This is a genomic window from Paenibacillus sp. FSL R5-0908 (assembly GCF_038006245.1).
Classification (GTDB): Bacteria; Bacillota; Bacilli; order Paenibacillales; family Paenibacillaceae; genus Paenibacillus_AQ; species Paenibacillus_AQ odorifer.
This window is the reverse complement of sequence record NZ_JBBOUV010000001.1, coordinates 1,844,981-1,960,323: the sequence shown is the minus strand read 5'-3', so window position 1 is coordinate 1,960,323 and position 115,343 is coordinate 1,844,981. Positions and strand designations below refer to the sequence as shown.

General features: G+C 44.5%; 106 protein-coding genes, 1 pseudogene and 1 riboswitch (2 of these 108 running past the window's edge). Of the genes and pseudogenes, 29 read left to right on the top strand and 78 right to left on the bottom strand.

The genetic code is table 11. The features are described 5' to 3' along the window. Both MKZ09_RS08670 and MKZ09_RS08665 read right to left on the bottom strand, forming a co-directional pair. On the bottom strand, positions 1-1,040 hold the 5' portion of the coding sequence (locus MKZ09_RS08670; RefSeq protein ID WP_076138305.1) for a rhamnulokinase. It extends 406 nt beyond the left edge of the window; 1,040 of the gene's 1,446 nt are visible here — the first part of the coding sequence; the start codon lies at positions 1,038-1,040; its stop codon lies beyond the left edge, outside the window. A 29-nt stretch (positions 1,041-1,069) separates the two neighbouring features. Continuing rightward, on the bottom strand, positions 1,070-2,836 hold the full coding sequence (locus MKZ09_RS08665) for an L-fucose isomerase (protein WP_076205386.1): 1,767 nt from the start codon (positions 2,834-2,836) through the stop codon (positions 1,070-1,072). 241 nt (positions 2,837-3,077) lie between these two features. On the opposite strand from MKZ09_RS08665, the gene MKZ09_RS08660 reads away from it, so the two are divergent. Next, positions 3,078-3,848, top strand: coding sequence for a DeoR/GlpR family DNA-binding transcription regulator (locus MKZ09_RS08660; RefSeq protein ID WP_076185292.1), 771 nt, complete (start codon positions 3,078-3,080; stop codon positions 3,846-3,848). A 41-nt stretch (positions 3,849-3,889) separates the two neighbouring features. Here MKZ09_RS08660 and MKZ09_RS08655 read toward each other — a convergent pair whose 3' ends face one another. Continuing rightward, the gene (locus MKZ09_RS08655) at positions 3,890-4,597 is read right to left on the bottom strand and encodes an SGNH/GDSL hydrolase family protein (RefSeq protein WP_076205389.1); all 708 of its coding nucleotides are present in this window, start codon (positions 4,595-4,597) and stop codon (positions 3,890-3,892) included. Positions 4,598-4,663: 66 nt separating this feature from the next. On the opposite strand from MKZ09_RS08655, the gene MKZ09_RS08650 reads away from it, so the two are divergent. Then, positions 4,664-5,638, top strand: coding sequence for an aldo/keto reductase family protein (locus MKZ09_RS08650; RefSeq protein ID WP_076205392.1), 975 nt, complete (start codon positions 4,664-4,666; stop codon positions 5,636-5,638). Between the two features lie 81 nt (positions 5,639-5,719). On the opposite strand, the gene MKZ09_RS08645 is transcribed toward MKZ09_RS08650, so the two are convergent. Continuing rightward, positions 5,720-8,395: a YhgE/Pip domain-containing protein gene (locus MKZ09_RS08645; RefSeq protein WP_076205396.1), complete on the bottom strand. Its 2,676-nt coding sequence runs from the start codon at positions 8,393-8,395 to the stop codon at positions 5,720-5,722. Positions 8,396-8,631: 236 nt separating this feature from the next. Here MKZ09_RS08645 and MKZ09_RS08640 point away from each other — a divergent pair, with 236 nt between their 5' ends. Beyond that, a complete protein-coding gene (locus tag MKZ09_RS08640; RefSeq protein WP_076138311.1) occupies positions 8,632-9,159 on the top strand; it encodes a hypothetical protein in 528 nt (175 codons plus the stop codon). A gap of 80 nt (positions 9,160-9,239) precedes the next feature. Here MKZ09_RS08640 and MKZ09_RS08635 read toward each other — a convergent pair whose 3' ends face one another. From MKZ09_RS08635 to MKZ09_RS08615, 5 genes are read right to left on the bottom strand one after another with little or no spacing between them, the layout of a single operon-like run. Further along, on the bottom strand, positions 9,240-10,205 hold the full coding sequence (locus tag MKZ09_RS08635; RefSeq protein ID WP_076205398.1) for a glycoside hydrolase family 43 protein: 966 nt from the start codon (positions 10,203-10,205) through the stop codon (positions 9,240-9,242). Between the two features lie 12 nt (positions 10,206-10,217). Then, the gene (locus MKZ09_RS08630) at positions 10,218-11,495 is read right to left on the bottom strand and encodes a glycoside hydrolase family 27 protein (protein ID WP_076205450.1); all 1,278 of its coding nucleotides are present in this window, start codon (positions 11,493-11,495) and stop codon (positions 10,218-10,220) included. A gap of 31 nt (positions 11,496-11,526) precedes the next feature. Then, on the bottom strand, positions 11,527-11,796 hold the full coding sequence (locus MKZ09_RS08625; protein ID WP_076205401.1) for a DUF6171 family protein: 270 nt from the start codon (positions 11,794-11,796) through the stop codon (positions 11,527-11,529). A gap of 4 nt (positions 11,797-11,800) precedes the next feature. Beyond that, positions 11,801-13,276 carry an alpha-N-arabinofuranosidase gene (locus tag MKZ09_RS08620; protein WP_076138314.1) on the bottom strand — a complete coding sequence of 492 codons (1,476 nt, stop codon included), beginning with the start codon at positions 13,274-13,276 and terminating at the stop codon, positions 11,801-11,803. After that, complete coding sequence (locus MKZ09_RS08615; protein WP_076205403.1) at positions 13,273-14,643, bottom strand: arabinan endo-1,5-alpha-L-arabinosidase; 1,371 nt, start codon at positions 14,641-14,643, stop codon at positions 13,273-13,275. Before MKZ09_RS08615 ends, MKZ09_RS08620 begins: the two co-directional genes overlap by 4 nt. Positions 14,644-15,018: 375 nt before the next feature. Here MKZ09_RS08615 and MKZ09_RS08610 point away from each other — a divergent pair, with 375 nt between their 5' ends. Next, positions 15,019-15,975, top strand: coding sequence for an ArsR/SmtB family transcription factor (locus MKZ09_RS08610; RefSeq protein WP_036675692.1), 957 nt, complete (start codon positions 15,019-15,021; stop codon positions 15,973-15,975). 133 nt (positions 15,976-16,108) lie between these two features. Next, positions 16,109-16,267 carry a hypothetical protein gene (locus tag MKZ09_RS08605; protein ID WP_036675694.1) on the top strand — a complete coding sequence of 53 codons (159 nt, stop codon included), beginning with the start codon at positions 16,109-16,111 and terminating at the stop codon, positions 16,265-16,267. A gap of 533 nt (positions 16,268-16,800) precedes the next feature. On the opposite strand, the gene MKZ09_RS08600 is transcribed toward MKZ09_RS08605, so the two are convergent. The 17 genes from MKZ09_RS08600 to MKZ09_RS08520 form a co-directional block, all read right to left on the bottom strand. Continuing rightward, the gene (locus tag MKZ09_RS08600; RefSeq protein WP_179089568.1) at positions 16,801-16,953 is read right to left on the bottom strand and encodes a hypothetical protein; all 153 of its coding nucleotides are present in this window, start codon (positions 16,951-16,953) and stop codon (positions 16,801-16,803) included. A 35-nt stretch (positions 16,954-16,988) separates the two neighbouring features. Continuing rightward, positions 16,989-17,759, bottom strand: a complete 771-nt coding sequence (locus tag MKZ09_RS08595; RefSeq protein WP_038569469.1) for a class I SAM-dependent DNA methyltransferase — start codon at positions 17,757-17,759, stop codon at positions 16,989-16,991. A 56-nt stretch (positions 17,760-17,815) separates the two neighbouring features. Next, positions 17,816-18,739 (bottom strand): CvfB family protein, encoded by a 924-nt coding sequence (locus MKZ09_RS08590; protein WP_076138318.1) that lies wholly within the window; start codon positions 18,737-18,739, stop codon positions 17,816-17,818. Continuing rightward, positions 18,736-19,083, bottom strand: coding sequence for a ribosome silencing factor (rsfS, locus tag MKZ09_RS08585; protein WP_036675699.1), 348 nt, complete (start codon positions 19,081-19,083; stop codon positions 18,736-18,738). Before rsfS ends, MKZ09_RS08590 begins: the two co-directional genes overlap by 4 nt. After that, complete coding sequence (gene yqeK, locus MKZ09_RS08580) at positions 19,080-19,658, bottom strand: bis(5'-nucleosyl)-tetraphosphatase (symmetrical) YqeK (protein WP_076125176.1); 579 nt, start codon at positions 19,656-19,658, stop codon at positions 19,080-19,082. Before yqeK ends, rsfS begins: the two co-directional genes overlap by 4 nt. Next, entirely contained in the window at positions 19,630-20,232 is a 603-nt protein-coding gene (locus tag MKZ09_RS08575) for a nicotinate-nucleotide adenylyltransferase (RefSeq protein ID WP_076138319.1), read from the bottom strand. Before MKZ09_RS08575 ends, yqeK begins: the two co-directional genes overlap by 29 nt. A gap of 36 nt (positions 20,233-20,268) precedes the next feature. Next, positions 20,269-20,562 (bottom strand): ribosome assembly RNA-binding protein YhbY, encoded by a 294-nt coding sequence (gene yhbY / locus MKZ09_RS08570; protein WP_036675703.1) that lies wholly within the window; start codon positions 20,560-20,562, stop codon positions 20,269-20,271. Positions 20,563-20,629: 67 nt separating this feature from the next. After that, a complete protein-coding gene (gene aroE / locus MKZ09_RS08565; RefSeq protein WP_076205406.1) occupies positions 20,630-21,502 on the bottom strand; it encodes a shikimate dehydrogenase in 873 nt (290 codons plus the stop codon). 17 nt (positions 21,503-21,519) lie between these two features. Beyond that, positions 21,520-22,647 carry a ribosome biogenesis GTPase YqeH gene (yqeH, locus tag MKZ09_RS08560; RefSeq protein WP_076125182.1) on the bottom strand — a complete coding sequence of 376 codons (1,128 nt, stop codon included), beginning with the start codon at positions 22,645-22,647 and terminating at the stop codon, positions 21,520-21,522. Between the two features lie 2 nt (positions 22,648-22,649). Further along, positions 22,650-23,171, bottom strand: coding sequence for a YqeG family HAD IIIA-type phosphatase (locus MKZ09_RS08555; protein WP_036675921.1), 522 nt, complete (start codon positions 23,169-23,171; stop codon positions 22,650-22,652). Positions 23,172-23,258: 87 nt separating this feature from the next. Further along, a complete protein-coding gene (locus MKZ09_RS08550; RefSeq protein ID WP_076205409.1) occupies positions 23,259-25,499 on the bottom strand; it encodes a transglutaminase domain-containing protein in 2,241 nt (746 codons plus the stop codon). A 1-nt stretch (position 25,500) separates the two neighbouring features. Further along, entirely contained in the window at positions 25,501-26,745 is a 1,245-nt protein-coding gene (locus tag MKZ09_RS08545; protein WP_076205411.1) for a DUF58 domain-containing protein, read from the bottom strand. 1 nt (position 26,746) lies between these two features. Continuing rightward, on the bottom strand, positions 26,747-27,703 hold the full coding sequence (locus MKZ09_RS08540) for an AAA family ATPase (RefSeq protein WP_038569465.1): 957 nt from the start codon (positions 27,701-27,703) through the stop codon (positions 26,747-26,749). A gap of 155 nt (positions 27,704-27,858) precedes the next feature. Continuing rightward, positions 27,859-28,209 (bottom strand): stage V sporulation protein AE, encoded by a 351-nt coding sequence (gene spoVAE / locus MKZ09_RS08535; protein WP_036675923.1) that lies wholly within the window; start codon positions 28,207-28,209, stop codon positions 27,859-27,861. Positions 28,210-28,211: 2 nt separating this feature from the next. Then, positions 28,212-29,243 carry a stage V sporulation protein AD gene (spoVAD, locus tag MKZ09_RS08530; RefSeq protein WP_076138324.1) on the bottom strand — a complete coding sequence of 344 codons (1,032 nt, stop codon included), beginning with the start codon at positions 29,241-29,243 and terminating at the stop codon, positions 28,212-28,214. Beyond that, positions 29,240-29,743 carry a stage V sporulation protein AC gene (spoVAC, locus tag MKZ09_RS08525; RefSeq protein ID WP_076125192.1) on the bottom strand — a complete coding sequence of 168 codons (504 nt, stop codon included), beginning with the start codon at positions 29,741-29,743 and terminating at the stop codon, positions 29,240-29,242. Before spoVAC ends, spoVAD begins: the two co-directional genes overlap by 4 nt. 139 nt (positions 29,744-29,882) lie before the next feature. Next, positions 29,883-30,059, bottom strand: a complete 177-nt coding sequence (locus MKZ09_RS08520) for a hypothetical protein (RefSeq protein WP_155288103.1) — start codon at positions 30,057-30,059, stop codon at positions 29,883-29,885. A gap of 247 nt (positions 30,060-30,306) precedes the next feature. On the opposite strand from MKZ09_RS08520, the gene MKZ09_RS08515 reads away from it, so the two are divergent. Further along, complete coding sequence (locus MKZ09_RS08515; RefSeq protein ID WP_076138325.1) at positions 30,307-31,380, top strand: M42 family metallopeptidase; 1,074 nt, start codon at positions 30,307-30,309, stop codon at positions 31,378-31,380. Between the two features lie 581 nt (positions 31,381-31,961). Here the strand turns inward: MKZ09_RS08515 and MKZ09_RS08510 are convergent. The 3 genes from MKZ09_RS08510 to MKZ09_RS08500 all read right to left on the bottom strand — a co-directional run bounded on the left by MKZ09_RS08510 (position 31,962) and on the right by MKZ09_RS08500 (position 33,674). Then, entirely contained in the window at positions 31,962-32,801 is an 840-nt protein-coding gene (locus MKZ09_RS08510; protein ID WP_197740363.1) for an aldo/keto reductase, read from the bottom strand. Between the two features lie 195 nt (positions 32,802-32,996). After that, entirely contained in the window at positions 32,997-33,311 is a 315-nt protein-coding gene (locus tag MKZ09_RS08505) for a DMT family transporter (protein ID WP_036675721.1), read from the bottom strand. Further along, positions 33,312-33,674: a DMT family transporter gene (locus tag MKZ09_RS08500; protein WP_076138328.1), complete on the bottom strand. Its 363-nt coding sequence runs from the start codon at positions 33,672-33,674 to the stop codon at positions 33,312-33,314. Between the two features lie 84 nt (positions 33,675-33,758). Beyond that, a riboswitch (guanidine-I (ykkC/yxkD leader) is annotated at positions 33,759-33,866 on the bottom strand. A 150-nt stretch (positions 33,867-34,016) separates the two neighbouring features. Between MKZ09_RS08500 and MKZ09_RS08495 the strand changes: the two genes are divergently transcribed. Together MKZ09_RS08495 and MKZ09_RS08490 are read left to right on the top strand one after the other, a co-directional pair. Continuing rightward, the gene (locus MKZ09_RS08495; protein ID WP_076205418.1) at positions 34,017-34,955 is read left to right on the top strand and encodes an MBL fold metallo-hydrolase; all 939 of its coding nucleotides are present in this window, start codon (positions 34,017-34,019) and stop codon (positions 34,953-34,955) included. A gap of 28 nt (positions 34,956-34,983) precedes the next feature. Beyond that, positions 34,984-35,322: a hypothetical protein gene (locus tag MKZ09_RS08490; protein WP_076205421.1), complete on the top strand. Its 339-nt coding sequence runs from the start codon at positions 34,984-34,986 to the stop codon at positions 35,320-35,322. Between the two features lie 51 nt (positions 35,323-35,373). Here MKZ09_RS08490 and MKZ09_RS08485 read toward each other — a convergent pair whose 3' ends face one another. The 5 genes from MKZ09_RS08485 to MKZ09_RS08465 form a co-directional block, all read right to left on the bottom strand. Beyond that, a complete protein-coding gene (locus MKZ09_RS08485) occupies positions 35,374-35,607 on the bottom strand; it encodes an HIT family protein (RefSeq protein WP_305953775.1) in 234 nt (77 codons plus the stop codon). Positions 35,608-35,638: 31 nt separating this feature from the next. Then, positions 35,639-35,791 carry an HIT family protein gene (locus MKZ09_RS08480; protein WP_305953776.1) on the bottom strand — a complete coding sequence of 51 codons (153 nt, stop codon included), beginning with the start codon at positions 35,789-35,791 and terminating at the stop codon, positions 35,639-35,641. A 49-nt stretch (positions 35,792-35,840) separates the two neighbouring features. Beyond that, entirely contained in the window at positions 35,841-38,672 is a 2,832-nt protein-coding gene (locus MKZ09_RS08475; RefSeq protein WP_076205423.1) for a glycoside hydrolase family 3 protein, read from the bottom strand. Between the two features lie 152 nt (positions 38,673-38,824). Beyond that, positions 38,825-39,112, bottom strand: coding sequence for a hypothetical protein (locus tag MKZ09_RS08470; RefSeq protein ID WP_341040789.1), 288 nt, complete (start codon positions 39,110-39,112; stop codon positions 38,825-38,827). A 51-nt stretch (positions 39,113-39,163) separates the two neighbouring features. Then, complete coding sequence (locus MKZ09_RS08465; RefSeq protein ID WP_179089570.1) at positions 39,164-39,316, bottom strand: hypothetical protein; 153 nt, start codon at positions 39,314-39,316, stop codon at positions 39,164-39,166. Here MKZ09_RS08465 and MKZ09_RS34395 point away from each other — a divergent pair. Both MKZ09_RS34395 and MKZ09_RS34390 read left to right on the top strand, forming a co-directional pair. Continuing rightward, complete coding sequence (locus MKZ09_RS34395; RefSeq protein WP_445323462.1) at positions 39,255-39,542, top strand: DUF1720 domain-containing protein; 288 nt, start codon at positions 39,255-39,257, stop codon at positions 39,540-39,542. The genes MKZ09_RS08465 and MKZ09_RS34395 overlap by 62 nt on opposite strands. 27 nt (positions 39,543-39,569) lie before the next feature. Next, a complete protein-coding gene (locus MKZ09_RS34390; protein WP_111506138.1) occupies positions 39,570-39,788 on the top strand; it encodes a DUF1720 domain-containing protein in 219 nt (72 codons plus the stop codon). Here MKZ09_RS34390 and MKZ09_RS08455 read toward each other — a convergent pair. Further along, the gene (locus tag MKZ09_RS08455) at positions 39,776-40,453 is read right to left on the bottom strand and encodes a winged helix-turn-helix domain-containing protein (RefSeq protein ID WP_341040787.1); all 678 of its coding nucleotides are present in this window, start codon (positions 40,451-40,453) and stop codon (positions 39,776-39,778) included. The genes MKZ09_RS34390 and MKZ09_RS08455 overlap by 13 nt on opposite strands. A 793-nt stretch (positions 40,454-41,246) precedes the next feature. Between MKZ09_RS08455 and MKZ09_RS08450 the strand changes: the two genes are divergently transcribed. Continuing rightward, positions 41,247-42,365, top strand: coding sequence for an IS4 family transposase (locus MKZ09_RS08450; protein ID WP_076137728.1), 1,119 nt, complete (start codon positions 41,247-41,249; stop codon positions 42,363-42,365). 563 nt (positions 42,366-42,928) lie between these two features. On the opposite strand, the gene MKZ09_RS08445 is transcribed toward MKZ09_RS08450, so the two are convergent. Beyond that, positions 42,929-43,348, bottom strand: coding sequence for a rhodanese-like domain-containing protein (locus tag MKZ09_RS08445; protein WP_076138042.1), 420 nt, complete (start codon positions 43,346-43,348; stop codon positions 42,929-42,931). Between the two features lie 4 nt (positions 43,349-43,352). Next, positions 43,353-43,673, bottom strand: a complete 321-nt coding sequence (locus MKZ09_RS08440; protein WP_076138040.1) for a rhodanese-like domain-containing protein — start codon at positions 43,671-43,673, stop codon at positions 43,353-43,355. Between the two features lie 101 nt (positions 43,674-43,774). Here MKZ09_RS08440 and MKZ09_RS08435 point away from each other — a divergent pair, with 101 nt between their 5' ends. The 7 genes from MKZ09_RS08435 to MKZ09_RS08405 all read left to right on the top strand — a co-directional run bounded on the left by MKZ09_RS08435 (position 43,775) and on the right by MKZ09_RS08405 (position 50,756). After that, positions 43,775-44,059 carry an ArsR/SmtB family transcription factor gene (locus MKZ09_RS08435; RefSeq protein ID WP_036675735.1) on the top strand — a complete coding sequence of 95 codons (285 nt, stop codon included), beginning with the start codon at positions 43,775-43,777 and terminating at the stop codon, positions 44,057-44,059. 6 nt (positions 44,060-44,065) lie between these two features. Further along, the gene (locus tag MKZ09_RS08430) at positions 44,066-46,678 is read left to right on the top strand and encodes an FAD-dependent oxidoreductase (RefSeq protein ID WP_076206863.1); all 2,613 of its coding nucleotides are present in this window, start codon (positions 44,066-44,068) and stop codon (positions 46,676-46,678) included. 209 nt (positions 46,679-46,887) lie between these two features. Then, positions 46,888-47,580, top strand: a complete 693-nt coding sequence (locus MKZ09_RS08425) for a response regulator transcription factor (protein ID WP_076206860.1) — start codon at positions 46,888-46,890, stop codon at positions 47,578-47,580. Positions 47,581-47,662: 82 nt separating this feature from the next. Continuing rightward, positions 47,663-48,586, top strand: coding sequence for an ABC transporter ATP-binding protein (locus MKZ09_RS08420; RefSeq protein WP_076206857.1), 924 nt, complete (start codon positions 47,663-47,665; stop codon positions 48,584-48,586). Next, positions 48,579-49,340, top strand: a complete 762-nt coding sequence (locus MKZ09_RS08415) for an ABC transporter permease (protein ID WP_076206855.1) — start codon at positions 48,579-48,581, stop codon at positions 49,338-49,340. Before MKZ09_RS08420 ends, MKZ09_RS08415 begins: the two co-directional genes overlap by 8 nt. A gap of 20 nt (positions 49,341-49,360) precedes the next feature. Next, on the top strand, positions 49,361-50,287 hold the full coding sequence (locus tag MKZ09_RS08410) for a sensor histidine kinase (protein WP_076206853.1): 927 nt from the start codon (positions 49,361-49,363) through the stop codon (positions 50,285-50,287). After that, positions 50,262-50,756 (top strand): helix-turn-helix transcriptional regulator, encoded by a 495-nt coding sequence (locus MKZ09_RS08405; protein ID WP_076206851.1) that lies wholly within the window; start codon positions 50,262-50,264, stop codon positions 50,754-50,756. The genes MKZ09_RS08410 and MKZ09_RS08405 overlap by 26 nt, the downstream gene beginning before the upstream one ends. A gap of 121 nt (positions 50,757-50,877) precedes the next feature. On the opposite strand, the gene MKZ09_RS08400 is transcribed toward MKZ09_RS08405, so the two are convergent. After that, on the bottom strand, positions 50,878-51,336 hold the full coding sequence (locus MKZ09_RS08400) for an Lrp/AsnC family transcriptional regulator (RefSeq protein WP_036675753.1): 459 nt from the start codon (positions 51,334-51,336) through the stop codon (positions 50,878-50,880). A 178-nt stretch (positions 51,337-51,514) separates the two neighbouring features. Here MKZ09_RS08400 and MKZ09_RS08395 point away from each other — a divergent pair, with 178 nt between their 5' ends. Both MKZ09_RS08395 and MKZ09_RS08390 read left to right on the top strand, forming a co-directional pair. Further along, positions 51,515-52,684, top strand: coding sequence for a serine hydrolase domain-containing protein (locus MKZ09_RS08395; protein ID WP_111506134.1), 1,170 nt, complete (start codon positions 51,515-51,517; stop codon positions 52,682-52,684). Positions 52,685-52,804: 120 nt separating this feature from the next. Continuing rightward, positions 52,805-54,013: an MFS transporter gene (locus MKZ09_RS08390; protein WP_076206849.1), complete on the top strand. Its 1,209-nt coding sequence runs from the start codon at positions 52,805-52,807 to the stop codon at positions 54,011-54,013. 160 nt (positions 54,014-54,173) lie between these two features. Here MKZ09_RS08390 and MKZ09_RS08385 read toward each other — a convergent pair whose 3' ends face one another. Further along, complete coding sequence (locus MKZ09_RS08385; protein ID WP_076206847.1) at positions 54,174-55,241, bottom strand: serine hydrolase domain-containing protein; 1,068 nt, start codon at positions 55,239-55,241, stop codon at positions 54,174-54,176. Between the two features lie 179 nt (positions 55,242-55,420). Next, positions 55,421-56,254, bottom strand: a complete 834-nt coding sequence (locus tag MKZ09_RS08380) for a metallophosphoesterase family protein (protein ID WP_076138025.1) — start codon at positions 56,252-56,254, stop codon at positions 55,421-55,423. Between the two features lie 217 nt (positions 56,255-56,471). Between MKZ09_RS08380 and MKZ09_RS08375 the strand changes: the two are divergent. Continuing rightward, positions 56,472-56,660 (top strand): annotated as a pseudogene (locus MKZ09_RS08375) (iron chelate uptake ABC transporter family permease subunit); the annotation flags it as partial. Positions 56,661-56,744: 84 nt separating this feature from the next. Here the strand turns inward: MKZ09_RS08375 and MKZ09_RS08370 are convergent. The 3 genes from MKZ09_RS08370 to MKZ09_RS08360 form a co-directional block, all read right to left on the bottom strand. Further along, positions 56,745-57,443: an SDR family oxidoreductase gene (locus MKZ09_RS08370; RefSeq protein WP_076138024.1), complete on the bottom strand. Its 699-nt coding sequence runs from the start codon at positions 57,441-57,443 to the stop codon at positions 56,745-56,747. After that, positions 57,443-57,913: a VOC family protein gene (locus MKZ09_RS08365; RefSeq protein ID WP_076138022.1), complete on the bottom strand. Its 471-nt coding sequence runs from the start codon at positions 57,911-57,913 to the stop codon at positions 57,443-57,445. Before MKZ09_RS08365 ends, MKZ09_RS08370 begins: the two co-directional genes overlap by 1 nt. A 109-nt stretch (positions 57,914-58,022) precedes the next feature. Next, positions 58,023-58,301, bottom strand: a complete 279-nt coding sequence (locus MKZ09_RS08360) for a hypothetical protein (RefSeq protein WP_076206844.1) — start codon at positions 58,299-58,301, stop codon at positions 58,023-58,025. Between the two features lie 131 nt (positions 58,302-58,432). Here MKZ09_RS08360 and MKZ09_RS08355 point away from each other — a divergent pair, with 131 nt between their 5' ends. The 3 genes from MKZ09_RS08355 to MKZ09_RS08345 are packed head-to-tail and all read left to right on the top strand — an operon-like array spanning position 58,433 to position 61,457. Next, complete coding sequence (locus MKZ09_RS08355; RefSeq protein WP_076125253.1) at positions 58,433-59,314, top strand: carbohydrate ABC transporter permease; 882 nt, start codon at positions 58,433-58,435, stop codon at positions 59,312-59,314. Continuing rightward, on the top strand, positions 59,314-60,153 hold the full coding sequence (locus MKZ09_RS08350; RefSeq protein WP_036675762.1) for a carbohydrate ABC transporter permease: 840 nt from the start codon (positions 59,314-59,316) through the stop codon (positions 60,151-60,153). The genes MKZ09_RS08355 and MKZ09_RS08350 overlap by 1 nt, the downstream gene beginning before the upstream one ends. Before the next feature lie 32 nt (positions 60,154-60,185). Beyond that, a complete protein-coding gene (locus MKZ09_RS08345; RefSeq protein WP_143767354.1) occupies positions 60,186-61,457 on the top strand; it encodes an ABC transporter substrate-binding protein in 1,272 nt (423 codons plus the stop codon). A gap of 97 nt (positions 61,458-61,554) precedes the next feature. Here the strand turns inward: MKZ09_RS08345 and MKZ09_RS08340 are convergent, their stop codons facing one another. Next, complete coding sequence (locus tag MKZ09_RS08340) at positions 61,555-62,136, bottom strand: TetR/AcrR family transcriptional regulator (RefSeq protein ID WP_076138019.1); 582 nt, start codon at positions 62,134-62,136, stop codon at positions 61,555-61,557. Positions 62,137-62,430: 294 nt separating this feature from the next. Here MKZ09_RS08340 and MKZ09_RS08335 point away from each other — a divergent pair, with 294 nt between their 5' ends. Next, positions 62,431-63,873 (top strand): DHA2 family efflux MFS transporter permease subunit, encoded by a 1,443-nt coding sequence (locus MKZ09_RS08335; protein ID WP_232061507.1) that lies wholly within the window; start codon positions 62,431-62,433, stop codon positions 63,871-63,873. A 130-nt stretch (positions 63,874-64,003) separates the two neighbouring features. Here the strand turns inward: MKZ09_RS08335 and MKZ09_RS08330 are convergent, their stop codons facing one another. The 3 genes from MKZ09_RS08330 to MKZ09_RS08320 all read right to left on the bottom strand — a co-directional run bounded on the left by MKZ09_RS08330 (position 64,004) and on the right by MKZ09_RS08320 (position 71,355). Then, a complete protein-coding gene (locus tag MKZ09_RS08330) occupies positions 64,004-65,017 on the bottom strand; it encodes a stalk domain-containing protein (RefSeq protein WP_076138015.1) in 1,014 nt (337 codons plus the stop codon). Positions 65,018-65,453: 436 nt separating this feature from the next. Continuing rightward, positions 65,454-70,061 (bottom strand): endo-1,4-beta-xylanase, encoded by a 4,608-nt coding sequence (locus MKZ09_RS08325; protein ID WP_081394338.1) that lies wholly within the window; start codon positions 70,059-70,061, stop codon positions 65,454-65,456. Between the two features lie 406 nt (positions 70,062-70,467). After that, positions 70,468-71,355, bottom strand: a complete 888-nt coding sequence (locus MKZ09_RS08320; RefSeq protein ID WP_076138013.1) for a LysR family transcriptional regulator — start codon at positions 71,353-71,355, stop codon at positions 70,468-70,470. Positions 71,356-71,466: 111 nt separating this feature from the next. Here MKZ09_RS08320 and MKZ09_RS08315 point away from each other — a divergent pair, with 111 nt between their 5' ends. Further along, positions 71,467-72,873: an MFS transporter gene (locus MKZ09_RS08315; RefSeq protein WP_076206839.1), complete on the top strand. Its 1,407-nt coding sequence runs from the start codon at positions 71,467-71,469 to the stop codon at positions 72,871-72,873. 60 nt (positions 72,874-72,933) lie between these two features. On the opposite strand, the gene MKZ09_RS08310 is transcribed toward MKZ09_RS08315, so the two are convergent. The 3 genes from MKZ09_RS08310 to MKZ09_RS08300 all read right to left on the bottom strand — a co-directional run bounded on the left by MKZ09_RS08310 (position 72,934) and on the right by MKZ09_RS08300 (position 75,537). After that, entirely contained in the window at positions 72,934-73,452 is a 519-nt protein-coding gene (locus MKZ09_RS08310) for a DUF6622 family protein (RefSeq protein WP_076138010.1), read from the bottom strand. A 229-nt stretch (positions 73,453-73,681) separates the two neighbouring features. Next, positions 73,682-74,350 carry a response regulator transcription factor gene (locus MKZ09_RS08305; RefSeq protein WP_076138008.1) on the bottom strand — a complete coding sequence of 223 codons (669 nt, stop codon included), beginning with the start codon at positions 74,348-74,350 and terminating at the stop codon, positions 73,682-73,684. A gap of 5 nt (positions 74,351-74,355) precedes the next feature. After that, a complete protein-coding gene (locus tag MKZ09_RS08300; protein WP_076206836.1) occupies positions 74,356-75,537 on the bottom strand; it encodes a sensor histidine kinase in 1,182 nt (393 codons plus the stop codon). A 223-nt stretch (positions 75,538-75,760) separates the two neighbouring features. Between MKZ09_RS08300 and MKZ09_RS08295 the strand changes: the two genes are divergently transcribed. Beyond that, on the top strand, positions 75,761-78,433 hold the full coding sequence (locus MKZ09_RS08295) for a cation-translocating P-type ATPase (RefSeq protein ID WP_076206833.1): 2,673 nt from the start codon (positions 75,761-75,763) through the stop codon (positions 78,431-78,433). Between the two features lie 103 nt (positions 78,434-78,536). Here MKZ09_RS08295 and MKZ09_RS08290 read toward each other — a convergent pair whose 3' ends face one another. From MKZ09_RS08290 to MKZ09_RS08255, 8 genes are all read right to left on the bottom strand, one after another. Further along, a complete protein-coding gene (locus tag MKZ09_RS08290; protein WP_036675786.1) occupies positions 78,537-78,746 on the bottom strand; it encodes a helix-turn-helix transcriptional regulator in 210 nt (69 codons plus the stop codon). 1 nt (position 78,747) lies between these two features. After that, entirely contained in the window at positions 78,748-79,074 is a 327-nt protein-coding gene (locus MKZ09_RS08285; protein WP_036675787.1) for a DUF6442 family protein, read from the bottom strand. Positions 79,075-79,203: 129 nt separating this feature from the next. Further along, positions 79,204-80,292, bottom strand: a complete 1,089-nt coding sequence (locus MKZ09_RS08280; protein WP_256719254.1) for a nucleotidyltransferase domain-containing protein — start codon at positions 80,290-80,292, stop codon at positions 79,204-79,206. Between the two features lie 167 nt (positions 80,293-80,459). After that, positions 80,460-81,332, bottom strand: a complete 873-nt coding sequence (locus MKZ09_RS08275; RefSeq protein WP_036675789.1) for a YitT family protein — start codon at positions 81,330-81,332, stop codon at positions 80,460-80,462. 28 nt (positions 81,333-81,360) lie between these two features. Beyond that, on the bottom strand, positions 81,361-82,665 hold the full coding sequence (locus tag MKZ09_RS08270) for an alkaline phosphatase family protein (protein WP_076206830.1): 1,305 nt from the start codon (positions 82,663-82,665) through the stop codon (positions 81,361-81,363). Then, positions 82,662-83,921: an MFS transporter gene (locus MKZ09_RS08265; RefSeq protein ID WP_076206828.1), complete on the bottom strand. Its 1,260-nt coding sequence runs from the start codon at positions 83,919-83,921 to the stop codon at positions 82,662-82,664. The genes MKZ09_RS08270 and MKZ09_RS08265 overlap by 4 nt, the downstream gene beginning before the upstream one ends. A gap of 148 nt (positions 83,922-84,069) precedes the next feature. Beyond that, positions 84,070-84,516, bottom strand: coding sequence for a V4R domain-containing protein (locus MKZ09_RS08260; RefSeq protein ID WP_076138000.1), 447 nt, complete (start codon positions 84,514-84,516; stop codon positions 84,070-84,072). Between the two features lie 182 nt (positions 84,517-84,698). Beyond that, entirely contained in the window at positions 84,699-85,880 is a 1,182-nt protein-coding gene (locus MKZ09_RS08255) for a sensor histidine kinase (RefSeq protein ID WP_076137998.1), read from the bottom strand. 283 nt (positions 85,881-86,163) lie between these two features. On the opposite strand from MKZ09_RS08255, the gene MKZ09_RS08250 reads away from it, so the two are divergent. Continuing rightward, on the top strand, positions 86,164-88,095 hold the full coding sequence (locus tag MKZ09_RS08250; protein ID WP_256719253.1) for an ATP-dependent DNA helicase: 1,932 nt from the start codon (positions 86,164-86,166) through the stop codon (positions 88,093-88,095). A 65-nt stretch (positions 88,096-88,160) separates the two neighbouring features. Here the strand turns inward: MKZ09_RS08250 and MKZ09_RS08245 are convergent, their stop codons facing one another. The 18 genes from MKZ09_RS08245 to MKZ09_RS08160 form a co-directional block, all read right to left on the bottom strand. Next, the gene (locus MKZ09_RS08245; protein ID WP_076137994.1) at positions 88,161-88,931 is read right to left on the bottom strand and encodes an ABC transporter permease; all 771 of its coding nucleotides are present in this window, start codon (positions 88,929-88,931) and stop codon (positions 88,161-88,163) included. Further along, positions 88,932-89,690 carry an ABC transporter ATP-binding protein gene (locus tag MKZ09_RS08240; protein WP_076206822.1) on the bottom strand — a complete coding sequence of 253 codons (759 nt, stop codon included), beginning with the start codon at positions 89,688-89,690 and terminating at the stop codon, positions 88,932-88,934. Between the two features lie 76 nt (positions 89,691-89,766). Further along, entirely contained in the window at positions 89,767-90,633 is an 867-nt protein-coding gene (locus MKZ09_RS08235; RefSeq protein WP_076206819.1) for a pentapeptide repeat-containing protein, read from the bottom strand. Positions 90,634-90,647: 14 nt separating this feature from the next. After that, a complete protein-coding gene (locus MKZ09_RS08230; protein WP_036675798.1) occupies positions 90,648-90,977 on the bottom strand; it encodes a PadR family transcriptional regulator in 330 nt (109 codons plus the stop codon). Between the two features lie 166 nt (positions 90,978-91,143). Continuing rightward, a complete protein-coding gene (locus MKZ09_RS08225) occupies positions 91,144-92,427 on the bottom strand; it encodes a hypothetical protein (RefSeq protein WP_076206816.1) in 1,284 nt (427 codons plus the stop codon). A gap of 265 nt (positions 92,428-92,692) precedes the next feature. Next, the gene (locus tag MKZ09_RS08220; protein WP_076206814.1) at positions 92,693-94,426 is read right to left on the bottom strand and encodes a family 10 glycosylhydrolase; all 1,734 of its coding nucleotides are present in this window, start codon (positions 94,424-94,426) and stop codon (positions 92,693-92,695) included. A 38-nt stretch (positions 94,427-94,464) separates the two neighbouring features. After that, positions 94,465-96,111 carry an extracellular solute-binding protein gene (locus MKZ09_RS08215; protein WP_076206812.1) on the bottom strand — a complete coding sequence of 549 codons (1,647 nt, stop codon included), beginning with the start codon at positions 96,109-96,111 and terminating at the stop codon, positions 94,465-94,467. A gap of 33 nt (positions 96,112-96,144) precedes the next feature. Then, positions 96,145-97,035 carry a carbohydrate ABC transporter permease gene (locus tag MKZ09_RS08210; RefSeq protein ID WP_076098900.1) on the bottom strand — a complete coding sequence of 297 codons (891 nt, stop codon included), beginning with the start codon at positions 97,033-97,035 and terminating at the stop codon, positions 96,145-96,147. 59 nt (positions 97,036-97,094) lie between these two features. After that, complete coding sequence (locus MKZ09_RS08205; RefSeq protein WP_076206809.1) at positions 97,095-98,021, bottom strand: ABC transporter permease; 927 nt, start codon at positions 98,019-98,021, stop codon at positions 97,095-97,097. Positions 98,022-98,045: 24 nt separating this feature from the next. Next, positions 98,046-99,344, bottom strand: a complete 1,299-nt coding sequence (locus MKZ09_RS08200; RefSeq protein ID WP_076206806.1) for a 6-phospho-beta-glucosidase — start codon at positions 99,342-99,344, stop codon at positions 98,046-98,048. A gap of 42 nt (positions 99,345-99,386) precedes the next feature. After that, complete coding sequence (locus MKZ09_RS08195; RefSeq protein ID WP_076206803.1) at positions 99,387-100,367, bottom strand: N-acetylglucosamine kinase; 981 nt, start codon at positions 100,365-100,367, stop codon at positions 99,387-99,389. A 21-nt stretch (positions 100,368-100,388) separates the two neighbouring features. Further along, complete coding sequence (locus MKZ09_RS08190) at positions 100,389-101,390, bottom strand: LacI family DNA-binding transcriptional regulator (protein WP_076137981.1); 1,002 nt, start codon at positions 101,388-101,390, stop codon at positions 100,389-100,391. A 298-nt stretch (positions 101,391-101,688) separates the two neighbouring features. Beyond that, complete coding sequence (locus MKZ09_RS08185) at positions 101,689-105,492, bottom strand: GH32 C-terminal domain-containing protein (RefSeq protein ID WP_076206801.1); 3,804 nt, start codon at positions 105,490-105,492, stop codon at positions 101,689-101,691. A gap of 94 nt (positions 105,493-105,586) precedes the next feature. Then, positions 105,587-106,480, bottom strand: coding sequence for an ROK family protein (locus MKZ09_RS08180; protein WP_076137977.1), 894 nt, complete (start codon positions 106,478-106,480; stop codon positions 105,587-105,589). Between the two features lie 21 nt (positions 106,481-106,501). Beyond that, a complete protein-coding gene (locus MKZ09_RS08175; protein ID WP_076206799.1) occupies positions 106,502-107,983 on the bottom strand; it encodes a glycoside hydrolase family 32 protein in 1,482 nt (493 codons plus the stop codon). 57 nt (positions 107,984-108,040) lie between these two features. After that, positions 108,041-109,654 (bottom strand): ABC transporter substrate-binding protein, encoded by a 1,614-nt coding sequence (locus MKZ09_RS08170; RefSeq protein WP_076206797.1) that lies wholly within the window; start codon positions 109,652-109,654, stop codon positions 108,041-108,043. A gap of 61 nt (positions 109,655-109,715) precedes the next feature. Then, positions 109,716-110,597, bottom strand: coding sequence for a carbohydrate ABC transporter permease (locus tag MKZ09_RS08165; protein WP_076137971.1), 882 nt, complete (start codon positions 110,595-110,597; stop codon positions 109,716-109,718). A gap of 17 nt (positions 110,598-110,614) precedes the next feature. Then, complete coding sequence (locus tag MKZ09_RS08160; protein WP_051490892.1) at positions 110,615-111,535, bottom strand: ABC transporter permease; 921 nt, start codon at positions 111,533-111,535, stop codon at positions 110,615-110,617. A gap of 465 nt (positions 111,536-112,000) precedes the next feature. Between MKZ09_RS08160 and MKZ09_RS08155 the strand changes: the two genes are divergently transcribed. Further along, on the top strand, positions 112,001-113,038 hold the full coding sequence (locus MKZ09_RS08155) for a LacI family DNA-binding transcriptional regulator (RefSeq protein WP_076206794.1): 1,038 nt from the start codon (positions 112,001-112,003) through the stop codon (positions 113,036-113,038). Between the two features lie 105 nt (positions 113,039-113,143). Here the strand turns inward: MKZ09_RS08155 and MKZ09_RS08150 are convergent, their stop codons facing one another. Together MKZ09_RS08150 and MKZ09_RS08145 are read right to left on the bottom strand one after the other, a co-directional pair. After that, on the bottom strand, positions 113,144-113,950 hold the full coding sequence (locus MKZ09_RS08150; protein ID WP_179089608.1) for an AAA family ATPase: 807 nt from the start codon (positions 113,948-113,950) through the stop codon (positions 113,144-113,146). 321 nt (positions 113,951-114,271) lie between these two features. After that, positions 114,272-115,343, bottom strand: partial view of an MATE family efflux transporter gene (locus MKZ09_RS08145; protein WP_076206788.1) — the 3' portion only. 326 nt of this gene lie beyond the right edge of the window; the window shows 1,072 of its 1,398 coding nt (coding positions 327-1,398); its start codon lies beyond the right edge, outside the window; the stop codon is at positions 114,272-114,274.

Sequence of the window (115,343 nt, the reverse complement as noted above, 5' to 3'; positions counted from 1 at the left end):
AGTTCATCATTCGGATCAATAATTGCTGGGGCATGATTTATAGTTTCGGCTAGCTCAACCATTTGGCCTTGGCTGACGTATTTTCCCGCTTCGGCCCAATTCCTTTGCAGCTCCTGCAAAATCCATAGTCCCGTTATATTTTTGAGCAAACGATTAGATTGGCCGTAACACTGCTCATTTGTGAATCCGTATTCATAGCTTTTCTCTGTAATGACAGCTTTAGGCGTCTCCATGCCCACTAACGACCATGTACCACAGCTAATAAATGCTGCATCATCCTTTAGAGAATAAGGAATAGACGCTACTGCTGAAGCCGTATCATGAGAAGCACCCGCAATTACCTCCATTGAACCTACGCTAAGCTCCTCTTGAATTACCGGAAGGATAGAACCAATAACCGTTCCCGCTTGAACCCGTTGTGGCACTAGACCAACCGGAATATTAAGCCTGCTGAATACTTCAGTGGAGACTTCACCAGATACAGCATCCATTAAGCCACTTGTACTCCAAATCGTGCTTTCTGCTGCCGCGATACCAGAGAATAAATAGTGGAACAGGTCTGGCATCATTAAAATAGTATCTGCGACCTCTAGCAGAGAATCATTATCCTGAAAATCAGCAAACAGCTGATAAACCGTATTAATCAAGCTCGGTTGAATACCTGTAATGCTAAATTGCTCCCTTGGTGGAAGCAGCGCCTCCAACCCTAGACGATGGCTTCCCATTCTCCTATCCCTATAATGATGGGAGGAATAGAGCAACATCCCTCTTTTATCAATAAAACCGTAATCGACTCCCCAAGTATCCACGCTTAGAGACCTCAATTTTCCATGCGCCCTATAAGCTCTCTGGATTCCTTTTTTCATTTCGTGGAAGAGCTTCAAAACATCCCAATACAAATGCCCGCCAACATACACCGGCGTATTAGCAAACCGATGAATTTCTTCCATGCGAAGGGTGTTACCGTCATACAATCCCAACATCACTCTTCCGGAACTGGCGCCAAGATCCATAGCCAGAAGCTTAATCGTATCACCCATTTCAAGCACACCTGCTCCACAAGAAGATTTTAATATAGCGGTCCGAGATTCTGACAGGCTCTGTAATCTGCTCCTTCCAGATTCTCCGTCCCAAATAACGACCACAACCGTGGCCTGAAAATACGTGATTCCTCAACGTTATGCATACTTACTGGAATACGCAAAATCGACGCCAGCGTAATCAGATCCGCCCCGATATGGCCATAACTGATCGCCCCATGATTGGCGCCCCAATTATTCATGACATCATATACCGATTGGAATGAACCACTGTTAGTTAGCTTAGGAGCGAACCAGGTCGTCGGCCATGTCGGATCTGTTCTCTGATCCAAAGTATGATGAACCTCTTCAGGCAGCTCTACGGTGTGACCTTCAACAAGCTGAAGAACAGGTCCAAGCCCCTTCACCAGGTTCAAACGAGCCATAGTAACCGGCATTCCGCCTTGGGTTAAATAATCGGTAGAGAAGCCGCCTCCCCGGAAATATTCTTGAGAAGCAGGCCGGAATTGTGTATTGCTTAGACAAGCCTTAGCCTCTTCGTCTGTAATCTCCCAAAAAGGTTTGATTGCAGGCTTACCCTCTATCCTTTGCTCACCTGTGCCATCAAGCGCAGCCGAACCAGAGTTGATCAGATGCAATATTCCATGAGCTGCTTCTCCCTCCAATTGATGCCCCGTCACTCGCTTCACAGCATCAGGACTCCAGAAGGTTCGGACATCAGCAAAGATTTGTGCTGTATTCGTAAGCAAATAATTGAACAGCATCGTTACCCCATTCAGGCTGTCATTCTCTGTCGCTACGAGATAAGGTGCACGTTTACCGTTCCAGTCAAAAGAGGAATTCAACATCGTCTCCATGAAATCGCCGTTAGGGAAATGGTCCGTCCATTGTCTCTGGCCTTGGAAACCGCCAACAATCGCATTGTGGCCGTTAGCTTCCTCCGCAAAACCAAGCTCAGCGAGAACCGGATTGCCGATCATCAGGTCGCGGGCGATCAATGTCATTTTCACACAGGTCTCCCACTGCTTCTCTTTCTCTTCTGCACTGATTTGCAGATGCTGCGGATTATTATCGGCGCCAACTTGGCAGTTTTCTTTAGTCCACGCAAGCGCCCGCTTAAATTCCTCTTTATCATAAATCTCTTCTTCAAAGCGCCGGACATATTCAGACATATCTATATATTCATTGCGCATGCCCAGATACTCTTGGAAAAATTGTTCATTCACAATGGAACCCGCAATCCCCATCGAAACAGAACCCATAGATAAATATGATTTTCCCTTCATTTGAGCAACTGCTAAGCCTGCTCTGGCAAACTGTAGCAATTTAGACTGCACATCCGCTGGAATCTCTTCACTGCTAGACTCTTGAACCTCTTCACCATAGATACCAAACGCAGGAATTCCCTTTTGAGCATACGCAGAGAGAACAGCAGCTAGATACACAGCACCCGGCCGTTCCGTTCCGTTAAATCCCCACACGGCATGCGGAATGGATGAATCCATATCCATTGTCTCTGAGCCATAACACCAGCAAGGCGTCACGGTGATCGACACCCCTACGTTAGCCCCGGAGAATTTCTGAGCCGCAGCAGCAGCTTCTTTAACACCACCGATCGTAGAATCGGCGATGATGCACTCTACAGGACTTCCATTCGGATACCTTAAATTCGCTTCAATAAACTTAGCCACCCGCTGAGCCATGCCCATCGTTTGCTCTTCCAGTGATTCACGAACGCCTCTTCTTCTGCCATCAATGGTTGGGCGGATACCAATTTTCGGATAGTTTTCTATCAATGCCGTTCCTCCTCAAGATCATCTTAGAGTCATCGTTAATAGATCCATTTCTCCTTCATCATAAAATCTGCAAGCGCTTTAGTCAACATAAAACAACATATTACCTAAACAAAAGTGTGGTTTTATGTGATATCATTATTATATATTGTGGTTTTATGTGAATATGTAATTATTTTTAGATTTAAACAACAATGTAGTACACTAGAAAGCAGACGATTTATATATAAAGGTGAGTGAACGAATGAAAGCATTTGAACGACGGGATCTAATTATTAAAGAGCTTTACAGACAGAAGAAGGTCCATGTCGCAGAGCTAGCGCAAAAATTCAACGTCTCGGAAGAGACCATTCGGCGGGATCTAGATAAACTGGACAAAGAAGGTCTTGCCAAAAAAAATTATGGTGGGGCCATTCTCAACGCCCATACCAATGAAGATCCTTCCTACATCAGCAGACATCAGGTCAATATTGAAGCGAAGCGAATCATAGCCGATAATGTACTGCAATTAATCAATGATGGAGACAGCTTGGTGACGGATACGAGCTCAACGGTGTTTGAAGCCTTGCGTAGAATTATTGAGGAGAAAAACAATCTGACAATTATTACGAACTCTCTGGTGGTATTATCCGAATTTCAACACTCCGGTCAAAAGCTAATTTCCACAGGTGGAATTTTAGGCCCCGAGACCAGCTCCTTTGTTGGAAATACTGCGTCACAGACGATTCGAAAATATAATGTGGATGTAGCCATATTCAGCTGTAAAGCATTGTCCATGACAGGCGGGCTAAGCGATTCAAATGAAGAAGAAAGTGAACTGAAGGTGCTTATGCAGCAGCAGGCAAATAAAGTGGTTCTGCTCGTAGATCACTCCAAATTTGACCGGACTGCGTTCATTAAGTTGTTCAGCTTTGATAGAGTGGATTATATCGTTACAGATCAGAAGCCTTCTGAGGAATGGATCGATTTCTTAAATAATTACCATGTATCTCTTATCTATGCGCCCGCTGAGTGATCAGTAGGTGCATAGATAAAGAGAGATAATGGCTTTATAACTTAGTTGTTTAAAAGACCACTTTCCAAGACGACCTTCAGCCATTCCCCAGCAATCAGATCATGCCCGGCAGTCGTCGGATGAACGCCATCCCACAGCCAGTAGGCTGCTTCTGCTCTCTCCGCAGCTGCATTGAAAGCATCCTGTAAAGGTACATAGACCGTATCAAATTGCTCAGACAGCTGCTTAACCACTCCCTGATAATGTCTAATCTTCGCTTCCCATTCTGCCCACTGTTCAGCTGGAGCTCCGGTATTTAAAATAAAAGGCTCACATAAAACCAGCTTCGTATGTGGCAGAACTTCACGTGTTTCTTCAAGTACGTGACGGTAAGCGCGTTCAAAACGGTCCGTAACTCCACTTGGTTCCCCTTTCATCATTCTCCAAATATCGTTAACCCCAATCAATATACTAATGATGTCAGGCTGCAAGCTAATTGCATCTTCATTCCAGCGTGCATATAAATCGGAGATTCGATCTCCACTCACTCCGCGGTTATAGAATACCAGATTCTCTTCTGCCCGCTCATTCCCTAGCTTGCCTCCGATCATATACGCATAGCTATGTCCAAGAATATGATTCGGGTCTTCATCACGACCTCGATTCCCATCCGTAATGGAGTCACCCTGAAATAAGATCACTTTTGATTTTTTAGTAGCTGGATTAGTCATTGAATCTTTCATCTCCTTGATTACTAGTATATTAATCATTCAACTTGAATGTCTCCTATAATACAAGTAAAGTTATCATATAGAATACAAGGAGGAAAGAGAAAAATGAAATATAGAAGACTAGGCAATTCAGGGCTCAAAATCAGCGAGATCGGACTAGGCAGTTGGCTTACATATGGAACAGCAGCAGAGCAAAAGGCAGCCGATGCTTGTATCAGCAAAGCTTTTGAATGCGGTATCAATTTCTTTGATACGGCTAATGCATATAACCGTGGTGAAGGCGAAAAAGCGATGGGGGCTGCTCTACGCTCCTATGAAAGATCATCTTATGTGCTAAGTACAAAAGTCTTTTTCCCCATGGGAGACGATGTTAATAACCGTGGTTTGTCCCGCAAGCATATTATGGAGCAATGTGAAGCCAGCCTCCGCCGCTTAGGCACCGATTATATTGATGTATATTTTTGTCATCGCTTTGATACAGAGACCCCTGTAGAGGAGACTCTACGCGCGCTGGATGATCTGACGGCTCAAGGTAAGATTCTCTACTCCGCTGTTAGCGAATGGAGCGCAGCCCAAATCTCCAATGCTGCTGGTATCAGCCGCAGACTGAATCTGCGTCCACTGATCTCGAATCAACCTATCTATAATATGTTCGAACGTTATATTGAAGACGAGGTCCTTGAAGTATCCCAGCGTGAGGGGCTGGGCCAAGTGGTCTTCTCTCCACTGGCGCAAGGAATTCTGACTGGCAAATATAAACCGGGACAACAACCTCCAGCAGGAACCCGTGCAGCGGATAATTCAGTTAATGGTGTAATCTCCAGCTACCTCCGTGATGATGTGTTGTCTGTGGTTGGACAGCTGGATGAACTCGCTCACAGTTTAGACCTGAAGCTTTCGCAATTGGCATTGGCATGGATTCTACGCCAGCCTGGTGTAAGTTCAGCATTAATTGGTGCCAGTAAGCCAGAACAAGTTGCAGAGAACGCCAAAGCTGTAGATGCAGTACTCTCCGCAGATACTTTACAGCACATCGAAGAGATTCTTAAGCCGGTAGCTGATTTTGCTCCTGCCAGATAACCTTTTGCACAATTCCATATAATACACAAAAGAGGTTGTGCCAAAAACCATCACCATGGCTTAGGTACATCCTCTTTTTCTTTAGGAAATCAATTTAGACTCTTCGGCTTGTTCAGATGCCTTATGGATAAACGGCTCCAGTGGTTTCTTGAGGAGTAATGCCAGCAAGAGTGCCAGCACACCGAAGATAATCAGATAAATTACATCACGAATCGCCACTTCCGGCAGAATTCCCCCAACCGCCTCCCGCATCAGACTAATTGCATAGGTAAACGGCATATACGGATTTAATATTTGAAAAAAACGCCCAGTCGTACTAATCGGAAATGTACCGCCGGAGCTAGAGAATTGAAGCACCATAAATACGATCGCTATCCCTTTTCCCAGGTTGCCAAATACAGCGACAAGGGTAAATACAATGGTTACGAACACGATGCTGATTAACACTCCAAAAAGTACAAACCACACCTTATTCACCACGTAACAGTGCAGAATAAAAATGTTGCCAAGGACAGCCACCAGTCCCTGAAGAATTCCCACCGTAAGGAAGGTCAGCAGGCGGCCAAAATACAATTGATATCTTTTGTACGTTAGGCCTCCCGTATCCACACCTGTGCGGAGAAGAGAGACAAGCAGTGTGCCTCCGACCCATAAGGAAAGTACAACATAAAAAGGAGTCATTGCTGAGCCGTAATTCGGAATGGGATATAACTTATTCTCTTTTAACACTACCGGATTGGCCAAAAAATCACTTTTGCTCTTAATATCTCCTCCGAGCAGTTGCGCAATTTCCCCCAGATCAATCTCCTCTTTAATTTGGCGGATCGTGGAGGCGGCTTTTCGAATCGAGTCTTCCAGTACTGGAAGATCATTTCTCACCAAATCTGCGGCAAGCGCCACTCCTTTATCCGCACGGGGGAGTCCTGTACGAATCAACTCCGAGACCTGATGAACCCGCTCTTCTACAGTAGGCAGATCCTGACGCACGAAATTCGCAGCTTGTTGTATCTTTTCCCCTGCAGTAGGTAAGCTGCTCTCCAATAGCGGAAGTGTATCTCGGATGAAAGCACCAAAGCCCTGGGTCTGATCGGCAACCCCACTGGCTGCTGTGTGGACCGCTTCGCGTATAGCTGGCAAATCCTGCTGCAGACCAGCTAAGCTTGTCTGCCCGAACTCAATCGCCGACATCGTCTCTTCCAGCAGGGTACCCAGCGCGGGTATACGATCTGGCACCTGCTGCAATGCGGTGGCTGTGACATCTGCCGCCGAAGTTATTTGCTCCAGTGTATTTTTTATGGCAGGGATAGTCGACGAATCATACCCTGAGATAAGCTTCGCAATTGCCAGCTTCCCAAGACCAGACTTTAGGAACAATGGGTTAATTGCACTGGAATCAGCGTTATCCTTATTCTGAAGGTCAGCCGTCATAGCATTTACCAAGGACTTCTGACTGTTCAAAACACTGTCTACACCTTTCAATGCTGCAAGATCAGCAATAGGCACTGTTTCAGGTGAAAATGTGTTCAATGCATTTAACATAGAAAGTGTGTGTTCAATCACGCTGCTTCCTGCAGCCAACTGTGCTGAGAGTAACTCCAACTGCTCACGTACAGCTTGCGGCTCGTTATCCTCTCCCTTTAACTGTTCAGCAAGCTTGACCACCGAGTTCTCCGTTTGCTGTAGGAAATTAAGATTCTGTTTGATAGCTGCTGGAACAGCTTCAAATGCAGCACTGCTCTTCTCCAAAAATTGTTGAAGCTCCAGAACAAAATCATTTCCGGCTGAAGCAATCTTTTCTCCCTCAGGTAGTGCTGTTAAGGCAGCATTAACGATTTTATGCGCTTCCGTAAGACCTTGCGAGGTCTGAGCCATGATCTGTTCAACTTCACCATAATGGTTATCAAGTTGAACGATTAGCTGTGCCGCTTCTTCAATCTTGGGCAGCTTGTCCTGTAGCCCCCCTAAATGATCTAAGGTACTCGCGATTTGCGGCCAATGCTCAGCAATTTTCTCTAAAGCCTCACCCGCTTTTTCCACCTCCGGCAGCTTATTCTCCAATGTGGAAATACGCTCTGCTGAGGCATGAATCTGCGGCCAATTTTCCTGGATTTTCAATACTCGTTTACCTGCGGTTTCAATTTCTGGCAGACTCGCCTCTAATTTAAACAATCCTTTTTCTACCTTGCGTATAATGGGCAATTCAGATTGAAATTCCTTATCGATTTGACTTAAAACAGTAAATACCGTCTCACTAATCGTTTCCGTGAAATTCTCACTGATCTGTGTGGTGATTGAAGTGGCGCCCTTATCCGTGATTTTAGGAGCAATCGCATTTATTTTCTCATTGACGGTATATTCGATCTCCGGCTTCACAATCGTTCCTTCAAGAATTCCAGTCATTCGTTTGGAGAAATTAGCAGGGATAACAATACTGGCATAGTAGTCTCCGCGTTTGACACCATTATGTGCAGTCTCTGCATCTACAAAGGTCCAGCCCAAGTTTTTATTACTCCGAAGACTTTCCATGACCTCATTGCCGATATTAAAATCCTTCTCCTGCACCTTAGTACCTTCATCTAAGCTGGTAACAGCAATTTTAATGCCAGAAGTATTGCTATAAGGATCCCATACTGACGCAACGTTCACCCAATCATACACGGAGGGCAATACCACCAAAGCGGCAACCAGCAATACGGCCACAGGAACTCTGAATAAGTTACGCCAATCGTTCCTATAAATCCGTAGTATTCCGCCCATTCGCTGCTCCCCCTAATCTGCATGTTTTGATATTTTAATATGCCCGAGGAGACAAGCTTTTACTATTCATTTTAGGGAACTCATGACTTCTCATTGCTTTTTAAAAAAACTTTTAAAAAAATGCAACAAAAACTGCTCTTCTCACGTAAAGAGTAATATAAAACCCGTTTAAGAAAAAACAGAGCGGGTAATAAGTTTTATACAACGTCTTACATATCTCAAGGGGGAGATTAATAATGTTTAAGAAAAAGTCAGCGTATGTGTTACCGGTTGTTGTTCTGTTGTTTCTTTCCCTCATTACTTCTGCAAGTACCGTTGGAACACGGGTAGATGCGCAAGATAGTGACAAGACCCAGCATCAAACAGTTTACTTTCATACTATTGAATCCGACCATGGCAAGCTCTCCGGTACGACCGATGAAATAAACTGGTATCAGGGTGCTGATGCCGATCGAATCTTTGCTGAAAGAGATCCAGAAGCTGCAGCAGAAATAGGCGGAGCTCCAGACAGTTATTATATTGTAAATGATGTTGATACTCTGACAACTTATCCGATTGCGGATAACGCCACAGTGACGATGCAAATTTTTGATCACAATGGCAATATGGATGACTTGGATATCAACTGGAATGAGTCCATCACCTTACAGCAATTTATGGATCAATTTAATAAAACGGATGTCATCGACTTGAGCCAGTTCCCGTATCACATCACCATTCAGGATGGCGTAATTACTTCTATCGTTCAACAATATATACCTTAAGGTGCAACATAAGAAAGAGAGTTACTCAGCAGCCATGTACATGGCTTATGAGTAACCCTCTTTTTTATATACTCAACGAATTATTGTTTAGCAGCATCCTTAACGGGAACCCCAAAATTCGGCGTACCATCTTCATTCCAATAGAAGACTTGAGCACGAGTATGACGGTTCGGATCGTACAGTGGATCGCCGGTAATTTCTTTATAATTGCGGCAGTGGTAGATGAGTACATCTTCCCCATTTTCATTTACAGTAAAGCTGTTATGACCCGGCCCATATTGTCCATTCTCTTCATTGGTCTGAAATACCGGTTCCGGCAGTTTCGTCCATGAAGTGGCATCCAGCAGGTCGCTGTCCTCATCTGCAACCAAAAGTCCCATGCAGTAATTGAAGTCCGTAGCGCTAGCCGAGAAGCTGATAAAGATACGGCCGTTACGTTTAAGCACTGCAGCTCCTTCGTTTACCTTGTATCCAATAATCTCCCAGTCATATTCAGGAGTAGCAATCATCGTCTGCCGACCGGTTAGCGTCCATGGATTACTCATTTCCGAAATATACAGATTAGAATTCCCCTCAATATTCAGATCCTTCTGTGCCCATACATAATACAATTTCCCTTTGTGTTGAAAGGTGGTTGCATCCAAAGCGAAGGATTCCCAAGCGGTTTTCACCTGGCCTTTTTCTACCCATGTTCCTTCTAAAGGATTAGCAGATTCATTCTCAAGAGCAAACATACGGTGATCGAATAATCCATCCTTAGTCTCCGTAGTACGCGCCGCTGCAAAGTAAATGTACCATTTCCCGTCAATATAATGGAGCTCTGGTGCCCAAATATTTGCACTGAGCGGACCCGTCTCATATTTACGCCAAGCTACAACCGGTTCTGCAGCAGCCAATCCCTCGATAGTTGATGCTCTCCGCACTTCGATCCGGTCGTATTCTGGGACAGAAGCAATGAAGTAGTAATAACCATCTGTATGTTTATATACCCATGGATCAGCACGTTGCTCCACCAATGGATTTTTATATTCTACACTCGTATTCATAATCTCTCTCCTCTATTTAAACTTTAACAATACAGAACCATGCTGTGGAAGAGTTTGAGAAATACCTTCGTTAACCACTTCCAAATCGCGGCTTTGCCATAGATCACGTATAGTACTAGGAATTGAAACCTTAAGCTGCTCGAACGACACCTGTAGCGTTAAGGCTTCATCGCTAAGATTAAACAAAGCTACATAATGGTTACCTTGTTCATCCTCAGATGTCCAGATCGCATGCTCCTCATTTAGCGCTACCTGTCTGCCGCCTTTACCATAACGATGCAGATGAAGCACTTCCTTATTGGTCAATAAAGATAATGTCCAATCATCATTGTCCCGAAGTTCTCCTCCAAACATTAACGGGGAGCGGAAAATACTCCAAAGTGTCATCATGGTGACCTGCTCGTCATGAGTAAACCGCGTGAACCGGTCTCCCCCGCCATCTACAGAACGAATGCCCAGATGACCTAACGGCAGCATGTCACAATCCGGCCAATGGCCCGGCTGCACATAAGGAGCCCATTTCTCACAGCGCTCAAACATCCCGCGCAGCAAATGCCAATGATCCCAGTAGTCATCGGTCATTCTCCAAAGGTTAGCGTGTCCGGTTAAGTGTTCAGCCTCTTCCACTGGAGCAGGTCCAGGCGAAAGACTGAGCACCATCTCGCGACCGCTGCGGTCAATAGCCTTACGGATCATAGCAACTTCTTCTTTGTGATATCCATAAATGCGAGAAGCGGCAATATCATCCACTTTCACATAATCCACACCCCAACTGGCATACAACTGGAACAGCGAGTCATAATACGCCTGACTGCCTTCTTTTGAAGCATCTACTCCATACATGTCTGTATTCCATGGACAAATAGAATTTGGGTGAGCCACATCGCGTGCGGTTTGCTCAGATCCTAGAATGGCACTGGCCGCATGAGCAGCCTGACGCGGGATTCCGCGCATAATGTGTATGCCGAATTTCAAACCCAATCCATGTACATATTCAGCGAGTGGCGCGAACCCTTTGCCTCCCGCTGCGGAAGGAAACCGGTTCTCAGCAGGTTGAAGTCTGGAGTACTCATCCATAACCAGCGGTACAAAGTTGCGATACTGCGAAGAATTCGCCCCAGGCTCATACCACTGAATATCCACAACTACATATTCCCAACCAAAGTCCTTCAAATGGGTAGCCATATATTCTGCGTTGCCTCTTACTTCTTCTTCATTTACACTGGCTCCGTAACAATCCCAACTATTCCAGCCCATCGGGGGCGTAGCAGCTAACAAATTTTGTTTGATGATTTTCACGTCCTTTTTAAAAACTTAGTAACTACCAGCGAGGTGCCGAGGGATAAGGGCAAGTAGAGTCCTGCAATCTTGTTCTTACCTCTACGAGACAGCCACAATAACGGCAAGTGCTACCAAATTGCAGACCAGAGCAATCTCGGCAATGTTCAATACGCTGCAAATATTGCCCCTCCGGCGCTAAAGGTCTTTCTTTAGTGGCTATTTCTATTAAACGCTCCAGTTTTTCTGGGCTTATTCTCATGTTCTCATCACAGCTTTTGCAGCGACGGTTTTTTTCTTGGTTCTCTGACATGATGTTATTCCAGAGTCAAGACTACCACGGAAGCAGGTGGAAGCTCGCAGCTTAGCTTTTCACCTAATAAAGACGCACCCTCAAAAGCTACAGGAGTAACTGTATCCGGTGCCGCAAACGTATTGTGCGCTCCCAGCACGGAATGCGTTAAAATCTGACCTGTCACTTTGCTAAAGGTAACCTCTTCAATACCAATACTTAGCAATGCGCTGTCATTATGGCTCAGGTTACAGAGTGAAACATAGACTTTTCCATTCGTATCACGAGATGCAGAAACGCTAATCTGTGGAATTGTAAGCTCCCCAAACGTATAATCAGGGCTCTCAATAGTAACTTCAAGCAGTTCATTATCCTGATGCTCTTTGTACATTTCAAATACATGATAGGTAGGCGTTAGAATCATCTTGTCCCCCTCCGTCAGGATAAGAGCCTGCAGTACATTGACCACTTGAGCCAAATTCGCCATTTGCACACGACTGCTATGCTTTTGGAAAATATTCAGCGTTACCCCTGCTACCAATGCATCTCTGAGTGTATTCTGCTGATACAGGAACCCTGGATTCGTACCAGGTTCATTTAAGAACCAGGTTCCCCACTCATCTATAATCATTCCAACCCGCTTATCCGGGTCATATTTATCCATAACCGCTGAATGTTTAGTAATCAATTCATCCATATGCAAGGTTTTTTGCATAGTCTCAAACCATTCGGCTTCGTCAAAACCTAAAGCGTAACGTTTCTCTTCCCAGCTTCCAGGAATCGTATACGAATGAAGACTGAGACCATCCATAAACCGTCCAGCTTCGCGCATTAACACTTCCGTCCAATTATAATCATCAACGTTGGCGCCACCAGCGATTCTATAGATCTGATTTTCACCATAATTGCGCACATATGTCTGGTAACGTCTGTACAAATCTGCATAATATTCTGGACGCATATTGCCACCGCAGCCCCAGTTCTCATTACCTACACCAAAATACTTCAATTTCCACGGCTCTTCACGCCCATTTTCACGACGCCAGTCCGCCATCGGTGATTCGCCTTCAAAGGTCATATATTCAACCCACTCCGACATCTCCTGAACAGTGCCACTGCCAACATTCCCGCAAATATACGGTTCACAATCCAGCAACTCACATAATTCAAAAAATTCATGCGTCCCAAAATGATTATTCTCGACAACACCGCCCCAGTGGGTATTCACCATCCGCTTACGGGTTTCTTTTGGACCGACGCCATCCTTCCAATGATACTCATCGGCAAAACAGCCCCCCGGCCAACGAAGGACAGGAATATTAACTTTTCTGAGTGCTGCTAGGATGTCATTGCGGAAGCCCTTGGTATTCGGAATCGGTGAATCTTCCCCCACATAGATCCCATCATAGATACATCTGCCCAAATGCTCAGCAAAATGACCATATAGATATTTGCTGATCTTATTAATTCCTTTACCTGCATGTAGCTTGATCGTAGTCATCTATTCTCTTCTCCATTCTTTTGCTTACCCCAGATGGAAATTCCGTTTTCATTTAATCCAGTAAATACAAGGGTCTGAGTTTCTTTCTCCCAATCCCATGACGGAAGCAATTGCACCTTCTCTATCCGGCCTCTACCCTCGACAACATCATTCCAGACCAAGGTCAGGACTCTGCATCCATCAAAAGACCAGCTTCCCTTTCCATTCGCACCTTCCAGCTTAAAGTCAGAGGATAGACTTATGACGGCAGACTGAATCTGGCCATCCGCTGAGGGGTCCATTACAATCCATTCCCACTGTCCTGCGATTAGCTGTTCTGGAATATCCTGTTCGACTTCACCCGCATACCGTTCTGGAGATACAACAGGCCAACCATCCTCTGTCCACAGAATTCGACGAACCTGTAAATAGGACCAATGTTTATCGATTTCACCACGTGCATGATGAACTATATAATAGCTCCCATCCTCATGAAGAACTGAGTTATGACCGGGAGCAATCCAACCTGGATCTTGTCCAAAGCGATAGCCACCCAGTATTTTATTGCCGACCTCATATCGGGGTTGATGCACACTATCAGTCATATCTCGTCCGTTATAATCCACATATGGGCCGGTAATAGTATCTGCACGAGCGACACGAACGTTATAATCCTCAAACAGGGAGTCATAGGAGACGAACAAATAGTATTTTTTGAATTGCTCGTTATACACTATGTACGGTCCTTCAACTGCTCCATCTTTAATGGTATTATCCCGTTTAGCGATCAGCGTACCAAAACCTTCTTGCTTCGGTTTGCCCGTTTCCGCATTCAGCTCAATGATATGAATTCCACCAAAAAAAGAACCATACACCATCCACATTCGTCCATCTGCATCGGTAAGCACATTGGCATCAATTGCATTCAGTGAATCTTCAGCACGCGTCTGAATCACTACACCTTCGTCGGTCCAAGGTCCCTCAATAGAAGATGAAGTTTGAAGTCCGATTAGCGATTGTCTACTTCCGAAAGAGGAGGCCGAGTAATACATTCGGTACTGATCACCATATTTCACCACATCGGGTGCCCATAAATTAGTAGCCCCTGCCCATTCCTTCGCAACTTGGGGAATTCCCGGCAGCGCATAATGAACCCATTCCCAATGGATAAGATCCTGTGATTTCCGAACCATTACGCCTGGACGTAATTCTCCTCCAACTCTTATGTCGGTAGAAAAAACATAGTAACCCTCATCTGTTTTAATAATGCCTGGATCATGTGTGTTGTGAATCGTCCATAAAGACTCGATATCAATCACTGATAAATCATACATTGGCATGTTCCCCGGGGAACTTGGAAAGACAAGATCTGTTGTTTTTTTTACCATTAGATTATCACCTCAGAAATAGCAACAGCTTGAGTAGCAATAAATATTAAATTTAAAATGAAAAATATGTATTCGCTTACAATATAAAATAACATATATAAAAAGCCTTGTAAATGTATTTCTATAAACCTTTTTATATTTATATGAAATTAAACTCGGAATAAATGAATTATGGCGAAATAACAGCCTTTTTCTTTAGATTAATTCTTCATTCATTTAAATTTTACTAAATCAAATAAAAATCACGCCAAAAACCCCTCTTATATTCGTACATTCTACAAAATAAGGAAGTATACTTTATTTATATGCCTTATTAGTTTATAATTTTATAAAATAGTATAATTTATGACGTAATCGGAAGAAGGTATTGATAAAATGATCTATATTAAAGATTTAATGAGTGGATTAGAAATTTTTAAGGCACTAAGCTCAGAAATTAGAATCCTCATTTTAGAGCTCCTGGCCACCAATCAAGCCTTGAACCTGAATGAAATTGCCAAGAAACTAAACCTCAGCAACGGCGCCATCACCATGCATATTAAAAAGTTAGAAGAAAGCGGTCTCATTGAGATAAACACGTCAGTGGGTAAACACGGTATTCAAAAGGTCTGCTACTTAAATAAAGACAAGCTTATTGTTGACCTTCGCAGCAAGGATGTTGATAATCTTTACGAAGTGGAAATTCAAGTAGGTCATTACAGTAACTATCAGGCTGTTCCAACTTGTGGACTGGCTACCAAAGACAGCATCATCGGGGATTTCGACGAGCCGCGTTATTTTGCAGATCCACAGCGAATTGAATCCGAAATTATTTGGATGGCTGAAGGGTTCCTCGAATATAGAATTCCGAACTACCTTAAAGCCAACCAAACGTTCCGCGAAATTCAGTTCTCGATGGAGATCGGCTCTGAAGCTCCTGGGTCTAACGATAACTATCCGTCCGACCTTTATTTCTATTTAAATGGAATTGAAATCGGATTCTGGACTAGCCCTGGCGATTTCGGAGATACCCGGGGAACATTTAACCCCGATTGGTGGCCTCCGCACCTAAACCAATACGGTATGCTGAAGCTGATCCGTATCAATAATGAAGGCAGCTTTATTGATGGCTGTCGGATTTCTGATGTGACCCTTGATGATATCCAATTGGATTACAAAAGTGAACTCACATTCCGTATCGCAGTAACCGACAAGCCTACAAACAAACGTGGACTCACGATTTACGGAAAACATTTCGGCAATTATAGCCAGGACCTACTGGCACGTGTGTTATATGATGTACATGAAGTTGGAGAGGGCCTTCCTCGTAACGCTGTTATAATAGCAGAGTAACCAACCCTGATTTAAATAAGAAGACCCTAGATTCAGTTAAGGCTGATCTAGGGTCTTTTTGTGCTTCGTATATTTTTTCGATATTGAACCATAATAACTTTGTCTCCCAAACCACCGAGAAGGAGTGTTTCGAATGCGTGAAGGTCTAATTCCTGCTGTTCTTGGAACCGTCGTAACCGCTTCTAGCGCCGCTTTTCTTGGAAGCAAGTATAAGATGGCAGCAACAGGCGTACTTGGATTTGGTCTGGCTCATGTCGTATTGGGTGCCATTGATCTGTTTGAGCATCGGTAAGGATTGGAAGATGCCGGGTGGTATGAACTGCCCGGTTGATTTTGTATTTCTTATGTTGGCGCAATTACAAGCTGCTCCAACGGATGACGTCATAAAAAAACAGCGCTTCTCCTGATATCGGAGAAGCGCTGTTTATGTTTGGAGCGCTGGCTGGTTGCTCCAACCTTGTCTCCATCATCTCACGTAGCTTACGTATCTCACGTATCTCACGTATCTCACGTATCTCACGTGGCTACGGACCCAGATGACGTTATTTGCATATTTTTAGCTCTTGGAGCATATTTTCGGACTCCAGTGACGCTATCCATTGGAAAATGACCAATATTGGACGTATTTCAAGCCAATAGCTGCAATGGAGTCCGATAGCACCCAAAATATTGGAAAGTGCTGCGTATAAGGTCAGCTGGGTCCGATAGCTACTACAAATGCGTATATCTGATGGTAGTTGTGCATGCATGTGTGTTGGGTAGTCAAAACCCACACGCTTCCGCAAAGGGTGATGCATGAGCATTCGAGAGCAGGAATCCACACACTCACGACAGCGGTGATGCATGAGCATTCGAGAGCGGGAACCTACTTGTTTCCAGCAGCGTCAACCAATGTGCTTCCAACAGCAGCATTCCACTCGCTTCCCCCATCAATAAGCTAAAGTCAAAAAAAGGGACTGTCCCAGCAGCTATTTTCATAGCTTATGGGACAGCCCCTCTTAGGATTTGAATAATTATTTTATAGCTACATAAAATAATCGTTCAGCATCATCTTCTGCCTCTACCCACTCGAAATCGGCGTAGATCTTCACATCACTAAACCCAGCCTTAAGCAGCTCTTCCTTCATCCAGTTAGGATCGTAGGCACGCTGAATATGGGTCTCTTCGAATCGGCGATAGCGATCGCTATGTCCGTCTTCACGTGCAAAAATGGACAAATGATGTTCAATTTCGCGGCGTGGAACATCCATCTCACAAGTCCAAATATAAGAAACAGATGGCTCGTCCAGAATAAAGGGCTGTTCTTCTTCATAACGAATTAGTGTGTTTGGATGATGCACATCGAACAGGAAGGTTCCGCCTTGCTTTAACCCTGCATAGGTACTGGCAAAAACAGCGCTGATGTCATCCTCTTCCAACACATAATTCAGACAATCACAAAAGGAAATTACAGAATCCACCAGCTCCGGAAGCTCCCATTCCTTCATGTTTTGCCTAATCCAACGAACACTGCCTTCGCGCAAAAAACGCCGTCCCTGGGGATGCTCCTCCATTTTGCGCTGTGCCACTGAGAGCATATCAGAAGATAAATCGATTCCGGTCATATGATATCCTGAACCCGCCAAAGGAATTGTAATACTTCCTGTTCCGCAGCCAAGCTCGGCTACAGTTAACGGTTTGCCGTATTTACTCCATGCGGCTTCAGCAAAGGATATCCAATCTGGATACGGCATATCTGCCATAAGCTCATCGTATACATAAGCAAATTTCCCATAGGAAGACACAATTACACCGCTTTCTATAACAACATTTTATAAATTCCGTCTATTGAATCGTGAACTTAATCCGTCGTTTCTTCTTGCACTTCGGTTGTTCCGTCTTCATTATCCTTAGCAACAAGATAAGTCCAATTCTCTTTTTGAGTAATATGGCCTTCCTTCATCAGCTTCCCAAGTGCACGCTTGAAGGCGGATTTGCTGATTCCGAATCGTTGTTTGATAATATCTGGCGGCGTAGCATCGGAATAAGGCATTGCTCCACCTGGACGAGCATTTAAGAACTCCAAAAGTGCGGCAGAATCTACATCCATCCCCACTTCTTTACGAAGACCCATAGAAAGGTTAACGCGTCCATCCTCACGGATATGAGAGACACGTGCTTCAAACTGCTCACCAAGACGCAGCAGACGGCTCCGCTCCGATGAATGGACCATACCGATAATTCCAAAGCCTAACACACCCGCATCCACAAGTACAAAAGTACCCATTTGCAGCGGCTTATACACTCGGGCTGTTACAGTCTGTCCCATCCAAGATTCAGGTGCAGGCAGAGCTAGAGGAGCAAGCTCCTGTTCTCCGGCCAGCTTAGCACGCAGACGCCCCTGTTTATCATGCTCCATGATCGCAAACACATAGTCCCCAACCTGCGGACGCAGCTCTGGAAGCTCTGGAAGCTCACGGATAGGCAGCAGCAGCTGACGTCCAAGACCCATTTCCAAAAAGCAGCCCAGACGCGGATGAATATCAGCCACTTCCAATAACGCCATCTCGCCCAGCGTAAGAAATGGTTTTTTCATAGTTGCCGCAAGACGGTCCTCGGTATCAAAGAAAATGAAAACTTCAACTTTATCGCCGGCTTTTACCTTCTCTGTCAGCTCCGTATAATGCAGCATAACATCTTGGTCTCCAGCATTCAGAAAAAATCCGTATGGGGAAACTTCCCGCTCTACATGAAGTGTAACCGTAGTTCCTGCAATCAGGCTCATACAGTCTCCACAACCTTGGCATCGGACCACAGACGCTCGATATTGTAATATTCACGCTCATCGCGGTGGAATATATGAACGATAACATCGCCAAGATCCATCAGCACCCAGCGTGCTGAATCCATGCCTTCAATCCCTTTGATCACTCCGCCTGCTTCATGAACCACTTTACGGACTTCGGTAGCGATCGCCTGTACCTGAATATCCGAGTTACCGTGACATACGATAAAGTAATCACTGATTGGTGAAACATTACGTAGATCTAGTGCCACGACGTTCATTGCTTTTTTATCTTCAACAGCCTTAAGGGCCAGTTCTAACAGCTTGCTTGGTTGTACACTCATATTTTATCCTCCAATATTCTAACTAAATCATTACGCGCCAGTACCGTTAAGGGGAAAATCACCCGGCGTTTCTCCAGTAACAAACTAATCGTAGAATCGAACCCAGCGACTAATCCTTCTTCCAAACTTACTTGTGCCTTCTCGCGTATTTTATCAACCCCGGGAAAATCACGCCCAGGCTCGATGTAGTCAGCTAGGCAGACGATCTTTTCAAGTAAACTCATGTCTTCACGGCCTGAGGTATGGAAACGAATCGCATTGATAATATCTGGATCCGTAATCCCATAGTCTTTCTCAGCTACAAAGGCGCCTACTTCCGAATGCCACATCTGCTTGTCATACACCAGAAGATCCAAATTTAATTGATTTTGTTCAATGATCTCCTTCATACGCTCAACTGGCCAATACTTGGCCACATCATGCAGAATTGCTGCTGTCTCTGCACGCTCAGGGTCAGCACCATATTGCTTCGCCAGTTGAATAGATGTCTCCATCACGCCGAGTGTATGCTTCCAGCGCTTATCAGGCATCTGTGCGGAGACCGCCTCAATCAGCGCTTCGCGGCTGTATGCCATACAATCCACTCCTTTGAACATAATCGAACACTGCCTCTGGAACCATATAACGAATAGATTTACCTGCTGCCGCCCGTTCTCTTAACATCGTTGACGAAATATCAACCAGTGGCATATCTGCAAGCAATACCTTCTTTGCTATAAAGTCTGGCAATGCATCCAGATCAAGAGGTGTTCCCGGGCGACCCACTCCAATAAATGTAAGCCGTTGCACCAGTTCTTCAATCTCGTTCCATTTCGGCAAATACTGGACCATATCCGCTCCAATGATGAAATAAAGATCGAAATGCGGATACTCCTCTTGCAGACGTCTTATGGTCTCATAGGTATAGGAGACGCCACCTCTGACAACTTCCCAATCTAATGTGCAAAAAGCTTCGTGATTCTTCACCGCTTCCTGCACCATGGCTAGTCGGTCTTCTCCAGATACACCCGCCTCATGTTTGTGAGGCGGAATATGTGAAGGCATAAACCATACCTCTTGCAGCCCATAAGTATCTCTTGCGGCTTCCGCTGCCATCATATGACCGATATGAAGAGGATCAAAGGTACCTCCCATAATTCCAACTTTCAAGAGGACGACCTCCTCGGTAAGGTATACTTACAGCTATTAACGCGGCAGCTCAATGGTTTTGTTATCACGTGATTCTTTGTACAGAACGACAGTCTTACCGATCACTTGCACAAGCTCAGAACCCGATTGTTCAGCCAGAGCAGCACCGATTTCCTTGGGATTCTCAATATTATTGCTCAGTATACTAATCTTCATAAGCTCGCGCTTCTCAATAGCTTCTTCAATATGGCGTACGAGGTGATCATTTACTCCACCTTTGCCCACTTGAAAAATAGGATCGAGATGGTGCGCCAATGAACGAAGATACCGTGTTTGTTTACCAGTTAACATAAATGAATAACTCCTTAATTAACATATATTATTACCTATTATTACCCTAACTTGATGAATCCATTTCTTACTCATTTCCACCCAAACAATCGAGAATGGTCTGCCGCATGATTTCCGTAGGTGCAGGCTGCCCTGTCCAATACTCCAGTGCATAAGCCCCCTGATAGACAAACATACCAAGGCCTCCATGAATCGTACAGCCCCGTTCGAGTCCTTCCAACAATAGCCGCGTACGCAGCGGATTATAAATCAGATCGCTTACGACCATTCCTTCACGAAGCAGTCCAGGATCTATCGGTGTCTCATCCATATGAGGATACATACCTACGGAGGTAGTATTGATCAGCACGTCTACACTACTTAGCATTTCTGCTACTTCGTTCATGCTAACCCCGATGACATTCCCTTTGCTCCGGCACTGTGTCGCCAAGTCCTCTGCCTTATCAACACTGCGATTAGCAATAATGATTGAAGAAGGCTTCTCCTGAAGTAGTGCGGCAACAATTCCTCTTGCTGCTCCACCGGCCCCGATAACCATAATCTTCACACCAGACAAATCAGAAATAGCTTCCGCTTTGAGTGAACGCACATAACCGATCCCATCCGTATTATATCCGGTGAGCACTCCGTTATCATTAACAATCGTATTGACTGCACCAACAGCTACTGCACTCTCGTCTAATACATCCAAATATTGCATCACCGCAACCTTATGCGGAATCGTCACATTCACACCACGGAAACCAAGCGTACGGATCGCTTGCACTGCATCGCCCAGCTTCTCCGGGCGGATGTGAAGCGGTACATAAGCACCCGGAATTTCCAGCGCTTGCAGCGCTGCTTCATGCATAATTGGAGATTTGGATTGTATAATAGGATCTCCCATTACACCGAGTAGAATATTACCGCTATTGTAGCCTTCGACTGCAGTTGTAGACAATAGATTATCCTCCCTCGTTAAATCATCGAAGGGCGGGTAAGCACCTTCACACCACGCGGAACGTGAATGGCCACTACTGCACCTTCAGTCCCATTAACCTTAATCCAGCCCAGACCCGAAATATACAGATCGGCTCTGCTGCCCCGGTTAATCCGGAACTCATGCCGCTGCCAAGGTGGCAGCTTGTCCATCCGGTCACTTCCCGGTGGAGACAGCATTTCACCGCGATGATCCTGATAGAGGGAATCTGCGCGTTCCAGCTTCGTGCGATGGATTTTTAAAGTACCACTAATAAAGCAAGTGAACGATTGATGCGGGCCTTGTACGAAATCAAAACGTCCCAGTCCACCGAAGAAAAGAGTCTGTCCTTCGTTCAACTGATAGACTGTTGGCTTCAAAGGATTGGCAGGCATAACTGCATCCAGATCCTGACGCTCAACTAATTCACTATAACGCCAAGGATACACAATCCCTGGAGTATCTATAATGTAGTGGCCGTCATCCAGTGGAATTTTGACCGTATCGAGTGTTGTGCCAGGATAACGTGAAGTCGTTAACTCCTGCTCTAAATCGCTATAGTCCGAAATCAGACGATTAATAAGCGTGGATTTGCCCACATTGGTAGCACCTACTACATATACGTCGCGTTGACCGCGCAACTCCGTTACGGCTTCCAGCAAACGGTCAAAACCTTGATTGCGTTTCGCACTGCAAAGTACGATTTCAGCCGTCCGCAAGCCTTCCTCTTTACAGCGCTGCTGCATCCAGTTACGCAACTTGTTCCAGTTTGTAACCTTCGGCAGCAAGTCACATTTATTCACTGCAAGAATAACAGGGTTATTGCCAACAAACCGCTGCAGGCCGGAAATCAGACTGCCTTCGAAATCGAAGATATCGACAATATGAATAACAAGCGCATTCTTCTCTCCTACTCCACTCAGCAGGCGAAGAAATTCATCCTGATTCACCGAAACAGATGAAGCCTCATTATAATTTTTAATCCGGAAACAGCGTTGGCAAATCACCGGGTCCCGTTCAAGTGCAACCTCCGGAAGGTATCCTGGTTGATCCTTATGCTCCGTCTGAAGCTTGATGCCGCAACCGCTGCACTTCTCAGGACGCTGTGTTTCGCTTTGTTCGTTCATTACTATTTATCCTCCTCGTGCCACAATCCTTTTTTGCGAAGCCGTGTCAGAGCAACCCGCTCTACCCGGCGATTAAACCTTGTGCCGAACCCCTCGTCCTTGACGGAGATTGGCAATACCAAAACAGTATACAGGCCAAGGCGATTGCCGCCGTATACATCAGTAAGCATTTGGTCTCCCACCACAATCGTTTGTTCAGGGGGCAGCTCCATCTGCTTCATCGCTTTGAGAAAAGGAGCATTACTCGGTTTACGAGCCTGGTGCACAAATTCAATATTAAGCGGTGTTGCAAAGCGGGACACCCGTTCCATGTTATTGTTAGATACGATGATGAGCTTAAAGCCCAGTTCCTTCACCTTTTCGAACCATAACAACAGCTCCGGAGTAGCCACAGGCGCTTTGGCACCGACCAGTGTGTTATCCAGATCCGTGATGATTCCGCGATATCCCTGTCTATACAGCTCGTCCAGAGCAATATCGAATACCGTATTCACCCGGAGTTTGGGAACTAACATTTCAAACAATACGTTCACCTCGATTTCATACAAAAAACTATAACATACTCCTTGCGCATCGCAAATAAATCTGTAGCTATACTTTCACGCAAAGTGTTATTTCTTGGATCTCATTTTTCTCCGCACCCACAAAGCTTCAGTATACACGCTCTGCCAGTCTTTGTCTTCAATAACCTCAGGGCTATATTTCGCCTTTTCGAACATTGTTAGTAGCGAGTGTAGATGATCAGCCACTGCCGGCCGTTCTCCACTCCAGCGATCTACGGCTTCACGTAAAGTTTCGTGTTCTTCTTTTAGCATTCCCTTGCGATGCAAATACCTTACCCAACGCTCAGTTTCCGCCACTACTTTCTGATCTGGCGTTAAAGGCCGGCCATTGCGCAGCTGCTGCATGAAGAAGCGAAGCTTAAAGCGTCTATGCCAAACTATAAAAATCGCCCAAGACAGCAACACCACTACAGCTGCCACAACAACCCATAGACCTACATGAAACCCTTGATCTTCTTGTGCATTATTCACAGGCGCTGGTGTAGGTTCTGCCTGCTCTTTTTGATCTTCTGGTTCGACTTCAGGAGTTTGCTCATTCTGAGTTAACAGCGGAATATTAAATCCCGGTGTAGCTTCAACTGGAATCCAACCATAATCACCAAAGTAAACCTCAGCCCAAGAGTGGGAATCCGCATTGGTAATTGTATAGTTATTATTCACTGTGCCGGATTGCTGTTGTGCCGGATTCATTGGGATTTCTGGCTGTTCCCCAGGTGCGTACCCCTTAACCCATCGTGCAGGGATGTTCAGAGAGCGCGCCATAGTAACCAGTGCCGTAGAATAATAATCACAGTAACCTTCCTTTAACTCAAACAAAAACCCTTCTACAAAATCGTTGCTTGTGACACGTGATATATCTGGATTATTGGTATATGGAAAGGTTTGTTGTAAGTATTGTTGCAAAAGCGCTGTTTTTTCATACGGCGTTTTTCCTTCAGCCGTGATTTCCTCAGCCAGCTCCCTGACTCTTTTAGGAAAATCGTTAGGCAGTTGAAGAAACATTTTCTCCAAATCGTTCCCTTTATATAGCTCCTCATACGTCTTTGCTGTCAATTCTTGAACAGGAATTACAGGAACCTCAGACGTCACCTCAAAAGTAGACGGGTAAGCGAGTTTCTTCCCATCCACATCCCAGATCAGCTCGCTGTCTCGGCTTCTCCAGGAGAGTCCATCTCCAGCTTTTTCCCCATTTAAAGAATCCACCGAAGAAACTGAATAAGTGCCAAATAGTACGGGAAATTCATTATTATTAAGCACGGTTACTGTTTGTTTCAGTGTTCGTGTATTTACTTTAGAACCCACACTGCTCTCTAAAGCTTCACCTACATCCACCGCTTCTAGAGGTCCCCGATTTAACCGATCTCTATCGACCCAACCTCTTCCGGAATATAATCTGCGTGTTTCTCCCCGCATATAAATACGCAAATCAGAAACCACTGTCATTACCGGTGTATAATCGAAGGTAAAGCCGCCACCTAGTTGATCATCATTCAGACTGTAGCCTGACGAAGTATTGTTAGTAGCGGAGACAGAACCCATCTCAGATTTCGTGGTCCCAACTGTGCCCTTCCCAGAAGACTTCCCAATCCCATTCCATTCTTGCCAAGCGGTATAAGGATCGGTCAGGGTAGGCCTTACCCCAGGCATATTCACTCCAATTAGGATGACCAAAGAGAAGACGATGGCAATATTAATGACTATTTTCGTGGGATATTTCAGCAGATGCACCCAACCACGCGGATAATGAAGCTGGAAGCTTCTCAGATGCTGGCTGACCAGCCAGCCCATCCCCGCAAATACCGTCCAGGCTACTTCCTGCCACAAAACAATAGATGTAAAGGAATCCAAGGCAGCCAAGGCCACTATGTTCATTCCTATAAACCATAAAATACGTCTTTTTGAGGATGCCCACCAAGACGACAACAGCAGCAGGGCCGAGGCTCCGAGAGCAAACCAGATATAGGGCACCATATGAACTGCAATATCCTGCAGTCTGTCCGGGAGGGTTGTTGCCCAAGGATCAGTAACGTATATACCATAATTGATAAGTATCCGATAAACGATATAAATAATAGCTGTCGCTTCAATAAAGAGCCTTATCTGAACCTTTACAGGAATTATGATTTCAATCACAGTGATCGTTATTAATGCAGCCCACACAACAGCAGTTGTCTGTCTTAACCAGATAGGCTCCGTATAAGAGACCCACTGGTGGGCTATAATCAAAAGCCACAATAGACCTAAAGAACGGTGCCAGGAGAATTTCATCTGATTCCACCAGTTTCTCATATCAGACTTCCCCTCCTAATACTATGGGAAGCTCTTGCAGTGAGCTAATGCTGTAGCCTGTAATCCCCCGTGATCTTAGAACGTCTGTCCAATCTGTGCTGCTATTCGTTTCTGATGAATTTCCTAAATGAATGTGCGACGGAGTCATCCCTCTGCTGTCAGCCCAACGTAGTGCATCCAGTACAGGCTGACCACGTTGAGGACTAATTAGTACGAAGTATGAGCCTTTAGGGAACATACGGTAACCTTTTTCCAAACGGGAAATGAGTGGACCGTGCCCTTCGGCGTTAAGATCGATCAAATATTGAATCATTTTCTGACGCTCGGCAGCACCTTCAACAGGTGCAAATACCTTCGTGGTCTTATCCAAACAGCAAAGACCGATCCCAATTCGCTCTCGAATGCCGAATCCAAGTAGTGAGGCTGCGACGGAGACTGCGAGTTCAAATTGATTCGAATTCATATAAGCAGAAGCAGAGCCGTCCAGAACTAGAATGGTTTTGGGAATCGACTCATGCTCGAACTCTTTGGACTTCCACGAGCCTGTCTTTGCCGTTGCATTCCAATGAATACGTGTTAAGCGGTCGCCATATACATAGTCGCGTACACCGTTAATTTGGGTAGTCTCACGACGGGATTGAACTACAGAGGTCTGTGGCCCAGAAAGACGGGATTTTCTTTCATATAACTGCCAACGCGGAACATAGATTGCACGAGGCAACACCTGAAACTGTCCTTCAGCCAGAAAAGTACCTTTATGCTCGACAAGTCCGAAAATATCTTGGCTGATGATATCCGTATCTGAAAATGTGTAAGTGCCCCGTTCCAGTACTGGTGTCTGAAACCGCAGTTCCCCAAGTCCTCTGAGGCTGGGAATCAGACTTTCTTCAAATACCCATGATTCGCCATTATGCCGTTTCAGAACTTCCCTAACAACTACATAAGGTAAAGGCAAAATCCCTGGGATTGTGACCTTCAGACCTACACGAAGATACCCACCGGCAGAGAGCAAATCTCCCTTATCCTGTTCGGCATAAAAACTGCGAACACCCTTAGCCCGCCGAACGCCTCCCAAACCTCCAGCAATCAGATATGCAATAAGTACAGAGACCATAATAAACAACATAAATGCAGTTTTACCGCCCTGAAATAGTACATATAAGAGCGTAATACTCCAAATTACAAGGATGCTGGCGAATTTAGTAGGCTGAATGCGAGCTGCCATCGTAGACAAATAACGTCTCATATTATTGCCTCATCGTAACAGGCACATGAATACTCTGCAGTAGCTTTTGAAGCAGTGAATCTACGCTAACATTATCTAGGCGCGACTCTGGACGCAGCAATATACGATGACCCAAGGCAAATGGAGTAAGCACCTTTACGTCATCTGGAAGCACATAATCTCTTCCCTGTAAGAAAGCATAGGCTTTACAAGCCAGCATAAACGATAACGAAGCCCGCGGACTTGCACCGAGCAATACAAGCGGATGCTCTCTTGTCTGGCGCACAATATCTAACAAGTAATTCAGTACAGGATCACTCATATAAATCTCACGAATCTCCTCCTGAATACTAGCGATCTGCTCCATACTAGTGACAGCCGTAAGCCTGTCCACTGGTTGACCTTCTTGATGGCTCAGCAATAGATTTTTTTCGGTTGCTGCATCAGGATAACCAAGACTAATTCTTAGCATAAACCGATCCAACTGAGCTTCCGGCAACGTGTAGGTTCCCTCAAAATCTATCGGATTCTGGGTGGCGCACAACATAAATGGATGCGGCAGCGGATAGGTCTCCCCATCTACGGTTACATTTCGTTCCTCCATCACTTCCAGAAGGGCGGATTGTGTCTTCGTCGTGGCTCGGTTAATTTCATCAGCCAGCAGGATATTCGTCATCACTGGACCTGGGCGGAAATGAAACATCTCATCTCTTGGATGATACACAGATACACCGGTAATATCACTCGGAAGAATATCCGGATTACATTGTATCCGGCGATACTCTCCGGACATTGATCTGGAAAGTGCGCGAATAAGCTGGGTCTTTCCTGTTCCCGGCACATCCTCGATCAAAACATGACCACCGGCAAGCAGCGCTGTTAGCAGCAATTGTATTTCAAATGATTTTCCAAGTATGCAGGATTCTAGATTATTACGGACAGCATTCATGATGTGCATTGATTCTTGACGAACGGGCATATATGATCCTCCTAGGTCAGAATAAGCAGTAATATTTATATTTTACATGATTAGGGGACCCAAAGTACATTGTTGAAGCTTACGAAGTGTAAACAAACCAAAAACCCGCAGGACACAATGTCCCGCAGGTTCTAATCTAAAGCACTATAATCCCATTATCCTTTAGGCCGAACAACCAATGCAGCCAGGAAAGAGAACACAATCGCTGACGAAATCCCTGCGCTTGTGATATCAAAAATCCCTGTAACTACACCGATCCAGCCATCCCGTTCCAGCTCTGTCAATGCCCCATGGACCAAAGAGTTACCGAAGCTTGTGATTGGAATGGTTGCGCCCGCACCCGCAAATTTCACAAGTGGATCGTAGATGCCAAAAGCATCAGCAATCGCTCCGGCTACAACTAATGTACTCATCGTATGTGCAGGTGTCAGCTTCAATACATCAAACATCAGCTGGCCTATAACGCAAATGGCTCCTCCGATCAGAAAAGCCCATAAGTAAATCATCATTAAACTACACCTCCACTTTCTATAGCAACAGCATGAGCCACACACGGAATGCTCTCTCCCTGCTGGTATGACAATGGGGATAGTAAGGCTCCAGTTGCCACAATCAGCACCCGTTTTAGTTCACCTTTTTTAATACGCTTGAGTATATGACCATAAGTCACTACCGCGGAACACCCGCAACCACTTCCTCCGGCGATCACATACTTCTGTTTCTCCAAATCGTAGATAAGCAAACCGCAATCATCAAAGGTTGTTTGCTCCATTGGGATCCCTTCTTTAGCTAATAAGGTTTTCGCAATGGGCAAGCCTACAGAGGCAAGATCACCTGTAACAATTAAGTCATAATGCCCGGGGGATAGTCCAGTATCCCGAAAATGCGCAGTGATCGTATCCGCCGCCGCCGGTGCCATAGCAGTTCCCATATTAAAAGGATCTGTCAAACCGAGATCCATTATTCGTCCAAGGGTAGCCGAGACCACTACCGGATTGTTGCCAGTTCCATCATTCTGACCTACTACAGCACAGCCCGAGCCTGTGACCGTATATTGCGCCGTTGGCGGCTTCTGTGAACCGTATTCGGTAGGATAACGAAATTGCTTTTCTACCGTACAGTTATGGCTGGATGTTCCCGCGAGCACGTATTTGCTGCCTCCGGAATCAACGATCATAGAGGCAATTGCAAGGCTCTCCATGGAAGTGGAGCAAGCACCAAAAACTCCAAGATAAGGCACACCTAATTTTCTTGCCGCGAAGGAGCTGCTGATAATCTGGTTCATCAAATCTCCGCCAACAAAAAACTCCAGCTTCTCCTTATCCAAATTTGCATTAATCAGTGCCAGTAGGGAGGCTTTTTCGAAAAGAGCCCGCTCAGCCTTTTCCCATGTTTTTTCACCCATTTCCAAGGAATCAAATATAAAATCAAAATCTGACGTTAATGGACCCTCTCCCTCTTCAGGACCCACTACAGCAGAAGAGCCTAAAATAACGGGACGGCTCGTGAACTCCCAAGTCTGACTGCCAAGCTGTTTCATGTATGTGCACCTCCGCCTACGCCTAAAAAGAGATAGACGATACCAATTATGAAAGCAGCGACGGCACCAAATACGATGACTGAACCCGCCAGCTTGAACATATTGCCGCCTACACCGAGCACAAGTCCTTCCGCACGATGTTCAAGAGCTGCTGAGCACATACTGTTCGCAAAACCAGTAACCGGAACCGCAGTTCCTGCACCGGCCCATTGAGCCAGTTTGTCATACACGCCAAAGCTGGTCAGGATTACAGAGAGTAGAATCATCGTCGCTACAGTTGGACTTGCGGCTTCTTTGGAGGTCATATCGAATATTGCCATATAAGCCTCCTGAATCCCTTGTCCAATTACACAGATTAGGCCGCCAGCAAGAAATGCTCGCACACAGTTTTTGAATACGGGCCTAGCGGGTACAAAGGGCTTGGACAATTTCTCGTAATCTTGCGGGGTCAGGGTATCAAGCTTCAGCTTGACACCCGATTTTTTCGTTTTCGCCGGCATTGAGGGCACCTCCTGAAAGTTAGGCGAAGGGGGCTGACAAGCATAATAGTAGTACTCACTTTGAGCCCCTCAAGTTGTTTCTTCGCTTAGAAGTTTTCCTTATTGTTTGCCATACCCCGCTTCGTTATGTCCCTCCAATTCAGGAAAAATACAGTAACACAACTATCAGCAGCAAGAACAGCACAAGAATAAGCACTGCTTCCTTTTCCAGAGAGTTGTGGCGCCAGTAACGTCTGCGCGCTCCGCTAACCTTTAGGTTTCTTTTGGAGTATCCTCCCTGCACCCTTCTTTTGGGTACACTACCTGCTACCCTCATTTCCTTCGCATCCTTTCTAAAGCTCCTGCCACCAGAGCCCCTATTGCATTGTATTCGCGGAGCGTTCACCGGGTGTTCATTTGTCTCTTTAGCATGGACAAGTGAGCTCACAATGTTCATACTAAGTGGCAGGAAGAAATAACGTTGTCGTCCATTTTGGATGGCAACCGTTTCTCGTAGAACTATAAGGATAATGTATAACGCAAGGCTTATACGTCCTTATATTTTAATAAAGGAGTGATTTCTAATGAATCAAGAAACATTGGATCTATTCAAAACACTTACCGAATTCCCGGCAGCCCCGGGCTTTGAGCGCGAACTCCGCGCTTACGTCAAGGATGCTATGGCACCTTATACCGAAGAGTTCGTGCAGGATCGTCTCGGAAGTTTGTTCGGCGTATTGCGCGGTGAGGAAAACGGGCCAAAAATTATGGTCGCTGGACATTTTGACGAAGTGGGCTTTATGGTCACCGGAATTACTAACACCGGGATGATTCGTTTTCAACCGCTAGGTGGCTGGCTCGCTTCTGCTGTTGCTTCTCAGCGTCTCCAAATCATTACAGCAAAAGGGACTTTGACCGGTGTTGTTGGCAGCACGCCTATCCACCTACTAAGCGCTGAAGAACGCGGCAAGACAGGCGAAATTAGCAAAATGTATATTGATATCGGTGCAGACAGCCGAGAAGAGGCAGAAAGCTTTGGCGTCAAACCAGGTCAACAAGTACTGCCGATCTGTCCGTTCACCCCGCTTGCTAACCCTAAAAAAATCATGGCTAAAGCGTGGGATAACCGTTACGGCGTAGGTCTCGCTATTGAATTGGTTAAATCATTACATGGTAAAAAGCTGCCTAATACTGTTTATGCTGGTGCTACCGTCCAAGAGGAAGTCGGACTTCGTGGAGCACGTACAGCCGCTAATCTTCTGTCCCCAGACATCTTCTTCGGCTTGGATGCGAGCGCTGCTGCCGATATGACCGGGGATAGCCAAGCCTTTGGCCATTTGGGTAAAGGCGCTCTCCTGCGCATTTATGATCCTACGATGGTTACCCATCGCGGCTTAATCGAATATGTACAAGACACAGCGGATACTCACAAGATCAAATACCAGTATTTTGTCTCCCAAGGTGGAACAGATGCAGGTCAGGTTCATGTAAGTGGAATCGGCGTTCCTTCCGCAGTCATCGGAATATGCTCCCGCTACATTCATACTGCTTCATCAGTTATTCATAGCGATGACTACGAAGCTGCTAAAGAGCTGTTAGTTAAACTGGTAGAAGGCCTCGACCGCACTACACTGCAAACAATTATTGAGAACAGCTAAGTTCTTATTTTTAAAAGAGCAGCAATCCTTTTTGAAAGGATTGCTGCTCTTTTTTGGCTCGGGGCTTACAGACCTGTGTCACTTGCGCCCCAGTGGTGTTTACAAACCCCGATATTACTTTTAAAAACCAATTGCGCTTATGCTTATGCACCCCATTACCCGCTGATCCCGCCATTGATACAACGACGGACCCATGATGCTTACGAACCCACGTTGTTTATTGCTTGCGCTCTCAAGTTGCTTGCTTACGGCGATACGTTGTTTATTATTTACGCTCTCAAGTTACTTGCTTACGGCGACACGTTGTTTATAATTTACGCTCTCAAGTTGCTTCCGGACCCAGATGACGCTATTTGCTAATTTAGAGCCTTTGGAGTAAAGTTCCGGACCCCAGTGACACTATTCCAGAGAAATGGCCTCATAATCGGTGTCATTCATGCTAATAGCGACTCTGGTGTCCGATATTCCTCCAAAAGTGGCATAATTCTGCGTTTAAGATCATCTGTGTCCTATAGAGACTCCCCTTATCTCTTTTCATATAAAAAAAGCCCGCCTCAACGGCGAGCTCTTTAACTGTTATATCAACTCATATCCAGCGGCACTTTCCACGAAGGTATCGGGAAAGCCTCATCCAGCTTCCATCTTTCTTCTTCACTCAGCGTAATTAAACCTGCAGCAGCATTCTCAATTACATGCTCACGTGAAGAAGCTTTCGGAATCGTAATGATCTCCTCCTCGCGAATCGTCCAAGCTAACATAATTTGTAGTGGGGTTGCGTTATGAACACGGGCAATTTCCTGAACTGCCTCACTCTCGATAACCCCTTTGCGGAGCGCGCCCGCTTGTGCAAGCGGAGAGTACGCCATTACGGGCATGCGGTGACTTTTCTGCCATGGCAGCAATTCAGCTTCAATGCCTCTCGACCCTAAATGATACAGCACCTGATTCATAGCACAGTGAGTTCCCCCAGCTATACTAAGCAGCTCTTTCATATCGTCAACATCAAGGTTCGATACACCCCATCTTGCTATTTTACCTTGAGAGACCAGTTTCTCCATGCCTTCCACAGTCACTTCAAGCGGAATATCTCCCCGCCAGTGCAGTAAATAGAGATCCAGATGATCCGTATTCAGTCGTTGCAAGCTTTCTTCACAGCTGCGAATAAGATTCTCGTTGCCTGCATTATGTGGGTATACTTTGGATACCAGAAAAACGTCATCCCGAATTCCTTTAATAGCGTCACCTACTAAAAGCTCTGAGTTTCCTTCCCCATACATCTCCGCCGTATCTATCAAATCCATGCCTAATTCCACGCCTAATCTAAGAGCAGCAATTTCTTCCTCTCTACGGGAAGCATCATCACCCATATTCCAAGTTCCCTGTCCTATTCTAGGCACAGAGGTACCGTCTGGAAGCAGCATGCGGTTAGCTCGGTTCACTTTCACAATTTCAGCCAAATGCTCGATTGAATCCTTAGTCATTGTAAAAATCTCCTTACCGATAAATTGTATACTTACTTTATACGACCTTTATGACCCTTTCGAAACATCTGAATCGTGTCTAATTTATAACTTATCTTTCCTTTAGGAGAGAAAAAGCAACAAATTGATTGCTAACTACGCTATCAACTTCAGCCCCACTGCGGCTCCCAGTATCATAAAAATACAGATAACCCGCCGCCAGTCTTTGGCCTCCCCATATAAAAGCATCCCCAAAATCGCTCCACCGGATGCACCGATCCCCGTCCATACCGCATAAGCTGTACCCATAGGCAAACTTTTCATTGCAAATGATAGAAAAAGAAAACTTCCTCCAAAACCAAGGAAGAGCAGCAAAAACGACTGCAGATTCCGGTGTTTATTCAACCTGTTGATCATAGCCACTCCGAACATTTCAAACAATCCAGCAACAACCAAAAATGCCCATGCCATTTAAGACTCCCCCTTTATTTCAGTTTCTTTGATATCTTTGGTTTCGTTAGTTACCATTTTCAGACCTATAACTCCTGCCAGCAAAATAACCACTAGTACCAGCTTCATTAGCTTGAAGGGTTCACCGAATAAAACCATGTCCGCAATGACTGTTCCTGCCGTCCCCAACCCAACAAATACAGAATATACGGTACCCACCGGTAATTTACTGCTTGCTGAAATAATGACATAGAAACTTATTATTATGGCTACAACTGTGATCAGCCACTCCCACACGCTTGAAGCATGCTTTAAACCAATGACCCACATGACTTCGAAAATCGCAGCGCCAACTACCTTCAGCCACTCTGAATTTCTTTTCATTTCAAGCCCTCCTTCAATTCACCCTATCTTATGATTGCCCACGGACAAACAAATAAGCCCGGAAGGTCATCGCCAAATGGCGATACCTCCCGGGCTTTTATCCCTCCGTGTAGACACAAACTTAATGTTCGTGCGTTTTCCCTCGGACCAGACCAGCTGTGCACTCGCTGCGGAACCCTAGAAAACAAATAAATGATTAAGTTACATCGTATGGTAGCAAATCGGGCGTATAAAAGCAACCTTTTTTCTATTTCAAGCGTAATTAAATCACAGTATAAAATTCCATAAAATTATAAAATAGATATAAATTTTATTCGATTATCTAGGAAAAGAGGTTAATTCATGTTCCTTTCCAGACATTTTAACTGCGTCCCTCTAGTGGAAGGCATTTATTGCCTTGAAGCGAAGGAGCAAGGCGGAGCCATGAGCAATGCCGGTTTGATAGATATGGGTGATTACACATTAATCTTTGATACATTCAACACTCCACAAGCTGGCAAAGATCTTAGGGATGCCGCTCTGTATTATTTTAATAAACCTATCAAATACATCGTCAACAGCCATTGGCATGGAGACCATGTTAGAGGGAACCAATTCTTCTCGGATGAAGTAATCATATCCTCCAGTAGGACTAGAGAGCTCATGATAAAAAATCAACCAGACTGGCTTGCCCGAATGAAGAAACTGCTTCCTAATCTTGAAGAAGATCTTACGAAGCTTAATACATCTCTCGAGCTCGAACTGAACGATTCCAAACAACGAGAGCTCCTTTCGCAAATAAGTTATTTAAAAGAAATCAAAGAGTCTATACTAACGCTTGAAGTAACGCTTCCCCAACTAACTTATGACCGCAAAATGACCATACATGGCTCGGCTAGATCCGTTGAGCTCTTATCGGTGGGTGCTGCCCATACGGAATGCGATTCTATTCTATTTTCTCCTTCCGATTCTTTAGCTTTTGTTGGAGATATTGTCGCTGTTGATAATCATCCATTATTAGTAGACGGTAATCCCTTATCCTGGTTGGAGGCACTTACTTATGTCGAGCGCTTAGATGTGAATATAATTGTTCCCGGTCACGGGCCCGTTACTCAAAAACATTATCTACAGCAAATAAAACGGTATATAAATGATATAATCCATATTAGCGAATCATTGATACACGAAGACATGAATGTGAATGTGAACCATATAGAAATTCCTGAGCCTTATCTGGGCTGGAATTATGGGAGTATTTTTTACAGAAATCTTGAGTTTTTGACGAAAGCAGCTTATAACTAATTTTTGGAGTTGAAGGGAGAGGTTCGTTATGGTTTTTGGGATACTATTTGTAGGTGTCGCTGTATTTATTATTATACAAGCCGTTATACGGAATGGCTCGAGCTCGAACAGAAGTACCTTTGATAGAAATAGGCAAAATGATGCCGCCAACATGTCTTTTATGGCTGCCAGTCATCCGGATCTGCTGGATCCAAACCACTCTAACCACTCTAATCATTCTAACCACCACCATAATCACCACGGAGATCACTCGCATCACCATTCTGGACCTGACAGCGGGGGGCATAGCTGGGGTGGAGACGGCGGACATAGTGGCGGTGGAGACGGCGGTGGGTTTGGAGATGCTGGCGGGGGCGGTTGTGATTAATTGAAAAGAAACGAAAAGGACATCCCTGATCCTTCAGGAATGCCCTTTTTTTTAATACTCATTTATGATACTGAGAATTTTAGCTTGAGTTTGGCTTAATAACTTTTCGGCACCGTGCGGATGGATTGGTTCGCTCCAAGCGAAGCCATCTCCTTCGTATCTAGGGATAAGATGCATATGATAGTGAGTCAGGTCGTTAAACTTCCCGCCATTTTGGCAAATGCTGATGCCAGCAGGTTCAAACAAAACCTTCAGGACAACTGATAGCTTCTTTGAAGCGTCCATAATCGCATACGATGTTTCTGAATCGATATCTTCAAGATCCCAATAATGCTTTTTTAGGGAGTATTAAGAGATGTCCTTCGTTAAATGGAGCAATGTCGAGCACACAAGTTACAAATTCATTCTCGTATACTACGTTTACGTTAGCCTCAATCCCGTTAGCGATTCGACATCCCAAACAATCCATACAGGCACCACCACTCCATCCGAAGAAATTAAGAGCGTTCTAGCTTATCTTATTGATTAAATTGTAAACGGCTAAGCAGTACCTCACCATTAAAAATGAGATAAACATCGGTAGTTTCAGATTCCACGGACACTTCACCAGTAAGTGTGTTCCACTGCTGCAACACGCCACCCGACGGTACAGTAACAGATCCAACCAGCTTTCCTGCTGGGCTGCCCGTTCTGATCTCAAGGGTGCCACCTTTTGCAGAGGATACCAACGCTTCAAAAGCACCTGCCCCTTGCTCGAACAATACATCTTTAAAAGCGATCCAAGCGCCATCTTTTACCGGATGTATGGAAGCACCGCCTGCTTTGCACTCGTCCAGATATACGTCTTCGTAGTCATCGTAATTCTCTGCTTTGGTATTGATATACAGATTACGTGATGGAATAACGTCCCCCTGGACCGATAGTTGAGCGGATAATTGGATGTCAGCAGATGAACGACCGATCAGAACCATGTACTCTCCATTTTCCACGCAATATTGCTCACGGGTAACATCCCAGAATGCCAGCTCGGCAACCGGCAACGTAAACTCTAGGGTTTGCGATTGACCTGCGGCTAGGTTTACTTTTTCAAAACCCTTCAACTGTTTAATCGGACGTTTGACCCGGGAATTCAGAGCTTGCACATATAGCTGCACCACTTCGTCCCCATCAACAACGCCTGTATTCTCTACTTGAACAGAAATTTTCAGCGTCTCATTCGCTTGCAGCTCCTTAGCGCTTAGGCTTAGGTTGCTGTAGGAAATTTGCGCATAACTTAAGCCGTGTCCAAACGCATACAGTGGCTCTCCGTCAAAGTACATATATGTTCTTTTGCCTTTGATAATATCATAATCCATCAGCTCAGGCAGCTGTTCTACAGAACGGAACCAAGTCATGTTCAGCTTGCCGGAAGGACTGTAATCGCCGAAAAGAACTTCTGCCACCGCATTGCCCAGCTCTTGTCCACTGTGGGAGGTGTACAATACAGCTGGAATGTTCTCGTCAATCCAAGTGGAAGTAATCGGGTAACTGCCGACAATGACCACTACCGTATTCGGGTTCGCTTCATAGACAGCCTTGACCAGTTGCTCTTGCTCCTCTGGAAGCACAATATCCGGTCTGTCGATTTCTTCTTTTCCGTTAAGGAGTGGATGGTTGCCCACAAAAACCACAGCGATTTCAGCAGCCTTGGCAGCTTCTACTGCAGCCTCTATACCGTTAGTTACGATGTTCTTTTTGAAAAGACGTGCTTGCGCATTGGCATCCTGATCTGCCACCTGCAGCGTTCCATCTTCCGGATTCACCGAGATCATTTTATCATTCCAGGTCCGCAAAGATACCGTATCTTCGCTCTCCGGAACGATGTTAATCGATTCTTTTACAAACCAGCCGTAAATTTCATCAGCAGATGCTGTGAGAGTCTCTGCTTCGCTTAAAGTTACATACTGACCGCGACTTGTCGACTTCAGAGTATTGCTAGTCCAGCCCCAGGCTGTATGTTGGAACAATTCTCCGTGCGCTGCTATGTCATGCTGTACAGCCAGTCTTCCGTCCTCCCCTGTGATTCCAATGGCTTGGCCGTTTGCAGCTGAAGTAAGAATGATCTGATCTGCGCCACTCTCAAAGGTAACGTGTTTACCAGGCAGCTTTTTGCTAACCCCCTGCAGCGGAGTCACTCCATAAGGTAATGTGCCAGAATACCAGTCTCTAAAAGCTTCATCACCAAGTGGACCAATAATCGCCAATTTGCTCAGACTGCCTTTGTTCAATGGCAATGTGCCTTGATCATTCTTCAACAATACTATCGATTGTTTCGCTGCTTCCAAGGAGAGCGCGGTATGTTTTTTGCTAAGTATAACGGAATCGTCGATCGCTGCGTATGGGTTCCCTTCAGCTGGATCGAACTCTCCCAGACGGAAACGAACTCTGAAAGTGTTGGCAAGCGCACGATCCAAATCTTCCTCTGCTAAGAGGCCTTGGTCCAGTGCTTCATGAAGAACCTTGATTGTTTCTGCGGTTTCTTCTGTTACGCTGTCAATTCCATTTTTGATAGACTCAGCCATCGATTGTGCAAAAGATTCATAATACTTGTGATCCTTCACGATCCCAAAAAGATCGCCGGCATCGCTTACGATAAAGCCATCCATTTCCCATTCGCCTTTGACCACATCCATTACTGCCGGATGAAGAATAACAGGCACGCCATTCACCGAGTTATAAGCGGTCATCATGGACTGTGCGCCACCCTCTTGAAAAGCAGGCTTAAACGCTTCCAGATAATACTCCCGCATATTTCTCGGATCGATGCTCGCGGAGCAGTTCCCGCGTTCAATCTCATTATTGTTGCCGAGGAAATGCTTCAGTGTTGCTACCGCTTTCAAATAGACGGGGTGATCACCTTGGATTCCCTGCACAAGAGAGGTGCTGAGGCGGCCGGTCAACTCTGGATCTTCACCGTAAGCTTCCTCGGTTCTTCCCCAACGCGGGTCACGTTCCATATCCACCGTTGGCGCCCATAATGTTAGACCGTTCACCGTTGGATTCTTTTTATAAAAGGCTCTAGCTTCATCTCCGATGGCCGAACCAATCTCCTTCAGCAGCTCTGGATTCCAAGTACAAGCCAGTCCGCTCGGCTGAGGAAAAGAAGTCGCTTTTCCAAGCCAAGAAATCCCGTGCGCCGCTTCCGTACCATGCTTGTAGGCCCCAACACCCAAACGCTCTATCGCAGCTTGATACTGAGGCATCAGGCTTACTTTTTCATCAAGTGTTAGTCTGGAGATCAGATCCTGCACTCGCTCATTTAAAGGTAAATCAATCTGTTGAAATGGATATTTAGCTATATCTGTTCCCATCAAAATCGCTCCTTCGTTTCTTGTTGATAGCGGTTTCATTCATTCTCAAGGACAATCTTCGAAAAAAACACCCATACGTCCTATCCATCTAATCATAGAAGATTCCCCTCCTCCGCAACACCTTAACAATCTAAATAGAAATCAGGTCATAATTAGAGATTTGGGGGGATGATGTGAGTACGTGGTTTGCTCGTTATTCGCTCCACGCCCCAATCTGCGGGATTTATACCGTACATTCGCCCACTTCTCGCTCCACGCCCGCAATCTACGGGATTTATACCGTTCATTCGCCCACTTCTCGCTCCACGCCCGCAATCTACGGGATTTATACCGTTCATTTGCCCACTTCTCGCTCCACGCCCCCAATCTGCGGGATTTATACCGCACACTTGCTCGATTCCCACTCCACGCCCACAATCTGCGGGATTTATACCGTTCATTTACTCGATTCCCACTGCACGCTCACAATCTGCGGGATTTATACCGCACATTTACTCGATTCCCGCTGCACGCTCACAATCTGCGGGATTTTTACCGCACACTTGCTCGATTCCCACTCCACGCCCCCAATCTACGGGATTTATACCGTTCATTTGCCCTATTCTCGCTCCACGCCCGCAATCTACGGGATTTATACCGTTCATTTGCCCACTTCCCACTCCACGCCCGCAATCTACGGGATTTTTACCGCACATTTGCCCACTTCACGCTCCACGCCCCCAATCTACGGGATTTATACCGTTCATTTGCTCATTTCCCGCTGCACGCCCACAATCTGCGGGATTTATACCGCACACTTGCTCGATTCCCACTCTACGCCCGCAATCTACGGGATTTATACCGTTCATTTGCCCACTTCTCGCTCTATAGCTACAATCTACGGGATTTTTACCGTTCATTCGCCCACTTCCCGCTGCACGCCCACAATCTGCGGGATTTATACCGCACACTTGCTCGATTCCCACTCTACGCCCGCAATCTACGGGATTTATACCGTTCATTTGCCCACTTCCCACTCCACGCCCCCAATCTGCGGGATTTATACCGCACATTTACTCGATTCCCACTCTACGCCCGCAATCTACGGGATTTATACCGTTTATTCACCACAGCTGAATATCGTTAAGTGAATGTACAAATTCATAGCGACAAACCCTCCCACTCATCTGGGAAACTATCGGCTTAAACTTACCTTTCTCACAAAGTGACCTCATGCATTTTCTAACTGTACGCAGATCAATGCCAAGCTCTCTCACCAAATCAACAGGCCGAATGTCCCCGCTCGAACGCACCGCAATTTGCAGAATATCACGCTCCAGTCGACTAAACGCCTCCTTCTCTACTGTCCTCAAAGCGAGGTACGGCATCAGTAATGATCTCAACAAAAAAATAGTATTTTCGGGATTCGCTTCCAGATCATCATATGTTATCGCCACTACCCGATAACCCGCAATTTGTAGATAAGTCTCTCGATTCAATTCCTGCCGATAACGCGTCCGATCTGTGTTTTGCACATGTGGGCCGTAGCCTTTTACCTCAAAAGCAAACTTAACCTGCCCAGGCTTCCACGCAAAATCAACAAAATAAGGCCATCCCCGCCAATCCAACACTTCATATTCAGGATGAAGATCATTAAAATGACCCATCATTGGCCACCAAACCTTCTCCGCAAACATTCGCTCACCATGCCCATGTCCCCGCTCCAATCTCCCCCGTCTTTCTCCCGTTCTTCGACTAATATGATCTTCCACCCACTTACGATGTTCTTCCGTAAACCCCATAACATTCCCCTCCTCCTTGGCATAAAAAAATCCCGCACCCAATTATGGATGCGGGACGTACTTCGTCCTATTAATCAAAAGTATAGTATTCGCCTTCTTATGCTGTCAATGACACTCTACATTCAACCTTAGCACTCGAGCTAAATATACGGTTCTATTAAAAAACTCAAATTGGTTAAAGTATCTTGCATAAAAATAAGTTCAGTTAGAGTTAGCTCATTAGAGTAAGCTCATTTTAGAGTCAGATCACTAAAGTTAGTTCAGCTAGAGTAGCTCACTACAGTAAGTTCAGTTAGAGTTAGCTCATTACAGTAAGTTCAGTTAGAGTTAGCTCATTACAGTAAGTTCATTTAGAGTCAGATCACTAAAGTTAGTCCATCTAGAGTTAGATCACTACAGCAAGTCCAGTTAGAGTCAGATCACTAAAGTTAGTCCAGCTAGAGTAGATCATTACAGTTCAATTAGAATTAGCTCAGCAAGAGCAATCTCGGTTAAGTAACATTTGAGTTAGACAACTAGATTTAGCTCAATATAGTAGGTTTTGCAAAGTAGGTTCAGTTAAAGTAATCTCAGTTTGACTAAGTTCCGCTAGAATAATATTATTCGTCCTACCTTTTTGAAATTGCCCAAAACCGTCTCCCATTCTCCACTATTCACTGGTTATCGACCTGTGATTTTTATATTTAATTGTATTTCATGTAGGCCTGTTGATTAACCAATAAAAGGTAGAAAAAAGGCCGCTCATTCGGTAAAGTGTTTGTACCCCTACAAACATCCGAAACGAGGCGACCTCATGAGAAAGTCTACTTCATTATCAAATATTCTGCAATTGGTGATTCCCGAGGAAAAGATACTCCATCTTCTTAAAGAGCTGAAGTATATTGATGTGGCAAGAAAGTTTACGGTATATGATTTGTTTCTATTTTTGGGCGAAGCTGCCTTCCAGCAGTGGGATGGATACCGGGACGGAGAACAGCGGATGGCCCTTTGTGGGCAACGTTCTGTAGATCATTCTACTCTCTCCAAAAAAGCCAAAGACGTTCCTTTTGAATTATTCAAGCGTTTGCTGGATCTCATGATTGGGTTGTGTAATCGAAAGACTCGGCGTGTACTTGGTATTCCAAAAGAGTTGCTGGTCGTTGATTCTACCACAATTACGGTAGGTTTGGGACGACTGCCTTGGGCTCCACACAAAGGTCAAAAAGCGGGTGTTAAGCTACACGTAGGGATCGTTGGAGACCACGGCGAATTGCACAGAGTCACCGAAACGACGGGATATGAACCTGATTTGAAGAGTTGCCCAGACTTATTGGACTGGAGATATATTTTGGTAGCAGACCGAGCGTATGGCAAGCATAAGGGATTTGACAACTATCAAGAGCAAGAAAATCGGCAATATTTTGTAATTCGCCTTCGTGACAATACGACCTTCCAGAATCCGATCCCAAGAGAACGAAAAAGCCCTTTTACGGGAACGATTGAACAGGATCTGACCTGCCAATTAGGTAAGACAAAGGCGCTCACTCAGAACAGGTTTCGGGTGGTGATCCTAAAAGATCCGAAAGACAATCCCGTCATTCTCGCTACAAATCTGCATTGGCATTCAGCCGAACGAATCGCAGATATCTACAAGAAACGGTGGCAGATTGAGGTCTTTTTTCGTTGGATCAAGCAACATCTCAACATTCCGAAATTATTTGGAACAACGCCAAATGCAGTGTATGGACAGTTGTACACGGCGTTACTCATTTATGTTTTGCTTAAATTCCTGTTTGAGCAAGGAAATACAGTTGTGCATGGAAGCGCTAAATTGACATTCGCCGACTTTGATCGGTTATTTACTTTACAAACTTTACCACCGGAGTGGAGGATTTATTTAGCTAATGCAGTGTTTTTTCCTGCCATAATTTAGCTAATCAACAGGCCTGTATTTCATGCAACTATTTAACCCTTATCCCCCTAAAAGTCCATTTAGTTGTACTTTCTACAACTAAAAAGGGAAACATTAGGTAGTTAAGCGTAAATGATCAAATTTAGATGTACAAAGTGCAGTTAACTGTTACTTTTGCTAAAACTACTGAAGTTTAACTGCACAAAATACAATTAAAACTGAGTTCGAGATGAGGCTGGCTGGATCGCGACTTAGTTACATTGACTTAGCGGCTTAGCTACAACATCGCGACTTAGTTACATTGACTTAGCGGCTTAGCTACAACATCGCGACTTAGTTATATTGACTTAGCGGCTTAGCTACAACATCGCGACTTAGTTATATTGACCTAGCCACCTAGCTACAACATCGCGACTTAGTTATATTGACTTAGCTGCTTAGCTACAACATTGCGACTTAGCTACATTGACCTAGCCACCTAGCTACAACATCGCGACTTAGCTACATTGACCGAGCCACCTAGCTACAACATCGCGGCTTAGCAACATTAATATATCGACGGGAAATCAATGACCCTAAATCCATTATCCTTCACAACAACCTTTCACAGGAATGTCGGAGAGCGTTCTTTTGTTCCCTAACAAATCACCGTTTACCGCATATAGCTTACGAAATCCCTGCTTATAAAGAATTCTCGCAGCTTTATTTCTTTTATAGTAGCTATCAGCAAGAATTAGAACCGAATCTTCCAGAGATAGACAGTGCTGCCAGACATAAGGTAACCGCCCCAGCGAAATATTTATCGAACCACGGATACTGTCCTTCTGGTAATCAACGGCATCCCTGACGTCGAGCATTTTCATATCCAGTGATTGATCCGCTAATTCACGAACCTCACGGACTTCTATATAAGTAAGTGAACGAACAGGCCAAGCGTAACGCAAAAACCTCACAATACTAAAGACTATTAAGATACTCAGTAGAATCCGTACCATCATGCTCATGCCATTACTCCCGTACCAAAAAATCATCCGTCCAAGCGCCTAATCCACCCGTCATGTTCACAACGTTATACCCCTTTTCACTCAGTAGCTCACAAGCCAGTCCACTACGGCCACCACTTAAGCACATCACAATTATCTCGCCATAAGAATCCAGTTCATCTGTGCGCATCAATAGCTGTCCAAGCGGAATATGTTTAGCACCCATTACATGTCCCTCCACCCATTCGGCTGGTTCGCGTATATCCAACATAGTAAGAGTCTCGCCATTCTTCAAGCGTTCCGCCACTTGCTGTGGGGTAATTTCCTTTGAAATTTTAAAAGACATTGAGCATCTCTCCTTCACCTTTATAAAAATAACTTGATTTTCATATCACTATATCATAATATTACGATATAAGGATATTGTAAAGCGAGGTGTTCGTTACCATGGACAAAAATTTTAAAGCTTATAACCAAACCGCCGAAACCTTAAAGGCTATAGCTCATCCCGTGCGCTTGTGCATCATTAAAGGACTTCTGGAAAAGGGCAGCTGCAACGTGAGCTTCATGCAGGACTGCCTCGATCTTCCACAATCTACGGTGTCCCAGCATTTACAGAAGCTTAGATCATTAGGCATCGTTGAAACCGAACGTAATGGGCTGGAGATTAACTATTCTGTTAAAGACGAAAAAATTAAACATCTGATTCAGTTATTTTTAGGGGAGGAATAAGTCATCATGAGTAAAAAAGTATTGATTGTTGGTGGAGTTGCAGGAGGCGCGTCAGCAGCCGCTCGACTTCGGAGATTAGATGAAGATGCCCATATTGTAATGTTTGAGCGTGATCCGTACATTTCTTTTGCCAATTGCGGACTTCCTTATTATATCGGTGGGTCCATTCAGGACCGCTCCAAGCTGCTGGTGCAGACGCCGGAGGCGATGCATAAACGTTTTAACATCGATGTTCGGATTCAAAGTGAAGTAGTGGCTATCGACCCTGTGAACAAAAAAGTGCGAGTAGAAAGTATAGAAAAAGGCTCCTATGAAGAGAGCTATGATGCGCTTATTTTATCGCCAGGTGCTAAACCGATTCGTCCGAATCTGCCCGGTATCGAGAGTTCCCAAATACACATGTTGCGTAACATTCCCGACACTGACAAAGTCAAAGCTAAAGTCGCTGCGGAAGGCACACGTTCGGCCGTGGTGATCGGTGGTGGATTTATCGGTGTGGAAATGGCTGAGAATCTTAGAGAAGCTGGTCTGGAAGTTTCCTTAATTGAAGCAGGACCACAAATATTAGCTCCATTCGATACTGAAATGTCTTCTATTTTGGCAAAAGAACTTGACGAGCATGGTGTTAATCTTATTTTTTCCGATATGGTCCAAGGGTTTGCTGAGGTGGGAGAACAAATACAGGTGCAATTAGCAAGTGGCACTGTACTGCAAAGTGATATGGTTCTGCTGGCTATCGGCGTTTCTCCGGATACCTCTTTTCTGAAGGACAGTGGCTTAGAATTCGGTCCCCGCGGCCATATTTTAGTCAATGAGCGGATGGAGACCAATCTGGATCAAGTGTACGCTGTAGGTGACGCGGTTGAGGTGGTTGATTTCGTAAACGGAACAAAAACCGCCATTCCACTAGCTGGCCCTGCCAATAAGCAAGGGCGGATTGCTGCGGACAACGTCAGTGGTCTCGGCACAACTTACAAAGGATCACAAGGGACTTCTATTATTAAGGTTTTTGGAGTCACAGGTGCTTCTACCGGAAATAACGAAAAAACACTACAACGTCTGGGTCTGCCGTATCACGTGATTTATATACATCCAAGCTCACACGCAACCTATTATCCGGGGGCAACTCCGATATCTATGAAGCTGATTTTTGATCCAAAAGGTACGGTGCTAGGAGCACAAGCTGTAGGTTACAGTGGTGTAGACAAACGTATCGACGATATCGCTACAGTTATTCGTTTTAGAGGTTCGGTCACTGATTTGACGGAGTTGGAGCTATCTTATGCCCCTCCTTATTCTTCCGCTAAAGATCCGGTGAACATGGCTGGCTTTGCCGCTGAAAATATTTTGCAAGGTTTGACTACGGTATTCGTCCCTAAGGATTTAGAGAGTCGTGACAAAAACAATACCATTTTAGTTGACGTACGTTCGGAAATTGAACATGCTAATGGTCATATTGAAGGGTCCATTAACATCCCTGTGGATGATCTGCGGGGTCGGCTAAGCGAGCTTGACTCTAGTAAAGAAATTTGGGTGTATTGCCAAGTTGGACTCAGAGGCTACACCTCTTCCCGGATTTTACAGCAAAAAGGTTATCGTGTGAAGAATCTGACCGGCGGTTATAAAACCTATCAGATGAGCCAATTTACGCCTAAAAAAAAAGATAACTTGACGCCAAACGTTGATACACCAGCAGCCCGTAAAGAAATCGCAGCAACGGGAGTAATGACGGATCCAGGGACTGGGACTGGGACTGGGACTGGGACTGGGACTGGGACTGGGACTGGAACTGCGACTGGCACTGGCACTGGAACTGGAACTGGAACTGGGACAGTTACACCCACTGTTAACGCTGCAGCTTTCACAGCATCTGATTCCGTGCTTGATGCCTGCGGACTGTGCTGCCCAGGACCGCTGATCCAAGTTAAAATGAGCATGGACCCGCTCTTGGACGGGCAAGTCCTGAAGGTCACTGCTTCCGATCCCGGATTTTATGAGGATATCAAGGCTTGGGCTCGTATGTCCAACAATACACTTTTGCAGCTCACAAAGCTGCCTACTGGCATGATCGAAGCTTATCTGCGCAAAGGAGTTATCGAGACTTCAGCATCAGCACCAACCGGAGCAGGCGCACAAGTAATTCAAACTAGCAACGCAAGCACAATGGTTGTTTTTAGCGGGGATTTGGATAAAGCGATCGCTTCCTTCATCATTGCCAACGGAGCAGCATCCAGCGGCAAAAAAGTCACAATGTTCTTTACCTTCTGGGGCCTCAATATTATCCGCAAGGATGAGAAGGTGCCTGTGAACAAAAACTTCATCGGTAAAATGTTTGGTGCCATGATGCCACGCGGCAGCCGGAAGCTGACGCTTTCAAATATGAACATGATGGGCATGGGCTCGAAGATGATCCGCTCTCTAATGAAGAGCAAAAATATCTCTTCCTTGGAGGAATTGATTCAGATGGCTATCGACCAAGGTGTGGAAATCGTCGCCTGCCAAATGTCCATGGATCTTATGGGCATCACTCGTGAAGAACTGATTGACGGTGTCGGAATCGGCGGCGTTGGTTATTACCTCGGCCAAGCCGATCAGTCGGGTCATAATCTATTTATCTAAATACCTTAACACCGCAAAGAGACTCCTCTATTAAAATAGAAGAGTCTCTTTCCTATATAAAAATAAACTCACGAGAACCGGTGACAAAGATTTGAAAAACCAAAATGCAGAAATTGGCTGGATCTGGATACAGAATCTAAAACCTGCTATCCTATTTAATAGGCATTCATCCGAACAACGACCTATTTTAGGTAAAAAAAGGAGATTAAATGAATAACCCGATACATATTCTTGTTGCTGAGGACGACAGCGACATCAACCGATTGCTGTGCAACATTATCAAGAAAGGCGGCTACATTCCCCAACCTGCTTACTCGGGAACGGAGGCACTTCTCTATCTGGAGCAACGCCAATGGAGCATGCTGCTACTGGATCTGATGCTGCCTGGCATGTCGGGTGAGGAACTACTTGAGAGGATTGCCGGGCGGGACGATATGTCGGTAATTATCATTTCTGCCAAGGGTGAGCCCCAGACCAAGGTGTCTGCTCTGCGGGCGGGGGCGGATGATTTCATTACGAAACCCTTCGACGTTGAGGAAGTCTCTGCAAGGATCGATTCTCATCTACGTTTGTATTCGCGGATTACGCAATCGGCTTTGCCTAACCTGCTCCAGCATCAGGGTCTTGTACTTCATCGAGATGCAATGTCGGTTACGGCAAATGGTGCGGAACTGACGCTCACAGCTCTAGAGTTTGAGATTCTCTCATTACTTTTGTCAGCCCCCAAAAAGGTGTTTACGAAAGCGAATTTGTATGAAAGAGTCTGGCACGAGCCATATTACGGGGACGACAATACAGTCAATGTCCATATGAGCAATTTGCGCAGCAAGCTAATCAAGGCCGCGCCAGGAAGCGAATTTATCGAGACGGTATGGGGTATAGGTTATCGGCTCAAGCCTTAAGACATTCTTAAGATTTGGCTTTAGCTCTTCTTATGTTTCCAATTCTATACTTGGTCTATCACGAAAAGGAGGCCAAGACGAGATGTACGAGTATGTATTAAAAACAAATCAGCTATCCAAAAAGTTCAAGGGCCATACAGCGCTGGACAAAGTCAATTTGTCAATCCGTAAAGGCTCTATTTATGGTTTTATTGGGCAAAACGGAGCCGGAAAATCAACATTAATCCGGATTGTGACCGGACTTGCTTTTCCGACTCAGGGGACAATCGAGCTGTTCGGAGCCAGTGAAGAGCAGGCCTTAATCCAGGCTCGTAAGCGAATCGGCTCGATTATCGAGAGCCCCGCTTTGTTCCCCCATATGACTGCGAGCGAAAATTTAGAAGCAAACCGGATTCTACGTGGTATTCCCGGCAAAGATTGTGTTCCTAGAATGCTAGAGCAAGTTGGACTGCAGGGCGCCGGCAAGAAGAAAGCCAAAAATTTTTCACTTGGAATGAAGCAGCGGTTAGGTCTTGCCATCGCCTTACTGGGAGATCCGGAATTTCTGATTCTGGACGAGCCGACCAATGGGTTGGATCCGATGGGTGTCGTCGAAATGCGCGAACTGCTCAAGCGACTAAACCGTGAGCTAGGCATTACGATAATGATCTCAAGTCATATTCTAAGTGAGCTGCATTTAATGGCAAGTCATTATGGCATTATTCATCGCGGTCAGTTGCTTGAACAACTCACTGCGGAGGAATTAAACGAGAAATGTCAGCAGTATTTATTTATCAAAGTGGATGATCCGGGCAAGGCAACAGCCGTCATTCAGAACGAGCTGGGTACGACCGATTTTGAAGTGATGCAGGATGGAACCATCAAGTTGTATAGCCGTATTGGGCAGCCAGGCAAAGTATCAACAGCGTTATTCAATGCCGGCCTCGAGATTGAGAAGTTTATGCCTATGGGTGAAGACTTGGAGAGTTATTTTACGAAGCGAATTGGAGGGAATCCAAATGTATAATCTGATCAGAGTGGAGTTTTTCAAGCTCCGAAAGAATAGATCATTTTGGACTTTTCTATTGGCACTTTCCGTCCTCTCGCTTGCGTACCCTTTGCTATATTATTTTGATCATCGCTCCAATGGGGAACCTCAGATCACCGGCGCTGAATTTCTGACTACCTTCATTTCAAGCAATGCCTACATTATTAAATTCGGCGTAGCCATTCTGGCTGGATTCTTTATCTCTAACGAATATTCCACAGGGGTCATGAAGACGATCGCATCTTCGGGCAACACCAGAGGCCGGCTGTTCGCAGCAAAACTAATCGTATTTGCAGTTGGAGCCATGGCGATTTCGCTCGTCTTTCCTATTCTCAGCACAGTGGAAGTCACGCTGCTTTCGGGCTTCGGTCATCTGCCGGAAGGAAGCACTACACTTTTCATACCACGAGCCCTCGGGCTAACGTTATTGTACACGGCTGGTTATGCAGCCATCGGGGCGCTGTTCACCGTAATCCTAACCGACAGCGGCAAAACTATCGGCTTCTCAATGATTTTCTTCCTTATGATCGATACGGTTTTGGCTAGTATAGGTTCGAAGATCTCTTTCTTTAGTAATTTGTACGATTATTCCATCTTCAAACGGGTGAGCGATATCGGTAAGCTCAGTATCGACAGCGGAGATTGGCCAGCGCTTTTACTTGTACCGTTGTTGACAATAGCCGTTTCCGGGGTACTCGGTATTCTCGTATTCCACCGAAAAGAAATCAAATAACAAATAGGAGGTGCAGGAGAGTGTTTCTTATTCTGACAATCATATTGTTTGCGGCAGGAGCTCTCCTGCTTTTCCGTTTGTTGATGCTAAGGCGAGAGCTAGGGCGGATAACAGGGCAATTGCATACCTACAATGAGCGAGCAACCGGTAAAAAAATTGATGTGGCTCTATTCGACCAGAAGCTTGAGGCGCTTGCGGGACAAATCAATCGTCAATCTGATTTAATCGTCGAAGCGGATGCCCAGCGAAAACGTGTCGAACAAGAATTCCGTCAGGCTGTTGCAAATATTTCACATGATATCCGTACACCCCTCACCTCCATCTTTGGTTATATTCAACTGTTGGAGGATGATTCTATTACCCCTGGTGAAAAGCTTGAATATGTTGCCATCGTTAAAAATCGGACGAAACGGCTGCAGGCGCTGCTGAATGATTTTTTTGAGCTTTCCTTGATCGAATCGCTAGATTATCCTCTACATTCCGAAAAGCTTGGGATGACGGCCCTACTCTCAGAAATTCTGGTCGGATTTTACGATTCCTTCAACGAACGCAATATTACACCGGATATACGGCTACCTGAGGAAAATGTATCCATATACGCAGATGAATCTGCTGTGCGGAGAGTTGTCGAGAATTTACTTGTCAATACGGTCAAACACGCGACCGGGTATGTGGAAATCCGTTTCGAACGACAGCAGGAAACAGCTGACTTAACGATAGTAAATGATGCGAAGGAACTAGCCGGAAGCGATGTTAACCTCTTATTTGACCGATTCTATACCGCAGACCGTACCCGATCTTCTCAAGCCTCCGGGCTGGGTCTCTCCATCGCCAAAAGTCTAATGAATAAAATGGGTGGCACGCTGACAGCCGAACTGGAGGGTGAGCAGCTGAGAATGACCTGCCGTTGGAAACTAGGTGATGCCGGCATTAGCTTGGCTACTTAATTCATTTTATAGTTGGTCTAGACTAACCATTGTTCTAAGCCGTTTATGGAAGGTAGCCCAACAAAACTTTATCGAGAAATTATTCAATAAAATGGTCTCTGAATTTACGAAGCAACCTCCCGGCTATGAATTCTATCTGAACAAAAAAATCTTTGAAATTGTTGACTATCTCAACCGTTATTACGACCAACATCATTCCATACGCGATATTGCCAACAGATTCTATATCAGTCCTTCCTACTTCTGCAAAACTTTTCGTGATAGTACAGGCTTCACCTTTACAGAATATTTGAATAATGTGCGGATAAAGGAAGCTCGTGCCTTGTTAATTAATACTGCCTTTAAAGTAGCCAAGATAGCTGAAAATGTTGGATTTGATAATATGACTCACTTTGGTCGGGTATTTAAGGAAATCACCGGGCTTTCTCCATTAAAATACCGCCGGACTTATAAGATAGAGAGTCCTTGATATCTACGCAATAGGAGCAGCTGCAATCATTTTTATTACAATATCTAAACCAAAAAGACTCCTCTATTTATATAGAAGAGTCTTTTTGCGTTGCGGCAGGCTAACGGATTATGTTTAAAATCTAACTCAGCAAGTTTAGGCTTGCTTCTTCAAGCGAGGGTATAAGAAATTTATGATCGATTGGCGATGACATCACGATTAGAATCGTGTAAGTTCCGTATTTGTCACATTGATTTCCGAACTCCTCGAGGGCTCGTGTAGAGTCGGTTACTACCTTCAATAAGTAGTTGTGTTCCCCGCTTATACGGTAACATTCGACGACATCAGGACTTGAGCGGCAGAAATCAAGGAATGCATTACAATCCCTAGAATGAAATAACATGTAGGCAGCAGCATGTTTCCCAATCTTTTCAGGAGAAATTATGGTGCGATATTCGCTGATGATGCCTTTTTCCTCCATACGCCTAACTCTCTCCGTAACCGCAGGTTGCGATAAGCCGACACATTTCCCCAGCTCTGTCATAGAAATTCTTGCTTGATTTTGAAGATGGAAAAGAATTTGCTTATCAACATGGTCCATCAAAATCGCCTCCTTTAAATTTAAGGTTTCCTATATTAACTAGCTTGTAATTAACCGTTATAAGGCTAATTTAACTTAGTTGCCTTATGTAATCAAGATAACTCGTTATATATAATAACCCTACAATAGTAAAGTGTTCTTGGCTTTAACTATTCCGAAGGGATGAAGACCGTTGAGTATATTGGTTTCAAACAAAATAAATACAGAATGTTTATCAGATCGCATCGATAGAGTAATCGATCGAACCCTCGCTGACAAGCGCTTGGTCGGTGCTGTCATTAAAGTGGCGATAGATGGGGAACTGGTTTATAGCCGCGCTGCCGGTTTTGCCGACCGCGAGATAGGCCGACTTATGCGAGAAGATGCCTTATTCCGGCTAGCTTCAGTTACTAAACCTATCGTTTCAACGGCAGCCCTAGTATTAGTTGCGCAAGGTCGCCTCCAACTGGACGACCGCGTTGATCGTTGGCTCCCAGAGTTTCGGCCGCGTTTGCAGAATGGTGAGTTCGCTTCCTTGACAATTCGTCATTTGATGACACACACCGCAGGCCTGTCTTACCGATTTTTCCAAGAAGAGAAGGGTTCCTATCTGTCAGCAGGGGTATCAGATGGTATGGATCAGTCCGGCATCACGTTGGAAGAGAACCTGCGTCGTCTCGCCTCTGTCCCCCTCCTTTATACGCCAGGTACCGAGTGGAAATATTCCATCGCGACAGATGTGCTAGGAGCAGTAATTGCAAAGGTCACAGAAACACCGCTCAATGAGGCTGTACATTCACTCGTGACCAAGCCGCTTGGCATGAACGACACGGGTTTTATTGCAGTTGACCGAGAACGGCTGGCCACTTCCTATGCCAATGATACTCCAGAGCCACGACCCTTACTTGATCCCGACAGTATTGCCTTTGTGGAGGGAACGGCCGGGTTCCTGCTTGCTCCTAGCCGAGCACTTGACACTACTGCCTATCCTTCTGGAGGAGCTGGCATGGTTGGCAGCGCCGGAGATTTTTTGCAACTGCTGGAAACATTACGTAAGGGCGGAGCGCCGCTGCTACCGGAGTCACTGGTTCACGATTTGACGACCAACCAGATCGGTGATCTGCCCATGGCCTTCTGGCCAGGACGAGGCTTTGGCCTAGGCATTACGGTACTAAAGGATCCTGTCGCCGCAGACACTCCGGAATCCCCGGGTAGTTGGCGCATGGGGGGTACTTATGGTCATTCGTGGTTCGTAGATCCCAAGCAACGCCTCAGTGTCGTCGCTTTCACTAATACTGCATTGGAAGGCATGTCGGGTCAGTTTACTATTGACCTTTGTGATGCCATTTATGATAGACGTAATAAATAGAGCAAAATTACACAAGGTTCCTGGGTCCGGAATGAACCGGCCTAGGCTCTCTGTCTAATAGACCTATTCGTCGTGTATATCATTGAGTTTGCTAAAATTATATAAGAGAGGGGCTTCTCTATGAGCCAAAACACATCTTCTGCCACACAAAGTGCCTCCAGTACTCCCTCTTCTGAACGTCTGCCATGGGCTGGATTACTCGCCTTAGCTATGACTGGGTTTATCTGTATTCTTACCGAAACGATTCCTGCAGGCTTGTTACTCCAAATAGGTGAGGGGCTTGGAGTCTCCGAGGCCCTTGCCGGTCAGCTTGTCTCTTTGTATGCTCTTGGTTCCCTGTTGGCCGCAATTCCCTTAACAACTGTGACGCGTGGATGGCGGCGGCGACCACTGCTACTAATGTGCATTCTTGGTTTTCTCATATTCAACACCGTCACCACTTTTTCTTCCAATTATATACTTACGCTGACAGCTCGGTTCTTCGCAGGCGTATCCGCTGGAGTCTTATGGGGGATGATAGCAGGTTACGCCCGGCGTATGGTGCCGGAGTCACTCAAGGGAAGAGCAATGGCGGTAGCGATGGTTGGCACACCTCTCGCTCTGGCACTCGGTGTCCCTGCTGGAACACTTCTTGGCACCCTTGTAGGCTGGCGCTCTATCTTCGGGATCATGTCGCTATTAGCTCTCATGCTGACCGCTTGGGTATTTTGGAAGCTACCAGACTATCCAGGAGAAGCCTCTGATAAGCGGCTCCCTCTCTACAAGGTTTTCGTTATTCCGGGGGTACGGCCGGTATTGTTTGTCGTTCTGGCATGGGTACTAGCACACAACATCTTGTACACCTACATTGCTCCCTATCTTAATCAGGCCGGTTTAACCCAGCGAGTTGATTTGGTACTGCTTATTTTTGGCATTACAGCGCTTGTTGGCATCTGGGTCATCGGTATTTTCATCGACCGCAAACTGCGTCCATTGGTTCTGATCAGCCTAGCTGCTTTTGCCTTGTCATCCATTGTACTAGGCATTAGTAGCAGCCAGCCCATAGTGATCTATTTAGTGGTTGGTGTATGGGGATTGACGTTCGGAGGAGCGGCTACTTTGCTCCAGACAGCCGTTGCCGAAACCGCTGGCGAAAGTGCAGATGTGGCCCAATCGATGTTGGTGACGGCATGGAACCTAGCTATTGGCGGTGGCGGAGTGATAGGCGGAATTCTTATTGAAACACTTGGTGTCCGCTCCTTCCCGTGGGTAATATTTATATTATTGATTCTTGCACTGCTAGTAGCGTGGCGCGCTAAAGATTACGGATTTCCTGCAAGGAAATGTTAAGGCGCACCTATCGAGTTTAAGGGTAACGGTATCCAAACAAGAAATTTACACAAATAAGGCCAGTGAGCATATTAGATAGGACTAATATGTGCCACTGGCTTACTTATATTAGTTTTTTATAAAATCAACTCTTAATAATTTTTTGCAGATCCTTGCCGAATTAAAGATCAGTGATTGCTGCAAGAACAGTATTGTTGAAGTAATCAACATACATATTTTTAAATGGCTTCTGGTGATCCAGCTCTACGGATAAATGAACCGTCACTGTCTGATAAATCGGATCCACGCAGAGGAAAGGACCTGCCGCCCCCCAGTGTGAATAGGCATCTGGAGAGAGCAGATCTCCGCCGTCACGCTTCGTGCCATTAATCGCCCATCCGTACCCCCAGTACGCTTCAGGGAAAACTTCGTCTCTATATTGTGAGGATACGCCCGGAATTTGATTGCGGGTCATTTCTTTTACTGTTACCGGACTAAGCAATCGTACTCCGTTATAAATTCCGCCGTTAAGGAACATCTGGCCAAAAACAGCCATATCCATAGCCGTTGAGTAAGCGCCTCCCCCCGCAGATACAGAATTCAAATTGTATTCGCTGTCTACCCATTCCGCGCATGCTGCCTCAGGGGCACGTCTAACTACTTTGTTCCGCACTTCCATTGGCACACGATAATATGTATTTTCCATTCCAAGCGGTTTAAAAATGCTTTCCTTTACGAATACATCATAAGCTTGTCCACTAACACGCCGTATAATTTCACCCAACAGCTCATAACCATATCCACAATAAGACATCACAGTACCTGGCTCGTGGCTAAGTGGTGCATCATAACCTCCATCAACCTCAATTCCAGAAGTATGTGTCAACAAATGATGTACGCATACCTTTGTTTTGTTCTCTCCTGTAAATTCGGGGATGTAATCAGAAACCGGCCTGTTTAGGCCCACTTTCCCTTGTTCCACTAACATCATAATAGCGGTTGCAGTAAATAGTTTTGTGATGGAACAGAGTGGAAATATAGCATCCACTGTTAAATCTGCTGCGTCTGCTTCAGGTCCGAATTTCCCATTCGCTTGATGGACCAGCAGCGTCCCCTTTCTTGCAGCAACAATAACTTGCGCAGGTGTGATATTGTCTTCAACCATTTGTGCGGCGGCTGTACGAATGCGCTCCACACCAAAAGCTGAGACACCCGCCTGTTCTAAAGAATTAAATACTAACCCTCTCATCGGTAGCCCTCCAATATGATTCATTTAATACATATATAAACTATTATACAAATATATTAAGTAATCCTGCTAGTTTACTATTATCCTGTGACTGAATTGTTGAGTTTCTATTAACTATTCGCTAAACAAAACTAAAGCTGACCCCGGTTTCTCCCGAAAATCAGCTTCAGCTTTGTTTACTAAGTTACCGCTACCTTAAAAGCATCCACATTAAATGTTGTCCCGTTGATGGATAATGTGGCATTGTAATAACCCCGATCACCATTTGTTTTGCATTTATATTCGCCTGAACACCCGCATACGAAAAATTTAGTTTTGTTGTAACCGGGATATATATTACTAAGCTTTCGGTAAAACAGATGTCCATGATGCGTAAAAATAGCTAGCACCTTATCTCTCACTTTTGTAGGAATGGATGAAAAAAACTTATTCGTCTCCGATGCGCTTAATACATGGGTTGGGTCCACCGTAATCCCACTTACTTTGAGGGGCCAATGAAAATCTATAATATAATAAAAACTATCATCTAAATTTCTCAACAAATTTATACTACCCGGAGTAAACCGTCCAAGCGCACAATTAAGCCATACATACTTGACCTTTCCCTGCGTACCCGGAAAATTCATTTGACCTTCAACAGCACCTAAATATTGTGTGAATAAGGACTGTGTGCTTGCCTCCCAATTTCCTATAGATGCTTTATATGGAATGCTCCCAAGCGTGCTTGTTACCGTATCCTTGAAGTCCTTGTAGTAAGCATTCGCATTATTTCCATGATTAGCTCCCGCTTGCGTATTATCTCCTCCAAAAATAACAAATCTCTTATTCCCGCTATTCACAGCTTTAGGCAAAAGATTTCTAAAAATGCTTGCGCTGTTTCCATACCCCACATGACTATCACCAATAACCGCAAAGTTAATGATTTGCGCTTTTGCTTTGAGAATTAAACTACGTTTAGGCTGCAGTCTGGAGGAAGGTCTTCTTTTCCTACTAGGTTTCACCTGTCTTTTCATCTTAGATTCACCTCTTTTAAAATGGATAAAGGATCATAGTAGTATTTATATTCGCTTGACCTTAGGGACTCTTGGACCAATGGATTCATCTAGGAGATTAGTTTCTCTTCTACTTTGTGGTCATTTATGCTGCTTGTCCCAAAGGGGAGATGTTATAATTAGTCCCATAGAAGTGAAGAATATAATACCATTCATAGAATTATAGGTAACGGAGGCTATGGAACCTCAAATCTGCAAGGCCCGCAATCAGATGTTTATTCCCGTCGCAGTATTGCTGGGTGGTTGGTTGCTTCTGATCGCGGACACCTTTGGCCGCAATCTCGTCTCCCCTGATGGCATCCCGGCTGGGATCATGGTAGCGTTGATCGGCGTACCTTATTTCGCTTATTTATTGATTAAGAAATAAATAAGCATATAGAAGATCAAAAAGAGGTAACTCAGAAGCCATGAATGGCTATTGAGTTACCTCTTTTAGTTAGAACACTCTTTATTAAATCTTCATATCCTTACCCGTATAGTCTACAAACATGAATTGACCTTCCGGTGTAGTCCGCTTCTCGATCAAGTCCATGATGCCCTCAGCACTTTGGGTCGGATTCGTTGGCGCCTCTGCCCCGCCCATATCCGTATGCATCCAGCCGGGATGTACGCCGAGTACTTGTACCCCGCGTTCTTTTAAATATACATGCAGCTGCTGTGAGAACATATTAAGTGCCGTTTTGGAGATGGAATAAGGATAGTCTCCCGCATAAGCATTAGTGATGCTGCCTGCTTCCGACGATATGTTGATAATTGAAAGCTCGGGTTCAGTGAGTAGCGGCAAGAAATGCTTAACCACTCGCATCGGTCCATAAAGATTAATATCCATCGTGGTAAGCATATCTTGGAGATCCAGCTCTTCAATCTGTGTGTCCCTTGCAGTCAGTACTGCCGCATTGTTGATAATGGCACCAAGCGTCCGGCCTTGTCCTTGCAGATTCGCAGCTAAAGCCGCGATTCCTTCTTCGTCCGTCACGTCCAGCTGGGCCACAGTCAGCTTCTCCCCATAGGTTGCAGCAAGCTGGGATAGTGCTGTTTGTTCCTGATCGGGACGGCGAACCCCGGCAATGACCCCATGCCCCCGCTTCAATGCCTCAGCCGCCAGCTCATAACCTAGTCCACGTCCGGCACCAGTAATTAGAATATTCACTATACAACCTCTCCTTTATCCTTATCGTTCTCCAGCAGCTCCACAATCACCTTTAACTCCTTGAACGTGTCCATATAAGCATAACGCCCACCGGTATACTCACCCTTTTGCTGGAGTGGGAACCCTTTGCCTTCGAGCAGCATAATCTTCTCCTTCATTCCTTCAACCACAAAAGCAATATGATGAGGTCCCTCACCATGCTCATTCAAATAATCACGCCACGTACTGGGCTGCTGATCTGGCTCAATCAGTTCAAGCTGCAAGGAGCCCATCTCAAAAAAAGCCAACTTAGCCCGCGCCACCGTCGCCTCGCCATTATACCGAGTCTGCGCCTTATCTTCTGTATCTGTAACGATAATTTGCGGCTTTTCCAGTCCAAAAAACTCCGCATAAGCCGTGCTTACCTTTTCAACATCATTCACCAAAATTCCAATCTGCGTAACAAAATGATTTCCCAGCCATCCTGACATGTACCCTACCTCCCATTTGTCTGACAAGTCCACCATACCGATTCTTTGAAAAGGCTGTCAAGCCTGAAAAGAAATCGCTCCGGGCCAGCGAAAATTATCCAGAGAAAGCTCAGCCGACTTTCGGCGCTATCAAAGGCTTTGTGACCTCTCTTTCCTCCAAATCGCACACTTTCGGCGCTATCAAAGGCATTTTTACCTCTCTTTTCTCCAAAACGCCCACTTTCGGCGCTATCAAAGGCATTTTTGCCTCTCTTTTCTCCAACTCACACACTTTCGGCGCTATGAAAGGCATTTTTGCCTCTCTTTTCTCCAACTCACACACTTTCGGCGCTATCAAAGGCATTTTTACCTCTCTTTTCTCCAACTCGCATACTTTCGGCGCTATCAAAGGCTTTGTGACCTCTCCCGATGCCGCAACTGGTTAAGAATACTTGGTGCGTTATATTACTTTTTGTTTCGGTTAATCACCAATTCGGTTATAGAATGAAAAGTTTAAATTAACAAAAGGGGTGAGGAACGATGGACCATAGAAAAAGATCACGCCTGATGCAGCAGTTTATTTTTGTCGGGCCAACTTCCTTGTTTTTCTTTATTATTGTGCTGATTCCTTTCTTTTTGGGACTCTATTATTCATTTACCAGCTGGAACGGAATCTCGCGGCATGTCGAGTGGACCGGACTACGGAACTATCTACATATTTTCACCAAGGACCCTTCCTTTCTTAATTCATTCTGGTTCACGGCGAAGTTCACTTTCTTCGGTCTAGTGCTGACCAATCTGCTTGGCTTCGCACTCGCTTATGTGCTGACGCGCAAACTGTTCACACGCAATGTCCTGAGAACGGTATTTTTTGTACCGCATGTGATTGGCGGACTTTTGCTCGGGTTTATTTGGCAGTTTATTTTTGTCAGAGGATTCTCCTCTATCGGGCAGGCCACCGGCTGGTCCTTCTTTAATCTTCCCTGGCTAGGCACCGGAGGGACAGCATTCTGGGCGATTGTTATCGTATTTGTCTGGCAAAATGCGGGATATCTGATGGTGATCTACATCTCTGCTATCAACAATGTTCCCCAAAGCCTAATTGAAGCGTCCAAAGTGGATGGAGCCGGACGTTTTCAGGCCTTGCGCCATGTCACTCTTCCACTGGTCATGCCCGCTGTAACTGTTTGTCTATTTCTATCTATCTCCTGGTCCTTTAAGCTGTTTGACCTCAACCTGTCGCTGACCAAGGGTGGACCCTTTAAAGCTACTGAATCTGTAGCCTTGAATATTTACAATGAAGCCTATACCATCAGCCGGTTCGGAATGGGCTCGGCTAAAGCGATGGTTTTCTTCGTCATCGTGGCCGTGATTTCCCTACTACAGGTAAGAGCAACCAAGAAAAGAGAGGTGGAGCTGTAATGGAGACTACCGCCAAGAAATTTAATGTCCCCCTGCTTCTCATCGAAGTGATTGTAATCCTGCTGGGGCTTCTATTTTTAGTGCCCTTTTACTTTTTGTTGGCTAATTCAGTGAAAAGCTATAGTGAAATACTTTCTGACTCTGCTGCGCTGCCTTCCGCACTCCAGTGGAGCAACTATGCGGAAGCTTGGAAAGCTACCAATTTCCCTCGCGCCTTCCTGAACTCTTTTATCATCACGGTGATTAGTAATATTCTGCTAGCGTTCCTCTGCTCTATGTGCGCTTACAAAATGGTCCGCAACAACAGCTTGTATAACCGTGTGCTTTATATTGCACTAGTAGCCGCCATGGTTATCCCATTTCAATCTATTATGATCCCGCTGGTGCAGGTCGTCAGCGGTTTGGGCGTCATGGATTCAACCGCCGGTTTGATTTTAGCCTATCTTGGGTTTGGCGCCCCAATGACTGTTTTTCTATTCCACGGCTTCGTCAAATCGGTACCTCTCGATATCGAGGAGGCCTCAAGAGTAGATGGCAGCAGTCCTTATGGTACCTTTTTCCGGATTGTACTTCCGCTTATGCAGCCGATTATCGTCACTGTCATCATACTGAATACCCTGTGGATCTGGAATGATTACTTGATGCCATCGCTAATTTTGCAGGATCCGGTGCTTCGCACCATTCCTATCGCCACTTATAGCTTTTTCGGACAATATACGAAGCAGTGGGATTTGGCGCTTCCAGGACTTGTACTAGGGATTACGCCGGTGGTCATCTTTTTCCTAGTGATGCAAAAATATATTATTGAAGGCATTGCCCAAGGCTCCGTGAAGGGCTAACGATACATGTTGCTTTCAGCCAGAGAGGATGAATGAATATGAGAACAAAACGTGGAATTCTCCTCGCATGCTCCCTGCTGCTGGCTGCCCTGACAGCCGGTTGCGGACGCAGCAGCGACAATGCAGATGGAGTCAAAACCGTACACATCTACCAGTTCAAGGTTGAAATATCTGAAGCGCTGGCTTCGCTCAAGACTGAATTCGAGAAAGAACATCCCAAGATTAAGCTTGAGGTACAAAGTGTGGGTGGCGGGACCGATTATGGCGCCTCGCTGCGTGCCAAATTCTCTTCCGGAGATGAACCGGATATCTTTACCATCGGCGGCAACAATGAACGTGATATGTGGCTGGAATATCTGGAGGATCTGAGCGGCGAAGCTTGGGCCAAGGATGTAAAGCCACTCGCAGCAGAACAAATGACTATAGATGGCAAGCTGTATGGGATGCCGATGAATCTGGAAGGATACGGCTTCATCTATAATAAGGATCTGTTTAAGAAAGCCGGAATCACCGAGAAGCCATTAACGCTAACCGCTCTACGTGAAGCCTCCGAGAAGTTAAAAGCGGCAGGCATCACACCTTTTGCGAATGGTTACCAAGAATGGTTCGTGCTTGGCAATCATAATGTAAACGTGCCTTTCGCCCAGCAGCCTGATCCAGAGGCATTCATCGCAGGACTTACAGACGGTTCCAAAACCTTCATCGGAGACCCTATTTTCTCCAAGTGGATCGATCTACTTGACCTTACTGTAGAGTACGGCAATAAGAACCCGCTTTCGACCGACTATAATACACAAGTCACTATGCTAGCGAGCGGCGAAGCGGCGATGATGCAGCAGGGTAACTGGACACAAGGACAGATCGACGGCATCGATCCCAATCTAAACCTGGGCATCCTGCCCATGCCCATTGACGACACTCCCGAAGATAACGACAAGCTTTATGTAGGTGTACCCAGCAATTGGGTTATCAATAAAAACTCTCCCGTTAAGAAGGAGGCCAAGGTCTTCCTGAATTGGCTCGTCACCTCCGAGACCGGGAAAAAATATATCACTAAAGAATTCCAATTCATCCCTGCGCTCGACAACATTAAGGGAACCGAAGAAGATCTTGGAACGCTAGGTGCTGAGGTACTGGCTTATACCGATAAAGATCAAGCGCTGACCTGGAACTGGACCCGCCTGCCGAACGGGATGCCACAGGAATTATCCAGCAGCATTCAAGGGTATCTCGGCGGCAAGCTGACCAAAGAAGGGATGTTGAAGGAATTCCAAATCAACTGGGATAATCTCAGTGTGCAGTGATTTACCTGCTCTAAATACGGACAAACAGCCGCGCAACGATGCGTGGCTGTTTGCGTGTTCATTTAATTCCTCTCCGTTCATTAGTCAGAACCCGTTGTTAGTTCGCACGCAGCATGCTAATTTGTCTGGCAAGATACACAGGCGTATAGGGCATGTCATCTCGGAGCCAAGAAATAACCGTGCCAATTAGAGCTGCTGAACCGTACCAAACGGCAATGTCCTTCTGTATCGGTACCTTTGAATGATCAACGGCCCCCTCCTTTTTCTCCTGGTGTGCAGAAATGATTTCCGCCATCAAATTAAACAGGCGATCTGTAAAAATCGGGCTTCGTTTCGATGTAAGTATGACTTTGTAGAATTTTGCATTTTCCGCAATATGCTTAAGCAGACTCTCTAATATTCTCAGATTCTCTTCATCAACCGATTCATCATGGTTGCTATCGTTGTTCACCACTTGTAGAATGTCCTCCACCATCTCATCCGCCATCTTTTCTAACATATCCGGGAGATCCCGATAATGCAGATAAAAAGTAACCCGATTGATTTTAGCCCGCTCTGCAATACGGTTTACTGATATTTTCTCAATATCCATTTCCTCAAGCAATTCAATCACAGCATCTCTAAGTAATTGACGTGTCCGAAGTACCCGGGGATCTGTACGTTGCGTTGTGTTATTCATGTTCTACACTCCAATCTTTTACTTTCATATTGTAAGCTACATATTTTAAATAATTGTTGTTTTTTTAAAACAAAAAACTACATTTTTACAACGAATGTAAACTACTTTACATTTTTTCGCAAATTGTTGCTTGATTACATGAAAATTTCATTTATAATCTAATTCATGCATTGTAAACTATACAACACACTGTAAATTTAGTCCATGATCGACGAGTTGAAAGGATGGAGTGGAGTGAGTACAAAGACAGAAGTAACAAGCAGTTCCGTGAAAAAGGGCCCCATCTTATTCATTATGATTTTGGGCGCCTTTCTTGCGACACTGAATCAAACGGTAATGAGCGTTGCCGTTCCGGAGTTAATGCATGATTTTAATATCTCAGCGGCTACAGCTCAGTGGCTGACAACGGGGTATATGCTGGTTAATGGTGTTCTAATTCCGATTACAGCTTATCTAATGCAACGGTTTACGACGCGGGAGCTTTTTCAAGCTTCTATGTTTATATTTTTGGCTGGAACGATCGTATCGGCCGTCGCGACAAACTTCCCTGTTCTGTTGACCGGGCGTATGATTCAGGCAGCTGGTGCTGGGATTATCATGCCACTGCTCACGAATGTCATCTTGACCCTGTTCCCTCCTGAAAAGAGAGGGGCTGCCATGGGGATGGTAGGGTTAGCCATTATTTTCGCACCTGCGATTGGACCTACTCTGGCTGGATATATTTTGGAACATTATTCTTGGGAGACTATGTTTTATGGCATGATTCCTTTGACCGTCATTGTAATCATATGCGGATTTATTTATTTAAAAAATGTATCGGAACGCATCTTTCCCAAGTTGGACATTGTTAGTGTAACTCTTTCTACGATCGGTTTTGGAACCTTGCTGTATGGCTTCAGCCGCGCTGCCAGTGCAGGCTGGTCGAGCGCAGAAGTGTTATTGTCTTTAGCAGCAGGTGTGCTTTCCCTTGGCTTATTTACTTGGAGACAGCTGGCTTCCCAAAATCCACTGCTTGATCTCCGGGCCTTTAAATACAATATGTTCTCCTTAACGACTGTCATCAGTATCGCAGTTACAATCGTGATGTATGCGGATATGATGCTGCTGCCTCTGTACCTGCAGAATGCCCGCGGTTTTACAGCGATGGAGTCCGGCTTGCTGCTGCTTCCCGGTGCACTCGTAATGGGATTGTTGATGCCGGTAACCGGCAAGCTGTTCGATCGGTTCGGGGCAAAATGGCTCGCTATCATCGGTCTACTGATTACAATTGCAACGACTCTAAGCTTTGTGAACTTAACCGACTCAACCAGCTACATGTATCTGGTATACATGTCAACAGGCCGCCGGATCGGGATGGCGTTGCTCCTCATGCCTATACAAACTCTGGGTCTAAATCAACTCCCCGCCAAGCTTAGTGCGCATGGTACAGCGATTTCGAATACCATTCGACAAGTAGCTGGCGCCGTTGGGACTTCCCTGCTCGTCACCGTAATGACGAGCCGTACTACAACGCATATGAAGGATATGCTGGCCTCTGGCAGTACACAGAACGGAACACAGGAACATATGATTATGGAAGCATCCATTCAAGGGATCAATGATTCCTATCTAGTGATTGTGGGAATTGGTATCCTCGGTCTGCTGCTATCTTTCTTTATTAAACGTGTTGGGCAAGCGCCTGACCCTGAGCAAGAACCCAAGGTGAAGCTCAAAAAAGTAATTGCCAAAGAAGCTTGATATATAGAAGTTATCAGCACTGTTTAAACCTCATAAAAAAGAGATCAACGATGAATAACATCGTTGATCTCTTTTTAGTTTGATCCTTACTACAACAGTTAGCGACCAAACCATCTGCTAACTTGCATAACTATTTCAATTTGAAATAGATGGACGTTTTGTCGGACTCAAGCTTACTATCGTTTCTACGAAGAACAAGGCTGTTCTCCTTGCCTTTGATAATTGGCAAAATAACTTTACCCGAAGCTTCAAAAGAACCCGGTTTACTTGGGGTGACTTCAGGAAAATCAGCCAACAGCTTTTCGATATTTTCTCCGAGAGATCCCTCAAAATAATCACTAGAGCCACCAATATAGTATTGTCCACTGGAAGTTTCTGCTCCCCAAATGCTAGGTGTAAAACTTGAAAGGAACTTCCACCCTTGGCCCTGACTACCTTTTACAAGACTGGCGTTCTTCACCTTAAGCGTTACATCAAGCAGGACATAATCTACAGCTACATCGGGATCAGTGACATGTTCTTCAAACCCAAGAGCTTTTAATTGTCCGAGAGTAGTCGACGTAACCTTATTGATAGTGAAAGTATATTGAGCAGATGTTGAATCGCCCTTAGGGCTATAATAGTTATCAAGGTCCGTATAAGTAAAAGAAGTACCCAACTTCACTGCATCTGCAAACGAAGCGCCGCTGTTACTGGAAGTTGTAGCGGAAGATGATGCAGCAGGCTTTGGTGTTGCCTGCGGAGTGGACTCGGTTGCAGGCGGAGTAGATACGGTTGCAGGCTTCGCAGTAGCTTGTGCAACAGTATTGTCCTTATCCGGGACAACGGATGTTGATGTACCGCCGTTCGCCGATGTGATCACAACAGCTTGACGACTATTGTCCCATTTCACAGTTGCTCCCAGTGCTTCAGATACAGCCTTGGCGGATACATAGCTATGGCCCTCATAGATAATTGGGTACATTGTTCCTTCACTACTCGACAGGTTCACTTTCTGATTATCCACTTCAATACTGATGGCCGCATTCTGATATGCAGAAATCTTCTTCAATGTCGTGTCTGCGTAAGCGACTGCACCCACAGCCAACAGCATTGAGCTAACTGTAATAATTGACATGACTTTCTTGCTTGTTACCTTTAGCATCTTACACTCTTCTTTCATGTTTATGTATATGAATCTCGAAAATTATATCACTTTATATCGAATTTTGTAAATATTGGTATGATAGGATATTCGTTCTTTATTTGTGAATACTTAAAAAAGACACATTTCCATTGCCCAACGCCACATTTCGTCTCAAAATGTCCGATGTTTTGGTAAGCCTTAATAAATATGACCTTGTTGCTAGAGTCTGATAATATCTGAAAAAAGGTAGACTTCTGTTTCGTGACATTTTTTTCCGTTTCAGTTTCAACTTAACGGAACATACACACAAAAAATCGCTGCTCATCTCCACAAGGAGGTGAGCAGCGATGCTTAAAACAGAAGAACGCAAGGGATGGTTGCACACGTATTTCCACTCTTCAGACTAAATATGGCCATGAGTCAATTCAGACTTTTTTCTCTGCTGCCGGGACTACTACTTCCAGATACGGTACAGAATGACTGCCGCTTCTGCACGGGTAAGCGTATCGTTCGGTGCAATTCTATGGCTCTTTCCGTTTACGACTCCGGATTTGATCAACAATGATGCACTGTCTTTTGCGTAGCTGGAAATGCTTGCTTCATCAAGATAAGCAGCAGCTACAACGCCGCTCGCCTTAACTTGCTTGCCGGCTGCCGCCAGTGCGCGTGCTGTCAGCACCATCATATCTTGTCTGGAGATATTGCTATTGGGTCTAAACGTATCATCTTTAAAACCTGTAGCAATTCCCAGTTCCTTCGCAATGACCAGTTCATCATAATAATAGTCCGTCTTTTGGACATCGTTGAACATTATTGCACTTTTGCCCGTTCCCTTCAGTTCAAGCGCTCTTACGAGGAGAGCAATGAAATCCGCTCGTTTGATTGAATCTGCAGGTGAAAAGCTGTCCGTTGACGTTCCTTTGATGATATCGCGAGCCGCCATAACGTCTATAGCTTGTTTGGCCCAAGTCAGATTCTGCAAATCTCCGAAGTCTTTCTTTACGAAGTTTACTGCATAAGTGCTGAAGTGGGTTGTTTGAAAGACAACCGTTTGGGTTGCAGCATCATATCGGCCGTTCGGAACCGGCAGTACGTTGCCTTTTCCATCGATGTACCAAACGACGATAAGCTCTGGATGGCTTAGCTCCTCCGCTGTCGGCACGTAAGGAATGGCTACCGTTACAGGTGCTTTAGGGTTATTCCAAGGAATAACTTTGTCACCTGCTACTACGCTTAGACCGATAATTGGACGGTTACCAATCATATCGCGGGTAGCAGCTTCCAAGCTGTCCGTGGTGACTTTACTTATTCGTATAGATACTTGCTCAGCATTGTCTGTTATGTTGGACAGCATATTGCTTGGAATTTGAATTGTGGCATTTTCCGTCTTAAGCCATAGTTCAAAGTTTTCTTTTCCCATTAGGTTTTGGGTCGGTAATTGTATATCATACCCTTTCGCGTCCGTTTGCTTTGGCACTTCAATGATAATTTGTTTTTTGCCGTTTGCTGCTACAGTAGCCTGTTCAAGCGCTTTTTTCATGTTGTCGCTGGAGATCGTACCTATAACCCGCCCGTTATCGGACTTTACCTCCAGTTTAATCGTAACAACACCATCTTTGTTTGTAATGGCTCCAGGCTGTGGAGTTGATACTACATTACCCGAGTTACTGCTACCCGTTGGTGCATTTGTTGGTGCTGGCGTCGCTGTTGGAACAGGTGTCGGGGTTGCCGATGGTTCCGTTGGTTTTGTTGGATCGGTTGGGTCAGTTGGGTCAGTTGGGTCTGTTGGACTCGATGGTGTCGGTGTCGGAGCTGTTGTCGGCGTTGGAGCTGTTGTCGGTGTTGGAGCTGTTGTCGGCGTTGGAGTTGGTTCCGGACCTGTAGATTTACCCTTTAGAGTAAGCACACCATAAACGGATGTGTCCATATATCCAGTTCCGCTCGTATCATTCCACGCCGCGACACTTTGACGTGAGCCCTCTTTAGCATCGTTGATCTGTATATCGAAACCAAGCTTTTTATCGTTGTCCGGTGTGATCCCTTGAAGTGGGATCTTCACTTCAACCGTATAGTTTGTTCCGGAAATCTGGGTTGCCGATTCAAAGCCGGCTGCGATACTTAAAGGATTAAATGAAGTCTCGTTGTCAAAATTAATTCTGTACTGGCCGTCATCATCTTGATAGAACGTCGTTTTCCCATTATTTTGATCCACGAAGATTTCGACCGAATCCTGTTCATGTGCATTCACGCTGCTCTTATCAAGCTGCGTATCGCTCACCTGGATCAGGACATACAAATTTTGATCATCCCAGAGTGCTTTGGCTACTCCACTCGCTCCTTGCCAAGCGGTTTGATACCGATTGACCGGAATCTCAGGGGTCTGGCTCCAGATTTCGTCAACTGTTCCGTCTATAACAGGTGCAGCGTATTTGGCAGTAGATTGATTGGCTTCTACTGATTCAGGCTCATGCTCTTCAATGAAGGTATCAGGATCGATAACGCCATAGTAAGCCGGCTTGGCTTGCAGATTTTTATCGAATAACAACGGATTGGATGAGGCTCTCCAGCTTGTGTTATCATCCATTCCCCAAAAGGTAACACGTTTGATAGAATCAGCGTGATCCCTGAAGATATTTAACAACTGCGCATACAGATAACCCTGCGCATTAGCAAGCTTTTCAGAGAGCTGATAGTTGGTTCCAGCCTGAATGTCCAGCTCAGTTATGCTTACTTCGACACCCAAGGAAATAAACTTTTCCAAGGAAAGCTTCACATTCGCTGGGTTCGTATTAATGCTGTAGTGCCCCTGCATGCCAACACCGTCGATAAGCAATTTGCCAGGGTGAGTCAGCGCGTACCTATCATTGATTTCTTTGACCATACTGTAGATGGCTTGCGCTTTATTCTGATTATCTTCGTTATAATCGTTGTAATAGAGCTTAATATCCCAATCTGGATGCACGTCCAGTACTTTTCTTGCCGCCAGGAAAGCTTGCTCTACGTAATCTGCTCCAATGGCACTTTTCCATGGGGCAGATCGCAGCGCTGTTTTCCAATCGGTTGGGTTGGATGGATTATCGCTCATCGCCTCGTTTACAACATCCCAGGAGATCACCTTGTCACCAAAATGCTCCATAACGGTTTGGATATGGGTCTGCAAATTCATAAGAGCTTCATCCCGTCCCAAGGGGATCGTGTTGTTATCTGCGTCTGTTGTTGTATTCAGCCATGCAGGCGATTGTTGATGCCATACCAACACATGTCCATGCATCTGCATGCCCTCCGCCAGTACTTTATCTACAATTGTATCTGCCGCGGTAAACGTGAAGTTGTTCTTCGTAGGCTGTAACGCATCCGGCTTCATGGCATTACCTGCCGTAGCGACATTGTGATGCATTTTCAAAAGCTCAAGTCTGACACCTTCCAGGTCCTCAGCGGTTATCGCATTTCCAATCAGAAAATCATTCTGATAAGCATCCTTAATCGGTATCAGATCTTTTTCAATATCGACCGGGCCAGAGCCTACCTTTTCAAAATTAATATCATCGATATAAAAAGAGGCCGTGCTGTTACTGGAGCTTTCCACATAAATGGTCAAATACTCACTGCTTACATTGTTATAACGGTAGGTTCCCTCGAACTGAATCCAGCCATCGCTTGCACTGATGGTTTTAGGAGCGAGCTGCACATAATTGGCACTGCTGCCATTGCCAACCTGCGTGGACAGCTGGAACTGCGAGCTTGCAGGCTGGATCAGCTTGATCCATAACGAAATTTTATATTCGTAGCCTTTGTCCACATACTTCTCCACACGTAATGTCGGCCCATGCCATGTACTGGTTCTGCCCTCAACCTTCAAAGCATATGAACCACCATCCGTATGATTCGCTTCATTAGTAACCGTAAGCGTTTCAGTACCTGCTCTGCCTTCAAAACCACCTGCCGTTTGATCCTCAAAAGTAACAGTGGTAAAAGGTAAAGCTGGGTCTCTAGGTGTTTCTGGTGTTGGAGTTGGCTCTACTGTAGCCACCTTTTCTGTGACCAGTACATCCCCAATGTAGAACGGAACCGTTTTCCCGTCATCATTGGATTGAACGCGCAGTGTCGTATCTTTGTCCGTATCCACGGTAAATTCTTTCGTCAATATGACCGCTTGGCCTGCTTCATAATTCGCATTTGCCAAAAGAGCGTAGCTGCCTATCGCTTGAAGATAAGCTTGGGCACCGCTAGGTACAATCACATCAGCGTCCACATATACGGATGTAGTTACCGTGTAGGTTTTGCCGTTCTCTAGGCCCATGTCGCTGAATTTAAAATCAGCCGCGTCCCAGTTATTCGCTCTGTTGCTTACATATAAAGCTGCCCCGTCAGCATTGCCCGCAAAAATTTTTCCGGTGACAGGGGTTAGGTTAGCGCTACCTGATTGTGAGGCTAAACCTTTGCCACTCGCAAAAGTTTCATGATAGATTTCTTTATCCGTTTCCGTCACTGTTTTTTTTGCTGTAATGAGGAGCTCTCCAATGTAGAACGGAACCGTTTTCCCGTCATCGTTGGATTGAACGCGCAGTGTCGTATCTTTGTACGTATCCACGGTAAATTCTTTCGTCAAGGTGACCGCTTGGCCTGCTTCATAATTCACATTTGCCAAAAGGGCGTAGCTGCCTATCGCTTGAAGATAAGCTTGGGCACCGCTAGGTATAGTCACATTAGCATCCACATAAACGATTGCAGTCACTGTGTAGGTTTTGCCGTTCTCTAGGCCCATATCGCTGAATTTAAAATCAGCCGCGTCCCAGTTATTCGCTCTGTTGCTTACATATAAAGCTGCGCCGTCAGTATTGCCGGTAAAAACTTTATCATTCACAGGTGTAAGGCTAGCACTGCCTGCTTGAGCTGCAATCCCCTTGCCACTCGCAAAGGTTTCATGATATACCGTTACCCTATCTGATGATACTGTCGTATCCTGCGCCGCAGCTTCAGTAACCGGAGCGATCCAGCTTGTAGGAATAAGCAAGGCAGCTGCGAGTAAGATCGAGATTACTTGTTTAAGCATTCTACTCATTTAATGCATTCCTCCTCTAGTGATTTTCATAAAAATCAGTTAATGACCTACCTTATTAGCACCAGCCCTATATTCCCACGCTAATTTCCTTACCTGCTAAATCCTCAATTTCAACAGTGGTACAATCATCCCGAAGAGCAGTAGAACATCATCACAAATGAGTCTATTTACTTACAGATCCCCTCCTCATATGTAAACGCTTTCATGTGTACTCACACTATTTTACAGCCTCGCTGCTACGCACTACTACGCTAATATTAAAGGTGTTACCCCCCATAATTATAGGAAAACCTATGTATGATTAAAGATTCTACGAATTTAACCCAAAAAGAAAACCCCACTTACGGACCGTTGAACGTAACGGAAGGTAACGGGGATTGGGTTTGTTATTTGTTCTGCCGCATAATTACAGGGTCTGTTTGGATAACGCTCCAAAATATTCTACAACTACCTCTCGAAATTCCAAAGCAGCCTGCGAAATATACCGGCTCCTGTGCCACAATAAAGCTATCTCCCTTTCCAATTCGTGATTCTCTACTTGGAGGTATGTGATATCTTCCCGTGAATTCCGTGCCGTGCTTGGTATGAAAGCTAAGCCAATTTCAGCTTCTACAAGAGTGCTAAGCCTTGCAGGTTCATCCCCCTCATACACATATTTAGGTACAAATCCAACTGATTTGCATACAGAGTCTATTAAATCGCGAGTACCATAGCCACTCTTTACACCAACAAACCATTCATCCCTTAGCTCTGTCAAAGATACACTGCTTCGATTGGCCAGCCTATGCCCCTTTGGAACGGCAACAAGGATTGGATCGATAAAGACGATTTGACATTCGATGTCATCCCCTTTTATTGGAGGTGAGGATAAGCAATAATCAACCTCTCCTCTATTAAGAAGTGTAACCATTTCCTGCGTGGTCAGCATTTGCACATGGTATTGAATATCAGGCCGCTTTTTCCGAAACTCTCGCAGGATATTGGGTAATGTGCTTGCGGTCGTCACCGCTAATTCGAGTGTGCCATGTTCAGGACTGGATAAATCGCTAAGCTCCTGTTTTCCCTGCTCCAATTCAAACAATGCCCTTTCAGCTCGGCGAAGGAACCGGCTTCCGGACTCATTCAGTCGCAGCTTTCTTCCTACACGATCGAATAAAGGTACCCCCAGATCCTCCTCCAAACGCTGAATCGTTTTGCTTAGTGATGATTGAGTAACGTGTAGATTTCGTGCAGCTTCAGTCATATGTTCCAACCGAGCTACCGCGAGAAAATATTGCAGTTGCAGAAGTTCCATTTCGCACCTCCGTTCATTCCCTCAAGTCAATGAGATCATAACATAAAATGCGTTGGAATGAATAATCGATTTCAAGTACGATGACATTAATAAGCTTTAGGGGGATTTAAAATGAGTGTTCGCAACAGGTGGTTAATGATTTCAGTAGGTCTGGGGATTTTATTGAACCCTTTAAATTCTTCGATGGTGTCTGTGGCTATTCCAAGGCTGCAAAATGTATTCCAGCTTGACTATACAGGTGTTTCCTGGATTATTTTTTCTTTTTACATTGCAAGCAGCATCGCTCAACCTGTCATGGGAAAGGCCAGCGATTTATTCGGCCGGAGGAAAATATTTCTTACCGGGCTTGTCATATCCTTCATTGCAGGTTTATTAGCTCCCCTCTCCCCAAACTTTGGTTGTCTCATCGTGTTCCGTATTGTGCAAGCCATTGGAACTAGCATGATGGTTGCCGTTGGAATGGCCATTGTGCGGATTCATATTACGGTGAAACAAGCGACCGCACTGTCTGTTTTATCCATCTTCCTATCCGGCGCGGCAGCAATAGGACCCTTTATTGGCGGGGTTATTATTCACTGGTGGGACTGGCCAGCTATCTTTTTCGTCAATATTCCATTCGTGGTCGCGAGCTTTCTATTATCTTGGAGGCATATCCCCAAAGACGAACCGTCAACAACCGTTACCCGGGGAATGTCCCTGCGCAAATGGTTTGATTTGATTGACGCGTCAGGAATCCTGCTCTTCACTGTGGGGCTGGTTGGCGTGCTCCTTGGATTGCTTTCAGCAAAATCATCCGGACATATCTCATTAATACATGTCATTACCTTGCTAACAGGACTCATTCTGCTGGGGGCATTCGTCCGGCATGAGCTAAAAGCGGCGTCACCCTTTATTCCTTTACGTACATTTGCCAAATATCCGGCAATGACTTGGGTTAATGTTGAATTCATGCTCGTTAATGTACTTTTTTACTCACTCTTTTTCGGGATTCCATCCTACTTGCAAATGGTACGTCATGTCAGTGAATTCCAAACTGGGATTCTCATGCTAACGCTGGGATTATGCTCGCTGGTTACTGCTCCAATAGCAGGACGATGGATCGATAGATCAGGACCCCGGCCAGCATTGCTGGTGTCCGGGGTCCTGATGACATTGGGATCAGTGTGGCTTGTGACCTTAAATCAGACTTCACCGGTGATCAGTGTATGTGTGGCTTTAGCTGCATTTGGTATTAGCAACGGATTGAACAATGTCGGCCTGCAAGCAGTCTTGTTCCAAAGTTCTCCAAAAGAAATCATCGGTGTAGCCTCCGGATTATTTAATACATCGAGATACCTGGGAACCATTCTCTCTTCATTGTTAATAGGTATCATAATGGGAGGTAAGTTTAGCTTCGAGGGATTTCAAGTCCTTGGGGTTATCCTCACGATAATTGCATTGTCTTTGGTATTCATGAGTCGGAAGCACCGTGAATCAGGGCAATTGCAGGAGTCGGCTAATTCGGGCGCTAGCAAATAGGAAAGGGCAGACAAATAAGACCTGTCATCAGACAGGTCTTGTTTTGTTCTTTTAACGAGATCAATTGATCCCCCTTCTGCCACTTATAGAGTTTTTAAGCTTACTTTGCATATAAAAGGTATATACGATACCTCCAAAAAACAATCCAACAGTTAGCCCATTTGCTGAAGAATAAATGATATGAAACACGCTGCTATGGTAAAAAATCAACATCACATTCAGAATATATTTAACAATAAAATTCAGTAGAACAATAAATAATGGAAGATAACTTTTCTTCTTGAATACTACTGATTCTATTCTAACAAAGGATTGGTACCTCTTATTTAAAAAATAGCCAATCAGGAAACCTGGAATGATAAAGATCATATAACTCGTCAACGTCAGACCTAATTGAGGAAAAGTAGTTGTTATTGTCCGTAATCCCCATGCCATAAAAATAAGCGGGGCAATAAACATCCGTGAAAAAACAACAGGCCGTTCCTGAGAATTTTTAATCCCCATTATGAACAAAAGAATGAATAATATCCACACCCATGATGGTGTGCTTGAAATTACTTGTGTGACTGTAATGTGCATTATATTTCCTCCTTGTATAGAGCGTTGCAGTTCCACTGTGTTGCCTTACTAATAATAAAAAATCATAGGGACTAACACATCTACACAGCGATTGATTTTTAAGCAACGATACCTCTATCTAGAGATATACAATGTTTGAGCAGAACCCATAAACAAAACAAAAAAGACCGGTTGTGGCCGGTCTTTCTAACTACATGGTTATTTTTTTATAGAACAACTTCTCCCTCTATTACTCTACCATCCCTGTCCGTATAGCCAACACAACAGCTTGTGTACGATCTTCGACCTCAAGCTTTTGGAGAATACGATGAATATGAGTCTTAACCGTGCCCTGTGAAATATTCAAAATTTCCGCAATTTCAGAGTTCCTGCGCCCGTATGCCATTTGTTGGAGTACATCAAGTTCACGTTCGGTCAGAGATTCAGAAAAATCATCTGATGCTTGCTCTGTTTTGTTTAGTTTAGCATCACTCGAAATGGCTGCTATAAGCGCCTTACTTGCAGTAGGTGTCCTGTAAATTGCATTACCTTGATTCGCCCAGCGTATTCCAGCAAGAACTTCTTGCATATCCGTATCCTTCAACAAGTACCCTACTGCGCCTGCACGTATCCCTTCAATAACATAGGCTTGAACATCAAAAGTGGTTAGAAGTACAATCTTAATTTCTGGATTTACACGGAGAACTTTGCGAGTTGCTTCAAGCCCCGAGGAATTAGGCATTTGAATATCCATTAACACAATATCGGGTTTAGTTTCAAGTGAAACAAGGTAAGCTTCCTCCCCATCACAGGCTTCTCCTACGCATTCCATATCAGGCTGTGAATCTATAATGTACCTTAATCCTTGCCGGACGAAAGGCTGATCGTCAGCAAGTACAATCCTAATTATTTTATCCAAGTGAACTACTCCTTCTCTTCCACAATAGGTCTACATGCAACGGGAACGACTGCCTGCAGGCGAAAGCCATGAGGTTCTATAGACGAAAAAACACAGTAGCCCCCCGATGCTTTACACCGCTTTGTTACGCCATTTAGACCATACCCTAAATTTAAAGGTTCTTCTTTAACAGTTATTCCATTGTCTGTGACCGTAAGGTAAATCGTATCGTTTACTTCTTCAATATCAATGCTGGCAATAGTCGCATTTGAATGACGAAGCACATTGGTTAATGACTCCTGCAGAACTCGATATAACACGATACTTGTTTCAATAGGCCACTCTGTGACTTCCGATTTTTGATTAAGTTTGAACTGTATAGAAGATCTGCTTTGAGTTTGGGATACGAGGCCTTTTAAAGCAACTAGCCCTAAACCCATTTCGTCATTTGACCATTCCTTTACCGCAACTCGAACTTCCGCCATAGCTTGACGAGCAATAGTAATTAACTGGCTGGTGGACTCAGCTGCTCTTTTAGGATCATTTACTTGCATAATCTGAAGGGCTTGCAATTGCACTATCAGTGAAGTCAATTGATGACCCAGTCCATCATGAATTTCGCTGGCAAGCCGGGTTCTTTCTTCTAAAGCTGCATAACGTACCGAATGAACCATAGCTTCTTGAAGTTCGTTATGCGTAGCCTCCAGCTCTTTATGAGTTTTATTTAACTCTTCAAGGTGGAGCGTTGTTAAGTGGTGAGCATCTCTTCTGATTTTTATACTTCGCGCTACGAGGATTACACAAAGCAGCCCTAAAAAACTGCTTAAGGACAATGAATAAATCAGAAAAACAGCAGTAAGTGTAGTGATTCCAACAATAAAAGAAACACGGGGATAAAATCGATTCATAAATAGGATAATAAAATAAAGCGGCCATAGTAAACTTGTATTCGGTGAGCCAAAAACATAATGAAGCATTAATATAATCAAAATCATTATAAAAGTAACAGCATAATATTTCACTTCAGTCCACCAAGCGTTTTTTGCCCAAATCAACACCAGATATAGCAACAACACGATCAGGCCACCTAGAAGGTTAATGAATCCTTGACCGCTATAATCTTTGTAATAGGAAATTGCTAAGAGCAATGACCCAACGAAACGAACCAGATTTACATATATTTTTTCTTCCTTGAATGTAAACTTCACGAGGTTCCTCCAAATTTCTATCTAGTTCAGAACTCAATTTATTACAAGGTTCGACAGTATTAATACTATACGTCAAGCTCAATGCTCAGTCCAATTTCAAGCTCAAAAGACACATTTATGATGTGAAAACAGTTTCGGCAGCTCGATATTTTGAAACTTGTCCCGGCTTGAACCGTAATTTTTAAGAACAACGACACAGCACAGCAGAGAGGAGCTATCCTTAGTGGAATATTACCGCAACAATGTATCCGACAGTTTACAGGATGTTCAGAGTTCAGCTAACGGGCTTACTTCGGCAGAAGTCGACAAACGTCTGAAAGATTATGGTTTTAACGAATTAAAAGGAAAGAAAAAAGATCCTGTTTGGAAGCTTTTTCTTGAAAACTTCAAAGACCCTATGGTAGTCGTACTGCTTATAGCGGCCATTGTCCAGATTGTTATGGGACAAGTTATGGAGTCGCTTATTATTTTCCTCGTCTTGATTCTCAATGCAGTTATAAGTGTCATCCAGACCCGTAAAGCGGAGAGTTCACTTGATGCCTTGCAGCAGATGTCAGCACCCGAGGCCAAAGTGCTGCGTGATGGAGCATTACAAACCGTCCCAGCAAGGGAACTTGTACGCGGTGATATCGTATGGCTGGAAGCCGGCGATTTTGTACCCGCCGATGGCCGGATTATAGAATCGGAAAGCTTAAAAATAAATGAGGGTATGCTAACCGGAGAATCCGAAGCTGTGGAAAAGCATACAAATATCATCGCGAAAGAATCTCCGCTTGGAGACCGGCGTAATATGGCGTTCAGCGGTTCACTAGTTGTATATGGCCGCGGAAGCCTAGTAGTAACGGGAACTGCACTCACTACCGAAATCGGAAAAATTGCTGAACTCATTGAAAGCGCCGAAGCTAAGCAAACGCCGCTGCAGCGAAAGCTCGAAACATTCAGCAAGCAGCTGGGGGTAGCAATTATTCTCCTGTCCATTGTTATCTTTGCCATCCAGGCCGGACGTGTTTGGTTGTCGAATGATACTGTGGATACAACAGAAGCTATCCTGAATGCATTAATGTTTGCAGTCGCTGTGGCGGTTGCTGCGATTCCCGAAGCTCTTTCCTCAATAGTAACTATTGTCCTATCCGTAGGTACTAACAAGATGGCTAAGCAACATGCGATTATTCGTAAGCTACCCGCTGTCGAAGCCCTTGGGTCAACCAGTGTTATCTGTACAGATAAAACCGGTACCCTCACCCAGAATAAAATGACTGTTGTAGATTACTTTCTACCAGAAGGGGAGCGTGATCAATTCAACCAAGTGCCTGAAGAATGGTCTGAAGAAGCCCGGCGGCTCCTGCATATTGCCGTGCTCTGTAACGACTCTAACATTAATGAGGATGGTAAAGAGCTGGGTGATCCTACAGAGGTAGCACTTATTGCCTTCAGTAACAGCAAGAATAAAGATTATAAGGAAATACGCGATAATTTCCCGCGCGAAGCCGAGCTACCTTTTGACTCGGATCGCAAGCTGATGACGACCTTGCATACTTTTAACGGACAAAAAGCAATAATTACTAAAGGTGGACCCGATGTGCTCTTTGGTCTATGCTCGCATGTACTGTTAAGTGGAAAAGAAGTGCCGATGACACCAGAAGTTCTTGAACGCTTCTTCGAAGCCAATGAGGAGTTCTCCAGCAGAGCACTCCGTGTACTTGCCTATGCCTACAAAACCGTACCAAATACGGTTACTGAAGTCGGATTGGAGGATGAACAACATCTGGTGCTCGTAGGTTTGACTGCTATGATTGATCCACCTCGGGAAGCTGTCTACGGCGCGATCGCAGAGTCTCAGAAGGCTGGAATCCGAACCATCATGATTACCGGTGATCATAAGACAACCGCACAAGCGATCGGCCGCGATATCGGCCTGATGACTGAGAATGAAATTGCCGTAACCGGCCAAGAACTCGATGCCATGTCTGATGAGGAACTTGATCAAAAACTTGAACAGATCGGTGTCTACGCCCGTGTCTCTCCGGAGAACAAGATCAGAATTGTCCGCGCGTGGCAGCGGAAAGGCAAAATAACAGCCATGACCGGTGATGGTGTAAATGACGCGCCTGCTTTGAAGCAAGCAGATATCGGAGTTGCCATGGGCAGTGGAACCGATGTTGCCAAAGATGCGGCTGCCATGATTTTGACCGATGATAATTTTGTATCTATTGTCAATGCTGTATCTGTGGGCAGAACGGTATTTGACAATATTAAAAAAGCGATCGCCTATTTGTTCTCTGGTAACCTGGGTGCAATTATCGCCATCCTCTTTGCCCTTATTTTCAACTGGATTAATCCTTTCACAGCGATTCAGCTTCTATTCATCAATCTGGCGAATGATTCTCTGCCCGCCATAGCTCTTGGGATGGAAAAACCTGAACCTAATGTGATGAACAGAAAACCAAGAGAGCTCAAAGAAGGAATATTCGCAGGAGGAATGATGCAGGCCATTGTCACCCGTGGTCTACTCATAGGTATAGCTGTTATCATATCCCTGTATATCGGACTTCAGGATTCGCCTGATATGGGCGTAGCTATGGCATTCACAACCCTGATCTTGTCTCGTACATTGCAGACCTTTGCCGCCCGTTCGAATAGTCAAACTGCTATTGAAGCTGGCCTTTTCAGCAACAAATACGTCATCGGAGCCGTTCTGGTCTGCTTTGCCTTTTACGGCATTGCTCTTCTGCCAGGGGTTAGAGAAATCTTCTCGATTCCGGCTTCCTTTGGAATGTCGGAGTGGCTGATTGCAGCAGGCTTAGCCCTCGGCTCCCTCATCCTAATGGAATTAACGAAGGTTGTTCGAAGAGCTTTTACACCCAAATCTGTTGAACAGAACCCTGTAAATTCCTGAGTAAGCTATAATCGACTGAAAAGACAAAACAGCGATCTCCAATGATGGAGTATCGCTGTTTTTCTGACATCTAGAGTTAAACCCAGAAAAGCTTCTTTTGATTTTAATCAAAATAAAATAATTCTTCGAATTTTTTATCCAACGCAATACATAAAATCAAAGCTAATTTTGCAGTAGGGTTAAACTGTCCGGTTTCAATCGAGCTTATAGTATTTCTTGAGACACCCACCATTTCTGCCAATTGTGCTTGCGATAATTTTTGTTCTGTTCTTGCTTCGCGCAGTTTATTTTTTAAAACCAAAGGTTCACTCATACTAATCACTCATCCCATAAAAGTAAATAAACAAAAACGAAACACTTATAATTAATCCTAAAATGAAATTGAGTAAATGCATCTTTTTCTTAGTTACAGAATACATCCCAAGACCTTCACAGCTCAAATATCCAAAAAACATGGCTATCAAGGCTTTTAATGCAAGATTTGTTTCCTGACTATGATTATATAAACTGAAGACACTTAGAATGCAAAATACAATCAACATTCCAATGAATCCGCTTTTTCTGCCTTTAGCAAATACAAATTCTTTTCCTTCGTCTCCTTTTTCATTTCTGCTTTTTTCTAATATTTCTTCCTTTTTCATAAAAATTTCTCCTTTCAAAGTGAAAAGATGGTGACAAGTTTTCTTGTCATCATTATTATAATACGCCAAGTTTTCTTGTCAAATATAAAAAAGCTCACTCCAATCCAAAGATTGGTAGTGGGCTATTTTCTATACCTTCATATATTGGTTATATAATTGCTCGAAAGTATTGTATCGTTCGACTTTCCTGCCTACCTTGTTGTATTCCTCCAGATATTCATCCATGACCTTCAGAAACTCATTTTTAAAGACTTGAAGATGGTCAGAATCAAAATACTGCATGATATCAAACTTTTTAGTTCCCTTCCATTCTGTCATTTCATCAAGAAAACCTTGTATGCCCATTCCTGCAAGATACGCATACGATCTATCACCCGATTCTACACTTGCTATAATCTTATTGCGGTAGTTGCACCATAATTCCTCATAAGTTCCGCCAAGATTATCATAGCTTGGGACAGGCTGTACTACAAAAGCCTTATACATTTTATTATATAAATCATTGATGTTTTTAAGTGCCTTATATGCTGCACTTCTGATTCCATCGATAGTCTTCGCCTCTATCACAGCCATATATGTCTTTTCAAAATCATCAGGAACATAACAGTACGTAGCTATTTCCTCTAAATATCTCTTAATTCCCCGTTTGAAATAAGTATTGTTCAAATGAGTTAGCGCATTTAACAAATTGTATAAAACTTCGCTTGAAGCATACCTTACTGCTCCTATATCTTCACAAAGTAATGTATTCGCATATTCCTGTTTTGCTATGTCTATACACTTTTTCGCTCTACTGATACATTCTCTCCCTATAGGCATTGCCAGAGCATCGAGTGCTCTCTGTTTATATAAATTTAGCTTTTCCAAATATTCGGGTTCTGCACAGTATAATACCTGTAAATCCACCAGACATGAAATCATTGGACTCTCAAGATTGGCTTGATCTTCTATCCTTGTTTCCCATGGCGTACAATATAGATCGTATCCAATATCATCCAAAATAAAACACGAAGATATCCCCCAGCCTTGCTCTGTGTTATTAATTATGATTAGATCAAGATCGCTTTTTTCATGAAAATCCCCAGTACTAAAAGAACCTGTAAGCCCTATAATTGCAATATCATCAGAAAAATCTCTCTTAGCCCGTTCAATGACCATGCTAATAAGCTTTTCATTTTTGATTAAAATCTTGTCTTTATGAACAGCATCCATATCCATGTCCCCTCTCCAACCTTATTAATTCTATTGTATAAGCATGTTGTTAAAGTAGGTATTCCGACTTTAATTATATTAAATCTATACCAAGCCTTTCCTCTCCTTCAAAGAAAACAAAAAACGCGCTGGCAAGAGCATAATTAGCTTCTCTCCAACGCGATTTATAGTCATTAGTGAATATTTTTCTTTTTGAAACTGCCGCCCTTAACTTCTGCAACATCGTAGACTACTACAAAGGCATTAGGGTCAATTTCACGAATAATATCTTTTATTTTACTTTCTTCCAGACGGTTAATGACACAAGTGATTTCTTTGAATTGTTCATTTGAGTAGCCGCCATAAGCATCTGTATAAGTTGCTCCACGACCCAATCGGTCACGAATAGTCTCGACCATGATTTCCGGTTGAATAGTGATGATTTTAAACGTTTTAGAGCCACTCAAACCTTCTTCAATAATATGAATGACCTTAGAAGCAATAAAATAAGCAAGCGCTGATAAAATAGCTCCTTGTAGGCCAAATACTGTTGAAACAACAATAAAGACAAACATGTTTAGAAATAAGATTAAATCACTGGTCCCAAAAGGTAATTTTCGTGAAAGTAAGACAGCTAACATATCTATCCCATCTAATGCTCCACCATTACGTAAGGCTAAACCCATACCAAAACCGATAATAATCCCGCCAACAACGGTAATTAATAAGGTATCACCTTCTATAATCGTCGGTACATGATGCATAAGACTAGTGCCAATAGCCAGTGAAGCAATACCGATAACGGAATAAAGAGCAAAGCTTTTACCAATTTGCTTATATCCTAGCCACACAAAAGGGATATTAATTATGCCAATTAGCAGCCCTAGCGGTAAGCCAAACAGTTCAGAGCCAACGATGCTTAGACCTGTGACACCTCCATCTGAGACATTGTTGGGTATCAATACAGATTCTAGACCATAGGCAGCTATTAGCGCCCCAATAATAATCATGAATACTTTTGAGAATATCTTGAGTTTATTTGATTTCTGTTTTCGCGTTTCAATCATTGAATTTCTCCGTTTCACATTGCTTAATTTAGTCCATAAAAATTTCCTCTAAAGGTCTTCCGTCACCTGGATTAAAATCAATCCCTAAAATCTTTGCCATCGTGGGGGCTATATCTACCATTTCGATGTCCCCTATAGGATGCCCATTTCTAATCTTTTCCCCGGAGACAACCAAGTTGCATCTATAGCCGTCTTTATCAGGAGAATAGCCATGCGTGGCAAATTTAACGCCTTGTTTGTCCAAATCAACAATCGTTGGTTCATCCATACTTTCGTCGAAACAATAACCTCTCTTAGCCTCAAGCATATACTTTGTGGTTTGGCCCACATGAAAATAATCCAGTTCATCTCTAGCATACAATTTCTCTATACCTGAAGATTCCTCTCTCATATTATCTCCAATAACAGCTAATGCTATTTGCTCAGCTTCTTCATCGCCCTGCCGGATATGCAAGTAGGCCGCTCCACCCCCACACTGAAAGTAAGCTCTCCACTTCATTTCGCCGTTCTCTTCATAGATCAGGCCCTTTTCCTGCAAAAGGATGTTCAAATGCACTCTGTACCTAACATTAAACTGGCCATGGTCCCCCAAAATTAAAAAAATCGTATCATCCTTCATCCCCGCTTCATCCACTGCCTGCATAATATCGCCTAACCTATTATCCATACGTGTGATTACCTGCTTCACTTCGTCACTGTCAGTTCCATAAGCATGTTTGGCATCATCCAGATCGATCAGATGCATCATTAGAAGATTAGGTTTTTTGCGCTTAATCGTGTCTATAGCACATTTGGTCGTGAAGTCATCCAGATAAGGCTGCTCAATCCCCTTGCGGATCCGGCCATATTTCAGCTCCATATCCACACAGTATAAGGGGCTTCCACTTTTTAATATCTTCAGTGCCTGATTTTCGTTTTTGATGGCTCTGATTTCAGGTATATTGTATTGGATGGAGGATTTACCCGATACTGGCCATAGGATTCCGGCTGTGCTCATCTTATGCTCGCGCGCAACATCGTAAATCGTTGGCACCTTGATCGCATTTCTAAACCAGAACCAATTTTGCTCCTCTTCCTTAATAAAGGGCTGAAACGGATTGTTGTGGTGGATGCCATGCTTATCCGGATATACACCGGTTGCTATGGTGGTGTGCACTACATATGTGAGTGTCGGATACACACTTTTCAATTTATGGCTATGAGCTCCGTTTTTAATTAATTTACTTAAGTTTGGAAGCCGGCTGGCCAATGCCCAGTGGTCTTCTGAAAAGGCATCGTAAGAGATGACGATTAAATGCTTGGCCATAGCCGTTTGTGCTTTAATTGACTTCATAGAATAAGCCCCTTAGGTTCGTCATGTTCAGGCTGCTCTTTAGGTAAAGTTATAAATACGAATAATCCAATAATAAAAAGTGGGATAATCGCTAAAATACTAAATTTAGCATTACCTGTTATTGTTGTTGTTAAAGACATTACAGCAGGACCAACAATGGCCGCGAACTTACCAAAAATATTGTAAAAACCAAAGAATTCATTGGAATTCTCCTTTGGAATGATCTTCGCATAATAAGACCTGCTGAGCGCCTGAATGCCTCCCTGAGCGGAACCAATTAGCGCACCTAAAATAAATATATGCCACACTGAAGTGATAAAAAAAGCCGCGATGCAGGAAATGATATATGTAACAATTCCCACGATTATCAAAGTCCTGGCGGAGTATTTTTTGGCGAGATTACCATACAGGATTGCACAAGGAAAAGCGATGATCTGGATAACTAATAATATCCCCAGTAGGGTAAAGGTGTCAAAAGCATCTGCACCCAGAACCGATGTGGCATAGGGCACCACCATTTTAATAATCGTATCTACCCCATCAATATAAAGAAAGTACGCAATTAAGAAAACAAATACAACTTTATGCTCTCTAACATTCCTAAAGGTGTCTCCCAGTCTTTTAAAACTGTTGATCACAGGTCTTGGTTCAGGCTCAATATAATATCTCTGCTTCACATCTCTGATCATGGGTATGGTCAACAGCCCCCACCAAAGGGCAGTAATGATAAACCCAATCTGATAACCGATCGACTTATCCATCCCCATAAACAGAATCAATAGTAGACTGATGCCAAATGGAATGACGCTGGCGATATATCCATAAGCAAAACCTTTTGTGGATACCTTATCCATCCTTTCTTCAGTGGTTATATCCACAAGAAAAGAGTCATAAAAAATATTGGCTCCTGCAAAACCTATGACAGACAGGATGTAAAACACAATCAATAACTGCCACTGCCCGCTCGCAGGTGCAACGAATGCCAACGAAGCCGTAGCCAGCACACCGATCAAAGAGAAAAATAAGAAAAAGCGCTTTTTCTTATCTTTGTAATCTGCGATCGTGCCTAAAATCGGACTAAGGATAGCCACAAGAATACTAGCAATGGAGTTAAAGTACCCTAAATCCATGCTGCTGTTAACATTTGAAAACATGCCAAATACAATAGGCAATAATGCAGTTGTAACCGCCATCGAATAGGCTGAATTCCCACAGTCATATAAAATCCATGATTTTTCCTCTTTGCTAAGCTTCATCTAACAGCCACCTTCTTATCTATTTGTAACTGTTATATCATTTCAGCATAAGAGGCATGTTAAATGAATGTTAATTCCATACCAATTTCTTCATAAAAAAACGACCTTTTAAAATCGAAAGGTCGCTTACTCGCTTTTATATATGAATTTAATATTTGATGATATATTCGCAATATTCATCCCCATTAACATTACATTTTATTTCCCGGACGGAAACCCGCTTTCCACGGATTTTAGTAAGTGCTCCTTCGATAATGGCCCCCTCCAGGTCACAAACCATTTTCCCTTCCATAATAGGTAACCCTTCGCAGAAACAATCGTGCACTGCAATTGTCATCCCCTTGTCATCTTCATGGGTTATTATAGGGATCCCTATCTTCAATTCTTCGAATAACTCGAATAGTTCATTAACCGAGGCAACACCAAATTCTTCCCCAATTTTTCTTCCTATAGTCAACGTTGTACCCTTACCATTCATGGGTAACGCTTGATATAAACCAATAAGTCTGATCGTTCTGAATAGCTCTAAAGGTACGACATTACCTAAATTTTTTCTCTTTATTTTTTTCATATCTGTAAAAGTAAATTGATCCATGCCAGTAGCCTCCAATTGCTTATGTAATTTATATTTCAAATTTAATTGATATATTGAGTATAAACGTATCCAATAATTGCTTTGTGATCTTACGCACATCCTAATTTTTTATAGAACTATAACAAAAAAAGCAACTTCCCAATTGGCAAGTCGCTCCTTCATTCCTTAGATGCAGCAGCATCTCAAATATGATAATCATAAACCCAAGGCAAAATAACCATCACGCTAGTTCCAACCTGAACCTCTGAATCTACCTTAATATGCCCCCCATACATTTCAATTAATTGTTTACAAATCGATAATCCAATCCCTGTCCCTTTTTGCTTGGTAGTAAAGAAAGGGTCAAATATCCGTTTTAATTTATCCTGTGGAATTCCTTCTCCATTGTCTTTAAAGAGTAGAATAATTTCGTTTGTCTCAGCAGCTGTGGTAACAGAAATATCTATTCTGCCTCTAAAAGCTGTGAAGGAATCGATACTATTTTTCAAAATATTAAGAATTACCTGCTCTAGCTGAGAGGCGCTTCCAAACGTTAGTACTTTTTCTAATGAGCACTCTACTGAAAGTATAATATCATCACTAAGTATGAGTTGATTCACAATGTTATTAACTCTATGTATAACCTCCATAACGTTAAATACTACGCCGTTATTTTTTGTACTGTCACCTTTTCGAGCCAGTATTAGAAAGTCCGTTACTAATCCATTCAGAGCATCAATCTCTTTGATAGTGATATCCAGATATGCACGCAATTCATCCGCTTTGATCTCCGGCTCATTTAGCCTGATATTTACAAGCTGAGCAAAACCTTTAATCGAAGCTAGCGGATTTCTTATTTCATGCGCCATTCCTGCTGCCATTTGTCCCATAACAGCAATTTTTTGTTCATGTAAATTGTCAATCTGTTGATTTTTATTAGACAAATAACCTTGTGCAAAGCCAGTAAAACGGGTCCAGTTACATTCCATTAAACGATTATAAAAAAACAATCGGATCGCGGAATCATCTACAAACTCTTCAATGATCTTAAACATAATATTCTGAGCGGTTAAATTCAAATCCTTGCTCATATCAAGTAAAATATCAAAATGATCACCGAATATTTCTGCAGTATAAACCCCTTGCTCAGCCCCCTCTTTTTCTAGCAGGTTTAGGTATTGATCGTAACCAAAAGAATCAAAAAACAAGGCTTCTACCATACTCATTAATATCGTACTGAATGATGAATCTAACAATTCCTTATGCGCCTCTACAAACCAGGAGAATTCGATGTTTTTCATAGTCATAGAATGATAATGCCTGTTTAAAATGATTGGAACTGCTAAGGTTAATGACGAACGCAATTCATTTTCTTTGTATGACATTTTCATCCTCCTTCTTTGTAGTTTGTATTCAAGATATGTGTATATTTTCCTGCTTCAAAAACACAGTAATTCACTTTGTTTTAATACTATATTATATTCTGACACTTGACTGTTAGAGTAGCATCGAAGATAATTACAACCTCACCAAAAAAACTATAATTAGGAAGATCATTGATTTTGAAAAGGGGCGGTCGTCATTAGCTGGTTAAGTGATCTCTATAAATTACAGAAGCAGGAGCTAAAGAAGGACATCGAGCCCTCTTTAGTCAATGCTATCTTTCGCATGTATGATAAATTTTTCAGGATTGGACTTAAAGAGCGGATCGGCCAGCAGGATATGTCTCTGGATATCGCTGATGCCTATATTAATGGCCATAACGCGATGATTGAAGCTGGAGTCGGCATCGGCAAGTCCTTTGCCTACCTCATTCCCAGCCTGCTTATTAACCAAATCTCAAGACAACCGGTTATTATTGCGACATCCTCCATACAACTTTCAGAACAAATACATAAAGATCTGAGATTCATCGGAAGTCGGCTCGGATTTACAAGGGTACGTTCGGTGGTTGGAAAAGGCATGGGGCAGTATGCTTGCCGGTATAGGGCAGCAGATCTGTTCCAAGCGGAGGATTCAAACACCCCTCTGTCTGCGCTTGCCCAGCAGATTGTGAATTATGAAATTGATGAGCGGGCAGATATTAAGGGCGGGGTTAGTGATGCAGTATGGTCTAACGTTTGTGTGAATGATTGCAAATTTGAACGTTGCCATTATAAAAGTACATGTACGTTTTATGAGATGAGAGCTAAAATTAATGCCAACGCGAGCGACATGGATTTTATTATCGTAAACCAGGACCTGCTCATCCGTGATTTAATCAAGAAAAAGGAAGGAACAAAGGGGTTAATCACCGAACGGCCGGCTCTGATCGTAATTGATGAAGCTCATAATCTGGAAGCAAAGGTTAGAGATGCAAGAACGGTCGAATTTACATACCGGGGAACCTGCCGTATTCTGGATGACGCCTTACAGATTCTCTTCAAGCAAACTGCCGATACGGAGCTTATGCCGCAATTTAAATTTATAAAAAGATGCGTTGGCCATATTTTTAAACAAGTAGAGGCAGACTTACTGCAAACAGCCAAGCAGGATAATGACCGTATAAAAATATCGCAGATCACAGGAATCCCCTTAAAACGAGCGGCACAGGTTTTAAAAGATTTTAATCTCAGCCTTTCCGTCTTAACTTCACGGCATGAGCGGGAGATTGACAATATTTTCGAAGCCATGAACGGACTTATCGACCTCTTTGATGTACTCGCCGGAGTAGAGGATAACTATCTGATCTGGGTAAGCAATACCCAGCGGGAGAGTACCCTTAGTATCTGCCCTAAAGGGATAAGCCAGTTTCTGAAATATACCTTATTTAACGGGAAAACCTCTGTTATTTTAACGTCAGCAACCATGTGTCAAAGCGGAGAAACGCTGGAGGAACAATACGCTTATCTCACCGAGTCCCTCGGTTACAGGGGAGATTATATGGAGCGCCAAGCTTCACCGTTTGATTATGACAACCACACCATGCTGTATATTGCCAAGGACATCCCCTACTATAACCATCAGCGGCGGGAAGATTATCTTGAAGCGGCATACAAGGAAATGATGAGGCTCTGTAATTTAACAGACGGGCGGACATTGGTTCTTTTTTCAGCTAAAGAGGATATGAAGTATATTCATAAGAAATTAAACTCTGAGAAGCTTGCATGGGCATTACATGTTCAAAGGGAAGGCTCGTCCCAGGACGGGGTGATCGCTGATTTTCGGGGCAGTAAAGGCGTTCTACTTAGCACCGGTGTATTCTGGGAAGGTGTGAATATCGAAGGTTCCGATTTGTCGCAGTTAATCATTTTCCGTCTGCCTTTCCCTGTTCCTGCCGATCCTGTCTATGAATATAAGACTTCGATGGCAAAGAATCCCTTGAAAGAGGTTTTTGTACCGGACATGCTGCTTCGGTTAAGACAAGGAACCGGGCGCCTGATCCGCAGTGAAACTGACCTTGGTGTACTCAGCATACTCGATTCCCGCCTGTCCATTGCCGCCAAAAAGGATTACCGGAATCAGGTACTGGAAGCCTTACCTTTTAAAAAAGTTACTGAGGATTTCAAGGTTCTGGAGAAGTTTGTGAAAGAAAAAGGGATACGGCTTAGTGATACGTAGAGAGATGAAAAAAAGCAACCCATCCGCAGACAAGTCGCTTCTAACCCTATAACGTTATCTGGAAATTAAACTACTTTATGTTTGTATACCCGCATCGCTAATAAATAAGCAACTACTAGAATGGCTATGCACCATATGATGGCTCCCCAAATATCATTGCCGACAGGCTGCCCCATCAGGAGGGAGCGAACCGCCTCTACTATAGATGTAACGGGCTGGTTTTCAGCAAAGGCGCGAACGACTGGCGGCATCGATTCGGTAGGCACAAAGGCCGAGCTGATGAAAGGAAGGAAAATAATCGGATAGGAAAAAGCAGTCGCGCCGTCCACCGATTTTGCGGATAGTCCAGCAATTGCTGCGACCCAAGTTAGAGCCAGCGTAAACAATATGAGGATGCCGGCAACCGCCAGCCATGAGAGCACTCCTGCCGATGAACGAAAACCCATAATCAATGCAACAAGAATGATGACGCTAACTGAAATCGCATTGGATATCAGGGAGGTCAGCACATGCCCCCACAGCATGGTAGAACGTGCAATCGGCATAGAATGGAATCTCTGAAAAATCCCTTTTTGCACATCGTTAAACAGGCGGTAAGCCGTATAAGTTACACCACTTGCAATAGCGATCAGTATGATCCCGGGCAATAAATAATTCACATAGTTATCCGTACCCGTCTGGATGGCGCCACCGAACACGTAAACAAACAACAGCATAAATGCAATTGGCATGATAGTTACCGTGATGATGGTATCCATACTGCGGAGAATATGGCGCATAGAACGTCCGAGCATTACACTCATGTCACTGAAAAAGTGCTTCTTAATCATTTCCATTTACTTTCCCTCCTTTTTGCCGATGATTGCGAGGAATATTTCCTCCAGCGTCGGCTGCTTTTCAATGTACTCAACTTTTGCGGGCGGGAAACGCTTTTTTAGTTCTTCGAGTGTACCGCTCGCAATGATTCTACCTTCATGTAGAATGGCGATTTGATCAGCAAGCTGCTCTGCTTCTTCCAAATACTGCGTCGTCAAAAAGACAGTCGTACCCCCATCGGCAAGCTCCTTAACCATCTTCCATACATCAATCCTTGCCTCAGGATCAAGTCCAGTGGTTGGTTCGTCGAGGAAAATAATCTGCGGTTGCCCAACAAGACTCATCGCGAGATCTAATCTCCGGCGCATCCCGCCTGAATAAGTGGATACCTTGCGATCCGCGGCATCGGTCAAAGTGAAGCGTTCCAGCAGATCGTCCGCAACTTGACGCGGATGCTTCTCATGGCGGAGCCTCGCAATCATGATCAGATTTTCCCGGCCGGTCAGAATCTCATCCACGGCGGCAAATTGACCCGTCAGGCTGATGGACTGGCGTACATAATCAGGCTTTGTGGCGACATCAAATCCGTTCACTGCAGCAGTCCCGCCATCTTGATTCAGCAAAGTGGTGAGGATTTTGACAATGGTGGTCTTGCCTGCACCATTGGAGCCCAGCAGAGCAAAAACGCTGCCCTGCTCCACTTCAAAATCCACCCCCTTTAAAACTTGAAGCTGTCTGTAGGACTTTTCTAACCCAACCACTTTAATGGACTTGTTCATTGCATTCCCTCCCCAAGGTTTTGTTAGCATATCTTCATGGAATTTTCCCCGCAAAACTCACTTCGGAAGCTCAGGCTTATAGGACTGTAACCTTTGTCAAATCAGCTTCCATGCCTTTGAGCGCAGCGAAGGTCAACTTATCCATCATTGCACCGTCAAAGTTGATCGTTTTAATTGCACGATAAAACTTCTTGGATAACGAAAACCCGGAGAGGAATGACACATTTTTTAACGTCGCACCTCTAAACGAAATATCGTTCAGCGCCGACTTTTCAAACTTGACCCCGATAAAGGTCTGGCCGTCAAAACATAATCCCCGCAGATCAGAGGTTTTAAATTCCACACCGTCAAAGATACAGTTCTCAAAGATTGTTTTCGTGAGATCAGTCGTACACAGCTTGACGTCGGTCAGTCTTGTATTGATAAATTTCGCCCCTGTAAGTCCTGATGAGCTAAAGTTGGTACGAACAAGAATAGATTTGTGAAAGCTCGCATTTGCCAGTTCAATGCCGGACAGATTGCAGTCGGTGAGATTAGCGCTGTCGAACTTGGCCTCGCCTACGTCACTGCCCGCGAAAGAACTGCCAGTCAAGTCAGCGCCTGTAAAATCCGAACCCCGCAACGCGCTCACTTTAAAATCCCCTTTATGGGCGGTAACGCCTGCAAAATCACTCTTCGATAAGTTGCTCGCCCTAAAGCTCGTCACCACCTGACGCTCAAGTGAACGGGAGAGATTGGCAACCTCCTGCACCGTCTGTTCAATGTCGCCGATGCTGTCTATCGTCATCTTAAACGCCGTTTCATCATCCTTGCCTTCAGCCTTGAGTTCACTGAACCGCTCCTGCAAATCGGAAAGAAGGTCACTCTTTAATTCAGCAACGCTTTTTATCCCGTCATAGGGTGCGAATACGCCATTTAAATACATGTTTAATTTCTCATTCATATTATCAAGTCTCCTTATAATAAGTTTTCAAGCACACGCTTTGCATACTCCCAATTAGTCTTGTTATTGGCGTAAACAGCTTTCCCCTTCTCGGTAATCCGAAAATACTTCCGTCGTCCCCCCTGAGACTCATCCCCCCAATACCATTCAATGTCACCGTCTGCCTCAAGCCGCCGGACGCTGGAGTACATCGTAGCTTCTTTTAATTCATACTCGCCTCCGGAACGCTCAGCAATCAATTTGACGATTTCATATCCATAACGATCGGCTTCGGACAAGAGCCGCAATACCATCGTATCGGTATGTCCTCGCAGCAGATCGGATGTGATTTTGTTCTCACTCATTTCATCACCTCATAATCGCATTGTACATCATACTACTGTGACAGTCAAGGTACTTTGATCATCATGTTTATACAAAATAAAAAAATGCCGTCCTTAGTTGTCTAAGGCAGCATTTTTCTATTTTAAGTCTGAAGTTCCAATCTACGCTAACCAGAAATAAGTTGATTTACGTCTGCTGGTAATTCACAGCTACCTGCAGGCAACCCTCACACAAAAATGCATAATAAATCCCCTCGCTGTCCTCGGCCTGTTCCATGTCCATTTGGGCAATAAACTTCATCGTCGTCGAACAGCAAGGGCACACAGGATATTCCGCATCCTGAATCCAAGCCGGATGTCCTCCAATCTGCGACGCAGGCGCCTCAAGCATCCAATATGAATTTTCATAGGTTCCCATCTGCCGTTCCGATAGCTGCATGGCATGCCATGCTATTTCTTCCCTGTCTTCATTTGCAGGCAAAAAATCAGGAACGGTATTATTTTCACTCCACGAATATTGGCCATCCAGCTCCGCTTTCATAAACACGGTGCCATAACAATTACAATGCATGCAAGCTGCAATCCTTAACCGCTGGCCGGAAAGCTTCATAAATTGAACCAGTGGATTCTGCAAATCGTAATCAAACAGCACTGTCAACTTACCGCCACACCAAGGGCAGGAATGCTCACCCTCCTGCAGCGCCACTACCGCCGTATAATCCCGATCCATCCCATTTTTTCCGTCCCTGTTTACTTCAAAATGATAACTCTCGGGGTAAAAAAGCAGCCTTTTCCCACCGTCGGGATCTAATTCCCATCCTGCTTCGTGAGCATAGGTTTCCGGAGCCACATTTAACTCCGATGTCCATCGAGGCGGATGCTGCCGCCATGTCTCGAACTGCCGAACAACCTCTTCATCGCCAATCCAGGCCATTGCAAGCAGCAAATGATTACGGTTTTCCGAGTCATGCTCTAACTGATGAATGATCTTATCACGGATCTCCTGACCCGCTTCTTTATAGAGAATACCGGGATAATACTTCCCTTTGTGAAAAAAAACCTCCAGCCCCCGTTCAATGCAAGCACTTGAAAAACATATAAGCGACAGTAAAATAGTCTCAGCCTGGTCAAAATCATCTTCTTCCATCAATTCAATGGCGTAGGATTCCAATCGCTCCCTTTCGCTTTCAGTCAGTTGACGATACAACTCCTGCGCGGTTTTGTGATAGGGGATTTCGTATTCAAGCGGGCTCCATCTCCGCGGTTTGTGCATGATTTTAAGAATTTCAACCGGATCATTCACACCTACGTACAAATCAATGTCTTTTCGATTTTGTTCAATATAAGCCTTTTGCTCCAGCGCAAGCTTCCTCTGATGACAGGGCATGCAGATTCCACCTGTCTTTAAAGCAGTTACAGGAAGTATGCTTCCCTTGCAGCCTGAGGTTTGGCAGGGTATACGCTCGCTCATCGGATCTCTCCTATTCTGTATAAGTTATTCTCAAAGACTATTATTAATAAGCTAAACTGCATTATAGAATTAGCTATATTATAGAATTAGCTGCATTAAATATACCACCGGATTTAGCAGCTTTAAATTCATTTCAGATTTCAATTGGATATATCCCCCACCATCACCTTATACCGAAATAAAAAAGGTTAACCAGATATTTCTGGTTAACCTGATAAACGAAAACTCCCCCGGATAAAGAAGAACCGGTACCCTTGTATTAAGCTTAATCCGTAATCTTCACATTTCCAAACACAGCCTTATTCCTCGAGTCATCCCCGGGATTGCTAAGTGCTATGCCAATATACACCTTGCGGTTCATCGGAATCTGAACAGTTCCGACCGTTTGCCAGTTATTCCCGTTACTCGAAATAGCCCCTTTGAAGGTATTTCCACTTCGGGTCAGCTTTAGCCATCTTGGAGCCGAGGCAGCCGCAGTCTGATCAACCATATTGCCGGCAGTCTCTGCACGATACTGGAAGGTTGCCCCATTTTCGGGGGTAAGCATCATATCTGCATGCTTCGAATTATGACCCAGCGACTCCCGAATCATAATGCCGGCCTTGGCCCAGCCGTCCAATCGGCTAGTGGACTGCACTTTAACAATAATCTCCGCATTGCCTCGCACGGATTGGTATATATAATTCAGTTGATCTCCATTTCCCCAAATATCCGTAGAGCTGCTGCTGAGTGTAAATTGCTTATTGGAAGAATTGTAGGTAACGTTCCCCGGCATGGAACCAATATTCCGTGCCTTCCATCCTGCTGGTAATTGAGCCGGATAGTCTTGTTCTACCGGAGGTGTCCAGCCTGGCGTAGGCCAGGTTTCACGTTCTTTGATATTGGCCAGCTCATCTTCTGGCCAGGCCCCGTAAGCAAAGAACGACAGACGCTTCACACCTGGATAATTCTCGCGGATTCCCTTGTAAATCTCCTGATATTGATCATCTGTCCAGTCATTATCCAGCGTCGCAACAATTTCCACGTCACTGTCGCTAATCCGGTCGCTCGTATCCTTCAGGATGCCGTAGGAAGTGCTGTATACCCAGTCACTGTTGAACTCCCAGTCATCAAAGTACGCCATTGGTGCAACAAAGTCGATATCATCCTTGAATTTCGCCACATTCTGCCCAACTTCAATGAATTCTGGCGGCAAAATATACACGCCGAGCTGCACATCCGGCTTCGAGGACTGGGTGATATCCTGACGAATATCGCCCACATACTGTCCGATTTGATCGGTCCTCCATTCATTCCACTGCTCACGCTGAGGCGAATCTGTCTCGAAGTCAATGCTGAGCGGTGAATACCCGAACTGCGCCTGATACTTCGCAACTGTATAATTACTGACGTCCATGTTGTAATTGTCGAAGCGGATCCAATCTAGCACAACGCCATCCACATCATAATTCTCAATCACTTCCTGAATGATGGAACGCTCATACTGCTGCACTTCATGGTGAATTGGATTGACGAAGTATTCGTTGCCGTTAGAACCTGTAAACGGAGTCTGAACCCCGTCAACCAGCGCCTGCATCTGCCATTCATCGTGCTCCAGGAAGGCCTGCTGATCATGGAACTGTGGAATCCAGGCATGAACCTTGATTCCTGCAGCATGGGCTGCGGTAATGACAGCCTGCAGGGCGTCGAAATTCTGGTAGCCTTGGGCAATTGGTGCGATATCACTCTGATAAAATACACTTCCAGACGGAACCTCATCATCTTCATCCTGCTTCACGTTCATGCTAATCACATCGACGCCATAGCTTGTAGACAGCGCGATGAAATTCTGGACATCCGTCATGTTCTTAAACTGGTTTACGGTCCGTACAATAACTTCCGTTTCGAAAGGGGGGTTACTCTCCTCCTCGGCCATAACAGGAACGGAACCACCGGCTATCGAAGAAACCAACACGATGCTTAACAGTGCTATAAACCTCGATCTCAACGCAAATGCCATAATCTCGCCTCCACTAGTATAAGATTTTATAAATAGTCTTATTTCGTCGCGTTGATTTTCTTAACATTTTCCTGCCATTTTTCGGTTCTGAATTCAAGCAGCTTAGCCAGCCCCGCTTTTTCGGTGTTCTTTTTAGCTGTCTCCAGCGCCGACAGCACCGCTTCATCCGACTTCGCCTGAACCATCTGGGCGTAAGCAAGGGTATAAATATCCCCGATATTCTGTGCGATGATGCCGATCTCCGTATCCGGAATCGGATCGGTATTTACAAACTCCGTGATATCCAACGCGGTTTTCCAGGTCACCGTGGACTGCGCCACGGTCTCCCAGGATTTCTGGTTCGCGGAAAGCAGCGCCTCGAGGCTCATTTTCGCCGTATCAATAAAGGTTGTATTTCCCGCCCAGTTAAAGTCCTCGAATTTCCGCATCGTTTCCGTGCGTTCGTTAGCAGCAGTCGTCTTGTATTTCTCGTTCGGGATTGGCGCTCCGTCCGCATCCTCTTCATCCCAGTACAAGCCTTTAGGACCGAAGAAAAGCACCTTCTGTCCCTCCGGACCCGTAATCCAGTCAAAATAAGCGAAGATGGCCTCTGGATCCTTGGCCTTTTTCGTAATGACATTAACGTTCCAACCCAGCGTCTCAAAGCCGCTTACAAACACTTGTGTTTTGTCTAGTCCGGCTTTATGAATCGGCCATATAATCTCATAACCGCTGTCCGGATTATTCGCTGTCAATGCCCGGTGTCCCTCGGCTCCATACGTAGTGATATTGGATTCGACCATGACTGCTACCCGGTTGGTATTGACCTTTTCTTTGACCGCATCCTGGGTTTGCTGCAGAGCATCCTGCGTAATCAGCCGTTCACGATACAGCTTATTAATATACAACACCATCTCCTCGTAAGCGGGATCGTCCAAGATAGATGACAGCTTGTCGCCATCCGGATATCCCATGAGTGAAATGAACTTACTAGTGGAGTTTTCCTTAAAACCACCATACATAATTTCCAGACCTGCCCCCTTCTCCCCAACCTCCAGAGGTACTACATCCGGATACTTTTCTTGCACCTTAAGCAAATATTGATACAGATCATCGAAGGTCTCCAGCGCAGGTCTGCCGAGTTCGTTATAAATATCTTTATTCACCATCCATCCGCCGTTGCCGAATTGCCCGGATGTATACCAGTTCGGAATTTGATAGATTTTCCCGTCTTCTGAACGGAGCAAATTCAGGGTGGATTCCTTCACATATTTCTTGAAGTTCGGATACTTCTCATAGTAATCATCCAGCGCAACGAGTTGTCCTGCCTGCACCAGCCGTTCCACTGAGGATCCCCGGTCAGTAAAAATGACATCCGGTAAATCACCGCCGACGATCATCGTGTTTAGCTTTTCTCCGGCCGCTCCTCCGGATTGTATGGGTTCAATAGTAACCTTACGGTTCTCCTGAATCCATTTTGTCGCCTCATTATCCCCCCATGGTGATGTCGTAAGCCAGTCATAGTTTCCATAGAAGCTGAAGGTGACGGGCTTGATCCCGCTGCCGTCATCTGTGGCGGCCTCAGTATTCAGATTTTTCTCGCTTGTGTTTGGTGAAGTGTTAGAATTTCCTCCTCCGCTACAAGCAGCGAGAAGAAGCACCAGCGAAGTCAGCAAAAGAGATACCCATTTCATACGATTGCGCATCTTTTCCCTTCTTTCTACATAATATGGTGACTGCTATTCTTTCATCGAACCGATCATTACGCCCTTAACAAAGTACTTTTGGAGAAAAGGATACGTCAGGATAATTGGAATGGTAGCGATCATCATCGTAGCCATAGTCAGTGACTTCGTAGTAATCGTCCGATTCCGGTTCATATGATCCAGCGCAATAGCATTCGATGAGCCAATTTGGGTCATGATGTTGGAGTTCATAATCTGGCGCAGCAGGGTCTGTATAGGAAGCAAGTGATCCTTTGTAATATAGATCGCTCCCGTAAACCAGTCATTCCAGTAACCTACTGCGGTGAATAAGGCAATCGTGGCCAGCACCGGGCCGGAGACGGGAATGACGATTCGGAAAAAAATGCCGTAGTTGCTGCTGCCGTCGATTTTGGCCGATTCCTCTAACCCCTCCGGCAGAGCGTGGAAGAAGGTGCGGATGACAATCATGTTCCAGACACTGATGATGCCGGGGATAATCAGCACCCAAAAGGTGTCCAGCATACCCAAAGAGCGAACTAGTAAATAACTAGGGATGAGCCCTCCACTGAAGAACATCGTAATCATGAAGAACACCATATATTGTTTTCGAAAAAGCAATGTCTTCTTGGACATTCCGTAGGCTAACAGTGCCGTGAAAAAGACAGACAATGCCGTGCCGCATAACGTTCTAAGAATGGTGATCAGAAAAGAATTCAGCAGGCGTTGATCCTGAAACACAATATAATAATTTTCCAGAGTAAAAGCTCTCGGTAACAAGGTTACACCACCGAGCGCCGTATCGCTCCCCAGATTAAAGGAAATGACCAACGCATTCCAAAACGGGTATAGCATGAGTAACGCCAGCAGTGTCAAAAGGATATAAATACTCCGCTGCATGATTTTGTCGCCTAGGCTTAGTCTCATTGTTCACCCCTCCTAAAAGGTTTATGGAGCATCGGAAGCATTCGCTATGAGTAGTAGTACTACCAGAGACTAACATCTGCCCGGCGAGCGATTTTGTTGGCCGTCACTAGCAGAATGACACTGATCACCGCCTTGAATAGCCCTACCGCTGTCGCATAAGAGAATCTGGCATTTAAAATCCCAACACGGTACACATAGGTGTCGATAACATCGGAGTAGGGTCGCAGAATTGGATTGGTTGCCAGCAGCAAAATGTCCTCGAAGCCCGCACTGAGCAGACTGCCGATGGCAAGAATCATAAAGATGATGATTATGGGGGTAATGCTGGGGAGTGTAATCAAGTGAATTTGCTTAAACCGGCTTGCTCCATCTATAGAAGCGGCCTCATATAGGGTTGGATCAATGCCTGCAATCGCGGCCAGGTAGACAATGCTCCCGAATCCGACCTCTTTCCATACATTTACGCTTACTAGAATCGACCAGAAGTATTTGGGTAACGCCAGGAAGTTAACTGGCTCCCCTACCAGATTGAATCGCTCCAGCACATAGTTCACCGTCCCGTTGTCAACGGATAACAGCGAAAATACAAAACCGGATACTATAACCCAGGACAGGAAATAAGGTAAATAGCTGACGGTCTGGATAATGCGTTTAAAGCCCATATTCCCGATTTCATTCAGCATCAGCGCAAGAAGAATCGGGGCAGGAAAAGAGATAATCAATTTAAGCAAGCTGATCAGAAGGGTATTTCGCATCACATTCCAGAACTCCGGCGCCTCGAAGAACATTCTGAAATGCATAAATCCAACCCAGGGGCTCTTCATAATGCCGCCAAAAATATCGTATTGCTGGAATGCCATAACAACGCCATACATCGGAATGTAGCTAAAAATGAATACAAAGATAATTCCCGGCCAAACCATGGACTGCAAATCCAATTGACTGATAAATTTCTTCCATCTACGCGGTTTCTCGGCCGTGTTCATCCGCTTTTCCTCCTCTGGACGATTCTAGTGAAACAACGGCAACAACGATTTGTTCTTCTCCAGCATTTCATCCAGCAGTTGTTCAGCTACGCTGACCGAAGGCACGAGCGGATGATGAACCATAGCCTGCAGGGCTATATCCCGGTCTCCGTGCACAGCCGCCTCGATGGTGAGGCTCTCGTATTGCTTGACCGCGGCCAGCAAGCCTTTTACGGACTGAGGAATTATGCGCAGCGGAATCGGCAGCGGGCCTTGCTTGGTTACCATACAGTTCACCTCAATGGAGGCATCGTCCGGCAAGAAATCAATCATTCCGTTATTTCTTACATTCAACGTCTGGATATCGCGGGAATCATTATAAATGGAGCGCATCAGCAGCACTGCCGCCTCCGAGTAGTAGGCTCCGCCGCGCTGTTCCAACTGCTTGGGCTTTTCCTTCAGCTCTACGTTCCGGTACAGTTCAAACAGCTCTTCCTCCACCTTCTTCACTACCTCAGCGCGCGATCCAGTCGTTGCTGCTGCTTCCTTCTGTTCCGCAAGCATCGCGTCCGTCATATAGTAATAGCTCAGGTAATAAGAGGGAATCGCTTTCAAAGCATTCAGAAACCGGTGGTCCCAGGAATCAAACGGCACATTGCTCGCCTTGTAACTCTGAGGGTAATCAATGAGCTCCTGCAGCTTGCTTTTACCGTCAATCACGATATCGGATACCCAGTGCAGATGGTTGATGCCGACAAACTCCGCGTAGATCTTCTCCATAGGAAGCCCGAAGAACTCGGAGAGCCACTTTTGAAAACCGATCGGCGAGTTGCACAGGCCTACGCTTTTTACCGATGAGTATTTGTGAACAGCTTCAGTCACCATACCGGCCGGATTCGTAAAATTCAGCAACCAGGCATCCGGAGCCAGCTCCTCCATGTCTTTGCAAATATCCAGAATGACCGGAATGGTCCGTAGGCCTTTCATCATCCCTCCGGGTCCTGTCGTCTCCTGGCCGATGACATTGTATTGAAGCGGAATTAATTCGTCCCATTTGCGCGCTTCCAGCATGCCTACCCGGATTTGCGTACATACAAAGTCCGCTCCGGCAATGGCCTCCCTGCGCTCAAGCGTCTGGACCACGGTAATCGGCAGTCCGGACTCAGCAATCATGCGTTTGCTCAGTTCTGCAATCGTATGCAGCTTCTCCCTTCCCTCCGCAATATCCACCAGCCATACTTCGTGGATGGGAAGCTCTTGGTGATGCAGGATGATGCCTTCAATAAGCTCAGGCGTATACGATGATCCCGCTCCGATGACAACCAGCTTCAATGTTTCCTCCATGATAGACCCTTCCTTCATCTTTTCATTTTGGTCTTATAAAAACTAGCCTATTGTGTTCGGTACTTTCCCCTGTGATAGATTATCTAGAACCTTCTGATCTACACGCATACCACTGCTTTCCATAGCCAGAACGACCGATCCTACAACCGGCTCCCGGGTCAAAATCCTTAAAGTGCCATTCGGAGCTGACAACTTCACTCTTCTCTCAATGGCCCGCCGGATGATGCCTGAGCGGTCTCCCTTTGTCAGCAGGCTGCCTGCAAGTACGATGTCGAAGAAGTCCTCCTCCATGCCCAATCGATGGATAGCCGATGCCGCGGCCAAACCCAGCTCATCCCCTTGCTTAACCAGCAGCTCGGTGGCAACCTGATCCCCTTCCTCTGCCGCTTGAAACAATAGTTCAGCAATATGGGGAGGCAGGTCTCTGAAATGATCCAGGTAATCCTCTCTTAATTCCGACACATTGGAATAGCCTAACAATTGCGTTAAACGTTCGGTTAGGACCGTCTCCTTCTCTCTACCCTCATCCGCCCGAAGGACGCTACGGAATACCTCAATACTTAAATCATAGCCACCGCCATAATCCCCGAACCGGTAGCCGAATCCACCACATTGGAATGTAGCACCCAACGGATTTTTGCCACTACAGTTCACGCCCGATCCGCAAATCAGCACGATCCCGTAGTTCTTCTCTGTACCTGACCGCAAGGCAATCCAGGTATCGCAGGAAATCTCAGTTTGGGGAAGATCAAAGCTGCTGATAATCGGTCGCAAAATCCGGAAATCAGCCTCTCTGTCCGCTCCCGCTAAGCCGAACCAGGAGTAATCCAGCTGATCCTTGGTCAGCCCTGACGCCATAATTGCTTCCGATATAGCCTGCTGTAAACTGTTCACCGCCTGCTCACGGTTTATTTGATGATTTCCGATCCCACCCTTGCCAACTCCGATGACCTTCCCTTGTTCATCTGCAATCATTGCGTGGGTTTTACTGCCTCCTGCATCAACTCCCAAAAAATACTTCACGGATGATTTCACTCCTAAAATTCAAGGTAATCTAACAGATGCGGTGGATTCACGAATGAGTAGCTGCGGAGCGAGCTTCGTTACAGCGGGCGGCATCACCTCCCCATTGATCATTTTTAGTAGTAAATCAACGCCTATATTGCCCATTTGTGCCTCAGGTTGTCTGACCGTCGTCAACCGCGGGTAAAATTCACCTACGAACTGCTGATCATCAAATCCAACAATTGAGATATCGTGGGGTACTCGAATTCCCTCTTCCCGGAGAGCCTGAACCATTCCAAGAGCAATAAAATCGTCCCCGGAAAAAAAAGCTGTCGGCAGCTTATCCTCGCGGATCCATCTCTTGGCCACCTCATAGCCGCCGCTTACTGTAAAACTGCAGTATTCCGTTCCGAATGGCGTTAACCCGGCATCCTCGAGCGCTTGGACATAACCGCGCTTACGCTCCGCTACACTTAGAAATACCGAAGGGCCGCCAATATAGGCAATTTGAGTGTGCCCAAGATCGATCAAGTGTTTTGTAGCCTCATACCCGCCTTGATAGTTATCGACCACGACGCTAGGCACATCCTCATGCTGAAACTGGTTATCCAGCAATACAAACGGAATATTTTTTCTTTTCAGTTCCTCTACATATGCCTTTTCTTCAAGTGGGGACAACAGGATAATTCCATCAACGCGATCCTTCTGAAACAGGAAATTATCGCCTTCATCCTCATTCTCGGCGATCGACAGAGCTAAAAAATACCCTTGCGACGCCAGCTTCCGGTTCACCACGCGAATAACCCGGTCATAGAAAGAGTCGTTAAAGTTGGTAATCGACATCCCGATGACTCCCGTTTTGCCCCTCACAAGACTCCGCGCTGCTGAATTGGGCTGATAATTCAATTCCTCCATAGCTTTCAGCACTTTCTGTCTATTAGCTTCCCGTACAGATGGTAAATTGTTAAGCACCCTGGATACGGTCACTACAGAGAGTCCCGACTTTTTGGCTACATCATGTATATTCATTTTAGTTTCCATACCTCCGTCACCCGAAAGTTTAAACGATTAAACTTTTTAGGTAAATAAAAAAACCTTACCTTTCGTGATATTTCTATGTTCTGATTGAAAATTGCACACTGAATGTCAGCTTTTCCTTTATCAAGAACACCAAAATTCTTTACAAAAGTTTTAAGGTTTTAACTAATTTACATTCTACTTACATTTCCAATATCCGTCAATACATAAAATACAGCCAAAACAAAAAGCAACTCATCCGCAGACAAGTTGCTTTTTAGACACGCTATTTAGCCCTTCCATTGCTTCTATCATCCTCAGGTTAATTGGTAATTACCCACTTTTGTCGAACAAGAGTAGGATCAAGCTCGCCTAGGGACAGTGTCGACCCATCCGCTGATACTTCGAGCGCTTTCTTATGATGAGCAGAAATAATACTTACGGTACCATCATCATTTTTGTGAAAAATCCAACGCTGATTGTTATATCCGAGATAAGGGTATAACTGAATTTTATTTTGCCCTGTGTCTAGATCAAGCGCCTGACCGGCTGTTGTACGAATAGAATAAGAACCTGCATCGTCCCCCGTCGGCACGAATACCCACTTCTGATCCGTAGAATCATTCGCATCCTTCAGTGTAACAGCTTCACCATTTGCAAGATTTGCTGTATAAAGGGATTTCTGTAGTTCTGCATTTACTAGACTGGAAGTGGTTAAATTGGCAGGTGCTGCTCCGCTCATGTTAACGTTTTGATATGAAACATTTCCGCCAAATACATGTAGTCCGAAGCGGCCTTCTGCAAATGTGCCGTCCTGCAAGTCGATCACTTTCTGCCCGTCTACATAAACTACGATATTCGGCCCCTTCGCTTCGATTTTCACTTTGTAGGTTTGACCCGGCTGAATGAACGTCGGAACTTTTGCTAGAATCTGACGCTCTTCAAAACGGCCGCCGATTTTATAAAACAGACGGATGGACTTCATATTCGGATCCAGATTTAAGTAGTATCCGCTGCGTCCATCTTCGCTGGCGCGGAACAACATAGAGCCTGCTCCCCCGAATTTCCCTAACATTATATCTGCTTCATAAGTAAAGTCTCCAGCCTGCTTCTCTGCGATATAATTCGCGTCACTGGGGTAATTTCCACGAATCCCATTTTCACCAATGACCCAGGAGGCTGCAGATAGATCTTTAGTCCACCCACTTAAATTCGTATGAAATTCACCCCCAGATACCTTAACTATTATGCTAGCTGATGTCTTCCCATTTGGAGTAGAAACGGTAATGATAGACTCGCCTTCTTTTTTAGCTACAAGGGTTGCCTGGGATTTATCCACCACGTTTAGTTCAACAACATCCTTGTTACTGGAATTCCATTTAAGCGGCTGTGCCCCATTACCTGTGCCATTCTCTACCATCGCCAAAAGTGTTTCGCTTTGCCCCTTGCTAAGTTCACGATCACTTGTATCCATCATTATCTTGGTAGCTGAGCCCGTCTCCTGATTCCATACAGAGCCTAACCGATTCATCTTCAGAGATACGACCTTTACGTTGCCTCCATTGGTGTAAAAGCTCAAAGCTCTGCTGGCTGGATCCGGGAAAATGACGTCAGAGAAAACAACTTTACCGTTGTTGCCAAAAACCTCAACAGAAGACTCATCTACAAGGATACGCAGCTTAACACGCTTATTCTCCGTTTGCATTGGCACTTCATGTCTTGTACTAAATAAACTCGAAAAATCCGTCAAACCAGATGCAGACCGATCCACGAAAATTTGACTCTCACCAGGTTTATATCCAACTACCGTTTTCTGACCTTCACCTACACGAACGTTAAAACCAAATTCACTAACCTGACTACCTGTTGGAATTTCTACTTCAGCTTCAATCTCGTATGCACCAGAGGTAACCCCTTTCAATAGATTCTGAGAAGAAGGACTCACCTCTTTGTTAACAGTAGAATACAGCTGACTACACAGTAATTGGAGCTCCTTGATTGGGCTTTGAGCCAGCTGAATCCCATCTTTAGTCGTCACTAATGAGACTTCTCTTGGGATTGACAGTACGCCTTTCCAATGGGTTGTTGGAAAAGCAAACGGATAGTCCCAGTTTGTCATCCACGCCATCATTACGCTGCGATGATCTGGCATGTTCGAAAAAGACATTGAAGCGTAGAATTCTTTTCCAAAATCTGTTCGCAAAACTTTCCCTGCCGGATTATCATTAACAAATTTACCTTCCGCTGTTAAATGACCCACAAAATATTCAGCATCTGATCCGCCTGTTTTTGAATTCGCTCCTGTACTAATCATCAGAACCCATTTTTTCTGTGATGTTCCGTCTACCGAAAGCTGAAGCAAATCCGGACATTCCCATACACCGCCGCGAACATATTCCCCGTATCCCCAGCTATCTGTTAGGGTCCAATCAAGTAGATTTGTTGAAGTAAAGAAACGAATATGATCTCCACCGGATACAACCATTACCCATCTGTTATTGTCGTTATCACGAATCACTTTCGGATCACGGAAATCCCAACCTCCGGGCTCCCCTCCATTATCGCCTGGATTTCCGATAACCATTGGACGCGTCTTGGAATATTCCCAAGTACGACCTTGGTCCTTGCTGTATGCAAGACCGATACGCTGATTCCCATTCGGGCCATCGGGATTATAGGAAGTGTAGTAGGCAATCAGCCCCTTGCCTCCTGAATCCCCGAATAAACCTGATGCATTCGTCACATCTGCCACAGCTGATCCAGACCAGACATGCCCATGATCATTCCACGGCAGCGCAATCGGAAGGCGCTTCCAGTTCAGCATATCTTTACTGACAGAATGTGCCCATGTGCCTCCATCCTGATGGAATAGATGATATTCTCCTTCGAAGTAGACAAGTCCGTTCGGATCACTGGCAGAACCACGAATTGGCGTATAGTGATACTGAGGACGATATTTTTCATTATAATAATTGCTGGCATCCGTCACATAGGTATCCTGGAAGTAAGCTGTTCCCTGTTTAACGACCATTCCTGCATATCCCTCGGTGTAGGTTTTATCTGTTAGATCGATTGCGGCCGGGGTGTATCCGTCTAGGAAGACCTGAATTCTGTTTCCCTTCGCCCTTATCTCCACATGATGATTTGCTCCGGCCTGACTTAGATAGGTATGCTGTGAACTTGCAATGGTTGTTCCGTTAGCTTTCGTCAGACTTACACGAACCTGGTTTCCTTCCTTTGTCAGGGCGGCTTCATATCCCTTTGTTCCATCCGCCGATGAACGAAAGGCGAGTGCTGCAACAGAATCAGGACGAAGAGATATATTTCCTTCATATACAAAATCAGCAGCTTGTCTATTATAAATTTGCTGTGAAATAATCTGGTTTACTGCCGTTCCTTTTTTGCCGCTGATATTAGGCTGCCATTGTCCTTGATTTGTAACCACAGCACCCAGATTTCCTTTCAGGTCGCTTACGATAATATTTTGGAACAAAACAGAACCATTCCATACATTGAGTCCCAGCTTACCAGTACGATACGCATGATCCTGAACCTCAATCACAGGTTTATATGCATTGTCCCAATATACTTTCAGTGATGAACCCTCTGCTTTCACCTTGAGATGATAGATCTCTCCTGCCTTAACAGTAACCTTCCGCTCCTCTTTTAATTTCCCTTCACCCTCACTTGCGTCTCGTAAGCGGATCATACCTGCATTCGGAACAATTTGGAGCATGTAGGAACCCCAGCCATCTTCATTAGAACGGAACAATAAGGTCGCGTCCGCTTGCATATCCTTGATCATGACATCAGCTTCATAGATAAAATCCTCTGACACCGTTTCGGAGATTGCCATTACATTTTCTTGTGGATCGGAAGTCAGTAACATCCCTTCAACCGTATCTGCCAACTTCCCTTTTCCTTTTATTTGCCAACCTGTCAAATTCGTATTGGTATTGGTTACGTTTTCAAAAATAGAAAGTCCCTCCTTAGCTCGTTTGCTTACCTCCTGTTCAGCGGGCGCAGCCCACCCAGTGCCGGAATTTGCTACATAAATGCCTGCTGAAGTCATAACAAGTCCTGTTGCCATAAGAAAGCATAAAAGTAATTTTCCCTTATTAACCATCTTCTTCACCCTCTTTTTCTATCATCAATCATTTCTTTTATTGTAAAATAAGAAGGAGGCCAATTCATTGCACTGACCTCCTCTCTATATTCTTTTACAATTGAACAGAACTCTGACTTTCCAGTGCCGTGAGTCCAAGAGCGAGAGCACCGCATAATCCCGCCTGTTGGCCTAGTCCTGGTGGAACGATATACTCATCTATGTGTTCCAAAATAGTACTAGAGCTGACATAACCGTTCAGGTTCTGAAGCACGGCCTGCCGAATAAGTGGAAACAATTGTGACTGCTGCATAACACCACCACCCAGAATGATTTTCTCAGGAGAGTTAAGCAGTATAGCACCGGTAATCGACTGCGCAATATAAAATGCTTCCATTTCCCATGCAAGGTGATCTTTAGGAAGTTCATGTCCCTTCTTCCCCCACCTTGCTTCAATAGCAGGACCTGCCGCCATCCCTTCTAGGCAGTCCCCATGATAAGGACATCCCCCTGGGAATTCATCTTCAGGATGGCGTCTTGTAAGAACATGACCCCCTTCAGGATGCACAAGACCATGAATAAGTTTGCCTTCTGAATACACTCCCACACCAACACCCGTGCCAACTGTATAGTACAAACAGCTGGATAACCCTTGGGCTGCGCCCCATTTGGCTTCACCAAATGCCGCTGCATTGACGTCCGTGTCCCAGCCAAAGGGAACCGAAAAGTTTCTTTTCATAGTGCCCAGCATATCGTAATTTCCCCAACCTGGTTTTGGTGTTGTTGTAACGTAACCATACGTTGGACTATCTGAGCGTATATCAATTGGACCAAACGATCCAATTCCGATAGCTTCTACTGGTTTGTCTTGAAAATATTGAATAACTTTGGGCAACGTCAACTCAGGATGTTCTGTCGGGAAACTGATCTGATCTTCAATGATCCCATTTTCATTCCCGATGCCACATATAAACTTTGTCCCGCCAGCTTCAATCGCTCCTATACGCATATACAAGACTCCTCTCGGTGACTAATTCTTGTCTTGCTCAGCAGAGAGAGTAAGCTCATAGATATCCAGGGAAATCAGCAAGTCATTCTCATTTTCTGCAAATACAGCAATACCTTTAGATTCTAGTCCAGGGAATATAAGATCCGTAATTACGGCCTGACCTCCATTACTAAACACCTCAACGGAAGAGCGATCCACATAAATACGGAGATCATTTGACTCATCAAGCGCTACGAGTTTGGCTGAATGATGTCCTACGAAATGTTCATGGAAATCATGCTGGCCCGAAGCCTTCCGGTCTACATAAAGTTCCTCTGTCTCACCGTTGAAACCGATCACTGTTTGTTCATCCGCACCAACTCTTACCTTGAACCCTACAGATTTACCCCGAGCGAACTCAGCTATAATCTCATAAGATTCCAAGTGAATCTCTTTAAGAAGAGTATTGATTTCTTGCACCGTTGCATTTTTTATAGAAAGGACTTGTACACGAGCTGATTCCAACTCTTGTACCGGCTTCTGTACAAGAAAGGTTCCCCCTTGTCTTGATTCGAGCTGAAGTTCTCTTGCAATTGTCATCGCACCACGGAATTCTTCTGCTGGCGTCTTGTTAGCATACATCCAGTTGCTCATCCAGCCGATAAATAGTCTTCTTCCATCTTCCGCCGGTATATCGGACCAGCTTACACCTGCATAGTTATCTCTTCCATAATCAAGCCAGCGAACTTTTATCGAATCTTCATCTGGCGTGAACACCTCTCCATCAAAATCCCCTGTAAAATACTGTGTTCTTGATCCTTCCACAAAAGCGGGATCCGCACCGATGCTCACTAGCATCACCCATTTCGTGTACGAAGGATCGCCATCAATGGCCAGCGGGAACAAGTCCGGGCATTCCCATACCCCGTCATGAGAACCGATTCCTTCTCCGAATTCACTGGCAAATGTCCAGTTCATCAGATCAGGAGAATGATATAGACACACCGTTTGGCCACAAGCTACAATCATCACCCATTTATTAGTATCTTTATTCCAAAATACTTTTGGGTCACGGAAATCAATGAATGTATCATGTTCAAGCACCGGGTTTCCATCATATTTCGTCCAGGTTCTTCCGTTATCCTTACTATAAGCCAAGCTTTGACGCTGAATGGCTGGCTTGCCTTCCGGCATATCTAAATGGTGTGTAAAAATCGCTACTAGACCTGGTTTATCTTCAAAAAATCCAGTCGTATTGTTCCAGTCAACTACAGCACTGCCGGAAAAAATCATACCTAATTCATCTGGAGCAAGAGCGATAGGCAGCTCCTCCCACGTAACAAGATCCTTGCTGACCGCATGGCCCCAGTGCATAGCGCCCATAGTCATTCCACCTGGATGGTGCTGAAAAAACAAATGATATTCATCCTCAAAATAAACCATTCCGTTTGGATCATTCATCCACTTTTCCTTAGGGGAAAAATGATACACTCCGCGGTAATTTTGTTTCGCAATCGTAGACATTATTGTTTTCTCCTTTACTCCCGAACACGGTCTTTACCGTATATTATTTATAGTTTATTATTTGCTTGCTCTGTCATAGCCGCCTTGTTTAATTTCAAGCCATTCTTGCAAGCCCAGACGGTCCAATTCTTTCAGGTATTCATCCCACTGCGCTTCAACTTTACCGTTTTGGTACCATTCAGTACGCATTCTAAGCACGTAGGCAAAAAGATCCGTCTCAATTGTCGTAAGGCGATCAAGCTCTTGAATAGAATGGAATACACTCGGCATTACGTTTTCTGCTTTCATTTTTGGCGCCATGATGTTCTTGATAATATCCATTCTGCCTTTGGCATCATCCGGCATGGTTGTGAATTTTCCATAATAGGAATCAAGGATAGCTAAGGGTCCACCGACACTTGTTTTCTCACGTAGCTCTACAGGAGCTGCACCCTCCAGCGGCAAATGCTTCAGCATTTCTTTTTCTTTATCAAATTCGAAGATATTTTGCTGTTTATCGTCTCCATACGTTCCCCAGTTGTTCTGTACAGATTGAATCGGATCGTAGAGTTGATCAACCCATTTCGCTGTCGTTTCTAAGTTCTTATTGGCGCTAGTAACAACCATCTTACCTCTGCCCAAACCAAGCGCGTTCGTTCTTGTTACGTTAACTTCACCATCTGGTCCAGCAAGTGGAGGCATAACCTCGTAAGTGTCATTTGCTCCAGTGATGTTGGCTTTATCCCATGAGAAGTAAAGTCCGTATCTCTGATCCTTCCCTTTTGCAAGGTAAGTACTCCAGTCCTGTGTATAGGCTTCAATATCAATGAGCCCTTCTTTATACAGCTCGTTAATAAAAGAAACGGCTTCTTTGTAGTCATCTTGTGCCGCCGTAAATATTACCTTCCCATCATTGCTTACAACCGCATGGTCGGGGTTCTCCCCCAATCCAAATGAAGCAAATAGGAAAACCAGATCTTCTGCTCCAGGCTTGTTAATAAAGGACAGAGGAATTTCGTCAGCCTTACCATTGCCATTTGGATCTTTTGTCTTGAATGCAATTAATACTTCTTTTAATTCTTCTGTTGTTGTAGGCATATCAAGGCCCAGCTTCTCAAGCCATTCCACATTGATCCAAGGCATACTGTCTACCGCCTGGATTCTTTCCTTACCATTGCCCAGCTCTTCGATCCACGGAAAGGCATAAATATTACCGTCTGGTGCCGTAATCATACTCTTGTATTCCGGGGCTTCTTCCAGCACCTTTTTGAAGTTGGGCATATTGTTCTCGATGAGATCATTCAGCGGAATAATGGCACCGTCTTTAGCAAGCTTGAGCAGCTCATAGTCGCTATAGTCCGCATTAAAAATTGCATCAGGAAGATCACCGCTTGCCACAGCCAAGTTTCTTTTTTCAACAAATACGTCTTTCGTGAAATTCTTCCAATTAATATGAACATTCGTCTTTTCTTCAAGACGCTTATTAATCAGTTTTTCATTTGGATCAGCTGGTGCAAGTGGAGAGCTTTGCGTAATAAAGTTCAAAGTTACTTTACCGCTGGCGTCCTGTTCTTTACTAGCCGCACTTCCCCCTCCTCCTCCGCCACCGCATGCAGTAAGGAACATAAACGAAGCAAGCACAGATGCAGAAGCTACTTTCGTTGATACTCTTGATTTCTTAATTCTTTTCATAGGGTATGACCTCCAAATTAGATATGAATGAATTAATCTTTATCTATGTGCAGCCTGTTTCCTACTTAAGGGAACCGACCATAACACCTTTTTCAAAGTACTTCTGGAAGAACGGATACATAACAATAAGTGGCAAACTGGAAACAACGATGGCAGCGTACTTGATGATTTCAGACAATCGTTTCATTTCCGCCATGGCGAGTTGATCGCTGATCATGCCCGGATCTACCTGATTCTGGATCAAGATGGAACGCAACACGAGCTGCAGTGGATGAAGATTAGGATTATCTAAATAGATCATCGCGTCAAAATAGGAATTCCACTGGCCCACAAAAGCATAAAGAGCAAGTACGAAAACAATCGGTTTGGAGAGCGGTAATACGACACTGAAGAAAATCCGCATCTCCGAAGCTCCGTCGACATTAGCAGCTTCCTTCATTTCATTCGGTACGCCTTTGAAGAAAGTTCTAGAGAGAATGATGTTCCATACATTGACTGCCCCTGGAATAATCACCGCCCAGATGGTATCAAGCAGACCAAGATTCTTAACGAGCAGATAGGTTGGTATAAGCCCACCCCCAAAGAACATGGTGATAATAAACAAGGTCATGAAGAATCCTTTTCCTTTGAGCCTGTCATCAGACAGTGCGTACCCTGCACAGATAGAGACGAGAACGGTAAGCATAGCAAATGAAACAGAGTATAAAACAGAGTTTCCAAAACCTCGGATCATGGCCGGATTAGAAAGAATTTTTATATACCCTTCTAATGACCAATCCGAAAGGTTGAATGATAATCCTTTACTGAGCAGAACTGATGGATCCATAAAAGATGCAATCACTACATAAATCAAAGGAAGTACAATGATAAGTACGGCCAGTGTCAGGAAGATCGCGTTCAGCACGACGATAAAGCGATCTAATCCGGAATGTTTAATGGGCATAGCTTGTTGCTCCTTTCTTAGTAAAGACCTTCACCCTCATTCAGTTTCTTCACGGTGAAGTTAACGGTGATGAGCAGGACGATGTTAATGATTGAGTTAAACAATCCTACTGCGGCTGAATAGGCATAATCGCCCGACTGCAAACCAATTTTATAAACGTAAGTCGGAATGATTTCTGAGGTTGGCAAGTTCATCGCCGTTTGCATGAGATAGGCTTTTTCGAAGCCAATGGACATGATCCCACCAGCTGCAAGGATAAATACAATAGCCATAATTGGACGAATGGTTGGCAAATCGATATGGCGGATTCTTTGTAGAAGATTAGCGCCGTCAAGATTGGCTGCATTATGTAACTCAGGATCGACATTAGCAAGCGCTGCTACATAAATAATGGATGCCCAACCGGCTCCGGTCCAAATATCGGACAGAATGTAGATCGAACGGAAGTACTCCGGACGAGACATGAACATGATTGGTTCACCTGTAAGCCAGGTAAAAAACTGGTTAATCGGTCCCGTTGGGGACAAGAAGATAAACAACATCCCGACCACAACGACAACAGAAATAAAGTTAGGTGCATACAAGAACAACTGAATGTTCTTTTTGACGCCTGCACGGCGAATTTGATTTAACATCAACGCAAGCAGGATAGGAATTGGAAAACTCAGAATTAATCCGAAGAAACTTAATTTAAGCGTATTCATAAAGATAACTTCGAAGTTGGGGGATGACAGGAATTTCTCGAAGTTGTACAAGCCTACCCATTCACTCCCCATAATCCCTTTGATTGGGCTGAAATCTTTAAAGGCGATAATCGCACCATACATAGGACCGTATTTAAAAATCAGGGTCAGGATCACAGCTGGTGCGAGCAAAATATAAAGAAAGTAGTATTTCTTTAGATAGTCTAGTAAGGAGCTCTTATGTTTAGTCACCATTGTTCTGTGTTCAGCTTCTATTAGGTTTTGCAATGCCTTTACCTCCGTTCTTATCAATGTTGATATCTTGATGCAGTAAGGGCTTTCAATTGGCTTATGTCCTGCTGCTTTTACAATTTACCAAACACTTAATCGTTCGTCAATACATTTTGTAAAAATATTTATGTGCATATGACAAAGTATTATGTTCATAAATGATGCATATAATTTTACATAATTACAAATACAGCCAATTTAAATAGGATTATATACTTTAAAGTCAACATATTCTCATGAAGGTGAAAAGAATAATACCTTTTTTGCACACTTATCCACTAATAAAATGTAAACTAAATTGTGCATTTGTAAATATTGTATTGCTATTTTGAGTAAACTAATATACATTAAAGAGAGTTGGAATCATGGCAAATGGTACACTATTTGTGGCGAAGGTTAAGAACAAGAATATAGAGGTGAATTACATAGATGGCCAGGGAAAAAGTAACCATACAAGACATCGCGGATGCTTTAGGTATCTCCAGAAATACAGCTTCCAAAGCCTTAAATGGAACGAATGGTATACCTGATGAAACCAGAAACAAGGTTATAAAGAAAGCGATAGAGTTAAAATATAAACAATTTGCTTTTATGGACACCGAGAGTGTTCAACCAAGAAACTCTGGAAATATCGCTTTATTAACAGAAAACTTGCCTAACACTTCCCACTTTGGATCGAAACTGATCAGTGGCATGGAGAAACGAATCAGTGCAGAAGGATATAATTTATCCATGCACATTATAAGAGACATTGATCAGGCGTCCCTGTCTCTTCCAAATAATTTTGATGTCGCCAATGTAGACGGAATTATTTGTATTGAGTTGTTCAATTCGGAATATAGTAAGCTGATTACAAGTCTTGGCATTCCAACTATTTTCATCGACTGTTCTGCAGATATCTGCTACCCTGAATTCCAAGCGGATGTACTTCTCATGGAAAACGAACACAGCACATATCAACTTACAAAAAAATTAATTGATGGCGGTTACACATCACTGGGGTTCATCGGGGACTATAATCACTGTAGGAGTTTTAACGAAAGATGGGTGGGCTTTAATCGCGCATTGATAGAATCTGGGATTCAGCTTGATCTCTCACAATGTATTCTCGATGACGACCGACTATTTTTTTCGAGTCCAGAGTGGGCAGATACTAGGCTGAGCCAAATCAATGAGCTTCCTTCTGCTTTCGTGTGTGCTAACGATTATATTGCGGTTACCTTTATGAAGTCGCTCAAAAACATGCTTTCCATTCCTAATGACATCGTCATTTGTGGTTTTGATAATGGTCCTGAATCAAGCATTGTAGAACCCCATCTCACTACTGTTCATATTTATAGTAATCAGATGGGTGTCAAAGCAGCCGAAATGCTACTTTCCCGAATTCATGATCCGAAGCAACCCTATCAGGTATCTCATATTTATACCAAACTCATCCTAAGAGAATCTACACCTAATATCAGTTGATGAATTTAAAAAGAACCCAAGCGATTAAAAATTCCGTCGCTGGAGTTCTTTTTTTTTCGTTGAATTGTTCCAATTACAATATCCTGTATATATAATCGCCCACAATTAGTTTATGGAAGGATTGTATTCTTCATAGGATAGAACAATATGCTCTCGTTTTAGCAGACAATGCTCTATGATCGCCTTACGTTTCGCTTTCAGGACAATTTGTTCAATATCAGCAAAACTGCAACCGGAAAGACGTTCGCATGCCTCCTCCATCAAGCCAGCTTCACTTTCAAAGTCATTAATTAACAGTTCGACATATTGACGCCTACTTGATTCATCCGGGTTAGCATAAATCATTTTTGTATCAAACCTTCGCCAAATAGCTCTATCCAGTTCATTTTCTAGGTTCGTCGCTGCTACAAAAATGCTATTGTCACCAAAATCATCGAGACATTGCAGCAGTGTATTCACCGCACGGGCCATTTCTTTAACCTCGTCATTACTCTCCCGTGTTCTTGCAATGGCATCAAACTCATCCAGGAAAAGAACACAAGGAGATGCTTTGGCATACTCAAATATTTTCCGGATATTACTTCCAGTCTCACCCAAATGGCTGTGAATAATTGCATCAAGTCTAACCAGGATAAGTGGAAGCTCCAGCATTTGCGCCATATAAAATGCAGTAAGTGTTTTCCCTGTGCCCGGTGGACCATACATAACCACTTTATTGGGAATGGGAACTCGATGTTCTTCAAAGCTTCCCCTCATACCTAAGATCGTAATGAATTCTTCAACAATCTTTCGATTCATATCGGGTAGGACGAGATGTCTAACCTTTTTGGCACATTCTTTGGGGGTATAATAGGTACCCATATCAATCCCTTTTGCTCTGGGTAGACGTTGATTGGTGCTGCTTTTGTTCATTATTTATTGAAGCTCCTTTAAAATGATTATTTTCAAGAAATCCAAAAGATCCTTTCTGAATCCAGTTCAACCTGCTCTAATTGCCGCTCGAAGTCCTCGTGAGAAACGATAGAGTTGGTTTGTGACGATTCATTCTCCACAAATCAATTCAACTTCCACGTGTATTTATTCGTAATTATTACGATTTAAAATATCATACTTTCTTTTTGTTTATAATGTCAACCAGTAGCACAAAAAAGAGCCTTATAGTTCCAAGGCTCTTTCGGGGTATATCTATTAAATCGTCCATCCAGGCAAAGCAGAGGTTCCAGCATCCTGCCTTCACATATTGTAAGTCCTGGCTAGCTTGGACTTAGCTCTGAGCCGGGTGAATTCCTTAGTTACCAGGATTACCGTCCACACTACAACCACAGAATCAATCACAAGCGAACCCCAATATACTCCGGAGACGCCTAACCATCTTGGCAAAACAAGCATCACCGGCACATAAAAAACAAGTTGTCTGGTGATGCCGATAACGGCCGCCGGCTTCCCTTTATTAATCGCAGGGAAAAAGGTCATGGCCATAAAAATGAGCGACAATAACGGCAGAACCGCCATGTTCAAGCGGAAATATAACATTTCGCTGGTCTTAAAGATTTGATCCGGCAGCATCAGCCCCAGAATGGAAGCCGGTGAGATCATGGAAATTATCCAGAAAGGCAAAGTCAGCAGCATGGAGACGAGTGTGAATATTTTATAGGCTTTGATGGCGCGCTCATACTGTTCTGCTCCAAAATTAATGCCGATGACTGGCTGCAAGGCGCGCATTAATCCGAATATCGGCGTCAACAGGAAGGTGAATACACGGAAAACCACACCATAAAATGCAATATCTGCTGTAGTCCCGTATCTCGACAGTGCATTAAATACTACAACAGCCTGTACCAGATTCATAAAGTTCATAATGAAAGAGGACATTCCCAGTCCAACTATAGATTTGATTGTGGCAGCATCCCGATAAATTGCGAAGACATTCGTACGGAATGAGGCGAATCCTTTGCCAAAATAAATCCATCCCAGCAAGGTGTAGACCAGCATCCCGATATTTGTAGCCCAGGCAGCACCCTCTACTCCAAAATCCAGCCAGGCTACCAGAATATAATTGGACAATACATCAACTGCCAGCCCAATGCCCATTACCACGGCTGCCGATTTCATTTTCCCTTCGGCACGCACAATCATGTTGGCAGCCAGTCCATAAATCCAGAAAAATGAACCGATCACCGTAATTCTAAAATAGCTGTCTCCAAGAGCCAGAGTTTCCCCTTCTCCTCCCATAATTCGCACCAACTGTGTGGAGAAAGTTAAACCTAACACCATATAGACAAGCGTTACAAGGATGGACAGATAA

Coding starts and splice junctions, on each gene's coding strand:
- MKZ09_RS08645 (WP_076205396.1), bottom strand. CDS start 8,395: ATGGGCGGAATACTACGGATTTATAGGAACGATTGGCGTAACTTATTC.
- MKZ09_RS08155 (WP_076206794.1), top strand. CDS start 112,001: ATGGCCAGGGAAAAAGTAACCATACAAGACATCGCGGATGCTTTAGGT.
- MKZ09_RS08205 (WP_076206809.1), bottom strand. CDS start 98,021: ATGAACACGGCCGAGAAACCGCGTAGATGGAAGAAATTTATCAGTCAA.
- MKZ09_RS08225 (WP_076206816.1), bottom strand. CDS start 92,427: ATGAGCGAGCGTATACCCTGCCAAACCTCAGGCTGCAAGGGAAGCATA.
- MKZ09_RS08520 (WP_155288103.1), bottom strand. CDS start 30,059: ATGAGGGTAGCAGGTAGTGTACCCAAAAGAAGGGTGCAGGGAGGATAC.
- MKZ09_RS08490 (WP_076205421.1), top strand. CDS start 34,984: ATGGTTTTTGGGATACTATTTGTAGGTGTCGCTGTATTTATTATTATA.
- MKZ09_RS08365 (WP_076138022.1), bottom strand. CDS start 57,913: ATGTCAGGATGGCTGGGAAATCATTTTGTTACGCAGATTGGAATTTTG.
- MKZ09_RS08550 (WP_076205409.1), bottom strand. CDS start 25,499: ATGAGAAACTGGTGGAATCAGATGAAATTCTCCTGGCACCGTTCTTTA.
- MKZ09_RS08420 (WP_076206857.1), top strand. CDS start 47,663: ATGTACGAGTATGTATTAAAAACAAATCAGCTATCCAAAAAGTTCAAG.
- MKZ09_RS08505 (WP_036675721.1), bottom strand. CDS start 33,311: ATGGCATGGGCATTTTTGGTTGTTGCTGGATTGTTTGAAATGTTCGGA.
- MKZ09_RS08385 (WP_076206847.1), bottom strand. CDS start 55,241: ATGAGAGGGTTAGTATTTAATTCTTTAGAACAGGCGGGTGTCTCAGCT.
- MKZ09_RS08655 (WP_076205389.1), bottom strand. CDS start 4,597: ATGATTAATATACTAGTAATCAAGGAGATGAAAGATTCAATGACTAAT.
- MKZ09_RS08615 (WP_076205403.1), bottom strand. CDS start 14,643: ATGGTAAAAAAAACAACAGATCTTGTCTTTCCAAGTTCCCCGGGGAAC.
- MKZ09_RS08335 (WP_232061507.1), top strand. CDS start 62,431: ATGATTTTGGGCGCCTTTCTTGCGACACTGAATCAAACGGTAATGAGC.
- MKZ09_RS08405 (WP_076206851.1), top strand. CDS start 50,262: ATGCCGGCATTAGCTTGGCTACTTAATTCATTTTATAGTTGGTCTAGA.
- MKZ09_RS08425 (WP_076206860.1), top strand. CDS start 46,888: ATGAATAACCCGATACATATTCTTGTTGCTGAGGACGACAGCGACATC.
- MKZ09_RS08160 (WP_051490892.1), bottom strand. CDS start 111,535: ATGGTGACTAAACATAAGAGCTCCTTACTAGACTATCTAAAGAAATAC.
- MKZ09_RS08345 (WP_143767354.1), top strand. CDS start 60,186: ATGAATATGAGAACAAAACGTGGAATTCTCCTCGCATGCTCCCTGCTG.
- MKZ09_RS08500 (WP_076138328.1), bottom strand. CDS start 33,674: ATGAAAAGAAATTCAGAGTGGCTGAAGGTAGTTGGCGCTGCGATTTTC.
- MKZ09_RS08590 (WP_076138318.1), bottom strand. CDS start 18,739: ATGAGCCTGATTGCAGGAACTACGGTTACACTTCATGTAGAGCGGGAA.
- MKZ09_RS08485 (WP_305953775.1), bottom strand. CDS start 35,607: ATGGACGCTTCAAAGAAGCTATCAGTTGTCCTGAAGGTTTTGTTTGAA.
- MKZ09_RS08245 (WP_076137994.1), bottom strand. CDS start 88,931: ATGGAAATGATTAAGAAGCACTTTTTCAGTGACATGAGTGTAATGCTC.
- MKZ09_RS08250 (WP_256719253.1), top strand. CDS start 86,164: ATGTATGATAAATTTTTCAGGATTGGACTTAAAGAGCGGATCGGCCAG.
- MKZ09_RS08495 (WP_076205418.1), top strand. CDS start 34,017: ATGTTCCTTTCCAGACATTTTAACTGCGTCCCTCTAGTGGAAGGCATT.
- MKZ09_RS08275 (WP_036675789.1), bottom strand. CDS start 81,332: ATGATTGAAACGCGAAAACAGAAATCAAATAAACTCAAGATATTCTCA.
- MKZ09_RS08455 (WP_341040787.1), bottom strand. CDS start 40,453: ATGGGGTTTACGGAAGAACATCGTAAGTGGGTGGAAGATCATATTAGT.
- MKZ09_RS08445 (WP_076138042.1), bottom strand. CDS start 43,348: ATGAGCATGATGGTACGGATTCTACTGAGTATCTTAATAGTCTTTAGT.
- spoVAC (WP_076125192.1), bottom strand. CDS start 29,743: ATGCCGGCGAAAACGAAAAAATCGGGTGTCAAGCTGAAGCTTGATACC.
- MKZ09_RS08350 (WP_036675762.1), top strand. CDS start 59,314: ATGGAGACTACCGCCAAGAAATTTAATGTCCCCCTGCTTCTCATCGAA.
- rsfS (WP_036675699.1), bottom strand. CDS start 19,083: ATGAGTGTACAACCAAGCAAGCTGTTAGAACTGGCCCTTAAGGCTGTT.
- MKZ09_RS08260 (WP_076138000.1), bottom strand. CDS start 84,516: ATGGATCAATTTACTTTTACAGATATGAAAAAAATAAAGAGAAAAAAT.
- MKZ09_RS08215 (WP_076206812.1), bottom strand. CDS start 96,111: ATGCGCAATCGTATGAAATGGGTATCTCTTTTGCTGACTTCGCTGGTG.
- MKZ09_RS08620 (WP_076138314.1), bottom strand. CDS start 13,276: ATGACTACGATCAAGCTACATGCAGGTAAAGGAATTAATAAGATCAGC.
- yqeK (WP_076125176.1), bottom strand. CDS start 19,658: ATGGCATACAGCCGCGAAGCGCTGATTGAGGCGGTCTCCGCACAGATG.
- MKZ09_RS08545 (WP_076205411.1), bottom strand. CDS start 26,745: ATGAGACGTTATTTGTCTACGATGGCAGCTCGCATTCAGCCTACTAAA.
- MKZ09_RS08605 (WP_036675694.1), top strand. CDS start 16,109: ATGCGTGAAGGTCTAATTCCTGCTGTTCTTGGAACCGTCGTAACCGCT.
- MKZ09_RS08210 (WP_076098900.1), bottom strand. CDS start 97,035: ATGAGACTAAGCCTAGGCGACAAAATCATGCAGCGGAGTATTTATATC.
- yqeH (WP_076125182.1), bottom strand. CDS start 22,647: ATGAACGAACAAAGCGAAACACAGCGTCCTGAGAAGTGCAGCGGTTGC.
- MKZ09_RS08180 (WP_076137977.1), bottom strand. CDS start 106,480: ATGCGTATAGGAGCGATTGAAGCTGGCGGGACAAAGTTTATATGTGGC.
- MKZ09_RS08310 (WP_076138010.1), bottom strand. CDS start 73,452: ATGCACATTACAGTCACACAAGTAATTTCAAGCACACCATCATGGGTG.
- MKZ09_RS08610 (WP_036675692.1), top strand. CDS start 15,019: ATGATCTATATTAAAGATTTAATGAGTGGATTAGAAATTTTTAAGGCA.
- MKZ09_RS08475 (WP_076205423.1), bottom strand. CDS start 38,672: ATGGGAACAGATATAGCTAAATATCCATTTCAACAGATTGATTTACCT.
- MKZ09_RS08660 (WP_076185292.1), top strand. CDS start 3,078: ATGAAAGCATTTGAACGACGGGATCTAATTATTAAAGAGCTTTACAGA.
- MKZ09_RS08270 (WP_076206830.1), bottom strand. CDS start 82,665: ATGAAGTCAATTAAAGCACAAACGGCTATGGCCAAGCATTTAATCGTC.
- MKZ09_RS08340 (WP_076138019.1), bottom strand. CDS start 62,136: ATGAATAACACAACGCAACGTACAGATCCCCGGGTACTTCGGACACGT.
- MKZ09_RS08255 (WP_076137998.1), bottom strand. CDS start 85,880: ATGTCATACAAAGAAAATGAATTGCGTTCGTCATTAACCTTAGCAGTT.
- MKZ09_RS08435 (WP_036675735.1), top strand. CDS start 43,775: ATGGACAAAAATTTTAAAGCTTATAACCAAACCGCCGAAACCTTAAAG.
- MKZ09_RS08290 (WP_036675786.1), bottom strand. CDS start 78,746: ATGAGTGAACCTTTGGTTTTAAAAAATAAACTGCGCGAAGCAAGAACA.
- MKZ09_RS08430 (WP_076206863.1), top strand. CDS start 44,066: ATGAGTAAAAAAGTATTGATTGTTGGTGGAGTTGCAGGAGGCGCGTCA.
- spoVAD (WP_076138324.1), bottom strand. CDS start 29,243: ATGAAACAGCTTGGCAGTCAGACTTGGGAGTTCACGAGCCGTCCCGTT.
- MKZ09_RS08190 (WP_076137981.1), bottom strand. CDS start 101,390: ATGGAAACTAAAATGAATATACATGATGTAGCCAAAAAGTCGGGACTC.
- MKZ09_RS08185 (WP_076206801.1), bottom strand. CDS start 105,492: ATGGTTAATAAGGGAAAATTACTTTTATGCTTTCTTATGGCAACAGGA.
- MKZ09_RS08480 (WP_305953776.1), bottom strand. CDS start 35,791: ATGGATTGTTTGGGATGTCGAATCGCTAACGGGATTGAGGCTAACGTA.
- MKZ09_RS08330 (WP_076138015.1), bottom strand. CDS start 65,017: ATGCTAAAGGTAACAAGCAAGAAAGTCATGTCAATTATTACAGTTAGC.
- yhbY (WP_036675703.1), bottom strand. CDS start 20,562: ATGTTAACTGGTAAACAAACACGGTATCTTCGTTCATTGGCGCACCAT.
- MKZ09_RS08400 (WP_036675753.1), bottom strand. CDS start 51,336: ATGGACCATGTTGATAAGCAAATTCTTTTCCATCTTCAAAATCAAGCA.
- MKZ09_RS08325 (WP_081394338.1), bottom strand. CDS start 70,061: ATGAGTAGAATGCTTAAACAAGTAATCTCGATCTTACTCGCAGCTGCC.
- MKZ09_RS08390 (WP_076206849.1), top strand. CDS start 52,805: ATGAGCCAAAACACATCTTCTGCCACACAAAGTGCCTCCAGTACTCCC.
- MKZ09_RS08235 (WP_076206819.1), bottom strand. CDS start 90,633: ATGAATGAGAAATTAAACATGTATTTAAATGGCGTATTCGCACCCTAT.
- MKZ09_RS08540 (WP_038569465.1), bottom strand. CDS start 27,703: ATGCCCGTTCGTCAAGAATCAATGCACATCATGAATGCTGTCCGTAAT.
- MKZ09_RS08515 (WP_076138325.1), top strand. CDS start 30,307: ATGAATCAAGAAACATTGGATCTATTCAAAACACTTACCGAATTCCCG.
- MKZ09_RS08220 (WP_076206814.1), bottom strand. CDS start 94,426: ATGGCATTTGCGTTGAGATCGAGGTTTATAGCACTGTTAAGCATCGTG.
- MKZ09_RS08265 (WP_076206828.1), bottom strand. CDS start 83,921: ATGAAGCTTAGCAAAGAGGAAAAATCATGGATTTTATATGACTGTGGG.
- MKZ09_RS08415 (WP_076206855.1), top strand. CDS start 48,579: ATGTATAATCTGATCAGAGTGGAGTTTTTCAAGCTCCGAAAGAATAGA.
- MKZ09_RS08175 (WP_076206799.1), bottom strand. CDS start 107,983: ATGTCTACGATTGCGAAACAAAATTACCGCGGAGTGTATCATTTTTCC.
- MKZ09_RS08510 (WP_197740363.1), bottom strand. CDS start 32,801: ATGCTGCTTCCAGACGGTACCTCTGTGCCTAGAATAGGACAGGGAACT.
- MKZ09_RS08600 (WP_179089568.1), bottom strand. CDS start 16,953: ATGAAAATAGCTGCTGGGACAGTCCCTTTTTTTGACTTTAGCTTATTG.
- MKZ09_RS08650 (WP_076205392.1), top strand. CDS start 4,664: ATGAAATATAGAAGACTAGGCAATTCAGGGCTCAAAATCAGCGAGATC.
- MKZ09_RS08380 (WP_076138025.1), bottom strand. CDS start 56,254: ATGAAAAGACAGGTGAAACCTAGTAGGAAAAGAAGACCTTCCTCCAGA.
- MKZ09_RS08240 (WP_076206822.1), bottom strand. CDS start 89,690: ATGAACAAGTCCATTAAAGTGGTTGGGTTAGAAAAGTCCTACAGACAG.
- spoVAE (WP_036675923.1), bottom strand. CDS start 28,209: ATGATTTACTTATGGGCTTTTCTGATCGGAGGAGCCATTTGCGTTATA.
- MKZ09_RS08230 (WP_036675798.1), bottom strand. CDS start 90,977: ATGAGTGAGAACAAAATCACATCCGATCTGCTGCGAGGACATACCGAT.
- MKZ09_RS08200 (WP_076206806.1), bottom strand. CDS start 99,344: ATGGAGGAAACATTGAAGCTGGTTGTCATCGGAGCGGGATCATCGTAT.
- MKZ09_RS08465 (WP_179089570.1), bottom strand. CDS start 39,316: ATGAACGGTATAAATCCCGTAGATTGCGGGCGTGGAGCGAGAATAGGG.
- MKZ09_RS08440 (WP_076138040.1), bottom strand. CDS start 43,673: ATGTCTTTTAAAATTTCAAAGGAAATTACCCCACAGCAAGTGGCGGAA.
- MKZ09_RS08315 (WP_076206839.1), top strand. CDS start 71,467: ATGAGTGTTCGCAACAGGTGGTTAATGATTTCAGTAGGTCTGGGGATT.
- MKZ09_RS08625 (WP_076205401.1), bottom strand. CDS start 11,796: ATGTCAGAGAACCAAGAAAAAAACCGTCGCTGCAAAAGCTGTGATGAG.
- MKZ09_RS08280 (WP_256719254.1), bottom strand. CDS start 80,292: ATGGATATGGATGCTGTTCATAAAGACAAGATTTTAATCAAAAATGAA.
- MKZ09_RS08320 (WP_076138013.1), bottom strand. CDS start 71,355: ATGGAACTTCTGCAACTGCAATATTTTCTCGCGGTAGCTCGGTTGGAA.
- MKZ09_RS08635 (WP_076205398.1), bottom strand. CDS start 10,205: ATGAATACGAGTGTAGAATATAAAAATCCATTGGTGGAGCAACGTGCT.
- MKZ09_RS08470 (WP_341040789.1), bottom strand. CDS start 39,112: ATGAACGGTATAAATCCCGCAGATTGTGGGCGTGGAGTGGGAATCGAG.
- MKZ09_RS08165 (WP_076137971.1), bottom strand. CDS start 110,597: ATGCCCATTAAACATTCCGGATTAGATCGCTTTATCGTCGTGCTGAAC.
- MKZ09_RS08355 (WP_076125253.1), top strand. CDS start 58,433: ATGGACCATAGAAAAAGATCACGCCTGATGCAGCAGTTTATTTTTGTC.
- MKZ09_RS08170 (WP_076206797.1), bottom strand. CDS start 109,654: ATGAAAAGAATTAAGAAATCAAGAGTATCAACGAAAGTAGCTTCTGCA.
- MKZ09_RS08150 (WP_179089608.1), bottom strand. CDS start 113,950: ATGAACAAAAGCAGCACCAATCAACGTCTACCCAGAGCAAAAGGGATT.
- MKZ09_RS08640 (WP_076138311.1), top strand. CDS start 8,632: ATGTTTAAGAAAAAGTCAGCGTATGTGTTACCGGTTGTTGTTCTGTTG.
- MKZ09_RS08285 (WP_036675787.1), bottom strand. CDS start 79,074: ATGAAAAAGGAAGAAATATTAGAAAAAAGCAGAAATGAAAAAGGAGAC.
- MKZ09_RS08450 (WP_076137728.1), top strand. CDS start 41,247: ATGAGAAAGTCTACTTCATTATCAAATATTCTGCAATTGGTGATTCCC.